Origin of the sequence: Streptomyces sp. BK79, from assembly GCF_044142145.1 — a bacterium.
In the GTDB taxonomy this organism is placed as follows: Bacteria; Actinomycetota; Actinomycetes; order Streptomycetales; family Streptomycetaceae; genus Streptomyces.
In genome coordinates this window covers 114420-227805 of the sequence record NZ_JBHVOC010000012.1, presented here as the reverse complement: position 1 = coordinate 227805, position 113386 = coordinate 114420, and the positions used below count along the sequence as shown (strand labels likewise).

The window sequence follows — 113386 nt, the reverse complement described above, 5'->3', positions numbered from 1 at the left end:
CGAGTACCTCAGCTCGTCGCGGCTGGTGTAGCGGGCGTCGTTGGCCGCCTGCTCGTGCAGGGAGCCGTCCGGGGCGCCGGTGAGCCGGCCGCGTGCGGCGTCCCGGCTCGCCCGCCAGGCCGGGTCGGAGTCGTCGACCCAGGTGTAGACGACGTCGATCGGGAAGAGGTGGTCGTCGGGCAGCGCGGCGGCGAACTCGGGGAGCGTCCGGGTGTGGCCGGTGCTGTAGACGGCGGGCACCGGGCTGAACCGATTCTGCTCGGCCCAGCAGCGTCCCGCGTCCACCGGGATCTCGGTCACCACCTTGTTGGGCCGGGGCGCGGTCAGCTGGCCGTCCCGCTCCGCCCAGAACTCGATGTCGCAGCCGTACTCGGGGCCGAAGACCAGGTTCCCGGTGGGGTCGCAGACGACCCAGGTCATCCGCAGCACCCGCTGCCCGCGCAGCGCGCGCCAGGCCGCGGGGGCGGTGCCGGGGCGCACCTGCCCCTGCGGGCCGGCGCCCAGGTAGCCGGGGTTGTGCGCGCAGGCCACCTGCAGCAGGTCCTCGACGTCGGCACGCCACCGCTCGGGGACGGCGACGCAGGGCACCGGGGATCCGGTACCGCGGACGCAGAAGTGGTCGATCCCGGCCTCTTCCAGCAGGGAGACGAGGATGTGCAGGTTGCGGGCGCGGGCGGCCCACGCGGTGGCTCCGGGCACCTCGACGGCGCGCAGGTGCCGGCCGGCCACCCGGACGACCCGTACCGGCAGGTCGGACGTGTGCCTGCCCGCCTTGCGGTTCCCGCCCAGGGCGCGCACGACCACCGCGGAGCGCACGGCGTCGGCGGACGCCAGCGAGCGCTTCACGGACGTACGCAGGGTGCCCGGCACGCGACGCACGATCCGGCGCCGCGCTCCCGCCGGCACCAAAGATCGATATGTCGACACGAGCGCGCTCGCCTCGGGATTGTTGAGGCTCACCAGACTTCGCACCATCCACATCGAGGCCGCAGCGCACGCTCCGGCGATTGATTCCCCACCCCTGACCGGCGGGCGCGCACCCCCATGTGCGACTGCCCTCCGGGACCGGACGCGATCGATCTCCCCTTCTTCACCGACTTCACAGCCGATATTCACCCGACGCTCACCGATCGAACAGAATGTTTACATCACAACCTCTATGTGTCCAGAAGCAAGCGGTTTTCGGGAAACGTCTGTCATGCATGACACATCCGGGCAACCATCCGGACGGCTCCGCGCTCCGCGGGCGCGAGCGCGCGATCATGCGGTCAGACGCGCACCCAGTCCGTGAGGACCAGTCCCGGCCCGGGCTCCTGCCGCGCCACCCGCAGCGCCCCGTCGGGCCCGTACGCGGCGAGCACCACGCGCCCCCGGGCGTCGAGCACCAGGGCGGGGTCGCCCGCGCACGGCTGCCCCGTGTCGGTCCACCACAGGCCCGCCGACTCGCCCTCCGTGCCGCAGACACCCACCAGCACGCTTCCCGCGGCGCCGCGATGGGCGATCACCGTGCAGTCGTAGCCGTCGAGGGACGCGCGCAGCACCGCGTTGGCGCCGTCCGCGGGCGTGCCGCCCAGGGGGACGGACCAGCCGCCGAGCCGGTGGCACACCAGACCCGTGCCGGCCGGGTCCGTCCAGAACCAGGTGAGCCGGCCGGGAGCGGTCTCCAGCGCCGCGACCGACCCGGGCAGCGGGCCCGGACGTACGTCGTGGGAGCGCTGCGGTACCGCGCCGGGCTCGGGCTGGACCCAGTGCAGCGCCGCGCCGTCGGCCGGGGCGAAGACCTCGATCCGGCCGGTGGAGGCGGCCGTCGCGGCGAGCCCGTCCCGCAGGCCGGCCCCGCGCAGATCGGCCCAGGGCTCCCACTTGCCGCCCCGCCCCTCCCTGCGCATCATCAGCCCGCCGCCCGCGTTGCGCGCGAAGACGTGGACCGTCCCGGCCGCGTCCACGGCCGCCGTCGGCACCCCGAACCGCACCGCCCGGTCCGGCTCGCGATGCGGGTTGCCCAGCGAGCGCCACTCGGTGACCGGCCGCCCGGTCTGGTACTGGATCGCGTGCACGACGTCCACCTCGGTGGAGCCGTCCGCACGCCGCCGCTCGCGCCGGCCCAGGAAGTGCACGTACGTGTCGGCGCCCTGGGTCACGCTCAGGTGGGTGAGGTCCGCGACGGCGAAGAAGTCCGGCCCCGACCAGCCGGGGCCGCCCGGGCGGGTCTCGGTCCAGCGCGCCAGCCCGCCCTCGCACGGGGCGTAGGCGGTGAGCCGGCCGTCCTTGCCGCGCACCAGCCACGAACCCGCGGCGGTACCGGTCGCACCGGTCACGGCCGGACGCGCGTCGGCCGGGTCGGCCCCGCCGGGACGGCGACGCTGCGGGGCACGTGCGGACCGATCCCGCATCACCATGACGGACTCCTTGGAGAATTCACCCGATCTGGACGCGGGACGTGGAATTCTCACATGATATGCACACGGCATACACTCCTCGTCCCGCGAGGGGTCACCATGCCGACACCTCGCGAACGGGGAGCATCCCTCACCGAACGTCACCTTGCCCTCACCCGGCCTGGTTTGTGAGGTGAGTCACTGCCGTACAACGCCTGGGGCGGGTCGCGGGTCTCTCCGATCGCCCGAGCACGTCCAGGCCGTGACAGCGGTGGTCCGGACAGCACCACGGCCGACGGCACCGCACAGCACGCACCACAGCCCACGGCGGCACGCACCACGGCCCACGGCCCACGGCCCACGGCCCACGGCACGACAGCACACGCAGACCTGGCACGCACAGACGAGGACACCGACCCGATGACGACCCCAGCCGAGGACAGCACCAGCACACCGCGCCGGTCCCGGCGGCGGGGAGCGCCCCGCCGAAGGCGCACCGGCCGGTGGATCCTGCTCTCGCTGGCCGTACTCGTCGTCGCCGGAGCCGGCACCGGCTACTGGCTGTACAGCGACCTCGACGGCAACCTCAAGGGCGTCGACATCGACGACGCGATCGGCAAGGACCGCCCGGAGAAGCTGCCGACGTCCGGTCAGAACATCCTGGTCCTCGGCTCCGACTCGCGCGCGGGCGACAACGCCGAACTGAAGACCGGGAAGGTCGCCGGGGCCCGTTCGGACACCGCGCTGGTGATGCACATCCCCGAGGGCCGCACCGAGGCCGTCGCCGTCAGCATCCCGCGCGACACCCTGGTGACACGCCCCGACTGCACCAAGGCGGACGGCTCGGACGTGGCCTCGGCCGAGCGCGTGATGTTCAACTCCATCTACTCGCAGGCCGGTCCGGCGTGCGTGGTCAAGACGGTGGAGAAGATGTCCGGGGTCCGCATGGACCACTACATGGAGATCGACTTCGCCGGCTTCAAGGGCCTGGTGGACGCGATAGGCGGCGTGACCGTCACCGTCGACCAGGACATCCGCGACCCCTCCAGCGGGCTCGACCTGACCGCCGGCACGCACAAGCTGGACGGCACCGAGTCACTGGCCTTCGTCCGCACCCGGCACGGGGTCGGCGACGGCAGCGACCTCGGGCGCATCGGCCTCCAGCAGGAGTTCATGATGGCCCTGCTGAGCGAGATCAAGAAGCAGGACCTGCTGGGCAGCCCGACCAAGACGTACAAGATCGCCGACACGCTGACCGCGGCGCTCACCACCGACTCCGAGCTGGCCTCGCTCACGGCGCTGGCGGACTTCGGCCGCAGCCTGAACGGTGTCGACCCGGCGTCCATGGAGACGATCATGCTGCCGGTGGCGTACGACAGGACCGACCCCAACCGGGTGGTCCCCGCCGAGCCGCAGGCGTCGACGCTGTGGAAGGCGATCCGCGGCGACCAGGCGATCCCGGAGTCGGCGAAGAAGTCCCCCGCGACCGGCGGCCGTTCCTGACGAGCGGGCCCGTGTCCCCTGACCCCGGGGAGCGCGCCGAGGGGGGTGGCTCAGACCGCCCGCCACGCCCCCAGCGCCAGCCCCGCCTCGTCCGTCCGCCGCGTCAGCAGCAACTGCCCGGTGGACGGGGACAGGCTCGCCGCGACCACGCGGGCGTCGGCGTCCAGGGCGAGGGACACCACCGCGTCCTTCGGCAGCACCGGCCCCGACTCCGTCCACGCCGCGCCCATCGCCTCCTGCTCGGCGGGGTACGCCGCGAAGGCGACCCGGTCGCTCGTCGCCGAGCGCTGGGCGACCAGCGTGCAGTCGTGCCCGTCGATCACGCAGCGGACGGCGGACACCGGGCCGGGGTCCGCGGCGGTCACCAGGGGCGTCGGCTTCCCACCGGGGCGCCAGGCGCACAGGTCACCGGTGTCGTCGTCGGTGAAGAAGAGCGTGGTGCGCTCCGGCGAGGTGGCCTGCGCGCGCAGGGTGCCCGGGCGGACCGCCGCGTCGACGCCCTCCCCCAGCACCGGCCGCGCGCCCGGCTCCTCCTGGCGCCAGTGCAGGATGCCGCCGGGGACGGCCGCGTACAGCTCGACCAGCCCGGAGCCCCCCGTCACCGCCGCGGGCTCCTCCCGCACGCCGCGCCCCTTCAGGTCCCGCCACGGCTCCCAGCCGCCCTTCTCCTTCTGGGCCAGCATGCTCATGCCGCCGCCCCCGTTGCGGACGAAGACATGGGCCCGGCCCTGCGCGTCCACCGCGACGGCCGGGGTGCCGGTGCGGTCGCCCTGCTTGTTGGGGTGCCCGGCCGGCTGCCAGTCCAGGGGCGCGAGCAGGGGCCGGAAGTGCGTGGTGTGCACGAGGTCGGCGCGGTCGGCCCCGGTGGACCGCCAGGCGGCCAGGTGGGCGTAGCCGTCGGGGCCCCGGCCGACCGCCGGACCGGGGAGGAGTTCCTGGTCGCCGCCGAGCCTGCGCGGGGGCTCCCAGGCACCGCCGGGCGCGCGTTCGGCACGCCACAGGGTGGCGCCGTCCGACGGGAGGTAGACACTGAGGCGGCCGTCGCGGCCGAGGAGAAGCCAGTCGCCGTTCACCGGTTCACTCTAAGCGGGGCCGCCGGCTCCGCGTCGAGCGGGTGCCGCCGGAGCGACGGCGCCGTGGGACCCTGACGGCATGGACGACAGCGCCTCCCTGCTCGTGATCGTCGACGCCGCCAACGTCGTCGGGTCGGTGCCCGACGGCTGGTGGCGGGACCGGCGCGGGGCCGCGGAGCGGCTGCGGGACCGGCTGGCGGCGGACGGGGTGCCGGGGCGGCCCGGGCCGGTGGAGATCGTCCTCGTCGTCGAGGGGGCCGCCCGCGGGGTGGACTCCGTGCCCGGCGTACGGGTGGAGTCGGCGCCCGGCAGCGGGGACGACCACATGGTCGCCCTGGTCGCCGGGGCCGCCGACGGCCGCCCGGTCCTGGTCGTGACGGCCGACCGCGAGCTGCGCCGCCGGGTGGCGGAGCTGGGCGCGGAGGTCGCGGGCCCGCGGACGGTCCGGCCCGCGTGACAGCACTCCGGCCGGGCGCACCCGGGCCGAGCGCGACAGCACACCTCCGGACGCACACGGTCGCGCGCGACAGCCCCCAGCGGGACGCGAGCGATCCCCCGCGACCGCACCCAGCCGGGGCGTACGCGATCCGGCCCGCGTACCGGCTCCCCGCACCCGCGACCCGGCGGCCCACGCGCCGACACCCCTCCCCCACGATCCGGCCCGCGTGAGCACGCCCCGCCCGCACACACGTCCGGCCCCGCACGGCCCCCGTGAAGGGGCCGTGCGGGGCCGGAGCGGCAGGTGACCTGGACGGTCGGGGTGGGTCACACCGCGGTGTCTCCCGAGGACGGCCTCGACGGGCCGCCGGCCGGTTCCTCCTCGCCGCGGGCCATACGGCTGTGGCCGCGACCGTAGAGGAAGTAGACGACGACACCGATCGCCATCCAGACGCCGAACCGGACCCAGGTCTCCGCGGGCAGGTTCAGCATCAGCCACAGCGAGGCGGCGACGGACACGATCGGCAGCAGCGGCACCAGCGGGGTGCGGAAGGCGCGCGGCAGGTCGGGGCGGGTCCGGCGCAGGATGATCACGCTGATCGCGACGATGACGAACGCGAAGAGCGTGCCGATGTTCACCAGCTCGGCCAGCTCGCTCAGGCTGGTGAAGCCGGCGACGATCGCGATGATCACGCCGAGCAGGATGGTCGGCCGGTACGGCGTCCGGAACTTCGGGTGAACGCGGGAGAAGAAGCGGGGCAGCAGTCCGTCGCGGCTCATCGCGAAGAACACCCGGGTCTGGCCGAGCAGCAGGATCATGCAGACGGTGGTCAGGCCGACGGCGGCGCCGAAGCTGATCACGCCCGCGAAGAAGGGGTGCCCGGTGGATTTGAAGGCGTCGGCGAGCGGGGCGTCGACGGACAGCTCGCTGTAGTGCTGCATGCCCGTGACGACGATCGAGACGGCGACGTACAGGGCGGTGCAGATGAACAGGGAGCCGAGGATGCCCCGGGGCATGTCGCGCTGCGGGTTCTTGGTCTCCTCGGCGGCCGTGGCGACGATGTCGAAGCCGATGAAGGCGAAGAAGACGACCGAGGCGGCGGTGAAGATGCCCATCACGCCGAAGTTGGCCGGCGCCCACCCGAACATCAGTTGGATCAGGGGCGAGTCCAGCCCGGCCCCCGCCTCCACCGGCTGCGCCTTCGGGACGAACGGGTCGTAGTTGGAGCCCTTGATGAAGAAGGCGCCCGCGATGATCACGATCAGGACGACGGCCACCTTGATGGCGACGACGATCGAGGTGATCCGCGCCGACAGCTTCATGCCGAGGACGAGGATGGCGGTGAGCACCAGGACGAGCGCGGCGGCGAGGATGTCGAAGCCGAAGCCGTCGGCCCCGTCCCGGCCGCCCAGGGCCTCGGGGAACTGCCAGCCCGCGTTGTCCATGAACGAGCGGATGTAGCCCGACCAGCCGACGGCCACCACCGCCGTCCCGAGGGCGAACTCCAGGACCAGGTCCCAGCCGATGATCCAGGCCGGCAGTTCACCGAGCGAGGCATAGGAGAAGGTGTACGCCGAGCCGGCCACCGGGACGGTGGAGGCGAACTCGGCGTAGCAGAGCGCGGCGAGCGCGCAGACGACGCCGGCGACCACGAAGGCCAGGGCCACGGAGGGCCCGGCGTTGTTCTTGGCGACCGTGCCGGTCAGTACGAAGATGCCGGTGCCGATGATGACACCGACGCCGAAGACGGTCAGGTCCAGCGCGGACAGGGATTTCTTGAGCGCGTGCTCCGGTTCCTCCGTGTCTCGGATGGACTGCTCGATCTTTTTGGTTCTGAAGAGACTGCTGCTGCTCACGCGTACCTCCGACGCTTGTCGTCCCCGACATGATCGAGAGGGGGGCGTACTGCGTATGCCCCGGCGTGAGCGGATTCACGCGGATGGGCCGGTCGCACCACTGCAACGAGTGGAGCGACCGGCCCATCCGGTCGTACGTCAGTCGCGCGCGGCCTCCACCGGGTCCGCGCCGGAGCGCTCGTAGCGGCCGTCGAGCTTGGCGACGAGGCCGGTGACCTGACGGGCGATGTCCGGCGCGGTGAGCCCGATCTCGGCCAGGACCTCGGCGCGGGAGGCGTGGTCGAGGAAGCGCGGCGGGATGCCGAAGTCGCGCAGCGGGACGTCGACGCCCGCGTCGCGCAGGGCCTGGGCGACGGCGGAGCCGACACCGCCGACCCGCGAGTTGTCCTCGACGGTGACGACGACGCGGTGGCGCTCGGCGAGCGGGGCCATGGCCTCGTCGACGGGCTTGACCCAGCGCGGGTCGACGACGGTGGTGGAGATGCCCTGCTTGTTCAGCAGGTCCGCCACCTCCAGGCACATCGGCGCGAGGGCGCCGACGGAGACCAGGAGGACGTCCGGGTCGTCGGTGCCGGGGGCGCGCAGCACGTCCATGCCGCCGACGCGGCCGACGGCCGGTACGGCGGGGCCGACGGCGCCCTTGGAGAAGCGGACCACGGTCGGCGCGTCGTCCACCGCGACGGCCTCGCGCAGCTGGGCGCGGACCTGGTCGGCGTCGCGCGGGGCGGCCAGGCGCAGGCCGGGGACGACCTGGAGGATCGACATGTCCCACATGCCGTTGTGGGAGGCGCCGTCGGTGCCGGTGACACCGGCGCGGTCCAGGACGAAGGTGACGCCGCACTTGTGCAGGGCCACGTCCATCAGGACCTGGTCGAAAGCGCGGTTGAGGAAGGTGGCGTACACCGCGAAGACCGGGTGGACTCCGCCGTGCGCGAGGCCGGCGGCGGAGACCGCGCCGTGCTGCTCGGCGATGCCGACGTCGTAGACGCGGTCCGGGAAGGCCTTGGCGAACTTGTCGAGACCGACCGGCTGGAGCATCGCGGCGGTGATGGCGACGACGTCCTCGCGCTCCTCGCCGATCTTCACCATCTCGTCGCCGAAGACGCTGGTCCAGTCGGCGCCGGCGGTGGAGATGGGCAGGCCCGTGTCGGGGTGGATCTTGCCGACGGCGTGGAAGCGGTCGGCCTCGTCCGCCAGGGCGGGCTGGTAGCCGCGGCCCTTCTCGGTGAGGCAGTGCACGATGACCGGGCCGCCGAAGCGCTTGGCGCGCGTCAGGGCGGACTCCAGGGCCTCCAGGTCGTGGCCGTCGATGGGGCCGACGTACTTCAGGCCGAGGTCCTCGAACATGCCCTGCGGGGCGATGAAGTCCTTCAGGCCCTTCTTGGCGCCGTGCAGGGTGTCGTAGAGCGGGCGGCCGACGACCGGGGTGCGCTCCAGGACCTCCTTGGTACGGGCCAGGAAGCGCTCGTAGCCGTCGGTGGTGCGCAGGGTCGCCAGGTGGTTGGCGAGGCCGCCGATGGTCGGGGCGTAGGAGCGCTCGTTGTCGTTGACGACGATGACCAGCGGGCGGTCCTTGGCGGCGGCGATGTTGTTCAGCGCCTCCCAGGCCATGCCGCCGGTGAGCGCGCCGTCACCGATGACGGCGACCACGTGGTCGTCGCGGTCGAGGACCTGGTTGGCCTTGGCGATGCCGTCGGCCCAGCCCAGCACGGTCGAGGCGTGGCTGTTCTCGATGACGTCGTGCTCGGACTCGGCCTGCGAGGGGTAGCCGGACAGGCCGCCCTTCATCTTCAGCTTCGAGAAGTCCTGACGGCCGGTGAGCAGCTTGTGCACGTAGGACTGGTGACCGGTGTCCCAGAGCACCTTGTCCTTGGGCGAGTCGAAGACGCGGTGCAGGGCGAGGGTCAGTTCCACCACGCCGAGGTTGGGGCCGAGGTGGCCGCCGGTCTTGGACACGGCGTCGACGAGGAAGGCGCGGATCTCCTCCGCCAGCCCGCCCAGCTCTTCCAGGCTGAGCCGGTCCAGATCGCGCGGTCCCCTGATGCGGGTCAGCAGCGGCACCCGTGCCTCCTTGCAGTAGAGCTGTTGCCGGGCCTGCCCGAGTCTAATGTTCCGCCGTGGCGGAACGTGTCCGGGCGGTGCGTCGTACGTCACGCGTTCGGCCTTACCCATCGGTGGCCCCTTCTACGACACCGCCCGCCCGAGGGCTCAGCTCGGGCGGGCGGTGGTGGTGCGACGGGCGCGGTGCGCGGTTACGCGCGGCCGGCCGTCTTCTGCGTCTTGCGGGTGACCGCGTCGATGACGACGGTCGCCAGCAGGACGCCACCGGTGATCATGTACTGGACCGGCGAGGCGATGCCCTCCAGGGCGAGGCCGTACTGGATCGAGATGATGACCATCACACCGAGCAGCGCGTCCCACGTGCGGCCGCGGCCGCCGAAGAGGGACGTGCCGCCGATGACGGCGGCGGCGATGACGTTCATCAGGAACTCACCGGTGCCCGCGCCCTGGTTGGCGGAGGCGATCTTCGAGGCCACGAAGAGGCCGCCGATCGCGGCGAAGGTCCCGGCGATCGCGAAGACCGAGATACGGACCAGCTCGACGTTGATACCGGCCCGGCGGGACGCCTCGACGCTGCCGCCGAGGGCGAAGACCTTGCGGCCGTACGCCGTGCGACGGAGCACGAAGTCCGTCAGCAGCAGGAACGCGAGGAAGATCACCACGGCCAGCGGCAGGCCCTTGTACTGGTTGAAGACGATCGCGACGGCGAAGGCCAGCACGGCGAGCAGCACCGTGCGCACGATGATCTCGTTCAGCGGCCGGGACGGCACTCCGGCGGCCTCGCGACGGCGGTTGTCGAGGAAGGCGGTGAGGAAGTACCCCGCGGTCACCACGACCGCCAGACCGTAGGCGGCGGCCACGTCGCTGAAGTAGTAGCTGGTCAGCTTGACGACCACGCCGTCGGCGTCCAGGTTGATGGTGCCGTTGCTGCCGAGGATCTGCAGCATGAAGCCCTGCCAGAACAGCAGTCCGGCCAGCGTCACGGCGAAGGCCGGGACGCCGATCTTCGCGAAGACGAAGCCGTGGATGGCGCCCGCCACCGTGCCGGTGAGGATCGCCAGCACCAGGGCGAGTATCTCGTTCATGCCGTGCGTGACGCTCAGCACCGCGAAGGTGGCGCCCGCGACACCGCTGACCGAACCGACCGACAGGTCGATCTCGCCGAGCAGCAGCACGAAGACGATACCGACGGCGATCATGCCGGTGCCGACCATGGCCACCGACATGTCGGAGAAGTTGCCGGCGGTGAGGAAGTTGGAGTTCAAGCTGGTGAAGATGGCCCAGATGACCAGCAGGCCGACGACGACCGGAAGGGAGCCGAGGTCACCGGCCTTCATCTTCCGCTTGAACTCGCCGAGGTAGCCCGCGAAGCCCTGCTCGCGCACCAGGAGCCGCGGGTCGACCGCGGCGACGGCGGCGGGAGCGGCTTCCGGGTTCGCCGCCGCGCTGTCCGCGGCGGGGGTGGAGGTCTTGTCGATGCTCACTTCTTGATCTCCCCATTGGTGCGCGCCGCACGACGGGTCACGGCGTTCTCCGTGGCGCCCGTGATGGCGGAGATGATCTCCTCCTGCGAGGTCGACTTGACCTCGAAGACGCCGTTGTTGCGCCCGAGGCGCAGGACGGCGACCTTGTCGGCGACCGCCTTGACATCGGCCATGTTGTGGCTGATGAGGATGACGGCGTGGCCGCGCTCGCGCAGCCGCTCCACGAGGTCGAGGACCTGGGCGGTCTGCTCGACGCCGAGCGCGGCGGTGGGCTCGTCGAGGATGACCAGCTTGGGCTCGCCGAGCATGGAGCGGGCGATCGCCACGACCTGGCGCTGACCGCCGGAGAGCGAGGCGATCGGGATGCGGACGCTGGGGATGCGGATGGACAGCGTGTCCAGCAGCTCGCGCGAGCGGCGCTCCATCTCCACCTCGTCCAGGACACCGCGCTTGCGGATCTCCCGGCCCAGGTAGAGGTTGCCGACGACGTCGATGTTGTCGCACAGCGCGAGGTCCTGGTAGACGGTCGCGATGCCCAGGTTCTGGGCGTCGTGCGGCTTGTTGATGCTGACGGCCTTGCCGTCCCACTCGATGGCGCCTTCATCGATGGGGTGCACGCCGGCGATCGTCTTGACCAGCGTGGACTTTCCGGCGCCGTTGTCGCCCACCAGGGCGACCACTTCACCGGCGTGGACCTCAAGCTCTACGTCGGTGAGCGCCTGGACGGCACCGAATCGCTTGGAGACCCCGCGCAACGCCAGCACGGGCGTAGCGGACACGTGAACCATCTCCTTCGCCGCCTGACCCGGCGGGAGGTTGTGCAGAAAGGTTGGGGGGTGGGCGGGGGTTGCCCGCGGGGGTTCCGTCCGGCGCCCCGCGTAGCTTGCGGGGCTGTTGGGTGCGGGGCGCCGGAGGAAGCTGCGTCGCAGCCGGTCCCGTACGCGCTCAGGCGGTACGGGGCGCGGGGCTGCTTACTTGAGACCGATCTTGTCGCAGGCGGCCTTGTACTTGCCGGCGCAGATCTCGTCGAGGGTGTAGAAGCCCTCCTTGATGACGGTGTCCTTGATGTTGTCCTTGGTCAGGGAGACGACCGGGACGAGGACCGTCGGGATGCCCTTGGTGGTGGCGCTGTCGGCCTTGTCCTTGGCGATGGAGTCGAGCGACTCGCCCTTGGCGAGGGCGACGGCCATCTCGCCGGCGACCTCGGCCTCCTGCGGGTAGGACTTGTAGACGCTCATGTACTGCTCGCCGGTGACGATGCGCTGCACGCCCGCGAGTTCGGCGTCCTGGCCGGTGACCGGGATGTCGGCGATGCCGGCGGCCTTCAGGGCGGTGATGATGCCGCCCGCCATGCCGTCGTTGGCGGAGTAGACGCCGACGATCTTGTCCTTGCCGAGGGCGGAGATGGCGCCCTCCATGTTGGCGTTGGCGTTCTCCGGCTTCCACTCCTTGGTGTCGTACTCGCGGCCGATCTTCACCTTGCCGTCGAGGACGGAGTGGGCGCCCTCCTTGAACTGGGCGGCGTTCGGGTCCGTGGAGGAACCGTTCATCATGACGATCTGGCCGTCCTTGGCCTTGTCGCCCAGCGCCTCCAGGAGGGCCTCGCCCTGGGTCTTGCCGACCGTGACGTTGTCGAACGAGGTGTAGGCGTCGATCGGGCCCTCGGCGAGGCGGTCGTAGGCGACGACCGGGATGCCCGCGTCCTTTGCCTTCTTGATCGAGCCGGCGATGGCCTTGGAGTCCACGGCGTCCACGACCAGCACGTCGACCTTGTTGGTCACCATCGTGTCGACCTGCTGCGACTGCAGCGTGGCGTCCTGCTTGGCGTTGGCGTAGACGACCTCGCCCTTGTTGTTCGTCAGCTCCTTGACCTTCTTCTCGATCAAGGGCTTGTCGAACTTCTCGTAGCGAGCGGTCTGGTTCTCCGGAAGCAGGAGACCGACCTTGATGTCGTCGCCCTTCTTGGCGGCCGAGTCGGACGAGTCGGCCTTGTCGCCGGACTCCTTGGCACTGCCACAGGCGGCGAGCGAGACCGCCATGGCGGTGGTGGCAACGGCGACGGCGGCACGACGCATACGCGTGTTCACTTCAGAAACCTCCCTGACGAGGCCGCGTCGTTGCGGCCGAGGTGGCTGGAAGTCAACTCGGCCACACGTGCGACGTCAAGAAGTAAATCCTTAACGAGATGACAACGGTGCCATCCGTGCTCTAAGTGAAGGCAGGGGAGGCCATGGACAGAGCACCGGTCGCACTTCCGTCCAAAAGGGTCGAATCGCCCATCTCGCTGAGCGCGAGGGCGAGCGCCCCGAGCACCTCCGCACGGCCGCCAAGTGCCCCCGGGAGTACGGAGAGTTGGCGCGCCGCGCTGGGGATCGCGTAGCGGCCCACGGACTCCCGGATCGGGCCCAGCACCAGCTCACCGGCCTCCGCGAGATCGCCGCCGAGCACGACCCGGCTCGGGTTGAGCAGGTTGCAGAGGTTGGCGACTCCGCTGCCGATGTGGCGGCCGACGTCGGCGATCACCCGACGGCAGCCCGGGTCGCCGTCGCGGGCCAGGCGCACGACGCCTTCCATGGTCAGGTCGGTGCCGTGGCTCGGCTGCAGGAGCGGGAGCACGTAGCGCGCGGAGGCGAAGGTCTCCAGGCAGCCCCGGTTGCCGCAGCGGCAGACCGGGCCGGACTCGTCCAGGGTGATGTGCCCGATCTCGCCCGCCGTGCCGCCGGGGCCGCGGTAGATCTTGCCGCTGATCACCAGGCCGGCGCCGACACCGCTGGCGACCTTGATGTACGCCAGGTCCCGCACCCCCCGGCCGCTGCCCCAGACCAGCTCGCCCAGGGCGCCGAGGTTGGCGTCGTTGTCCACGTGCACCGGCACGCCGAGCCGCCCCCGCAGCTCCTCGGCGGGCTTGGTGCCGCCCCAGCCGGGCAGGATGGCGGTCGAGCCGAGCGTCCCGGACTCCACGTCGATCGGGCCGGGCACGCCGAGGCCCACTCCGGCGATCTTGGAGCGGTCCACGCCGGTCGCCTCGATCAGCCTGCTGACCAGCTGTTCCGCCCGGTCGAAGCCCTGTGCGGCGGACGCGTCGACGTCCAGCGGCTCGGACTCCTCGGCGAGCACCTGGTGGGCGAGGTTCCCGACCGCGACGCGCAGGTGGGTGTGCCCGAAGTCCACGCCGATGACGATGCCCGCGTCCCCGCTCAGCGAGACGCTGCGGGCCCTGCGGCCGCCCGCCGAGGTGGGCGTGACCTCGACCGTCCCGCCGTCCTTCAGCTCCCGGACGATGTTCGAGACGGTCGCCGCGGACAGGCCCGTCGTCCTCGCGATCTCCGCCTGCGTGAGCGACCCGGCGAGCCGTACCGCTCGTACGACCCGTTCCAGGTTGGCTCGGTGCAGCGACGACTGCGACCCGGGAGTCTCCACGACGACCTCCTGCGCGCGGGGCCGCTTCGATGAGGCCCCGTCCATGTCCAACTAGTGAACTCTAAGCTGAGCCGTTCGGGTCGCCTCCCGTCAAGAGGTTGAACCGCATCCGGGTGCCCGGCACACATAACCGCACACACTCGACCGCATACGCGCCGAAGCCGCCCCCGGACCACGGGAGCGGCTCCGCGCGAGCACCGAGGGGTTACTTCAGGGCGCCCGCCGTGAGCCCCTGGACCACCTGGCGCTGGAAGATGATGTACGCGGCCAGCACCGGCAGCATCGCCATCACCAGGCCCGCGAACAGACCCGACCAGTCGCCCTTGTAGCCCTGGCTGACGGCGAGCTGCACCAGGCCCTGGGTGAGGACGTGCTTGTCCGGGTCCGTGTTCAGCACGGTCGGCAGCATGTACTGGTTCCACTGGCCCAGGAAGTTGAAGATTCCCACACTGATCAGGCCCGGCTTGGCCATCGGCAGCATGACCTGGAAGAACGTCCGGGTGTGCGAGGCCCCGTCCACGAACGCGGCCTCCGCCACCGAACTCGGCAGCGTCCGGAAGAAAGCGGTCAGGAAGAACACCGTGAAAGGCAGCGAATAGGCGATGTAGACCAGGATCAGCCCGTGGATGGTGTTCAGCAGTCCCATGTTGTCCACGACGTAGAACAACGGGACCAGCGCGAGCATGATCGGGAAACTCATGCCGCCGATGAACAAGTAATAGATGAACCGGTTGCCCGGGAAATCGAACCGGGCCAGCACATAGGCCGCCATCGAACCCAGCACCAGCGTGCCGACGAGCGAACCGCCCACCACCAGCACGGTGTTGAGGAAGTAGTCGCTCATGTGGGCCTGGGACCAGGCCCGCGACCAGTTGTCGAAGTTCAGCTTGTCGGGGAGCGACCAGGGCGAGCCGAAAATGGAGGCGTCGTCCTTGAAAGAGGTCATCACCGCCCACACCAGCGGCATGCCGACCATGATCGCCCAGATGACGAGGACGCCGTGGGAGAAGACGTTGAGGGCGGTGCCCTCCTTCTTCCCCTTCTGCAGCCCGCCGGGCGGGGCCGCGTCCTCGCGGACGGACACGCCGGGCTCGGCCGGTACGGGAGCGGGGGTCTCGGTCGTCTTCATGTGATCAGTACTCCAGCCGCTCGCGCCGGCCCAGCTTCATCACGACGGCCGCGAAGGCCAGCGTGACGACGAGCAGGGCGACGCCGATCGTGGTGGCGTAGGCGGCCTGACCGTCCCGGAACGCCTTCTGGTACACGTACAGGACCATCACCGTGGTCGAGTAGTCGGGTCCGCCGGGTCCGGTCGTCATGATCTGCACGACCGCGAACGACTCGGCGCCCAGCGCGAGGATGCCCATGTAGACCCAGCCGGACTGCACGGTGTCCCACAGCAGCGGCAGGGTGACCTTGAAGAAGGTGGTGAAGCGGGTCGCCCCGTCCAGCAGCGCCGCCTCGTACAGCTCCGCCGGGATGGAGGCCATGCCCGCGGAGAACAGGACGACGAAGAAGCCCACCGTCGACCAGACGAGCACCGCCATCACGCACCACAGCGCGAGGTCCGGGTCGCCGAGCCACAGCGGCTGGACGTCGCCCAGGCCGATCCCGCGCAGCAGGGAGTTGACCGCGCCGCTGTCCGGGTTGTACGCGAACTGGAACAGCAGGGCGACGATCGCGATGGAGAGCACCTGCGGGAAGAAGTAGACGATCTTGTAGAAGCCGGAGCCTCGGACGCCGGTGATCACCGGGCCGCCCTTCCGCTTGCGTCCGCCCACGTTGATCATGAAGGAGAAGAAGAGCGCCAGGCCGAGCGTCACCAGCGGCACCAGCAGGGCGAACAACACGCTGTGCCAGAGCGACTTCCAGAAGATGTCGTCGTCGAGCATCCGCGAGTAGTTGTCGAAGCCGACCATCTTGAACTCGGGACTCAGGCCCGTCCAGTCCGTGAACGAGTAGTAGATGGACTGGATGAACGGCCAGACGACGAAGAGCGCGTACAGTCCCAGGGGAACGGCCAGGAACCCCACGATGAACCGGTACTTGCCGTGCTGCATTACCACCGACCCCGATCTGCGCGCGGGTGGCGCCGCCAGGGCCCGTCCGGCGCCGGAGCGCGGGACAGGCCCTGGTGACGCGTCCTCACTGGTGCTTGTAGTGCTTGATCGACGAGTCCTTGGCGGCCTCGTCCGCGTAGCCCTGGATCTTCTTGATGGTCTCGGCCGGGGTCATCCGGCCGGCCATCATCTCGCCCAGGCAGGAGACGCCGATCTTCTCCTTCTGGAGCTGCACGTACCAGTCCTGCATGCGGGGGTTCACCACGTTGTCGCCGGCCAGTTCCAGCGCCGCGACGCCGGCCTTGAGGCCCGGGGTCAGCTCGATGCCGTCGGTGCCGCCGTTGTAGGCGGTCAGCGACTTCACCTTGCCGGTGAAGTTCTTCGAGGACGCCTCGCTGAGCATGATGCGCAGCTGCTCCATGCCGCCGGCGGCGTTGGCCGCCTTCGCCGGGACGATGAAGGGCTCACCGCCGGAGGCCCAGATGGTGCCGAAGGGCATCGCGTCGTTGTCGTCGATGCCCGGCGGGGCGGAGACCGTGAGGTCGAAGTCGGCGGGGATGACGTTGGCCGACTCGTTCTCCACCCAGGAGCCGTTGGGGAGGAACAGGGCGTCGCCCTTGGCCCAGGCGGTCTGCGACTGGATGTGGTCCAGACCCGGGGTGCCCTTGAGGATGTAGCCCTTCTTGTACAGCTCGTACCAGGCCTCGAAGACCGTCTTGACCGCCGGGTGCTTCCAGGCGTTCGGCTCCAGGTTGTCGATGGCGTTGAGCACCTCGACACCGCCGACCTTGGCGATCATCGGGGACATCGCGAAGGGGATGTAGTACGGGTACTTGCCGGCGTAGGTCCAGCCGGCCATGTCCTTCTTCTTGGCCTTGGCGCAGACCGCGAGCATCTCGTCCCAGGTCTTCGGGTACTCCGCGTCGAGGGAGTCCAGGGCCTTCTTCGAGTACCAGTTGCCATACACCGTGTAGGCGTAGTACAGGATCCAGACCGGGTCGCCGTCGAACTGGCCCATCTCGACGATGCCGGGCCGCAGGGTGTCGCGGACCTTCTTGTTCGGGTCGTCGTAGGACGGCGCGTCCAGCAGCGGGGTGAGGTCGGTGAGCTGCTTCTTGCCCACCAGGACGCCCATGTCCATCTGCTCGGCGCCGGAGTTGTCCACGAGGTCGGGCGGGTTGCCGCCGTTGAAGCGCGGCTGGAGGGTGGACTGGATCTTCTGGGTGGCGGAGAACTTCACCTTGGCCTTCGGGAAGGCCTTCTCGTACAGCTTCACGGCGTCCTCGGCGTACTCCTTGCCGAAGCCTCCGTCGAAGAGGACGAACTCCATCTGGGCGCTGTCGTTGACCGCCAGCGGGTTCTCGGCGGACTTCTTGCCCGCCTCGGCCTTCTCCTGGTCGTCCCCGCCGCCGCTCGCGCAGGCGGACAGGAAGCTCATGGTCGGTACGGAGATCAGGCCGAGCGCCGCGGACCGCTTGATCAGATCGCGGCGGCCGACGCCCTTGCCGTTGTTCTCGGCGGAAGTGGATCCCATGCTCAAGTCCTCGCCTTCTCCAGGACTCAGGCGGTGAACCGGATCCTCCCCGGCACCGCGATCGGGTCACGCTGGGTCGTGCAGGAAGTACGGGTGTTGCTGGTCGAAGCCTTGCGGACACAGATGTCCGGGTGTTCTGGCGGTCCCTTTTCGCGGTTCCCCCCGGATCCCCCGGTGGCCGACAGGTATAGTCCACTTCCCGCCAGCTGAGCAAGATCGAATGCAAGGTTGGCGGTACGTCTTTTCCGAGTTGAGACCTCCCGGAAATATGAGGGGCCTGTGTGCCGCTTGCCGGAAGAATCCCCGGCATAAGCCCCGAACGCCACATCCAACACCCTTGACATCACTTGCCACTTGACCACTACTGGTGCTTGCGCGAACGAATTGACAACGTTGTCCGCAGGAGCGCGGGGAGGGTGGCCAGGGCATGCAGTACAGAGTTCGGCACAGATGGGGTTCGGCGGTCGTGATGACGACCGCCCTCGCTTTGGCGGTGGGTTCGCAGGGTGCGGCGGTCGCGCTGCCCACCGCGCCCGCCGGAGCCGACCGGGAGTTCTCGTCCTCGTTCGAGTCGGACGACCCGGTTCCGGACTGGCTCAACACCGTGGACACGGACGCCGACGGCGGCAAGCGCGCCGCGGGCGTCGACGGCGGCTACAGCACCGGCATACCGGGCAACGTCACCGACCACGTCACCGACGTCCGCGCGAGCGCGGAGAACACCGGCGGCGGCGAGGTGAAGGAGAACCTCGCCGACGGTGAACCGAGCACCAAATGGCTGACGTTCGAGAGGACCGGCTGGGTCGAGTTCGACCTGGACGCCCCGGCGAAGATCGCCAAGTACGCCCTCACCTCGGCCAACGACCACGCCGAACGCGACCCCGCGGACTGGACGCTGAAGGGGTCGGCGGACGGCGAGACCTGGCGGACCCTGGACACCCGGTCCGGCGAGTCCTTCGGCGAGCGGTTCCAGACGAAGACGTACGACCTCGCCGAGGCGGCCGAGTTCCGGCACTTCCGGCTGGAGATCACCGGGAACAACGGGGCGGGCGACGCGCTCCAGCTCGCCGACGTGCAACTGGCCACCGCCGCCACCGAGACGCCGGTCCCCGAGGACATGCTCTCCCTCGTCGACCGCGGCCCGAGCGGTTCGCCGACGGCCAAGGCGGGCGCCGGCTTCACCGGCACGCACGCCCTCAGGTACGCGGGGCGGCACACCGCGGACGGCCGGGCGTACTCGTACAACAAGGTCTTCGACGTCGACGTGCGGGTCGACCGCCGCACCGAGCTGTCGTACAAGATCTTCCCGTCGATGGCGGACGGCGACCTCGACTACGACGCCACGAACGTCGCCGTCGACCTCGCCTTCACCGACGGCACCTACCTGAGCGACTTGAAGGCCACCGACCAGCACGGGTTCCCGCTGACGCCGCGCGGTCAGGGCGACGCCAAGGTGCTGTACGTCAACCAGTGGAACAGCGTGAAGTCGGGGATCGGGTCGGTCGCGGCCGGCAAGACCGTCGACCGGATCCTGGTGGCGTACGACTCCCCCAAGGGCCCGGCGAAGTTCCGGGGCTGGCTGGACGACGTGGAGATCGAGCGGGCCGCTCCCGCACGCCCCGAGGCCCACCTGTCCGACTACGCGCTCACCACCCGCGGCACCCATTCCAGCGGCGGCTTCTCGCGCGGCAACAACATCCCGGCGACCGCCGTGCCGCACGGCTTCAACTTCTGGACGCCGGTGACCAACGCCGGTTCCCTGAGCTGGCTGTACGACTACGCGCGCGGCAACAACGCGGACAACCTGCCGACCCTCCAGGCGTTCAGCGCGAGCCACGAGCCGAGCCCCTGGATGGGCGACCGGCAGACCTTCCAGGTGATGCCGTCGGCCGCCGCCGGCACCCCGGACACCGGCCGGGACGCCCGCGAGCTGGCCTTCCGGCACGAGAACGAGACCGCCCGGCCGTACTACTACGGGGTGCGGTTCGAGAACGGCCTGAAGGCCGAGATGGCGCCGACCGACCACGCGGCGATGATGCGCTTCACCTACCCCGGTGACGACGCGAGCGTGATCTTCGACAACGTCAACGACCAGGCCGGCCTGACCCTGGACAAGGAGAACGGCACCTTCCAGGGCTACTCGGACGTCAAGTCCGGCCTGTCCACGGGCGCCACCCGCCTCTTCGTCTACGGCGAGTTCGACAGCAAGGTCACCGGCGGCGACTCCAGCGGCGTCAAGGGCCACCTGCGCTTCGACGCCGGCCGGGACCGCACCGTGACGCTGCGCATCGCGACCTCGCTGATCGGCGTCGACCAGGCGAAGGACAACCTGCGCCAGGAGATCCCGCAGCGCACCTCCTTCGACAAGGTCAAGCGCGACGCCCAGAAGCAGTGGGACAGGATCCTCGGCAAGGTCGAGGTCGAGGGCGCCACACAGGACCAGCTGACCACGCTGTACTCCAGCCTCTACCGGCTGTACCTGTACCCGAACGCCGGCCACGAGAAGGTCGGCGGGACGTACAAGTACGCCTCCCCGTTCTCCGAGGCGGTCAAGGAGGACACTCCGACCGAGACCGGCGCCAAGGTCGTGGACGGCAAGGTCTACGTCAACAACGGCTTCTGGGACACCTACCGGACCACCTGGCCCGCGTACTCCTTCCTGACCCCCTCCAAGGCCGGTGAGCTGGTCGACGGCTTCGTACAGCACTACAAGGACGGCGGCTGGACCTCGCGCTGGTCCTCCCCCGGCTACGCGGACCTGATGACCGGCACCTCCTCGGACGTCGCGTTCGCGGACGCGTACGTCAAGGGCGTCGACTTCGACGCGAAGGCGGCGTACGACGCGGCCGTCAAGAACGCCACCACCGTGCCCCCGTCCTCGGGCGTGGGCCGCAAGGGCATGGCGACCTCGCCGTTCCTCGGGTACACGAGCACGGCGACGCACGAGGGCCTGTCGTGGGCGCTGGAGGGCTACCTCAACGACTACGGCATCGCCAAGATGGGCGAGAAGCTCTACAAGGAGACCGGCGAGAAGCGGTACAAGGAGGAGTCGGCGTACTTCCTGAACCGCGCCCAGGACTACGTCAACATGTTCGACGCGAAGGCCGGCTTCTTCCAGGGCAAGGACCTGGCGGGCAAGTGGCGCGTGGACTCCGAGAAGTACGACCCGCGCGTGTGGGGCCACGACTACACGGAGACCAACGGCTGGGGCTACGCCTTCACCGCCCCGCAGGACAGCCGGGGCCTGGCCAACCTGTACGGCGGCCGCGACGGCCTCGGCGACAAGCTGGACGAGTACCTGTCCACCCCCGAGACCGCCTCTCCGGAGTTCAAGGGCTCCTACGGCGGTGTCATCCACGAGATGACCGAGGCGCGGGACGTGCGCATGGGCATGTACGGGCACTCCAACCAGGTCGCCCACCACGCGCTGTACATGTACGACGCGGCCGGGCAGCCGTACAAGACCCAGAAGAACGTCCGCGAGGTGCTCTCCCGCCTCTACACCGGCAGCGACATCGGCCAGGGCTACCACGGTGACGAGGACAACGGCGAGCAGTCGGCCTGGTTCCTCTTCTCCTCCCTCGGCTTCTACCCGCTGGTGATGGGCAGCGGCGAGTACGCCATCGGCTCCCCGCTGTTCACCAAGGCGACCGTCCACCTGGAGAACGGCCGCGAACTGGTCGTCAAGGCGCCGAAGAACAGCACGAAGAACGTCTACGTGCAGGGCCTGAAGGTCAACGGCAAGCGCTGGAACTCCACTTCGCTGCCGCACGCGCTGATCGCCAAGGGCGGCGTCCTGGAGTTCGACATGGGCGCGAAGCCCTCCTCGTGGGGCACCGGCGAGAACGCGGCGCCGGTGTCGATCACCGAGGACGACGAGGTGCCGACGCCGCGCGCGGACGCGATCGAGGCCGAGGGCGCCCTGTTCGACGACACGTCGGCGACGGAGGCCGCCGTCACGTCGGTGGACCTGCCGGTGTCCGGGGAGGGCACCGAGGCGCTCCAGTACACGCTGACGTCGCCGGCGGACCGGGCGAAGGCCCCGGCGGGCTGGAAGCTCCAGGGGTCGGCCGACGGCACGGCCTGGCGGACGCTGGACGAGCGCTCCGGCGAGTCCTTCGCCTGGGACCGGCAGACCCGGGCGTTCTCGGTGAAGTCGCCGGGGGCGTATCAGAAGTACCGCCTGGTGCTCGACGGCGAGCACACGCTGGCGGAGGTGGAACTGCTGGCCTGAGGGTGAGGTGAGCACGGGATGACGCTGCGGGGTACGCCGGGTGACCGGCGTACCCCGCAAAAGGTTGTACGCCTCACGTTGCACTTGCGTACCTGTTCTGTACCGCTCTCGTCCCCTGCCGTAAATCTGATTGACGCGTGAACGTCATGTGTAAGGATCACGGAAGTACCTCGGGATCATGCGGACTTACCCGTTCGTGATCCCTTCCGCATGACCAAGATGGAGGACCCACGTGGCCAAAAGCTCCGGCCTGAACACGCGTCGCGCCCTGGCGCGTGCCACGGCTGCGGCGCTCACCGCCGCTCTGGTGGCGACCGGTGCGAGCACCGCCGTCGCCACCGACGACCCCGGGCGTTCCGCCCAGGAGGCGCCCGTCGACGTGAAGGCGTCGGACGCGTCGAAGTTCGGCGCGAGTGCCGCCGAGGACGAGTACGCCCCCGTCAACGCGCTGTACGGCGTGGACGGCAACGGCGACCTCTGGGCCTACCTGCCCAACGGGGAGGGCGGCCTCGACTCCCGCATCGAGAACGGCTATGGGTGGCAGACCTCGTCCTTCCTGACGCAGGTCGACCACGACGACGACGGCTCCTCGGACGGCCTGTGGGACGTCACGAGCGGCACGCTGTCCTACTACGCCTGGGGCGGGGACGGGCTGACCGTCGGCAAGGGCTGGGGCATCTACGACCGCGTCACCTCGGTCGGCGACCTCGGCGGTGCCGGCGCGGACGACCTGCTCGCGCGGGACAAGTCCGGTGTGCTGTACCTGTACCTGGGCTACGGCAACGGCAAGCTGACCCAGCGCTACAAGGTCGGCGGCGGCTGGAACGCCTACACGCACATCGCCGGCCAGGGCGACCTGACCGGTGACGGCAAGGACGACGTCGTCGCCAAGGACAGCTCCGGTGTGCTGTGGCTCTACAAGGGCACCGGCAACTACAAGGCGCCGTTCACGTCCCGTGCCCGCGTCGGCGCCGGCTGGAACACGTACAACAACATCGTCTCGGTCGGTGACATCGACCTCGACGGCATCACCGACCTGGTCGCCCGTGACAAGACGGGCGCGCTGTACCTGTACAAGGGCACCGGCAACGCCGCTTCCCCGTACACGTCCCGCGCGAGGATCGGCGCCGGTGGCTGGAACACGTACCGCCTGCTGTTCTGAGGCACCCCGTGCCTTCCCTGAAGGCATGAACGAGGGCCGCATCCCCGGCGACGGGGATGCGGCCCTCGGCCGTTGTGCGGTGGCGCCTACTTGCGGATCAGGCTGCGCAGCACGTACTGCAGGATGCCGCCGTTGCGGTAGTAGTCGGCCTCACCGGGGGTGTCGATGCGGACGACCGCGTCGAACTCGACGCCGGTGTCGGTGGTGACCTTCACCGTGCGCGGGGTGGTGCCCTCGTTCAGCTCGGTGACGCCGGAGACGGAGAAGGACTCCTCGCCGGTCAGGCCGAGGGAGGCCGCGGACTGGCCCTCGGGGAACTGGAGCGGCAGGACGCCCATGCCGATGAGGTTCGAGCGGTGGATGCGCTCGTAGGACTCGGCGATGACGGCCTTGACGCCGAGGAGCGCGGTGCCCTTGGCGGCCCAGTCGCGGGACGAGCCGGAGCCGTACTCCTTGCCGGCCAGGACGACGAGCGGGATGCCCTGCTCGATGTAGTTGCGGGAGGCGTCGTAGATGAACGACACCGGACCGCCGTCCTGGGTGAAGTCGCGGGTGTAGCCGCCCTCGGTGCCCGGCGCGATCTGGTTGCGCAGGCGGATGTTGGCGAACGTGCCGCGGATCATGATCTCGTGGTTGCCGCGGCGCGAGCCGTAGCTGTTGAAGTCGCGGCGCTCGACGCCGTGCTCCGTCAGGTACTTGCCGGCCGGGGTGTCGGCCTTGATCGCGCCGGCCGGGGAGATGTGGTCGGTGGTGACCGAGTCGCCCAGCTTGGCCAGCACGCGGGCGCCGGAGATGTCCTCGACCGGGGCCGGCTCCATGCCCATGCCCTCGAAGTACGGGGGCTTGCGGACGTAGGTGGACTCGCCGTCCCACTCGAAGGTGTCGCCGGTCGGGATCGACAGCGCCTGCCACTGGGCGTCGCCCGCGAAGACGTCGCTGTAGGACTTGGAGAACATGTCCTCGCCGATGGCGCTGGCGACGACCTCGTTGACCTCGGCCTCGGTGGGCCAGATGTCCTTCAGGTAGACCGGGTTGCCGTCCTGGTCGGCGCCCAGGGCCTCCTTGGTGATGTCCACCTTCATGGAGCCCGCGAGGGCGTAGGCGACCACCAGCGGCGGGGACGCCAGGTAGTTCATCTTGACGTCGGGGTTGATGCGGCCCTCGAAGTTCCGGTTGCCGGAGAGGACCGAGGTGACGGCGAGGTCGTGGTCGTTGACGGCCTTGGAGACCTCGTCCGGCAGCGGGCCGGAGTTGCCGATGCAGGTGGTGCAGCCGTAGCCGACGAGGTTGAAGCCGACCTTGTCGAGGTACGGGGTCAGGCCCGCCTTCTCGAAGTAGTCGGTGACGACCTTGGAGCCCGGGGCGAGGGTGGTCTTGACCCACGGCTTGCGGGTCAGGCCCTTCTCGACCGCCTTCTTGGCCACCAGGGCGGCGGCGACCATGACGTACGGGTTGGAGGTGTTGGTGCAGGAGGTGATGGCCGCGACCGTCACCGCACCGTGGTCCAGCTCGTAGGTCGTGCCGTCGGGGGCGGTCACCGGGACCGGGTTGGACGGCACGCCGTTGGTGACGGCGGGGGCGTCGGAGGCCGGGAAGGACTCCTGGCCCGCCTCGTCCACGCTGTCGACGTAGTTGCGCACGTCCTGCTTGAACTGCTCGGCGGCGTTCGCGAGGACGATGCGGTCCTGCGGGCGCTTCGGGCCGGCGATGGAGGGGACGACCGTGGAGAGGTCCAGCTCCAGCTTCTCGGAGAAGTCCGGCTCGGCCTTCGGGTCCAGCCACAGGCCCTGCTGCTTGGCGTACGCCTCGACGAGGGCGACCTGCTGGTCGCTGCGGCCGGTCAGGCGCATGTAGTTCAGCGTCTCGTCGTCGATCGGGAAGATCGCGGCGGTGGAGCCGAACTCCGGCGACATGTTGCCGATGGTGGCGCGGTTGGCGAGGCTCGTGGCGGCCACGCCCTCGCCGTAGAACTCGACGAACTTGCCGACGACGCCGTGCTTGCGCAGCATCTCGGTGATCGTGAGGACCAGGTCGGTGGCGGTGGTGCCGGGGGTCAGCTCACCGGTGAGCTTGAAGCCGACGACGCGCGGGATGAGCATGGAGACCGGCTGGCCGAGCATCGCGGCCTCGGCCTCGATGCCGCCGACGCCCCAGCCGAGGACGCCGAGGCCGTTGACCATGGTGGTGTGCGAGTCGGTGCCGACCAGCGTGTCGGGGTACGCCTTGCCGTCACGGGTCATGACGACGCGGGCCAGGTGCTCGATGTTCACCTGGTGGACGATGCCGGTGCCGGGCGGTACGACCTTGAAGTCGTCGAAGGCGGTCTGGCCCCAGCGCAGGAACTGGTAGCGCTCCTTGTTGCGGCCGTACTCCAGGTCGACGTTCTGCTGGAAGGCGTCGTTGGTGCCGAACTTGTCCGCGATGACGGAGTGGTCGATGACCATCTCGGCCGGGGAGAGCGGGTTGATCTTGTTCGGGTCGCCGCCCAGCTCCTTGACGGCCTCGCGCATGGTGGCGAGGTCGACGACGCAGGGCACGCCGGTGAAGTCCTGCATGATCACGCGGGCGGGCGTGAACTGGATCTCCTGCGACGGCTGGGCCTGCGAGTCCCAGCCCCCGAGGGCACGGATGTGGTCGGCGGTGATGTTCGCGCCGTCCTCGGTGCGGAGCAGGTTCTCCAGCAGCACCTTCAGGCTGTAGGGAAGGCGCGCGGAGCCCTCGACCTTGTCCAGCCGGAAGATCTCGTACGACTCGTCGCCCACCTGCAGCGTGCTGCGGGCGTCGAAGCTGTTCGCCGACACGACAGTCTCCTTCATTTATGTGCGCGTACCACCGCATCCTGCCGCCACGCCACCCTGGCCAATCCGCTAAGGTAAGGCTAAGTTAGGTAACCCTTACCAGGGTGGCGACCGCGGTACGCCTCGGCAGATATCTCGATGTCGAGATAACTCTAGTACATGGGGGCGGACTGGTCATGCCCGGGCGCGGTGTGGCGTGCGCCCCATCGCACCCCGTCCCGAGTGACCCGCACGGCCATCAGTACGCCGAACGGGGGTATCCGACTTGCGCCGGGCGGCCGTGCCCGGCACGACTCGGATGGAGGCACGATGCCCCTCACGTTCCGCAAGAGCTTCCGGATCCTGCCCGGAGTACGGCTGAACATCAACAAGCGCTCCTGGTCCATCACGACCGGCGGCGGCAAGAACGGCCCGCGCCACACCCGCAGCAGCACCGGACGTCGTACGACATCGATGGATCTGCCCGGACCTTTCGGCTGGCGCCGCACGACGACCAGCAAGCGGCGCTGAGGGCGGCGTTGAGGGTGACGCTGAGGGCGGCGTTGAGGGTGACACTGAGGGCGGCACTGACACCCTGTCACCCGAATGGACCCCCCGAGAGGCGCGATCTCATATCTGAGATAGCCTCAACCTCATGGCAGACGACTACCTCGTACGCATCGGCAGGCTCATCCGTGACGCCCGGCAGCACCGCGGCTGGACGCAGTCACAGCTCGCGGAGGCGCTCAACACCAGTCAGAGCGCCGTCAACCGCATCGAGCGCGGCAACCAGAACATCAGCCTTGAGATGATCGCCCGTATCGGCGAAGCGCTGGACAGCGAGATCGTCTCTCTCGGCTACTCGGGTCCGATGCACCTGCGAGTGGTCGGTGGCCGGCGCCTCTCGGGCGCCATCGACGTCAAGACCAGCAAGAACGCCTGCGTGGCCCTGCTGTGCGCCTCGCTGCTCAACAAGGGGCGCACGGTGCTGCGCCGGGTCGCCCGCATCGAGGAGGTGTACCGCCTCCTGGAGGTGCTGAACTCCATCGGCGTCCGCACCCGCTGGATCAACGACGGCACCGACCTGGAGATCGTGCCGCCGGCCGAGCTGGACATGGAGGCCATCGACGCCGAGGCCGCCGTCCGCACCCGCTCCATCATCATGTTCCTCGGCCCGCTGCTGCACCGCATGGACCGCTTCCGCCTGCCCTACGCCGGCGGCTGCGACCTCGGCACCCGCACCATCGAGCCGCACATGATCGCGCTGCGCCGCTTCGGCCTGGACGTCGCCGCGACCGAGGGCCACTACCACGCGGTGGTCGACCGCACCACGCGCCCGGACCGCCCGATCGTCCTGACCGAGCGGGGCGACACGGTCACCGAGAACGCGCTGCTCGCCGCCGCCCGCCACGACGGCGTCACCGTCATCCGCAACGCCTCCTCCAACTACATGGTCCAGGACCTCTGCTTCTTCCTGGAGGCCCTCGGCGTCCGCGTCGAAGGCATCGGCACCACCACCCTCACCGTGCACGGCATGCCGGTCATCGACGCCGACGTGGACTACTCCCCCTCCGAGGACCCGGTCGAGGCGATGAGCCTGCTGGCCGCCGCCGTGGTCACGGAGTCGGAGCTGACGGTGCGCCGGGTCCCCATCGAGTTCCTGGAGATCGAGCTGGCGGTCCTGGAGGAGATGGGCCTCGACCACGACCGCACCCCGGAGTACTTCGCCGACAACGGCCGCACCCGCCTGGTGGACCTCACCGTGCGCCCCTCCAAGCTCGAAGCGCCGATCGACAAGATCCACCCCATGCCCTTCCCGGGCCTGAATATCGACAACGTCCCCTTCTTCGCGGCCATCGCGGCCTCGGCGCAGGGCCAGACCCTCATCCACGACTGGGTCTACGACAACCGCGCGATCTACCTGACCGACCTCAACCGCCTGGGCGGCCGCCTCCAGCTCCTCGACCCCCACCGCGTCCTGGTCGAGGGCCCCACCCGCTGGCGCGCCGCCGAGATGATGTGCCCGCCCGCCCTGCGCCCCGCCGTGGTCGTCCTGCTGGCGATGATGGCCGCCGAGGGCACGTCGGTCCTGCGCAACGTGTACGTCATCAACCGGGGTTACGAGGACCTGGCGGAGCGGCTGAACTCGATCGGGGCGCAGATCGAGATCTTTCGGGACATCTGAAACCTCGACGTCCGAAGTTCTGACAAGGAGTCGTACGAAATCCCTCTTGTCCTGCCCACAAGCGGGGCAGGCAGGAGGGGTTGTCCGCGACCGCCGAGCCGGTTCCCCGCTCACGCGTGGCTGAGGAGACCCCTGTGCGAGACACGTCGGACGGCGTCGACCGCTGGCTGACCGAGAACGCGCTGCCTTGAGGGGGCTTTCCCCGGGCGGACCGTTCGACGACCTGGAACCCCTGCGCCTCAAGCACCGTATTCTCCAATTCCTGTCCATCGTCACCGCCCGGTGCGATCCCGCCCCTCGCTCCCACTACGACCAATGGTCATGCGCCAGTTCGCGAGCATTTCGCGGTCGCGGTCCAACGACTCAGCACGGCGGACGTACGCCTCAGTCCTGGCTTTGCGCATGATCTTGCGCACCCGGTCCACCGCCCCGCGATCGCACCCCTTCGCAGCACCGAACAGGCGCGCTCCGAACTCGTACACGCGCGATTCGGGGTCCCGTGGCAGCGCTGTTGCGAGAGGCCCCTCCCCGTCGGAGTGATACTCGCGAACGGGCCAACCCTGTGCTTCGAAGCGCCTCTCAGCCTCGTGCCAGTCGTCGGGCCCGCCACAGACCTCGACGAAGACACGCACACGTCGGTCGTAGCGCATCTGGGTCACGTCATGACTGTGCAATCGTTGTGACGAGGTGAGCCACGGTTCCGGTCAAGCTGGGGTTCCCGCTTGCCGGAGGCTCCGCACGACGAAGGTCAGGTGTTGGGCGTTGCCCACCCGGTTCCACGTCGAGTGGTTGCCGGTGGTGGTGGAGCCTTCGGACCGGTCGCGCAACCACCTCTCCCCCGCTCCCGCGTGAGCCCCTCGGAATTCCGTGAGACCGGTGAGACACTGTGCGGCCCGCCGGTTCGCGTGGTCGTACCGCTTCCCGAAGGGCACCTTGGCCAGGTGGTACGAACGGGCCGTCGTGTAGCGCAGGACGCCCCACGGCGGGCCCCCGCCTTGGGCTGCCGGCGGGGTCTGGGCGACGTACGTGGCGGGAACGATGCCGTAGTCACCGTAGCGAAGCCGGGGCAGGTACGAACGCTCGCTGTGGCGGATCTCGTGCCAGGTCTCCCAGTCCGTGCGCGGGGCCTCGTACGCGACGCCCGCCTGGAAATCGTCAGGCGGTTCGGGGAAGCCGCCGGCGACGACGGTCGCGGTACGCCATGCGGTGAGCGGCATGAGGGCGTCCAGGGCGCGCAGCGCCTCCTTGGCGGCCTCGGGGCGGTCGGGCAGGACGGTGGCGAGGTCGAGGAACAGGTCGGCGGGGTGCGTCGCGGGCAGCCGGTCGAGGAGTGCGGCCACGTCCGAGGCCGTACGGTCGTTCCAGTCTCCGGGGAGGCGTACGCGGACACCGAGCCCGTCCCCCCGGTGCCGGGCCGCGGCGAGGGCGAGTGACTGCTGGGCGCTCGGACGTCCGGGCCCGGTGACGGGCCGCAGGTTACGGTCGTCCCACCACTCGGGAGCCAGGACATCGGCCAGGATCGCCGCTTCGGCCTCGTCGGCGAAGGGCGCGTCCAGCCACCCGTGCCCGGGGCGCTGTGCGGTGGAGATGGTGCCGGTCTCCTTGACCAACCGTCCGGCCAGAGGTTCCGGCAGTGTGCCGGGGCGGGGCGGCAATGTCCACAGCGGAGCGACCTGACGCCTCACGTCCGGGGTCAGCGCACGGTAGGCGGCCCCGGCGTGGGGGCGGGTCGGCAGGACGGGGACGTACAGCGGTACGGACACGGCGTTCCCCCTCGGCGCTGTCCGTGCTCGGCGTCTTCCTTCGCTCTCCTGTTCGTTCGCTCTCCTGCGCTTGGTGCGTGTCCGTTCAGGGTGAAACCAGACGGGCGAGCCCGAAAGGGCGCCAACCAGCCATGGCGCAACGGGGTTGGCCCGTCGGAACGCGTTTCCGGCGTCAGTGCCGTCTCCCGCTCGCGCAGTGCCCGGTCACCGTCCGCGCGGCTCCGGGTTGGGCGGGTGAACAGTTCTGCGCCGGGGGCCGTGCGGATGCGCGCCGGCGCTTGATTGACTCCGCGCCCACCCACACCCGTATGCGCGCCCCTTCCGAGGGGGCCGGATGAACGTGAGCGGAGCCGCCCCATGTCCTTCGGACCGCAGCCCTGGCACGGGCCGCCGCAGTACGACGAGCGCGCGGTCGGCGCGCGGCCGCCGGTGGAGCGGGAACGGGAGGACGCCGAGGAGGCGGCGCGGCTGGGCGTCGGGCTGCGGCTCGGTGTCCGGATCGGCGTCGTCTGGCTGCTGTACGTGCTGGCCGCCGCCCTGCTGCCGGCCGTGTACGGCACCCGGGTGGCCGGGCCGGTGAGCCTCGGCGTGGTCCTGGCCGTGGTGCCCTTCGCCGTCGGTCTGCACGCGCTGGTGGTGTACGGGCGGCGGATCGACCGGCTCGAGCCGGAGCCGGACGCGCGGGGGCGGTCGTGACCACGCTGCTCGATGCCTCGTCCCGGTCCCTCGTCTTCGCCGTGGTCTCGGTGTTCGTCGTCATCTGCCTGATGCTGTGCGTCGTCACCGGCGCGGACGAGGACGACCGGGCTCTCGTACGGTCCGACAGCCGCCGGCTGCGCTCCTGGCAGCAGGGCATCGCGATGGGCGGCGACACCACCACGGTCGCGACGGTGACCGTGCTGGTCGGCATGGTCGCCACGTTCGGCTTCGACGGTCTCGGCGTCATGCTGGGCAGCCTGATCGGGGTCATGCTGCTGCTCGTGCTGATCATCGAGCCGCTGCGCAGGCACGCCTCGCTGACGGCCGCGGACATGCTGGACGCGCGCGGCACCGGCGGACCCGCGGTGCGCGTCTCGTGGGGCGTGGTGACCCTGCTGGTCTGCTTCCCGCTGCTGGTCGTGCAGTTGGTGGTGGTCGGCAACGTCGCCGCGGCGCTGATCGGGCAGCCCGGCGCGCGGACCGGCTGCATCGTGGTGATCGGCTGCGTGATGACGGCGCTGGCCGTCAGCGGCGGCATCCGGGGCACCGGTGTGGTGATGATCGCGAAATCGGCGGTCACCCTGCCCGTGCTGGTGGTCGCCGCCGTACTCGTGCTGCACCGCTTCGGCGGGGACCCCGGGCGGCTGCTCGACGCGGCCGCGCACGGCACGGGGATGGGCGAGGCGTATCTGCGTCCGGGCGGCTACACCGGTGAGGGGTGGGTGGGGGCCGTGAACAGGGTCGGGCAGACCTTCGGCATGTCGATGGCCACGCTGGCGATGCCCGCCGTGCTGATGCGGGCGATCTCGACGAAGAGCCCGCGCGGCGCCCGGACCGTCGGCCGCTGGATGCTCGGCGAACTGACCCTGCTGTACGGCGCGCTCGCCGTCGTCGGCGTCGGCGCGGCGGCCCTCGTCGGCGCGGCGCTGCGCGACGCCGGGCCGGCGGCGCAGGTGTTCACGCCGCTGCTGCTCGGGCGGGCGCTCGACAGCGGCGGCGTCCTGGTCACGGCGTTGGCCTGCGTCCTGTTCCTCACCGCGCTCGCGGCCGTGGTGGACGTGACCCTCGCCGCCGGCATCGCGCTGGGACGGGACGTGCTGGGCGCGTCGGGCAGGACGGCCGGCGGGGGTCCGCCGGGCGCGGGGGACGGGGCCGCGTCGCGGTGGTCGGCGGCGGCGACGGGGGCGGTCGCCGCGGTCGTGGCGGTCGCCGTGGCCGACTGGAACCTGGTGGTCGTCTCGACGCTCTGGCTCGCCGTCTGCGGCGCCGCCCTCGCTCCCGTTCTGCTGTACGCCCTGTACTGGCCCGGGTTCACCGCCCGCGGTGCGCTGTGGTGCCTGTGGGGGGCCACGGTGCTGAGCGTCGCGGCGCTCGCGCTGTCGCCGTACGCGTCCGGCACTCCCGACTCGATCTTCCCGGAGTACGACTTCAGGGTCTGGGACGTGACGATCCCGGGCCTGGTGACGGTTCCGGCCGGGTTCCTGTTGGGCTGGCTGGGCAGCGTCACGGATCCGCGCCGGGCAGGGGGGCGGAACGGGTCGGCTCACTTGGCGTCGACGTCGGCGTCGGCGCAGGCGTAGGCGTCGACATCGGCATCCGCATACGCATCCGCGGCGAGGAACTCGCGTGCGCCCCGCAGGCGGGTCCGCAGCCGGGACCGGGTGGTGGCGGTGGTGGTGAGGCGGATGTCGCGGCCGCCCGGCGGGTCCACGTCGCCGCGCAGGCCGGCCGGTAGCCGGGCGGGGTCGAGTCCGTCCCGCCGGGCTATGAGGACGCCCAGCTCGTGACGGTTCATCGCGTCCGGCCCGGCCACGTGGAAGACACCGGAGGCGTCCGACCGCGTGATCTCCAGGAGAGCGGAGGCCAGGTCGTCGACGTGGACGGGGCAGCGGGTGTCGTCGGTGAACAGCACACCGGTGCGGGTACCGGCCGCGAGGGCGTGTACGGCCTGCTCGTGGGCCGAGCGGCCGTGTCCCAGGATGAGCGAGGTGCGCACCACGGCCGCCTCGGGCACCGCCACCCTGACTGCGGTCTCCCCGGCGGCCTTCGCGGCTCCGTAGGGGGACACGGGGTCGGGGAGCGCGTCCTCGGCGTAGTGGACGTCGGCTCCGGAGAACACCGCGTCGGAGGAGACGTGGACCAGCCGGCACCCGGCCCGCGCCGCCGCCAGGGCCAGGCGGGCGGCTCCGTCGGCCGTGACCGACCAGTCGGCGTGTCCGCCCGCCGCGTTGATCACCACGGCCGGGCGGACCCGGGCCAGCACCTCTTCCGTCCGTCCCGCCTCGCGCAGGTCGGCCCGGTACCAGGCGACCGACGGCAGGTTTTGGGGGCGGGTCCGGTACGTCGCGGCCGCGTCCCATCCGGCGGCCACGGCCCGGCGGAGCAGCGCGGACCCGAGGAACCCGCTCCCGCCGACGACCAGCACTCTCACCGTCGCCCCCTTCGACGTCCGGACCGCACGGCCGCTCCCTGGAGTACGGACGACGGGGCCCGCGCGGGCGGGTCGAGCCGTGGTTCCGGGGACCGACGATGCTACTCAGGGCCGCGGGGGACGGGGAGGGCGTGTTCCGGACGGATCCGCGCGCGGGGAGCGGACGCGCGTTCTTCCGTACTTCACATTTCACATTTCGTAAATCACATTTCACACTTCCTATTTTCCCTCCTTTTTCGTACTTCCGTTTTCGTACTTCCTACAACCCTTCTGTCGAGCCGTGTGAATTCGGGATGGGGTACGTATCGCAGAAATCGTTCACTCGACTGCCGCGCATCCGACGGACTAGGCGGACGTTACTTCGGATATGACCGAGGAAAACGGGGAATTGGTGACGCTTGGCCCATACACCTACCAGCCTGGCAGAAATCACTGTCCGTCACCGAGCGACGGAACTCTGACCAGAGCCGGGCTCCCCGTCCCGCTCCGGGTGACCGAGCCCGTGCTGCAGCGCTTCCTGGACGTCATGGCCGAGCTGGAGACCGCCCTCGCCGAGCGGTGGGGCCGGTCGCAGAGGTCGCTGACGCACACCCGGGCGGAGTGACCCGGACGCCATGCGCGATGAACAGTTCTACCCTCACATGTCCTACGGCGAAGGGTCCTTCGGGTCCGGGGGCTCCGGCCAGCACCGCGCGCCCGAAGGTGCGTTCCAGGAGACGCTGGTGCCGCCGGAGCCCGGCTGGGACCCGGCCGAGGAACTCGCCTTCCTGCTCCAGGACGCGATGGAGCAGCAGCAGGCCGCCGCACCGCACGTGCCGGACACGTCGGCGCTCGCCCCCGTGCCGGGCACACCGTTGAGCAATCTGCAGGAGATCACGGCGGAGTTGCCGCCACTGCGGGAGGCCCCCGCGAGTCATCGCAGGGTGCGCAGGCCGAAGGTGAGCCGGCTGCGCGCCGCGAGCCTGTTCGTCGCCGCGCTCGCCGCCGTCATCGCGGCCTCGGTGAGCCTGTTCGGCGGCATGGTGGCCTACGAACCGCTGCGGCTGGCCGCGGTGACCCGCACCCGGGGCGACGTGGTGTCGTGGTGGCCGCTGCTGGTCTACGGGCCCTGGCTCGTGGCGTCGCTGGCGGTCCTGCGGTCCGCGCTGCACCAGCGCCGCGCGGTCCACTCGTGGGCCGTGGTCCTGCTGTTCTCGGCCATCGCGATGCTGCTGTGCGTCGCCGAGGCACCCAGAACCCTCAGCGACGGCGCGGCAGCGGCACTGCCGGGGCTGGCGTCACTGGTCTGCTTCCAGCAGATCGTCCGCCAGATCACCCTCACCCGCCCGCCCCGGCGGGCCGTGCCCCGCCACCGCCAGCGCCCCGCGCCGGAGCCGGGCGGCGACGAGGCGGGAGCCCCGGACGCGGTACCCCTGCCGCACCAGCGGCAGCGCCCCCAGCACCCGCCGCGCCCCGGAACCGGCACCGGACCCAGGACCGGGAACGGGAACAGGAACGGGAACGGGAACGGGACCAAGAGGCGGGCCTGACCAGGAAGCCCGCGGGGCCGCCCGGTCACCGGCCGGCGCCCCGCACCGGGGTGGTGCGGGGCGCCGTGGCGTCAGTTCGCGACCAGGGTGATGTCCTGGGCGTGCCGTGCGTGGAAGGCCGGCAGGGGCAGGATGCCCGTGGCCCGCAGTTCCATCACCGTGGCCTCGACGTGGGCCGGGCCGGGCTTCAGGGCGGTCGCGTCCGGCGTGCCGGTGTTGACCCAGCGGTGTTCCAGGCCGTCGCATACCGCGCGGGTGCCGCCGATGCCGTACCGGACGGACGGGTCGCTCTGGCTGACGGTGGAACTGACGAAGACGGGGCCGGTGCCACCGGTGCAGCGGTAGGTGCCGGAGAGGGTGACGGTGCCGTCGGCGGCGATGTGGCCGGTCGGGTCGACCGTCACCGACTCGGTGACGTGCCGGGCGTCGCGGGGCGCGTCGTGCGTGACCGCCGTCGCGAGGGGCGCGGCCGGCAGGAGCAGGGCGGCACCGGCGGCCGTGGCGAGGACCGCGGATCGTACGGGCATGAGGGGGACCTCCCGGGTCGGTCGGACTGGGGGGTTCCACTGGTACCGGGCGGACGGTCCGGCGGCGGTGACCGTCACCCCTTCGGTGGCGAGTCCGCGCCGGCGGTGGCCCCACGTGCCGCACCGGCGGTGACCCCACATGCCGCACCGGCGGTCGCGGGTCCGTGCCGGTCGTCGTGGGGCTGTCGCCGGGTTGTCCGGGTGTCGTCACGGCCGGCGCCCGGGTCTTGGCGATGACTTCCCAGCGGGCGCACGGTCTGAGTACGCGACGGTCCCGAGGACGGGACGGTCTCCCGATGTGGAGGTGCGCCATGTGTACCCACCGGCCTTCCTGCCCCGCCGCCGACGCCCCCGCCGCCTCGGCCGCGCACGTCGTCGCCGCCCACCCCGAGCAGGGGTGGAACCTGCTGTGCGACGGCACGGTCGTCTTCGACGACACCGGCGAGCTGCTCCCCGACGGCCGTGTGGTCGCCCCGCGCCGGGCGCCCGCCGGGCGGCTGGTGATGGCCGCCTGAAACCGTCCGGTACGGCTCAGTCCTTCTCGGCCTTCTCGGCCTTCTCGGCGATGAACTCCCGCAGCAGGGAGGTGAGCAGCTCCGGCTGGTCCTCGGCGATCAGCGTCCGGGTGTCCTCGACCTCCACCAGCCGTCCGCGCGGCAGGAGTTCGACCAGCTGCCGGCCGTGGGCGCGGGGCATCATCAGGTCCTCCAGCGCCCAGACGACGAGCGCGGGCCGGTCGAAGCGGCGCAGTCCCTGCGCGGCCTCCAGCAGTTCGGTGCGGCGCACGTGGGTGCCGTAATGGCGGAAGTCGCGCCGGATCGCGGGGTCGGTGCGCAGCGGGCGCAGCCAGCCGTCGACAATCGCGTCCGGCACGGGCCGCTTGGTGAGCGCGCCGATACCGACGGGCAGGCGGCGCAGCGGTCTCAGACCGAGGGTGCGGACCAGCAGGGACACGCCGCCGGGGACGCGGCAGGCGGCGGCGATCATCTTGCCGGGCAGTCCCGGCGGGTAGTTGTCGAACGCCTCGCACGCGATGAGCACCAGCCGCGCGAGGCGCTCCGGATGCCGGGCCGCCACCGTCTGGGCCCGCCCGCAGTCGTTCTCGACCAGGGTGACGTCCCTCAGGTCGAGGCGGTCGAGGAACTCCGCGACCAGTTCGTTGACCAGGTCCGGCGTGGGCGGCCGGGACATGGGCCGGCGGTGGGCGCCGTAGGGCAGGGTCGGCGCGATCACGCGGTGGTCGGCGCGCAGGCCGGCGACGACCCGGCGCCAGACGGTCGCGTCGTGGACGAGGCCGTGCAGGAGGACGACGACCGGGCCGTCGCCGCCGGTGTCCTCGTACTCGATGGTTCCCGCGGTCAGTTCGATGTCCGGCATGCCGGAACTCTAGGGCGGGCGCGGACTTCGCGGCAGGGGGCCGTACGGCCCACGCCATCACGGCGTCCCGGGCTACGGCAGGACGGCGAACCCGTCGAGTTCCACCAGCGCCCGTTCGTCCCACAGGCGTACGACCTCCACGACCGCCATCGCCGGGTAGTCGCGGCCGGCCAGCTCGCGCCAGGTGCGGCCGAGTTCGGCGGCGTGGACGCGGTAGCCGGCGACGTCGGTGGCGTAGACGGTGACGCGGGCGAGGTCGGCGGGTGTACCGCCGGCGGCGCGCAGGGCGGTGAGGAGGTTGGTGAGGGCCTTCTCGAACTGGTCGGGGAGGGTGTCACCGGTGATCTCGCCGTCGGTGTCGAGGGCGGTCTGGCCGGCCAGGAACACGACGCGGGTGCCGGTGGCGACGACTGCGTGGGAGAAGCCGGTGGGCGGGGAGAGTTCGGGCGGGTTCACGCGTTCGGCGGTCATGCGCCGGCCTCCTTCGTCGTCACGCCCGCCGTCCCGTTCGCCGTCGCGTTCGCCGTCCCGTTCGTCGTCACGCCCGCCGTCCCGTTCGCCGTCACGCCCGCCGTCCCGTTCGCCGTCGCGTCCAAGGTGCGGTACAGCTCCTTGGCGATGATGCCGCGCTGCACCTCGCTCGCGCCCTCGTAGACGCGGGGGGCGCGGACCTCGCGGTAGAGGTGCTCGAGGAGGTGGCCGCGGCACAGGGCGCGGGCGCCGTGCAGCTGGACGGCCCGGTCGACGACGTACTGGGCGGTCTCGGTGGCGAGGAGCTTCGCCATCGCGGCGCGGCGCGGGACGTCCGGGGCGCCGTCGTCGTACGCCGTCGCCGCCGCGTACACCATCAGGCGGGCCGACTCGGTGCGCAGGGCCATCTCGGCGACCTGGTGGGCGACGGTCTGGAGGTCCCGCAGCTTGCCGCCGAAGGCGTCGCGGGCCGCGGTGTGCGCGAGGGTGGCGTCCAGGGCGGCCTGCGCCATGCCCACCGCGAAGGCGCCGACGCTGGGGCGGAACAGGTTGAGGGTGCCCATCGCGACCCGGAAGCCGCGGTCCGGCTCGCCCAGCACGTCGTCCGGCGTGACGGGCACGGCGTCGAAGGCGAGGGCGCCGATGGGGTGCGGGGAGAGCATGTCGAGGGGGGTGCCGGTGAGGCCGGGGCGGTCGGCGGGGACCAGGAAGGCGGTGATGCCGCGGGCGCCGGCGCCGGGGGTGGTGCGGGCGAAGACGGTGTAGAAGTCGGCCTCGGGGGCGTTGGAGATCCAGCGCTTCTCACCGGTGAGCCGCCAGCCGGGGCTGCCGCCGGGGCGCGGGTCGGGGTCGGCGGCCAGGGTCAGCGCCGCCGCGTCCGAGCCCGCGTCGGGCTCGCTGAGGGCGAAGGCGGCGACCGCGCTGCCGTCGCTCACCCGGGGGAGCCAGCGGGCGCGCTGGGCTTCGGTGCCGTGGGCGTGGACCGGGTGGGCGCCCAGGCCCTGGAGGGCGAGGGCGGTCTCGGCCTCCGTGCAGGCGTGGGCGAGGGACTCGCGCATCAGGCAGAGGTCGAGCGCGCCCGAGGTGAACAGGCGGGGCAGCAGGCCGAGCGTGCCGAGTCCGGCCAGGAGGGCGCGGTTGACGCGGCCCGGTTCGCCCTTCTCTGCCAGGGGCCTCAGCCGTTCGGCGGCGAGGGCGCGCAGCTCGGCGCACCAGGCCAGTTGTGCCGGTTCGAGCGAGAATGCGGTCATCGCCGGTCCCTTCCCTGCCGCGTGCCCTGCTCCCCTGTCCCCCGATGCCCACCCGGGCCCGCTGGTGCCCGCCCCCGCCCGCTGGGCCACGCCCGAGGTTATCGCGCCCCGTTGACTGCCGTCACCAACACGATACGCTCGGTGCGCGAGCCCACCACGACTCAGGGGGCGAACCGCCATGGCAGATCCCCACCTCGCAGGTCCGCACCGCTCCGCCCACGTCGACACCTTCGCGCGCGAGCACCTGCCGCCCCGCGACCAGTGGCCGGAGCTGCTCTTCGACCTCCCGGAACTGCGCTACCCCGCGCGGCTGAACTGCGCCGCCGAGCTGCTCACCGGCCCGCCCGACGACCGCCCGGTCTTCCGCACGCCCTCCGGGGAGAGCTGGACGTACGGCGTGCTGCGGGCCCGCGTCGACCGGCTCGCCCATCTCCTCTCCGACGGCCTCGGTGTCGTCCCGGGCAACCGGGTGCTGCTGCGCGGCCCGACCACGCCCTGGCTGGCCGCCTGCTGGCTGGCGGTGCTGAAGGCGGGCGCGGTGGCCGTCACCGTGCTGGCCCAGCAGCGCCCGCACGAGCTGCGCGCGATCTGCGAGATCGCCCGGGTGCGGCACGCCCTGTGCGACGTGCGGGCCGTCGACGACCTCGCCAAGGCCGAGATCCCCGGGCTGCGGATCACGACGTACGGCGGGGACGGGCCCGGCGACCTGCTCGCCCGCGCCGCGTCCGGGGCGGTGCCCGGCACCCCGTACCCCGCCGTCCGGACCGCCGCGGACGACGTGGCGCTGATCGCCTTCACCTCGGGCACCACGGGCCGCCCCAAGGGCTGCATGCACTTCCACCGTGACGTGCTGGCGATCGCCGACACCTTCTCCCGGCACGTGCTGAGACCGGAGCCGGACGACCTCTTCGCCGGGAGCCCGCCGCTCGGCTTCACCTTCGGGCTCGGCGGGCTGGTGGTCTTCCCGATGCGGGCCGGGGCGAGCGCCCTGCTGCTCGAACAGGCGGGCCCCAGGCAGCTCCTGCCCGCCGTCGCCGAGCACCGGGTGTCCGTGCTGTTCACCGCGCCGACGGCGTACCGCGCGATGCTCGACGAGCTGGACGCGTACGACGTGACGTGTCTGCGCCGCTGCGTCTCGGCGGGCGAGAACCTGCCCGCGGCCACCTGGCGGGCCTGGCACGAGCGCACCGGTCTGCGCGTCATCAACGGCATCGGCGCCACCGAGCTGCTGCACATCTTCGTCTCCGCGGCGGACGGTGCCATCAGGCCCGGCACGACCGGTGTCCCGGTGCCCGGGTGGCAGGCGCGCGTGCAGGACGAGTCCGGGGTGCCGGTGCCCGACGGGGAGCCCGGGCTGCTGGCGGTGCGCGGACCGGTGGGCTGCCGGTACCTCGCCGATCCACGGCAGCGGGAGTACGTGCGCGACGGCTGGAACATCACCGGGGACACGTACGTGCGCGAGCCCGACGGGTACTTCCGGTACGTGGCGCGCGCCGACGACATGATCATCTCCGCCGGGTACAACATCGCCGGACCGGAGGTGGAGGACGCGCTGCTGCGGCATCCGGACGTCGTGGAGGCGGCGGTGGTGGGCCGGCCCGACGCGCACCGCGGGCAGGTCGTGGTGGCCCACGCGGTGCTGCGGGAGGGCGCCGCGCGGGACGCCGACGCGCTGCGCGCGTTCCTGAGGTCCGAGCTGGCGCCGTACAAGTGCCCCCGGGAGATCCACTTCCCCGACGCGCTGCCGCGCACCGCGACCGGCAAGCTCCAGCGCTACCGGCTCCTGCCGCCGCCCGAGCGTACCCGGGGTGACCAGGCGTAATACCGACGACATAAGATGATCAATGTGTCCGAGCAGCACCCACAGCACGCCCCGAGGTCCCTGATCGTCACCCTCTACGGCGCCTACGGCCGCCACGCGCCGGGACCGGTGCCCGTCGCCGAGCTGATCCGGCTACTGGCCGCCGTCGGAGTGGACGCCCCCTCCGTGCGCTCGTCGGTGTCCCGGCTGAAGCGGCGCGGGCTGCTGCTGCCCGCCCGCACCGCGGACGGCGCCGCCGGCTACGAACTCTCCGCCGAGGCCCGCCAGTTGCTGGACGACGGGGACCGGCGCGTCTACGCCACGGCGCCCTACGCGGACGAGGGCTGGGTGCTCGCCGTGTTCTCCGTGCCGGAGTCGGAGCGCCAGAAGCGGCACGTGCTGCGCTCCCGCCTGGCCGCTCTGGGCTTCGGCACCGCGGCCCCCGGCGTGTGGATCGCCCCGGCCCGGCTGTACGAGGAGACCCGGCACGCGCTGGGCCGGCTCGGCCTGGACGCCTACGTGGACTTCTTCCGCGGTGAGCACCTGGGTTTCACGGCGACCGCCGAGGCGGTGGCGCGATGGTGGGACCTGGCCGCGATCGCCAAGGAGCACGAGGCGTTCCTCGACCGCCACGCGCGCGTGCTGCGCGCCTGGGAGGGCCGGCCGGACACCCCGCCCGAGGAGGCCTACCGCGACTACCTCCTCGCCCTGGACTCCTGGCGCCACCTGCCCTACGCCGACCCGGGGCTGCCCGCCCGGCTGCTGCCCGACGACTGGCCCGGTACGCGCTCGGCGGCCGTCTTCCGGGCGCTGCACGAGCGGCTGCGCGACGCGGGCGCGGCCTACGCGACGCCGGCGCAGCCATAGACCGGACCCGGTGACTCGCGTCACATCTCCCGGCGATCAGAGAACCCTCAGCCTCCTCAGACCCTCTTCTCAGGTTCCGCCCCTACCGTCCGGACCCATGAGTCTCGCGCGCAACTTGAACCGGGCCCTCACCGCCACCACCGGCCTCCAGGTACGGAGAGCCGCCCGGCCGGCGAAGGGGAGGACGACCACGGCGCCGCGGTCCGCCGGGCGGCCCGAGGCCACGTACCGGCGTCCGTCGGCCGAGGACCTCGCGACCGACCGGCTGCTGCGGCGGCCCGTCTTCGTCATCTCGTCCATCCGCTCCGGCTCCACGCTGCTGCGCATGATGCTGGGCGCCCATCCGCGCCTGCACGCCCCGCACGAACTGCATCTGGGCCGGATGGAGGTCGACTGCGTCAACTGGTTCTCCCGGCGCGCGATGAGCGCCCTCGGCCTGGAGCGCGGCGACCTGGAGCACCTGCTGTGGGACCGCGTCCTGCACCGCGAACTGGTCAGGGCCGGCAAGGACTTCGTCGTCGAGAAAACCCCGGCCAACGTCTACATGTACCGGCGCCTGAAGGACTGCTGGCCCGACGCCCGGTTCGTCTTCCTGCTGCGCCACCCCGAGTCGATCGCCCGCTCCTGGCACGAGAGCGACCCCGTCAAGCGGCCGTACGACAAGGCCGTCGGCGAGGTGCTGCCGTATCTGGCGGCCGTCGAGGAGGCCCGCGCGGCCGACGCCGACGGCTTCACCGTGCGCTACGAGGACATCACCGCCGGCCCCGAGCGCGAGATGCGCCGCCTGTGCGCGTTCCTCGGCGTCGACTACGAGCCCGCCATGCTGCACTACGGCGAGCGGAGCGGCGGCGAGCTGGTGCGGGGCCTCGGCGACTGGCGGGACACCATCCGCACCGGCACCGTCCAGCCCGGTCGCGCGCTGCCCGGCGAGGGCGAGGTCCCCGAGGCGCTGCGGCCGGCGTGCGCGGCCTGGGGTTACCCGTCCTGACGCCCGGTGTGCAGCGTGAGCCGCGGTCTTGGGGCGTCGTTCCGTCCGGTGACCGGACGGCGGCTGCCCGCCCGGTACGGCGCCGGCCAGGCGACGCCCGGCCCCTCGTAGCCCTGCTCGGCCGCCGCGTGCAGCGTCCAGTGCGGGTCGTAGAGATGCGGGCGGGCCAGCGCGCACAGGTCGGTGCGGCCGGCCAGGATCAGCGAGTTGACGTCGTCCCAGGAGGAGATCGCGCCGACCGCGATCACCGGGACCCCCGCCTCGTGGCGGACGCGGTCCGCGTACGGCGTCTGGTACGACCGCCCGAACTCCGGCCGCTCGTCGGCCACCACCTGCCCCGTGGACACGTCGACGGCGTCGGCCCCGTGCGACGCGAAGGCGCGGGCGATCGCCACGGCGTCCTCGGCGTCGGTGCCGCCCTCGGCCCAGTCGGTCGCGGAGATCCGGACGGTCATCGGCCGCTCCCCCGGCCACACGGCGCGTACGGCGTCGAAGACCTCCAGCGGGAAGCGGAGCCGGTTCTCCAGTGAGCCGCCGTAGGCGTCGGTGCGGCGGTTGGTGAGCGGGGAGAGGAAGCCGGAGAGCAGGTAGCCGTGGGCGCAGTGCAGTTCGAGCAGGTCGAAGCCGGCCCGGGCGGCGCGCTCGGCGGCGGCCCTGAACTCCTCCCGGATGTCCGTCAGCCGGGCCCGGGACAGCTCGCGCGGCGTCTGGCCGCCCGGCTTGTACGGCAGCGGGGAGGCGGCCACCAGGGGCCAGTTGCCGTCGGGCAGCGGTTCGTCCATGCCCTCCCACATCAGCCGGGTCGAGCCCTTGCGGCCGCTGTGCCCGAGCTGCACCCCGATCGCGGTGCCGGGCGCCCGGGCGTGCACGAAGTCCGTGATCCGCTTCCACGCCTCGCCCTGCCGGCCGGTGTAGAGGCCCGCGCAGCCCGGCGTGATGCGGCCCTCGGCGCTGACGCACACCATCTCGGTCATCACCAGTCCGGCGCCGCCCAGGGCCCTCGCGCCCAGGTGGACCAGGTGGAAGTCGCCGGGGACGCCGTCGGTGGCCGAGTACATGTCCATCGGGGAGACCACGACGCGGTTGCGCAGGGTCAGGCCGCGCAGCCGGAACGGGGTGAACATGGGGGGCGTGCCGGGCGGGCAGCCGAACTCGCGCTCGACGGAGCCGGTGAAGCGGGCGTCCCGCAGCCGCAGGTTCTCGTGGGTGACGCGGCGGCTGCGGGTGAGCAGGTTGAAGGCGAACTGGCGCGGCGGCTGGTCCAGGTACCGGGACAGGTCCTCGAACCACTCCAGGCTGGCCCGGGCCGCCCGCTGGGTGGAGGCGACGACGGGGCGCCGCTCCTCCTCGTAGGCGGTGAGCGCCTCGGCCAGGGTGGGGTGCTCCTCCAGGCAGGCGGCGAGCGCGAGGGCGTCCTCGACGGCGAGCTTGGTGCCGGAGCCGATGGAGAAGTGGGCGGTGTGGGCGGCGTCGCCGAGGAGGACGACGTTGCCGTGCGACCAGCGGGCGTTGACGACCGTGCGGAAGACGGTCCACGCCGACTTGTTGGACTTGAGCGGACGGCCGCCGAGGGCCTCGGCGAAGATCTTGGCGCAGCGGGCGGTGGACTCGCTCTCGTCCAGCTCGTCGAAGCCGGCCGCCCGCCAGACCTCCTCGCGCATCTCGACGATGACGGTGGAGGCGTCGGGCGCGTACGGGTAGCCGTGCAGCTGCATCACACCGTGCTCGGTCTCGGCGATCTCGAAGCGGAAGGCGTCGAAGGCGAAGTCGGCGGCCAGCCAGATGTAGCGGCAGCGGTGAGGGGTGAGGCGGGGCCAGAAGGCGTCGCGGTAGGTCTCGCGGACGGTGCTGTGGACGCCGTCGGCGGCGACGACCAGGTCGTACTCCCGTGCCAGGCGGTCCGGGTCCGGGGCCTGGGAGCGGAAGCGCAGCTCGACACCGAGGGCGCGGCAGCGGGCGTGCAGGATCTCCAGGAGGCGGCGGCGGCCGAGGGCGGCGAAACCGTGTCCCGACGAGGTGTGGCGCGTGCCCCGGTGGACGATGTCGATGTCGTCCCAGCGGACGAAGTGCGCGGTCAGCGCCTCGTGGATGACGGGGTCGGCGTGTTCGATGCCGCCGAGGGTCTCGTCGGACAGGACGACGCCGAAGCCGAAGGTGTCGTCGGGGGCGTTGCGCTCCCAGACGGTGACCTGGCGGTCGGGGCCGAGACGTTTGAGGAGGGCGGCGGCGTAGAGGCCGCCTGGGCCGCCGCCCACGATCGCCACGCGCCGGGGACGGGGGGTGGCCGAGGTGCCCTCGGGAGGGAGCATCCGGCTACCTCCCCCGCCACTTCGGGGGGCGCTTCTCGGTGAAGGCCGCGTGGAACTCGGCGTAGTCCTCGCCGTTCATCAGCAGGGCCTGGGTGGAGGCGTCCAGCTCGACGGCTGCCGCCAGGGGCATGTCCAGTTCGGCGGTGAGCAGGGCCTTGGTCTGGGCGTACGCCAGGGCCGGACCGTCCGCCAGGCGGCGGGCCAGCGTCTGGGCGGCCTCGGCGGCGCGGCCCTCGTCGGTCAGCTCGCTGATCAGGCCGATCCGCTCCGCCTCGGGCGCCCGCACCGGCTCGCCCAGCATGAGCAGCCGCGTCGCGTGGCCGAGGCCGACGACGCGGGGCAGCAGGTAGGCGGCGCCCATGTCGCCGCCGGAGAGGCCGACGCGGGTGAAGAGGAAGGCGAAGCGGGCGGAGGGGTCGGCGACGCGGAAGTCGGCGGCCAGGGCGAGGACCGCGCCCGCGCCGGCCGCGACGCCGTGCAGGGCGGCGATCACCGGGAAGGGGCACTCCCGGACCGCCCGCACCACCTGGCCGGTCATGCGGTTGAAGTCCAGCAGCCGGCCGGTGTCCATGGACAGGGTCGCGCCGATGATCTCGTCCACGTCGCCGCCGGAGCAGAAGCCGCGCCCCTCGCCGGCCAGCACCAGGGCCCTGACGGACCGCGAGCGGGACAGCTCGGCGAGCAGGTCGCGCAGGTCGGCGTAGGCCTCGAAGGTGAGGGCGTTGAGCTTGTCGGGGCGGGCGAGGGTGACGGTGGCGACACCGTCGGTGAGGTCGACGCGCAGGTGCCGCCAGTCGGAGGTGGGAGCGGCGGAGCCGGTGAAGGGACTCATGACACTCGAAGTTATCACCGGTCTGTGACTGTCGTCACGAGGGCGCGATACCCCGATCGGGAGACGTCCCCGGGGCGTCGGCGCCGAGGCATCGGCACCGGGACACCGGCACCGGGGCGTCGGCGCCGGGGCCGAAGGTCCCGGGCGGCGCCCGTCGAACGCCTCTGCCCGGCGGCGCCGTACCATTCATAAAGTTGAAAGCAGGACAGGACCGCAGCCTGCTCCAGAAACGGACACACCGTGCGCGATCATCCCGAAGCCCCCGCCTGCTGGCGCATCGCACTGCCGCATTCCGCCGCGGCCGTGCCGGTGGCCCGTGCCCTGGTGCGCACGGCACTGGCCGAGCTGGAGCACACGGCCGACGGCGACACGGCCGAGCTGCTCACGGCGGAGCTGGTCGCCAACGCGGTCGAGCACACCGTGGGCGGGTCGCCGATCGAGCTGGTGGTGGAGCTGATGCCGACCGGCTGCCAGGTCGAGGTGCACGACCCGGACCCGAGACCGCCCGGCGACCTCACCCGTCCCGGGGTGGAGCCGCCCGACCCGTGGCAGGAGCACGGACGCGGTCTGCTGCTGATCCGCGCCCTCAGCTCGTCCTGCGGTCACCGGCCCACCGGGTCGGGCAAGGCGGTCTGGTTCAGGCTTCCTGCGGTACCCGCCCCGCGTCGCTCTCCGGAGTGACGTCCCCGGTCCGGGCGAGGCGGGAGTGCCGGCGCCCGTAGGCGGCGTACACCAGCAGGCCCACCGCGAGGAACACCGCGAACTGGAGCCAGGTCGCGCCGCCCGTCTCGTACATCAGGTAGAGGCAGAAGCCGACGCCGAGCAGCGGGGTCACCGGGTACAGCGGGACGCGGAAGGGGCGGGTGAGGCCCGGCTCGCGGCGGCGCAGCGCGATCACCGAGACGTTGACGGCGGCCATGGCGGCCAGGGTGCCGATGGTGCACAGGTTGACCACCGCGTCCAGCGGCGCGAAGGCCGCCGGGAGGGCGAAGACCACGCCCACGATGAGCGTGCCGGCGACGGGGGTCGCGGTGCGCGGCGAGACCTTCTCGAAGACGCGCGGGATCAGCCCGTCCCGGGACATCGACATCAGGATGCGGGTCTGGCCGTACATCACGGCGAGCACCACCGAGGCGATGGCGACGACCGCGCCGAAGGCGACCACGCCGCCGCCGATCGTGGAGCCGGTGACCTCGTTGACGACGTAGGAGAGGGCGGCGGGCCGGTCGCCGACCGTGTCACCGCCGACCGCGCCGATCGCGGCGACGGCGACCGCGCAGTACAGCAGGGTGACCAGGCCGATGCAGACCAGGATCGCGATCGGGATGTCCCGGCGCGGGTTCTTGGCCTCCTCGCCGGCCGTGGTGATCGCGTCGAAGCCGATGTACGAGAAGAAGGCGGCGGTGGTGCCGGCGCCGATGCCGCCGAGGCCGGCCGGGGAGAACGGGCTCAGGTTGCCGTCCTCGAAGGCGTAGAAGCCGACGGCGCAGAAGGCGACGAGGACGGCCAGCTTGAGGACGGCCATCGCGGCCGTGGCCCGGGCGCTCTCCCGCACGCCGCGCACCAGCAGGACCGAGGCCAGGGCGATGACGATCACCGCGGGCAGGTTGACCGCGCCGCCGTCGCCGGGGCCCGCGGACAGGGCGTGCGGGAGCTGGACGCCGAGGACGCTGTCGAGCAGCTCGTTGACGTACTGGCTCCAGCCGACCGCGACCGCGGAGACGGAGACGCCGTACTCCAGGAGCAGGCACCAGCCGACCAGGAAGGCGGTCCGCTCGCCGAGGCCGGCGTAGGCGAAGGAGTACGAGGAGCCGGAGACCGGGATCGCGCCGCCCAGCTCGGCGAAGGCGAACGCGGTGAACACGCAGGTGATCGCGGCGAGCACGAAGGAGACGACGACGGCGGGGCCGGCCTCGGCGACCGAGTCGGACAGGCCGACGAAGATGCCGGTGCCGACGATGGCGCCGACGCCGAAGCAGACGAGCTGGAACAGCCCCATGGTGCGCTTGAGGCCGTGGCCCTCGCGGTCGGCGCCGGATTCGGCGACGAGGAGGTGGGGGGACTTGATGCGGGAAGCGGGCATTGCGGGTGGTGCTCGTTTCTGGTGGTGCGGGGGGCGCGACGGTGGTCGCGGCCGACGGCACCGGAAGGGGTGGCTCCGGGGCCGCCGGTCAGAATAACCGGGCTGGTCAGGGCAGCGTGATGACCGGGCTGGTCAGGCCAGCGTGGCGACCAGGACCGCCTTGATGGTGTGCAGCCGGTTCTCCGCCTCATCGAAGACGACGGAGTGCGCGGACTCGAAGACCTCGTCCGTGACCTCCAGGGAGTCGAGGCCGTGCGCCTCGAAGATCTCCTGGCCGACCTTGGTGCCCAGGTCGTGGAAGGCGGGCAGGCAGTGCAGGAACTTCACGTCCGGGTTGCCGGTGGCGCGCAGCACGTCCATGGTCACCGCGTAGGGCGCGAGGGCCTTGATCCGCTCGGCCCAGACCTCCTTGGGCTCGCCCATCGAGACCCAGACGTCGGTGACGACGAAGTCGGCGCCGCGCACGCCCTCCTCCAGGCCCTCGGTGAGCGTGATGCGGGCGCCGCTCGACGCGGCCAGCTCCTTCGCCCGGTCGACGACCTCCTGGGCGGGCCAGTAGGACTTCGGGGCGACGACGCGTACGTCCATGCCGAGCAGGGCGCCGGTGACCAGGTAGGAGTTGCCCATGTTGAAGCGGGCGTCGCCGAGGTAGGCGAAGGTGATCTCGTGCAGGGACTTGTCGCTGTGCTCGGTCATCGTGAGGACGTCGGCGAGCATCTGGGTGGGGTGCCAGTCGTCGGTCAGGCCGTTGTAGACGGGGACGCCGGCGAAGGCGGCCAGCTCCTCGATCTTCTGCTGGCTGTCCCCCCGGTACTCGATTCCGTCGAACATGCGTCCGAGTACGCGCGCGGTGTCCTTCACGGACTCCTTGTGGCCGATCTGCGAGCCGGCCGGGTCGAGGTACGTCGTCGAGGCACCCTGGTCGGCGGCGGCGACCTCGAACGCGCACCGGGTGCGCGTCGAGGTCTTCTCGAAGATCAGCGCGATGTTCTTCCCCGCCAGGTGGCGCGTCTCGGCCCCGGCCCGCTTGGCGGCCTTCAGCTCCGCGGCCAGCTCGACCAGACCGCGGAACTCCTGAGCGGTGAAGTCGAGTTCCTTGAGGAAGTGGCGGCCGGCGAGGGCGGTCGGGACTGTCGCCATGAGGGCGCTCCAGGGGTACGGGGACGATTCTCTGGAACAGTATACGGAAGATTGAATTCTTATACGGCCTGGCGCTCCACCGGACAGCTCATGCAGCGCGGCCCTCCCCTGCCCCGGCCCAGCTCGCTGCCCGGGATCTCGATCACCTCCACGCCCTGTTTGCGCAGGTGCGTGTTGGTGGTCGAGTTCCGCTCGTAGGCGACGACGACGCCCGGCTCGACGGCCAGCACGTTGCAGCCGTCGTCCCACTGCTCGCGTTCGGCGGCGTGGACGTCCTGGGTGGCGGTCAGCACCCGGATCTCGTGGAGGCCGAGCGCGGCGGCGATCGCGCGGTGCATGTGCTCCGGCGGATGGTCGGTGACCTTCAGCTCCTTGTCGCCCACGCCCGGCTCGATGGTGTACGAGCGGAGCATGCCGAGGCCGGCGTACTGGGTGAAGGTGTCGCCGTCGACCATCGTCATCACGGTGTCCAGGTGCATGAAGGCCCGCCGCTTGGGCATGTCGAGCGCCACGATGGTGCTGGCGGAGCCCGCCGCGAACAGCTTGTGCGCGAGCATCTCGACGGCCTGGGGCGTGGTCCGCTCGCTCATGCCGATGAGCACGGCGCCGTTGCCGATGACCAGGACGTCACCGCCCTCGATGGTGGACGGGTAGTCGGCCTGTCCCTCGGACCAGAGGTGGAAGGGCTCGTCGCGGAAGAGCGGATGGTGCCGGTAGATCGCCTCGAAGTGGACGGTCTCACGCTGCCGGGCGGGCCAGCGCATGGCGTTGATGGAGACACCGTCGTAGATCCACGCCGAGGTGTCCCGGGTGAAGAGGTGGTTGGGCAGCGGTCCGAGCAGGAAGTCGTCGAGTTCCATCGCGTGGAAGCGCACGGAGACCGGCTCCGGGTGCGCCTCCAGGAACTCCCGCTTGGTCATGCCGCCGACCAGGGCCTCGGCCAGGGCGGCGGCGGGCAGGGTCTCGAAGGCGGCCCGGAGATGGTCCGTGGCCAGCACTCCGTACTCCTTCTCGTCGAAGACCCGGTCCAGGACGAGCCGCCGGGCGGCGGGGACGTCCAGGGTCTCGGTGAGCAGGTCGCCGAAGAGGTGCACCGCCACCCCGCGGTCGCGGAGCACGTCGGCGAACCCGTCGTGCTCGGCGCGCGCCCGGCGCACCCACAGCACGTCGTCGAAGAGGAGAGCGTCCTTGTTGCTGGGGGTGAGCCTTTTGAGCTCGAGATCCGGCCGGTGCAGGATGACGCGGCTGAGCCGCCCGGCTTCGGAGTCGACGTGGAATCCCATGCCTCCATCCTGACCATTCGGGCGCCCGTTCACCCCCCGCTCACGCGGACCCGTGCGCCCCGGTCCGTTCCGCGTGGTCGCCGCTCCCCCGGGGAGCGCCCCTCGGGCGCAGTGAAGCCCGGTGCGCGCACGCCCGTGCCGCGGCCGGGGACGACCGCCGGGCCGTGCTCCCCGTGCCCTTGCCCGGGACCGGTGTACGACCTGCGATGCGACGCCGCGGCCCGCACATCCTGGCAGGGCCGGCACCGACCGCCCCGACCGTGCGGAGACACCGTTGAGCCCTGACACGATGATCGCCCACTTCACGGGCGCCTCGGCGCTGATCCTGGTGGCCGCCCACGCGGGTGGCTGGCTGGCCCGGCGGCTGGGCCAGCCGTACATCGTCGGCCAGCTGTCGGCGGGCATCGCGCTCGGCCCGTCCCTGCTCGGCAGCGCCGCCCCGGACGCGTACGCGGTGCTCTTCCCGGCGGAGATCGGCCCGGCGCTGACCGGGTTCTCGCAGTTCGCCCTGGTGGTGTTCCTGTTCGCGGTCGGCTACGAGCTGGATCTGAAGGTCCTGGGCGACCGGGCGCGCACGTCGCTGATCGTGGCGCTGGCCGCGTTCGTGGTGCCGATGGCCGTGGGGAGCGGCTGCGCGCTGCTGTTCCGGGACGTGCTGCGGGACCTGGGCATGCCGCGCGACCTGTCCCCCGCCATGGTGGTCTTCGCGGGAGTGGCGCTGTCGATAACGGCGGTGCCCGTACTGACGGCCATCGTGCGGGAGAACGGGCTGTCCCGTTCGGTACCGGGGGTGGTGGCGGTCTCCGCCGCGGGCGTGCTGGACCTCGTGTGCTGGACGGTGCTGGCGGGCGCGCTGCTGGACGGGCACGCGGGCGGGGGCGGGGGCGGCCTCGGCTGGCCCTGGCGGGCGGCGCTCGCCGTCGGCTTCGTCACCGTCATGGCGTGCGCGGCCCGGCCCGTGCTGCGCCGGCTGCTGTGGCGGACGCGCCTGGAGCCCTCGCTGCGGCTGGCGCTGCTCGTCGGCTTCGCCCTCGCCTCGGCGTGGGTCACCCACTCCCTCGGGCTGCACGTGATCTTCGGCGCGCTGCTCGCCGGGGTGGTCGTGCCGCGCGAGGAGGGGGGCACGCTCGACCCGGACCTGCTGCGGCCGCTGCACGAGGTCGGTTCCCTGCTGCTGCCGTTCTTCTTCGTGCTCTCGGGCCAGTCGGTGGCCCTGAACAGCATGACCGGCACCGGCTGGGCCGCCCTGCTGGTGGTGACGGTGCTGGCGGTGGTGACGAAGGTCGGCAGCGGGACGGCGGCGGCCCGGCTGGGCGGACTGGACCGGCACGACGCGCGCACCGTCGGCGTGCTGCTCAGCGCCCGGGGCCTGACCGAGCTGATCGCGCTCAACGCCGGCCTGGAGGCGGGCCTGCTGAGCGCCCCGCTCTACACGGTCCTGGTGTTCATGGCGCTGGCCACGACGCTGCTCACCCAGCCGCTCCTGGTGCTGACCCGCCGGCTGGCCGCCCGCGACCGGCCCGCGGCCCCGGCCCCCGGCACGGCGGTGAAGCCGTACGCCGGCTGACGCGGGGCCACCGCCGTGCCCGCGAAGGCACGGCGGTGGCGGTCACTGCGGTGGCGAGCACGGCGGTGGCGGGCGGTGGCCGCCGGGTTCACAGCCTCGGGTCCACCGGCTCCGACTCCAGCGCCAGTACGCCGAACACCGCCTCGTGCACCCGCCACAGCGGCTCGCCGTCCGCGAGGCGGTCCAGGGCCTCCAGGCCGAGGGCGTACTCGCGGATCGCCAGGGACCGCTTGTGGCCCAGGAACCGCTGCCGCAGCCGGGCGAGGTTCTCGGGGCGGGTGTACTCGGGTCCGTAGATGATCCGCAGATACTCGCGGCCACGGCACTTGACGCCGGGCTGCACCAGGCGCCCCTTGGCGTCGCGTACCAGCGCGCCGACCGGCTTGACCACCATGCCCTCGCCGCCCCGGCCGGTCATCTCCAGCCACCAGTCGACGCCCGCGGACACCGACGCGGCGTCGCCGGTGTCGACGTACAGCCGCCGGGTGGTGTGGAGCAGGCCGCTGCCGTCGTGCTCCACCATGCGGTCGATCAGGGCGAGCTGCTCGTCGTGCGGCAGGGCGGCCAGGCTGCGGCCCTGGACGGCCAGGATCTGGAACGGTGCCAGCCGGCCGCCGTCCAGGCCGTCGGTGGTCCAGCAGTAGCGGCGGTAGGCGTCCGTGAACGCGGCGGCGTCGGCGGACCGTCCGCGCTGGCGCGCCAGCAGGTCCGCGACGTCCACGCCCCGCGCCGCGGCGCCCTCCAGCGCGGCCAGCGCGCCCGGGAACACCGCCCCGGAGGCGGCGCCCACGGCGGCGTACTGGGACCGCAACAGCCCGGACGCCTTCAGCGACCAGGGCATCAGTTCGCTGTCCAGCAGCAGCCAGTCGGTGGCCAGTTCGTCCCACAGGCCGGCCTCGCCGATCGCGGTGCGCAGCCGGCCGAGGATCTCCTCGGTCAGGGCAGCGTCGTCGAGGAACGGGCGGCCGGTACGGGTGTAGAGGGCGCCGGTGGGCCCCTCCACGCCGAAGCGGGCGCGCGCCGCCTGCGCGTCGCGGCACACCAGGACCACCGCCCGCGAGCCCATGTGCTTCTCCTCGCACACGACCCGCGCCACGCCGTCGGCCGCGTACTGGGCGAACGCCTCCGTCGGGTGCTCCAGGTAGCCGTCCACCGCCGAGGTCGCGGTCGGCGCCATGGTCGGCGGGAGGTACGGCAGCAGGCGCGGATCGGTGGCGAAGCGGCTCATGACCTCCAGGGCCGCCGCCCCGTTCTCCTCGCGTACGGTGATCCGCCCGGCGTGCCGGGTCTCCACCACCCGGCGGCCGTGCACGTCGGCGAGGTCCAGCGGACGGCCGTCGTGCCCGCCCGGCGCCTCGGTGCGCAGCGGCTTGGCCGGCTCGTACCAGACCCGCTCGGCCGGTACGTCGACCAGCTCGCGCTCCGGCCAGCGCAGCGCGGTGAGCTTGCCGCCGAAGACGGCACCGGTGTCCAGGCAGATGGTGTTGTTGAGCCAGGTCGCCTCGGGAACCGGGGTGTGGCCGTAGACGACGGCGGCGCGGCCCCGGTAGTCCTCGGCCCACGGGTAGCGCACCGGCAGCCCGAACTCGTCGGTCTCGCCGGTGGTGTCGCCGTACAGGGCGTGGCTGCGGACCCGGCCGGAGGTGCGGCCGTGGTACTTCTCGGGCAGGCCGGCGTGGCAGACCACGAGCCTGCCGCCGTCGAGGACGTAGTGGCTGACCAGGCCGTCGATGAACTCCCGTACCTCGGCGCGGAACTCCTCGCTCTCGCCGTCCATCTGCTCGACGGTCTCGGCGAGTCCGTGGGTGTGCTGGACCTTGCGGCCCTTGAGGTGGCGGCCGTACTTGTTCTCGTGGTTGCCGGGGACGCACAGGGCGTTGCCCGACTTCACCATGGACATCACGCGGCGCAGCACGCCGGGACTGTCCGGGCCGCGGTCCACGAGGTCGCCGACGAAGACGGCGGTGCGGCCCTCGGGGTGGACTCCGTCGGTGTAGCCGAGCTTGCCGAGCAGGGTCTCCAGCTCGGCGGCGCAGCCGTGGATGTCGCCGACGATGTCGAAGGGGCCGGTGAGGTGGGTGAGGTCGTTGTACCGCTTCTCGGTGACGACGGTGGCCTGCTCGACCTGTTCCGTGCCGCGCAGGACGTGCACCTTGCGGAAGCCCTCGCGCTCCAGGTGGCGCAGGGAGCGGCGGAGTTCGCGGATGTGACGCTGGATCACCCGGCGGGGCATGTCGGCCCGGTCGGTGCGGGCGGCGTTGCGTTCGGCGCACACCTCCTCGGGCACGTCGAGGACGACGGCGATGGGCAGGACGTCGTGCCGCTTGGCCAGGTCGATCAGCTGACGCCGGGCGTCCTGCTGCACGTTGGTCGCGTCGACGACGGTGCGGCGGCCGGCGGCGAGCCGCTTGCCGGCGATGTAGTGCAGGACGTCGAAGGCGTCCCGGCTCGCGCTCTGGTCGTTCTCGTCGTCGGCGACCAGACCTCGGCAGAAGTCGGAGGAGATGACCTCGGTCGGCTTGAAGTGGCGCCGTGCGAAGGTGGACTTGCCGGACCCCGAGGCGCCGATCAGGACGACGAGGGAGAGGTCGGTGACGGGGAGGGCGCGGGCGCCGGGGCGGGGGTCGGTGGTGCTCATGCTGCCTTCGCCTCCTTCTCGGCCGGGGTCGAGGTCGTGGTCGAGGTCGTGGTCGTGGTCGTGGTCGTCTTCGTCATCAGGGTGAACACGGCCATCTGGGTGGGCGGGCCCACCTCGGGGTCGTCGGGGCCGACGGGGCGGAACCCGACGTCGTAGCCGTGCCGTCCGGCGACCGTCTCCGCCCAGGCGCGGAACTCCTCGCGGGTCCACTCGAAACGGTGGTCGCGGTGGCGGACGTGGCCCGCCGGGAGGGACTCCCAGCGCACGTTGTACTCGACGTTCGGGGTGGTGACGACGACGGTGCGGGGGCGGGCGGAGCCGAACACGGCGTACTCCAGGGCGGGCAGCCGAGGCAGGTCGAGGTGCTCGATCACCTCGCTGAGCACGGCGGCGTCGTACCCCTTCAGGCGCTTGTCGGTGTAGGCGAGGGAGCCCTGGAAGAGGCGCACGCGCGCGGCCTGCCGCTCGCCCATGCGGTCCAGCTTGAGCCGCCGGGAGGCGATGGTGAGCGCCCGCACCGACACGTCCACGCCGACGATCTCGGTGAACCGCGGCTCCTTGAGCAGCTCGCGCACCAGGTGCCCCTCGCCGCAGCCGAGGTCGAGGACCCGGGCGGCGGCGTGGTCGCGCAGGGCGGTGAGGATCGCCTCGCGGCGGTGCACGGCGAGCGGGGTCGGCTTCTCCTCCTGCTCGGCCTCGGCCTCGACGGCGTTGTCGATCTCCTCGACCGCGCTGTCGTCGGTCTCGGCCAGCCGGATCAGCTCCAGGCGCTCCATCGCCTCGCGGGTCAGGGACCAGCGGCGGGACAGGTAGCGGCTGGTGATCAGCTTCTGCTCCGGGTGGCCGGGCAGCCAGCCCTCGCCGGCCCGCATGAGCTTGTCGACCTCGTCCGGGGAGACCCAGTAGTGCTTCGCGTCGTCGAGCACCGGGAGGAGGACGTACAGGTGACGCAGGGCGTCGGAGAGGGTGAGGGAGGCGGACTCGAGGACGAGACGGACGTAGCGGGAGTCGCCCCACTCCGGGAACGCGGTGTCCAGCGGCACGGCCTCGGCGGTGACCGTCCAGCCGAGCGGCGCGAAGAGACGCCGTACGAGGTCGGGGCCGCCGCGGGCGGGCACCGCCGGGACCTCGACGCGCAGCGGCAGGGGTGCGGCCGCGCGCTCGGGCCGGCCCTTGCACACGCCGCGCATCGCGCTGGAGAAGACATTGCCCAGCGCGACGGCGAGGAGCGAGGAGGCCGCGTAGGGGCGGTCGTTGACGTACTGCGCGAGCGCCGCGTCGGGGGCGCCGCCCCGGCCCTTGCCCCTGCCGCGCCGGACCAGCGCCGCCGCGTCGACCTCCAGCAGCAACGCGGCCGTGCAGCGCTGCTCCTCCGCCTCCGGGTAGAGCACGTGGGCCGTGCCGAAGGAGGTGGAGAACGCCTGCGCCTTGTCGGGATGCTTGTGCAGCAGGAAGCCGAGGTCGGTGGCGGGGCGCTCGGGGGTACCGGTGGTGGTGATGGTCAGGAACATGCGGAGGGCCTCTCCGGCCGGTGGACGCCAACGGGACGCCGTACGCGCGGGAGCCCCCGAGGTGTTGATCCCGGGGGCTCCGGCAGGACGACGGTCATACCTTCGCACGGGGCGGGTGACCGGCGCCTTCGGTTATTCGCAGGCCGGTCTCACGTCAACTGCGACTGCACCTGGGAGGAGATCAGCTCCAGGTGGTCCAGGTCGTCGAGGTCGAGGATCTGGAGGTAGATCCGCTGCGCGCCGACCGCGGCGTACCGGCCGATCTTGTCGACCACCTCGGCCGGGGAGCCGGCGAGGCCGTTGGCCTTCAGCTCGTCGACCTCGCGGCCGATCACGGCGGCCCGCCGGGCGACCTCGGCGTCGTCCTTGCCGACGCAGGCGACGAGGGCGTTGGAGTAGGTCAGCGCGCCGGCCCCGCGGCCGGCCTCCTCGGCGGCGGCCCGCACCCGGCCGAACTGCCGCTCGGTGTCCTCGACGGAGGCGAAGGGGATGTTGAACTCGTCGGCGTACCGCGCGGCCAGCCTCGGCGTCCGCGTGGCGCCGTGACCGCCGATCAGCACCGGGACCTTGGCCTGCGCGGGCTTGGGCAGCGCCGGCGACTCGGTGAGGTCGTAGAACTTGCCGTGGAAGTCGAAGGTCTTGCCCGTCTCCGTGGCCCACAGGCCGGTGACGATCTCCAGCTGTTCCTCGAGGCGGCCGAACTTCTCCTTCGGGAAGGGGATGCCGTACGCCTTGTGCTCCTCCTCGAACCAGCCGGCGCCCAGGCCCAGTTCGACCCGGCCGCCCGACATCTGGTCGACCTGGGCGACCTGGATGGCGAGGACGCCGGGCAGGCGGAAGGTGCCGGCGGTCATGAGGGTGCCGAGCCGGATCCGCTTGGTCTCGCGGGCGAGGCCGGCCAGGGTGATCCAGGCGTCGGTGGGGCCGGGCAGGCCGTCGACGGAGCCCATGCGGAGGTAGTGGTCGCTGCGGAAGAAGGCGTCGAAGCCGAGGTCCTCGGTGGCCTTCGCCACGGTGAGCAAGGTGTCGTAGGTGGCCCCCTGCTGGGGCTCGGTGAAGATACGGAGATCCATGTCTCCATCCTGCCTGTTCGGGGTGGGTGCGCCGCACAGGCGCCCGGCGCTCCGGCGCGCCCCCCGGCCCACCGGCGGGTGAATCCGCGTCAACCCCGCGCCCGGTGGGCGGCCGGGCCGGTGACCGGGCCGGACGGTGATCGTTTGCCGGGGCGGAGCCGGATCGCCCGGCGCCCGTGCCGGCCGGTGTGCGCCGGCGCGTCATCGTGCCGGTCTCCCCGCGGGGGCCCGGGGCCGAGGGGGCCGTCATGTCCGAGGAGAGTGTGCCGCAACGGGGTGGGGCGGAGGTACGGCCGCAGGGGCTGCTCCAGCAGATGGAGGAACTCATGGCGGCGCTGAACGCGGACCTGTCGGCCCTGGACGCCGACCTCCGGTCGGCCGGGGAGCCCGACGGCGCGACGGACGGGGGTCCCAGCCGTACGACGGACGGGGGTCCCAGCCGCGCGACGGACGGGGGTCCCAGCCGTGCGACGGACGAGGGTCCCAGCCGCGCGACGGACGAGGGTCCCAGCCGCGCGACGGACGAGGGTCCCGGCCGTGCGACGGGCGGGGGTGCCGGCCGTGCGGCGGGCGGGGAGGGGCGCGCCGAGTGAGGTGCCGGGGGCGCGGTCGGCGGTGCGCGTGTCGTCGCTAGCCCGCCTCCCGCACCGGTAACTCCGCGTCCCGGTCCGCCAGTTTGCGCAGCATCTCCAGGACCCGGTCCCGCGACTCGTCCGCCGCGTCGATGGCCTCCATGCACTGCCAGTAGGTGGCCTCGTCGTCGGCGGCGCAGGCCACGCCCACGAGGGCGATGCCGGTCTCGCCGAGCAGGGTGCCCAGGCGCATCAGGGCCTGGCGGGCGTCGCCCAGTTCGGTCAGCTGGGCGGCGCGCAGTTCCTCCGGGGCCAGCTCGGGGGTGTCCAGCACCCCGCAGCCGCGGCCCGCCAGCTCGGTCAGCCCCAGTGCCTCGCCGCGCAGTTCCGGTGGCCCGCAGACCGCGAGCCGGCTGCCGATCGCCTGCGCCAGGGCCTGCACCTGCCACACCTCCGTCAGGATGTCCGGCACCTCGCCGCCGGCCGCCAGGGCACGCCCACTGGTCACGATGAGCCGCACAGCGTCCATGCGCTGCCCCCGTCTGTTTCCGACGCGCGCGCGGCGCGTCCGCCCGAACTCCGCTGTCCACTACCCAGAGTGAAGGCGTGTGGGACGAAAAGCCAGAGGAAGGCGGAAATCTTCGGACAACAAATTGGTCTCCAGCCCGTTTTCTGATGCGGAGAGTGATAACGGAGCGCGTGACTCCGATCCGTTCGGCGGTTCAGCCGTCCGGCGCGCCGGGCGCCGGGAACCGCGACTCGTTCCGCTCGATCTTCGCCGCCAGCGCGGCCAGCGGATCCACGCCCAGCACCTCGCAGAACTGGAGCAGGTACGCCAGGACGTCGGCGACCTCGTCGCGGACCCGGTGCGCGGTGTGCGGGTCGGTCATGACCCGGGACGACTCCTCGGGCGTCAGCCACTGGAAGATCTCCAGGAGTTCGGAGGCCTCCACGCTGAGCGCCGCGGCGAGGTTCTTGGGGGTGTGGTACGGCTCCCAGTGCCGCGCGGCGGCGAACTCGGCGAGCCTGCGCCGCAACGCCGCGAGGTCCGCGGGAGGTGAGGGACGGGGGTGATCGGTCACGGGTCCAGGTGTACCACCGTGACACCGTCGGTCCCGGCCGCCCATGAGGCGTCGGCGACCGCCGCGACGAGGCGGATGTGTCCGCGGTCGCACATCCGGGCGGCGATCCGCAGCAGTTCCGCGCGCTGCCGCGGGTCCAGGCCCCGGTCGAAGCCGTCGGCGAGGACGGTGAGCGTCTGCAGGGCGGCGGGGACCTCTCCGGCCGGGTCGACCTCCAGCACACCGGGGCCGGTGAACAGCACCAGGGCGAGGGCGAGGTAGCGCAGCTCGCCGTGACCGAGCCGCGCGAGGCCGGTGCGCACGCCGTCGCCCCGGTCGAGCAGCGCCCGGACCACGCCGCCGGCGGCCGGTTCGGCCAGCACGTCCGCCACCGGCCCGGCGCAGCCGGAGCGCACCGCCGCGACGAACTGCGCGTGCCGCCGCGTGCACTCGACGCGGGTGCGCCACAGTACGTCGGCGAGGTTGTCGCAGCCGCCCAGCAGCCGCCCGGTGCCGGCCGGCACGGGCTCCCGCATGCGGTCGGGGCTGGGATCGCAGGCGAACACGGAGCGCAGGGCGACCACCATCTGCTCGGCGGCGGCGAGCACCCTGCGCTGCCCGTCCGTCTTGCCGGCCACCCGCAGCGGCAGCAGCGGGGTGCCGAGCCGGTCGTCGGGCAGCGGGGCGCGGGTCACCGGCGCCGACCCGGCCGTGTACCACTCCGCCTGCACGGCCCGGCGGCCGGGATCGCGCAGGGCCGTCTGCAGCAGCACGACGCCGTCGGCCGTCAACCGCTCGCCCACGACGCGCAGTTCGGGCTCCGCCTGCACGGCGAGGTCCAGGTGCACCGGGCCCGCCGGTCCGTCGGCCGTGCAGCCGATGCGGAATCCGCGGCGGCGCTGGGCGTCGGGCCGGGCCCGCTCGGGCACCCAGGCGACCGGGTCGGGGAACACCGCGCCCAGCTCGGCGCCGCCGCCGAGCCGGGCCAGGGCGTCGTACGCCCTGAGGGCACTGGTCTTGCCGCTGCCGCTCGGCCCGGCCAGCACGGTGAGCGGCCCGAACCGCAGCACGGCACGCCGGTGCCCCGCGAAGGCGGACAGCCGCAGCTCCGTGACGCGGGGCCGGTCGGGGTGGGGTGCGGCGGACGCCGTCGGCGCGGGTGTCACTGCCATATGCGGACCGTAGGACTCCGCCGTTCGGCGAACCGTTTTGCCCGTACGGCGTTCCTACGATCGGGGGACGGGCCCGTCAGGACCGCGCACCCCCGTCACACCCCGGGGACCCCCGCGGCGCCCTCCATCAGCCCGTTCACCTCGGTCCCGGCCGGGGTCAGCAGGAAGACGTTGCGGTCGACGCGGTGCATGCCGCTGGCCAGACCGAAGACGACCCCCGTGCTGAAGTCGAGGACCCGCTTGGCGACCTCGGTCTCGGCACTGGTCAGGTCCAAAAGGACCGGAATGCCCGCCATCAGGGTCTCGGCGACCTCGCGGGCGTCCGCGAACACGTTGATCCTGAGGACGACGAAACGGCGGCGCGCCTCCGTCTCCGCCTCCGGGAGCGCCCGGTGACCGACCGCGGACGGCCAGGCGTCGCGCCCGCGCAGCGGAACGACCTGGGCGAGCCCTTCCCACTGCTCATCGGTGACGTCGTGGCTGTTCACCGGCTCCCCCGATTTCACTCGCCTTCATTGCCTGCACCAGCCAATTCTTACGCCAAGTCACCCGTTCGGCCCAACAGCGACACGGATCGCGACGCTCCGTATCGTGTGATCGCGGCCGTGAACCGCCCCCCGACCGGCGGCCGCGGGTGCCGGCCGCCGGTCACCGCTCACGCTCAGGCGTGCCGGTCCGCCTGGTCCTGGCGGCTGGCCAGTGCCCAGATCACGAAGACGTCGATCGCCATCATGACCACGGACCAGACGGGCGCGTACGGCAGGAACAGGAACTGGGCGATGAGGCTGAGCGAGGCGAGGACGATGCCCGCGAACCGCGCCCAGGCCATGTCCTTGAGCAGGCCGTAGCCGGTGGCGAGCAGCAGGGCGCCCAGGATGACGTGGATGACGCCCCAGCCGGTGAGGTTGAGTTCGTAGACGTAGCTGCCGACGCGGGCGTACACGTCGTCCTCGGCGATGGCGGCGATGCCCTGCAGCACGGCGAGGGCGCCGTTGAGCAGCAGCAGTACGCCCGCGAAGACGACACCGCCGGTCACCCAGCCGCTGGACCGGTCCGCCGATCGCGGGGTGCCTGCGCCGTGTGTCGGCCTGCCGGGAGAAGGTGCGGCGTGCTGGCTCATGAGCGGAGTCCTTTCTGCTGTTCCCCGTACGGGCCTGCGCCCGCCGGCACGGGAGGCGCCGACAGGTCACTCCGAGCCTGCGGCGGACCGGCCCGCCCGGCCAGGCCGGTCCGCCGAACGGGTGACCGGGCCCCCGGCCTCGTGCGCGCCCGCCCGCTCACCGGGACGCCCGGTGCGCGTGCGCCCCCGACCCGCCTCGCGTTTACTGAAGCGCACGTGCGAACGCGTGCGTGCCGCGGCCGACGCGTGCGCACCCGAGACCGACGCGTGCGTGCCGCGGCCGACGCGTGCCCGCCGAGGCCGAGCTGGACGGAGGAGGGCCCGTGACGACGCAGCCCGCCCCCGCGAACGCGTCCCCGGGCCGGGCCGAGCAGTCCCTGCGGCGCACCGTGCTCAGCCCCGGCTACCTGCGGCTGTTGCTGCTGTGCGTGCTGCTGGGCGTCCCCATCGCGCTGGCGTGCTTCTTCTTCGTCGGCCTCCAGCACGAACTCCAGCACTGGGTGTGGACGTCGCTGCCCGAGGCGGCCGGCTACGACGCCCCGCCCTGGTGGTGGCCGCTGCCCGCGCTGGTGCTGGCCGGGCTGATCCTGGCGCCGATCGTGACCCGGATGCCCGGGGGCGGCGGGCACCTGCCGGTCGACGGGCTGGGCGGCGCGCCCGTGGGCCCGCGCGCGCTGCCCGGCGCCGTGCTGGCGGCGCTCGCGACGCTGCCGCTCGGCGTGGTGCTGGGTCCCGAGGCGCCGCTGATGGCGGTCGGCAGCGGGCTCGCCCTGCTGGCCGTACGGCGGGCACGCGCGACCGGGGACCCGAGGGCGCGCGCCGTCCTGGCCACGGCCGGCTCCACCGCCGCGATCTCCACGATCCTCGGCGGACCGGTGGCCGCGGCCGTCCTGCTGATCGAGGGCGCGGGGCTCGCCGGCGCGCAGCTGGTGGCCCTGCTGCTGCCCTGTCTGCTGGCCAGCGCGGCGGGGGCGCTGGTCTTCACCGGCTTCGGTGAATGGACCGGCCTGAAGATCGGCGCCCTCGCCCTGCACGACGTACCGCCGGGCACCGATCCGGACGCCGGCGACTTCCTGTGGGGCGTGCCGACGGCGGCGCTGATCGCGGTGCTGATCACGGCGGCCCGCGAACTGGGCCGGCGCACCGTCTCCTGGACGGGGCGGCACACGGCCTCGCGCACCGTCCTGTGCGCCACCGCGGTCGGTGTCTGCCTCGCCGCGTACGCCCTGATCACCGGCCGCTCCCCGGCGGAGGCGGCCCTGTCCGGTCAGGCCACCCTCGGCGAGCTGGCGGCCCACCCGCACGCCTGGTCCGTCGGCGCGCTGGTGGCGCTGGTCGCGTGCAAGGGGCTGGCCTGGGGCATCGCGCTGGGGAGTCTGCGCGGCGGCCCGATCTTCCCGGCCGTCCTGCTGGGCACGGCGACGGCCGTGGCCTGCTCCGGGCTGCCCGGCTTCGGCACCACCCCGGCCCTCGCCCTCGGCATCTCCGCCGCTGCCGCCGCGGTGACCGGGCTGCCGCTGACCAGCGCGGTGCTGGCGGTGCTGCTGATGGGCGGGGAGGCGTACGACCAGATGCCGTTGATCGTCACCGCGTCGGTCGTCGCCTTCGTCGTCACGCAGTTGGTGAGGCGGACGGGGCCGAAGGCCGCCGAGGGCCCGGCGGAGCCCCGGGAGACGCCGCGATGAGGCGCCGGGCGGACCGGCCGGCCGCCGGCCGGCGTGCGGGCCTGCCCTGGCTCGTCCGGGCCGGTGTCGCGGCGGCCGTGGTCGCGGCCTACTTCCTCCTCCCCCTCGACCACCTGGGCCCGCGGCGGCCCGTGCTGAGCTGGCTGCTGTTCGCCCTGCTGCTGACCGTCGTGGCCGCGCTGCTGCTCCGGCAGATCCGCCACGTGCTCGTCAACCGCCCGAACACCCGGCCCGGAGTGGTCATCACCCTGCTCATCGTCCTGTCCGTGCACGTCTTCTCGGCCGCCTACTACGCCCTCGCCAAGACACCGGGCGAGTTGACCGGTCTGGGCACCCGCGTCGACGCCCTGTACTTCACGGTGGTCACCCTCGCCACCGTCGGCTACGGCGACATCACCCCGCACGGCCAGTCGGCACGGGTCGTGACGGTGCTTCAGATCGTGTACAGCTTCGTGTTCCTCACCGCCGCCGCGACCGCGCTGGCGCAGCGGATGCGCGACATGGTGGTCCGGCGGCCGGAACGGGACCGGCGGGACGGGCAGGACCGGCGGGACGGGCAGGCCGGACAGGACCGCCAGGGCGGGCAGGACGGGCAGGATCGGCAGGCAGGACAAGACCGGCACGGGTGACGGCGGGGTGCCGCCGGACCCGAGGCCCGCTTGTCACCGCACCGGTGGGAGCACTACTGTCGCCACGCCTTGGTGAACGGGAAATCCGGTGTGATGCCGGTGCGGCCCTCGCCACTGTGAATCGGGAAGTCCGGCTCCGGCCCTCAGGGGCAGCCACTGGGTCCTAGGACCCGGGAAGGCGGAGCACGGGCGGTGGTACCCGTAAGCCAGGAGACCGGCCAAGGCGCGTCGTCCATCCACGAGGTGCTGGAGAGGGTCTGCTGAGCCATGCACATCGCCGAGGGCTTTCTGCCACCGGCGCACGCGATCGCCTGGGGTGTCGCGTCCGCGCCGTTCGTCGTCCACGGAGTCCGGTCACTCACCCGTGAGGTCAGGGAGCACCCGGAGAGCACCTTGCTCCTCGGCGCCGCCGGAGCCTTCACGTTCGTCCTGTCGGCCCTGAAACTGCCGTCGGTCACCGGGAGTTGCTCCCACCCGACCGGCACCGGCCTGGGCGCGATCCTGTTCCGGCCGCCGGTCATGGCGGTCCTGGGCACCATCACCCTGCTCTTCCAGGCGCTGCTGCTCGCCCACGGCGGGCTGACCACGTTGGGCGCCAACGTCTTCTCGATGGCGATCGCCGGCCCCTGGGCCGGCTACGCCGTCTACCGGCTGCTGCGCCGCTACGACGTCCCGCTGATGGTCACCGTGTTCTGCGGGGCGTTCGTCGCCGACCTGTCCACGTACTGCGTCACCAGCGTGCAGCTGGCGCTGGCCTTCCCGGACGCGGGCAGCGGATTCCTGGGCGCGCTCGGCAAGTTCGGGTCCATCTTCGCCGTCACGCAGATCCCGCTGGCGGTCAGCGAGGGCCTGCTCACGGTGCTCGTGATGCGGCTGCTGGTGCAGTCCAGCAAGGGTGAACTGGCCCGGCTGGGCGTGCTGTCGGCGAAGACCCGGACGGAGAAGCAGGCGGTGGCCCGATGAGCCGCAACGCGAAGATCAACGCCCTGCTGCTGCTCGCCGTGGCCGCGCTGGCGGTGCTGCCGCTGGTGCTGGGGCTCGGCGACCACAAGGAGGAGCCGTTCGCCGGGGCCGACGCCGAGGCCGAGACGGCGATCACGGAGATCGAGCCGGACTACGAGCCGTGGTTCTCGCCGCTGTACGAGCCGCCGTCCGGGGAGATCGAGTCGGCCCTGTTCGCCGTGCAGGCCGCGCTCGGCGCGGGTGTGCTGGCGTACTACTTCGGGCTGCGCCGGGGCCGGCGGCAGGGCGAGGAGCGGGCGGCCGCGGCCGCCCGGCGGGACGCGCCCGAAGGGGACTGAGTGCTGCCGATCGACGCGGCCGCGCACAGCAGCCGCTGGCGCCGTCGCCACCCCGTGGACAAGGCCGTGCTGGGGCTGGGTCTGACCGTCCTCGCGGTCTCCCTGCCGCCCTGGCCGGGCGCGGCGCTGGTCCTGGTGACGGCGCTCGCCGTGCTGCTCGGCCCGGCGGGCGTACCCCGGCGCCGGCTGTGGCGGGCCTACCGGGTGCCGCTGGGCTTCTGCGTGACGGGCGCGCTGCCGCTGCTGGTGCGGGTGGGGGGCGCGGACGGGTTCCTGACGGTGGCGGAGGGCGGGGCGGTGCGCGCCGGTGAGCTGCTGCTGCGCACCTCGGCGGCCTCCCTCGGGGTGCTGCTGTTCGCGTTCACCACGCCGATGTCCGACCTGCTGCCCCGCCTGGTGCGGGCGGGGGTGCCGGCGCCGGTGGTGGACGTGGCGCTGGTGACGTACCGCATGAGTTTCCTGCTGCTGGACTCCGTGCGCCGGATCCGCGAGGCGCAGGCGGCGCGCCTGGGGCACACCACCCGGGCCGCCGCCTGGCGTTCGCTGGGCGGGCTCGGGGCCACGGCGTTCGTGCGGGCCTTCGACCGGGCGGCGCGGTTGCAGCACGGGCTCGCCGGACGCGGGTACGACGGCACCCTGCGCGTCCTGGTGCCCGAGGCCCGCGTCTCGGTGCCGTTCACGGCGGCGAGCGTCGCGCTGCTGGCGGCGCTGGCCGCCCTGACCCTCGTACTGGAAGGACCGCTGTCGTGAGCGAGACCGTCGGGACGGCTCAGCCGGCGCCGGTAGCCCTGCGGGGCGTGTCCTTCGCGTACGAGGAGGGCCCGGACGTCCTCACCGGGCTGGACTTCGCCGTGGTCGCGGGGCGCGCCCTCGCGTTGCTGGGCCGCAACGGCAGCGGCAAGACCACGCTGATGCGGCTGCTCAGCGGCGGACTCAGGCCCGGCGCGGGGACGTTGACGGTCGACGGGGAGCCGGTGACGTACGACCGGCGGGGGCTGACGCGGCTGCGGACCACCGTGCAACTGGTGGTGCAGGACCCGGACGACCAGCTCTTCGCGGCCTCGGTGGCGCAGGACGTGTCCTTCGGGCCGCTCAACCTCGGCCTGCCGGACGCCGAGGTCAGGTCCCGGGTCGGGGAGGCGCTGGACGCCCTGGACATCGCCGCGCTCGCCGACCGGCCCACCCACCTGCTGTCGTACGGGCAGCGCAAACGGACCGCGATCGCCGGGGCCGTCGCGATGCGGCCCCGGGTGCTGATCCTGGACGAGCCGACCGCCGGGCTCGACCCGGACGGCCAGGAACGGCTGCTCGCCACCCTGGGCCGCCTGCGCGCGGGCGGCACCACCGTGGTGATGGCCACCCACGACGTCGACCTCGCCCTGCGCTGGTCCGACGACGCCGCCCTGCTCACCCCGGCCGGGGTGCACACCGGCCCGACGGACACGACGCTGGCCCGGGCGGACCTGCTGCGGCAGGCGGGCCTGGGCCTGCCGTGGGGGGTCGCGGCGGCCCGGCTGCTGCGCGCGCGGGGCCTGTTGACCGGGTCGGCGGCGGGCCCGCGCACGCCCGAGGAGCTGGCCGCGCTGGCGGACTGACGGGGACGGCACCCCGCCGGCGCCGACCCGGGCTCACCGCGCGGCGTCGCGGTACCCGCGGTCCGGGCGACGGCCGGCTCCTCCCGGGGATCACCGCGCGGCGTCGCTGAACTCCGGGTCCCGGGTGCCGGCCGGCTCCTCCTCGGGCCGCTGCCGGGCGGCGGCGCGGCGGCCGGGCAGGACGGCGAGGACGATCAGGGTTCCCGCGGCCATGATGATCCCGCCGACCAGGCTGGTCGTGGCGACACCGTGGGCGAAGGACTGGTTCACGGCGTCGGCGAGGGCCTCGGCCTGCCGCGGACCGGCGTCGGGGTTCGCCGCGAGGCGCTCGGCGACGGCCAGTCCGCCGCCCACGGAGTCCTGGGCGGTGTCCAGCGCGGCGGCCGGGAGGCGGTCGCCCACCAGGCCGGCGAGTTCGTCCCGGTAGGCGGTGCCGAGCAGGGAGCCCAGGACGGCGATGCCCAGCGAGCCGCCGAGTTCCAGCGCGGTGTCGTTGGCGCCGCCCGCGACGCCCAGCTCGCTCTCCGGGAAGGAGCCCATGATGGTGTCGGTGGCCGGGGACACGCTCAGCCCGATGGCGAGGCCGAGCAGCAGCATCGGGGCCAGGAAGTCGGCGTAGCCGGAGTCCTTCTCGATGAGGACCAGCAGGAACACCCCGACGGTGCCGATCACCATGCCGGAGCCCACCATCGCCTTCACGCCCAGCTTCGGCGTCAGCCTCCCGGTCACCGCGGCGCCGACGAACACGGCCCCGGCCAGCGGCAGCAGGCGGACGCCGGTCTCCAGGGCGCCGTAGCCGAGCACGAACTGCAGGAACTGCGTGGCGTAGTAGATGGCGCCGTAGGTGCCGAAGAAGAAGAACAGCACGGCGACCATGGAGCCGCTGAAGGGGCGCGACAGGAACCTGCGCACGTCCAGCATGGGGTGCGGGTGGCGCAGCTCCCACCACACGAAGACCACCAGGCCGACGCCCGCGACGACGGCCGCGGCGACCGGGCCGGCGCCCCAGCCGAAGTGCGGGCCCTCGATGCTCGCGTAGACCAGGCTGCCGACGGAGACGATGGAGAGCAGGCCGCCCACGTAGTCGATCCGGCCCATGCCGGCCGCCCTGGACGGCGGGACCAGGACCAGCGCGCCGACGACGGCGGCGACCGCGATGGGGACGTTGACCAGGAAGGTCGAGCCCCAGGCGTGGTCCTCCAGGAGCCGGCCGGCGACCAGCGGGCCGACCGCGATGGCGAGGCCGGAGGTGGCGGTCCAGGCGGTGATGGCGCGAGCCCGTTCCCCCTTGGGGAAGACCGCGACCAGCAGGGACAGCGTGGCCGGCATGACGACGGCGGCGCCGACGCCCATGATCGCGCGGGCCGCGATGACCAGCCCGGTCTCGTCGACGAGGCTGCCCATCACCGAACCGCCCGCGAAGACCACGAGGCCGGCGATCAGGGCGCCGCGGCGGCTGTACTTGTCGCCGATCGAGCCGAGGACCAGCATCAGCGCGGCGTACGGGACGGTGTAGCCGTCGATCACCCACTGCAGGTCGCTGCTGCTCAGGCCCAGGTCGGCCGTCATGTCCGGCGCCGCCACGATCAGGGACGTGTTGGCCATGACGACGATCAGCAGGCTCAGACACAGCACGAGGAGCGCCCACCAGCGCCGCGCGTACGGCCCGGTCATCTTCTCGACGGGTGTGGTGGCCAGGAGGGGCATGAGGGCTCCCGGGGAGGGTTCGGGCACGTTAATTGCCCATTGGTGTGCAGACTCGTGCAGCGTAGTTTGTTGCACAGGGACGTGCAAATATGGTGGAGGGTGACGGGAGGACGGGCCGGGCGGGGCCCGGTCCGCCGTATGCACACACGCACGCATGCACGCACGCATGCACGCACGCATGCACGCACAGGCGCTACGGGTCGGCCTCCTCGGACGCACACGCGCTACGGGTCGGCCCCTTGGACGGACACTCGGTACGACCCGGACCCCAGGGCGCCGACACGCGCCGCCGGCGGCTCACTCGGCCGGGACGGCCTCCGCGGGCACCGTCGGGGCCACGTCCGCGACCACGGACCGCGCCCGCCGCTCCGGCACCCCGGCCGTGATGAGCTGGGCGATCGCGACCCGGGTCCCGTCGTCCTCCAGCGCACCGGCGTTGACCTGCTCCAGCAGCGCGACCGTCATGGCCTCAAGGCCCACGCTCAGCACGGCGGGCGGCAGATGGGCGGGGAAGACGCCGTCCCGCTGACCGCGCTCCAGGATGGCGGTGGCCTCGGCGCGGGCCGGGGCCAGGATCTCGGCCACGCGCTCCTCGCCCAGGTCACGCCGGGCCAGCGCCAGGAGCAACCGGTAGCGGTCGCCGACGGGCCACATCAGCATCATGAAGTACGCGAGCGCGCGCTCGGCCGGCTCGGCCGGACCGATCCGTTCCGCCCCGGCGGCCACAGCGCCGCGCAGCACCTCGGACGCCTCCTCGGCCAGCGCCTCCAGCAGCGCCGCCCGGCCCGGGAAGTGCCCGAAGAGGGTGCGCCGTACGACACCGGCGGCCTGGGCCAGCTCCTCCAGCGTGGTGTCGGGATTCCGCCCCAACTCCCGGCGTGCCGTGGCCAGGATGCGCGCCCGGTTGGACCGCGCGTTGCGCCGCTGCGGCTCACGGGCGACGGGCTTGGTCACGGGAACCTCTGGGCGGGACGGTGCGGGCGGACGCACGACGGCGGTGCGGACGGTGCGGTGGATGCCAGGACGCGGCGGCGTCCATTCTGGCACGGAGATCCCAGGTGGGCCCGTCCGGTGGCCCGCCCGTCCGCGCCCGGGGCCGGGGGCCGGTCACAGGCGGATCGCGGGGCGACGGCTACCCACGCCCACCCCGACCCACCCGGCCCTCCCAGCCCTACCGGTCCTCCCGGCCCCCAGCCCTACCGGTCCTCCCGGCCCTCCCTTCCCTACCGGCCCTCCCAGCCCTACCGGTCCTCCCGGCCCCTGCCGCCCCCGGACCGCCGTACCGCGGCGAGCGCGGCGAGGACCACGCCGACGGCCACCACCAGCAGCCCCCGCAGCCACACCTCGGCCTCGATCTGCGTGGCGAGCGCGACGCAGGAGGCGGCGCCCAGCACGGGCAGCACGGTCGGGGCCCGGAAGTGGTCCGCCTCGCCGGGGTCGCGGCGCAGCACGAGTACGGCGGTGTTGACCATGAGGAAGACCACGAGCAGCAGCAGGACCAGGGTGGACGCGAGGGTGGCGACACTGCCGGTGAGCGCGAGGAGCATCGACAGCAGGGTCGTGACGGCGATCGCGGCCCACGGCGTACGGCGGCCGGGCAGCACCTTGGTCAGCGCGGGCGGCAGCAGCCCGTCCCGGGCCATGCCGTAGGCCAGGCGGGAGGACATGATGCCGGTCAGCAGCGCGCCGTTCGCCACAGCGACGAGGGCGATGGCGCTGAACAGGCGGGTCGGCACGCCGCCGGCCGCCTCGACGACCTCCAGCAGCGGCCCGCTGGACTCCGCGAGCCGCGCCGTCGGTACCGCGACGGAGGCGGCGACCCCCACGAGGACGTACACGGCACCCGCGGTGGCGAGGGCGCCGAACAGCGCTCGCGGGTAGGAGCGCCGGGGGTCGCGGGTCTCCTCGGCGACGTTCACGGAGGTCTCGAACCCGACGAAGGAGTAGTACGCCAGCACCGAGCCGCTCAGTACGGCCGCCGCGGCGCCCTTCTCCGGCGTACCGAGCTCTCCCAGCCGCGCCACGTCGCCGTCGCCGCGCCACAGCAGCCACACGCCGAGGGCGACGACGACGAGCAGCCCGCTCACCTCGACGACGGTCGCGGCGACGTTGGCCCGGGTCGACTCCTTGATGCCGCGGGCGTTGACCAGCGCGAGCAGGGCGAGGAACAGCACGGCGACGAGGCCGACGGGGAGCGTCACGAAGGCCGACAGGTAGTCGCCCCCGAAGCCGCGGGCGAGCGCGGCCACCGAGACGATGCCGGCGGCGAGCATGCAGAACCCGGCGACGAAGCCGGCGAAGGGCCCGAAGGCGCGGGTGGCGTAGTGGGAGGCCCCGCCCGCGCGGGGGTACTTGGTGACCAGCTCCGCGTAGGAGGCGGCGGTCAGCATCGCCAGCAGCAGCGCGACGACCAGCGGTACCCACACCGCTCCCCCGGAGTCGGCGGCCACCTGTCCCACCAGGACGTAGACGCCCGCGCCCAGCACGTCGCCCAGGATGAAGAAGTACAGCAGCGGGGTGGTCAGAGCCCGCTTCAGTGCCGGGCCGCCCTGCGACTCGGCCGGTCGTTGTGTTCCCTGCGTCGCCATGACGCCTCACGTTTCCCGTGTGCCGGGAAACACGCCACGCGCTCGGCGAACTCCGCCGGTTACGCGCTCGGGTGGGTGGCAACCGCCACCCACCCGATGCGTCGACGCGCCCTCAGCTCTGCGGACGGCTGCCGTGGTTCGCGCCGTTCTTCCGGCGGGCCTTCTTCTTGCGACGTCGCTTCGAGGACATCGAAACCTCCTCTTCCTGTGCATTCCCGTACTATCCACCGGATTGTGGACCCGGAGATCACAGAGCCCCTTTCCCGTCGGCGCGGCGCCAAACACCCGGCTCGAAATGCACACGGGTGGCTTACGTCACGGACGGCCGGCCCGGTGCCTCCGGTACCCGGAACCCGCGGAAGGTCACGTGGGCACGCGTCTTGAACCCCAGCCGCTCGTACAGCGCGACCGCCCCGGTGTTCGCGTCGGCCACGTGCAGGAACGGACGTTCACCGCGGGCCGTGATCCGCTCGACGAGGGCCCCGACCAGACGGACGGCATGCCCTCGCCCCCGTGCCTCGGGGTCGGTGCAGACGGCGCTGATCTCGGCCCAGCCCGCGGGCCGCAGCCGTTCCCCGGCCATCGCCACCAGCCTGCCGCCGTCCCGGATACCGAGGTAGGTGCCGAGTTCGTGGGTGCGCGGCCAGAACGGCCCCGGCCGCGTCCGCTCGACCAGGTCGAGCATCTCGGGCACGTCGCCGGCACCAAGCCGCACCACACCGTCGTCGTCCGTCCCGGCACCGGAGAGGCCGTCGGCCCGATGGCTGCCGGGCCAGATCATCTGCCGCCCTTCAAGGCTGAACACGGGCTCCCAGCCGGGCGGCGGAACGGCCGGGCAACTGAACATGTCGGCGAACCCGCCGGGCCCCAGCAGTTCGGCCAGGTCACCCCATTCCGCGGCACCCGCGTCGGCAGGCAGCGCGCAGAAGGTCGCGACATCCGCCTCATAGGTGGCGGCCCCGCCCAGCCGACGGGCGAAGCGCGCGTGCACCCCGCGAAGCGACTGCCCCACCGGGTCGTCCAGTGCGCGCTCGTCGTGATGATCCATCGTGCCGCACCTCTCTCGCCCGCCCGGGCGTACAGCCGCACCCCTGCGCCCGCCGTCGTCCATCGCACGCCCCCTGGCGCCCCGATTCTACGAACGCGCGGTCGAGCATCGATCGATCCCCGCAGAGCGTCACATACGCGGGAACGCGGCCGCACCGGGAATCAGTCGAGCAGCGCGGTCGCTTCGACCTCGACGAGCACATCCGGCTCGAAGAGGTGGTCGACCCCGATCAGGGAGGCCGGCGGCATGGGAAGCCGGAGCCCGATCTCATCGGCGACGGATTCCACTCCGGCCATGAAGTCACCGATCTTCTCCGGGCTCCACCGCGTCACATAGAACGTCAGGCGCAGCACGTCCGCGAAGGACGCCCCCGCGCCCGCCAGCCCGACGGAAGTGTTGCGCAACGCCTGGGCGACCTGCCCGGCCAGATCACCGGGAGCGACCGGAGTCCCGTCGGCCCGCCGCGCGATCTGCCCGCTGACATGAACGTGCCTCGTCCCCGTCCCCACGGCCACGTGGTGGTACGGCACGGGCTGGAGCATGCCTTCCGGCGAGAAATGCTGAACAGTCATGGCTGCTCTCCCCTTCCTCCTAGGTATCCGTAAGCTACCTAGGAGGAAAAGGACACTTCAACGAGACCAGGTTTCGCCATGGATACCGCCGACGAACTCCGCATCGACGCCCCGCACCGTGAACTGCTCGACCAGGTCCTCGACAAGTGGTCGCTCAGCGTCCTCAACGAGCTCTGCGAGCGCCCGTGCCGCTTCAACGAACTACGCCGAGCCATCCCCCAGGTCACCCAGAAGTCACTGACCGCGACCCTGCGGCGACTCGAACGAAACGGCGTCATCGAGCGCGAGGTCGTCTCCACCCGCCCCGTGGCGGTCAGCTACCACATCACGCCACTCGGCAAGACTCTCCGCCCTCCCATCGACGCGCTGCTGACATGGGCCGCGGAACACCTCCCCGCCATCAACCGCGCACGCGCGGCCTTCGACGGGATGGAAGAGGAACCAGGACGCTGACCCCGGGACACCCGCGGACCGCGCCGCATGACGGTCACCGCACGGCGGAAGGGTCAGCGCCGCAGCGTGTAAGGGGCGCGCCGCAGGCCACCTCAAGATCTCCTTCGGGTCAACATGCGGATCCATGGTGCCGGACGGACCGCTGTTCGGCTCAGGCACCCAAGCGTCCACTCGCACTCATGGAAACGAGGGCGGCCCACCCGTTCGCCGGAAACGCCGGCACCGGCTATTGGGGCCCCAACTGCTCCGCACGAGCTTGCCGCGCCCCGCCTTCGGAGAAGGAAACGGGAAACAGCTTCGATCGCCTTGTCCGTCCGGGAGTTGGTGCCGCACTCTTCCGTGCAGCACCGCCTCAGCCCGGACGACCGGGTTTGGGAGGTTCCCGTGCCACATCCGTCCACCCCGTTCGGTGAGGAACTGAGGAAGCGGCGCCTGGAGGCCGGACTGAGCCTGACGGATCTGTCCGGTCTCGTGCACTACAGCAAGGCGCAGCTCAGCAAGGTCGAGCGGGGCATCAAGGCGCCCAGCCGTGACCTCGCGCGGCTGTGCGACGCCGCACTCGGTGCCGACGGGGCGCTGATCGCCCTGAGCACCCCTACCGCTGTCGACTCACCTGCCGTGTCGGCGCCAGGCCGGGTCGAGGAGGAGAACTGGATGATGCAGTTGTCACCGGACGGCCCGAACTCGTTCGGGCCCGTGGGCCGGCGTGAGGTGATCAATGCTGGTGTCGCCTCGCTGATGACCTGGAGGTCGGACGGCCCGGGTCCGACCTCCCCGGCCGCCGGCGCCGGCATGCTGGAAGCCTCACGTTCCCTGTTCACGCACTACCGCAGACTCGGTCAGACCGTGGAACCCGGCCTGCTTCTGCCCGTTCTGATCGCGCAGACACACACGCTGCGGGAGCTGTCGGCGCAGAGCGACAGCGCTACCAGGCGTCGCCTGCTGGCACTCGGTTCCCGGTACGCCGAGTACGTGGGCTGGCTGGTGCAGGAGACCGGGGACGAGCGTGCGGCGCTGTGGTGGACGAAGCGTGCGGTCGACCTGGCCGCCGCCGGCGGTGATCAGGCACTGGCCGGTTATGCGCTGGTCCGCAGGGCGTTGGTCACGCTGTACCGGGAGGACGCCGAGCAGACGATCGCGCTGGCCCGTCGGGCGCAGAGCGGCGTGCTGCCGTCACGAATCCGCGGTCTCGCCGCACAGCGCGAAGCGCAGGGTCATGCCCTCGCCGGTGATGTCAACGCCTGTCTACGTGCCCTGGACCGGGCTCGTACTCTGCTCGCCGGCCGGAACGACATCGCCGAAGGTACTGACGGCCCGGTGATCGGCTCCATGCATCTTCCCGATTCGGTCGGCATGGTCACCGGCTGGTGCCTCGTCGATCTCGGGCGACCGCGCGAGGCGAGCGAGGAACTGGATCGGCAGCTCACTCTGGTCGTCCCCGACGCGGTGCGTACTCAGGTCCGGTACGGCATACGCCGGGCGCTCGCCTATGCCTCCGCCGGCGAGATAGACCACGCCTGCGCGCTGACGGAGCCATTGCTCGACGGCGTGACGGCGGTGCGCTCGGCGACCGTCACAACCGATCTTCGACGGCTCGTCCGGGTGTTGGGCCGCTATCCGGACCATCCACAGGTACGCCGGCTGGCACCGCGGCTCGGCACCTTGTCCCGCCCGACCACCCCTCTCGAGGAGTTACCGTCATGAGCGAGATCTTCATCAACTACCGCACCGGAGACGGGGAGAAGACCGCGGCCCTGCTGCGTCAAGGGCTGTCGCACCGCTTCGGTCCGGGGCACGCGTTCCACGCGTCACAGTCCATCGTTCCCGGTGAAAGCTGGCCCGAACGGCTACTGGCCGCGGTACGGCGCAGTTCCGTACTTCTGGCCGTCATCGGCCCGGACTGGACGAACTTCCGTGCCCGGCTGGAGGACCCCGAGGACTGGGTGCGCAAGGAGATCGAGGAGGCTTTCACCTGTGAGGTCCCGGTGGTCCCCGTGCTGGACGGACGCAAGACCAGCCGACTGAGCAAGGCGGATCTCCCGCCCGCGTTGCGACGGCTCGCCGATCTCCAGTCCATCGCATTCGACTCCGGTGACACCGAGGTGTGCGTCGCGCGCATCGGTGATCTGATGGCCGACCTGATTCCCGGCCTTGACGACCGGTCCAGGACCCAGGCGGCGACGCTCGCGTCGAGCACCGTGAACAATTCCATCGGAACCGTGAACGGTGCAGCCGTGCAGAGCCGTGACTTCACCGGTGACGTCGGCACGGTCGTCAAGGGCACCCACGGTCCTGTCCACACCGGGACCGGCAACGTCTACTCGCATTCGCGTCATGTCTCGGGCGACCGTCACTTCTCGGGTGCCGGGATGACGTACTTCGAGGGTGACCACAACGGCGCCATCCAGCACCGATTCGGTGAAGGGGACGGTCACGAGGACAAGGACCGGTGAACCAGCACACCGGCACCTGGGTCCAGGACTCGGGCGTCACGGTCACGGGCCCTGGCGACATCTACATCGGCACCCAGCTGCAGGACTCGGACAAACCGGCTTTCCGCCGAGTCGCGGAGGACCAACTCCGCCGGCTGCGCTACGTACTGGTCGCTCCGCCGTGCATGGGCGAGGCTCGTGCCGTGCTCGCCGACTGCGGCACCGTCATCCTGGACGGTGCCCCGGGCAGCGGCCGGTCGGCTGCGGCCCGTGTACTGCTGCACGAGCACCACCGGGACAGTGGTGTCTTCCACGAGCTCCTGCCCGGTGAGGAGGGGGAGCTGTCCCTCCAGGACCCTGCTCTGGTCGGGACCGGTGATCAGTTGCTGCTGGACCTGTCCGCCGCGGACGACCGCCGCTGGGCCGCGGCCCAGGCCGACCTCCCCGCGCTGCGCAAGGCCGTGCACGAGCAGCGGGCTCATCTGGTCGTGATCATGCCGTCCCACGGCATTATCGACCCGGACCTGCAGTACTGCCGCGTGGTGCTCGGACGGCCACTCGGTATCGGCGTTCTCCGGCGGCATCTGCGCCTGCATGGTGTGCCGCCTGAGCAATATCTCCAGCCGGACGGCACCGTCACCGGGTTCCTGACGGCGAACAGGCCGATGCGGGAAATCGCGGAATTCGCCGACCTGGTGCGCCGAGCACGCGAGGCCGGTCAGCCCGGGGACGGATTCGGTCAGTGGTGCGAGGCGGCCTGGCGGGCGCGAAACGACGGCCGCCGGGAAGCCGCCGCGCTCGTCACCAGGCTGCGGGAGGCACCGCAGCGAGCCCTGCTGATTGCGGTGTCCATGCTGCACGGGGCTCATGCCGATGTCGTTCACCGCGCGGCCGAACAACTGCTGAGCGCCCTCGGGCCTCCGTCGGACGGCGATTCGCCGCTGCAGCACCGGGACCTCGCCGAGCGACTCCTCGAGATCTCGGCCACTGCCACCCCCAACGGACAGGTCCGGTTCGAGAGGCTGGACTTCGACTCCGCCGTCCGTGCCCATTTCTGGGACCACATGCCCGATCTCCGTCCCCATCTCGGCACTTGGGCGGCGACGGTGGTGGAGCTGGACGACCCACACGTCGTCCCCGTCGTACGCGACGGCCTGGTCGAACGAGTGGCCGGTGAATATCTACGGACCGGACGTGCGGACGGACTGGGGGCCCTCATCGAAGGCTGGAGCACCGGTGGGACGAGCCGCCCTCGCCTGGAAGCGGCCGTTCATGCGCTCACCCACGGGCTGGCGGACCCGGTGCACGCAAGGGACTTCCGCGAGCAGATCTACCAATGGTGCGCCAAACGGCGCCTCAAGGGGGAGCTCGCACAGGTGCTGGTCCGCGTCTGTGCCGACGTCCTCGCGACCAGTCATCCGGATCAAGCCCTGGTCAGGCTCTACCACCTGGCCCGACGTGAGCGCGGCACGACGCGCGCCCGGCAGGCGCTGTGCGAGCTGGTGGCGCGCAGCCGCAGGCTGCACCGCGTGCTGCTCTATCGTCTCGCTCAATCCGACTTCTCACCCGCCAATCTCGGAATCTTTCTCCAGGCCAGCGATCCCGAGCTGTTGACGCAGCGCACCGGCAGCTCGCACACGCTGGTCGATGAACAGGGCACGCAACGCTCCCTGACAACCTGCTGGCACGCGGTACTGACCGAGCTGCCGCCTGCGAAGTGGCAGGTCGAAGCCCAACGCTGGCTCCACTGGGCGGCCGCCGACACCGGCCCGCACGGCGGACTCCTGCTCGACCTCCTCGTCAGCTCGGCACAGCGGTGCGCGGAGAAGCGAGGCGAGGTTTTCGCACTGCTGTACGCGTGCGCCCGCGACGCCGAGCGCACCAGTCCGGGGGATGCGGCGCGGGCCGCGGAGACCACCGGTCTGCTGCTCCACAAGATCAGCGCGGCTCAAGGCATCGCTCCGGCCACACCGCCGACGACCTCACCCAGGGGGACTCGACCATGAACACAGCGCGGAAAACCACCACCGTCTTCCTCACCGTTCTGAGCGGTCTCCTGCTCAGCATCGTCGGCCTGACGCAGCGGTGGCCCGCATGGGCTTGGCCGCTGCTGGCAGTGCTGCTGCTCGTCGTCCCCGCAGCCGTCTTCCGGATCGCCGCGATGCGCCGCGGCACAGTACCGGTGGCTTTCGAAGAGCAGCTCACCGCCGCCCCCACGGAACGCACGGATCACCGCGTAAGCCAGGTTGTGCTGCCCAGCAAATGGGCCGACTACGACTTCGTCTTCTCCGCGACGGTGCGCTGGTACCTCGTCGACGCTCCCGCGGGTGCCCCCCTCCTCAACCCGGCGGGCCTCGCCGTCGACGCGGTCCTCAAGCGGGCCCGCGCCATCACCGAGCAACGGGAACCGGTCCGGGCCTCACTCGTCGAGCAGGAACTGTCCGGCGCCCTCAGCCGGATGGCGCCTGAGCCGACCGGGCACCTCCAGGCGATGGCGGAGAACATCCAACTCGTGCTGGCGCAGCAGGACCAGGAGCGCCTCGACAAGCTCGCCGACGTACGCAAGGACGAGCTGGTCTGGGTGCACCAGCGCAAGTACGAGCAGAGCAGGCGCCGGTACTTGGGCGAGGACGTCCTCAAGGACACCGGCAGCGCCGTGGTCTGGTGGCTCACCAAGAACGACGAGCATGTGGAACGTACGGTGAACGACCTGGCCCTGCTAGCTCAGCTCACCTCGGCTGCCAACGATACCGACGTTCCCGAACGGCTTCGGGATCTGATCTCTCAGCAGGCCGGCGAGCCGATGACGGCGGACTTCCCCGGCGCAGAGCCCTCGTCGACGCCACAGGGACGGGAGACGGCCACGATGCGACTCTCCGACTTCCTCGACAGCATCGGTTTCACCGACGGAGATGTACGCCGCCCGATGCTCGCGGCACAGATCGCCGGCCTCATCAAGGAGCAGAACCGCCACGAGACCGCCGAGGAGATCCAGCACCACTTCGATCCGCCGGCGTCCCTCGCTCCGGATGACGACGAGGCGCCCGCCTCCGGCTCCCCCCTCGCATAGGAGAAGACACATGGACGGCGAACTGGCCGTACTCGCGGCGTCGGGCGCCACCACACTGGTCTCCCTCATGGTCACCGACTCCTGGGCACACGCCCGGGAACTCGTCCGGCAGTTCCTGAGCCGCACAGACGCGGACCCCGACACGTTCGACGACCTGCACGACACTAGGGCCCGGCTCCTCGCCGCCGACGCCACGGAACGTGAACGGACCGCCCGCGAGATCAGCCGACTGTACGGTGCCCGCCTGCGCCGACTCTCGGAAGCCGACGACGTCAGCGACGAGGCCCTGCGCGCGCTGCTGACCTCGTTACTGCAGCTCTCGGCGTCCGCGGCAGACAGCCGGCGCACGGTGGAGAACCGCATCAGCGGGGGTGTCCAGCACGGTCCCGTCGTCCAGTCAGGCAGCGTTGCCGGACTGACCTTCCACGTGGATCACGTCGATCGCCAGTAGCGCCAACCGCGCTCGAGGGCAGGGCACGCAGCGTGCCCTGCCCTCACGTCGTCGAACCTCAGGAAACAAGGAACCAGGCCGCCAGGCGCTTGGCGATGACCGGTACATCGACGTTGTCCTGCGCAACTTCCTCGACGAACGGGCCGGCAATCGAGACCGGCGGCGGGGCAGTACTGGCGCTGACGCCGTTGAACCGCAGGAAGACACGCATGGCAAGCCAGGCGGTGCGCTCGTTGCCGTCGATCAGCGCGTGATTGCGAGCGACGGAGTGCAGCAGTGCCGCCGCCTTCTCGTGCAGCGTGGGATATAGCTCGGCTCCGAACACGTTGGTGCGGGGCCGTTCGATCGCTGACACCAAAAGCCCCATGTCACGCACGCTGTGCTCGGTACCGTTGACCGTCCGGGCGATAGCCAGAATCTCGTCGATCTGGATGTAGCGCACTTCGGTCACTTCAGGTAGTCCAGGATCTCCGCATCACTGTCCATCAGCTCAGCCAGGACATCATCGACCTTCAGCTCGGCCCGGTCCTGGGCGTCACGGATGGCCTCAATGGCAAGTTCCTGCTTGCTGCGCCCCTCCCGACGAGCCCGCTCGGTGAGCTTCGCGTCAAGGTCGTCGGGGAGCCGGAGTGTCATCGCCATACAGAGATGATACCTGACCGGTATCAAAAACGGCGCTGTAGCCACCTCGCCCACGAACCCGCAGGTCAGGCGCCCTTGCCAGCCGGCTCCAGAATCGCCACGCACTCCACATGATGCGTCATCGGAAACAGATCGAACACCCGCAGCGTCCGCACCCGGTACCCCCCGTCCCGGAAGTACCCCAGGTCCCGGGCGAGTGCGGCCGGGTCGCAGGCGACGTAGGCGATCCTGCGCGCGCCCAGCGACGACAGGTGCTGGACCGTCTTGCGGCCCGCTCCCGCGCGTGGCGGGTCCAGGACGATCAGGTCGACCTCGTCGATGCCCGTGCGGGGCAGGACGGACTCGACCTTGCCCTGTTCGATGCGGACGCGGTCGAAGGCGGCGAGGTTGTGCCGGGCGTCCTCGACCGCGCGCTTGCCGGACTCGATGCCGAGGACGGCGCCCTGGTCGCCGACCCGGTCGGCGAGGGCGCCGGCGAAGAGGCCGACGCCGCAGTACAGGTCGAGGGCCATGTCGCCCTTGCGCGGGAGCAGGCCCTGCATGACCGCCTTGACCAGGGTGTCGGCCGCCTTGGGGTGGACCTGCCAGAAGCCGCCGCTGCCCACCCGGTAGGTGCGGTCGTCGGCGCGCTCGCGGACGAAGGGGCGGCCGTGGACGCGGTGGACGCCGCCGTCCTTCTCGTCGACGCGCATCACCGAGACCGGCCGGTCGAGTTCGACGAGGGGCAGGCGGGCGCCCGGGCTCGGGGTGAGGATGACCTGGCGGTCCTGGGAGCCGGTCGCGGCGATGGCCTCGACGGACTCCATGCCCGTCCAGTCCCGCGCCTCGATGCCCAGCTCGCTGACGCCCTCGGCGGCGATCATGCAGTGGTCGATCGGCTCGACCTCGTGCGAGCGGTGTCGGCGCAGGCCCGCGTTGCCCTCCTCGTCCACCGCGTACTGCACGCGGGTGCGCCACGACGGGACCTGACCGGCGGGCACCTTGTCGCCCTCGGCCGGCATCACCGTGCCGTCCCAGCCGGCCTCCTCGGGCGTGAGGCCCGCCAGGCGCTTGAGCTGCTCGGTGACGACCTCGCCCTTCAGGCGCCGCTGGGCGCCGGGCTTGGCGTGCTGCCAGTCGCAGCCACCGCAGCGGCCGGGCCCGGCGAAGGGGCAGGGAGCCTCGATGCGGTCCTTGGAGGCGTCCAGGATCTCGACGGCGTCCGCGCGCAGGAAGCGGGCGCCCTCCTCGCCCTCGGTGACCCGGGCCACGACCCGCTCGCCGGGCAGCGCGTGCCGGACGAACAGCACCTGCCCCTCGGCCGTACGGGCGATGCAGTGGCCGCCGTGGGCGACGGGGCCGATCTCGACCTCGTACTCCTCCCCCACCAGCGAGACCACCTGGGATTCCCGCGATTCCTGGGACTCCCGGGGCTCCTGGGACTCCGCCTGCGATTTCTTCGGTTCTGCCTGCATGGCGGGGTGACTCCAGAGAACGGGACGACATGGAAAGGTCAAAGGACAGCAGCCGTCCAGTCTACGTCGGCGACGAGCCCTCCTTCGCCCGGTCGGGCTGGGCCGGGCCGCGGCGGACCGCGCCGGGGGCGTTCCAGTCCTGCCGCTTGCGGGCGCGCCGCTTGGCGGCCTCGGAGGACTGGAGCTGGTACGGGACGGAGGTGACCATGACCCCGGGGGTGAACAGCAACCGGCCCTTCAGGCGCAGGGCGCTCTGGTTGTGGAGCAGGTGCTCGTACCAGTGGCCGACGACGTACTCGGGGATGATGACCGAGACCGCGTCGCGCGGGGACTCCTTGCGCAGGCTCTTGACGTACTCGATGACCGGCCGCGTGATCTCGCGGTAGGGCGAGTCCAGCACCTTCAGGGGTACGCCGATGCCGCGCCGCTCCCACTCCTCGCGCAGGGCCTTGGTCTCCGCCGGGTCGACGTTGACGCTGAGCGCCTCCAGGGTGTCGGAGCGCATGAGCTTGGCGTAGGCGAGGGCCCGCAGGGTCGGGCGGTGGATCTTGGAGATGAGGACGACCGAGTGGACGCGGGACGGCCGCACCATGTCGTCGCTCTGCGCCTCGGGGTCCTCGGGTGCCGCGATCTCCTCGGCGACGCGGTCGTAGTGCTTGCGGATGGCCGTCATCGTCGCGAAGAAGATGCACATGCCGAGCAGCGCGACCCAGGCGCCGTGGGTGAACTTGGTGGCCAGGACGACGACCAGCACCAGACCGGTGAAGAAGGCGCCGAAGGCGTTGATCGCCCGCGAGCGGATCATGCGGCGGCGCGCGGCCTGGTCCCGCTCGGTGGCCAGGTGGCGGTTCCAGTGGCGGACCATGCCGATCTGGCTGAGCGTGAAGGAGACGAAGACGCCGACGATGTAGAGCTGGATCAGGCGGGTGGAGTCGGCGCCGTAGATGAAGACCAGCAGCATCGCCGCGCCGGCCAGGAGCACGATGCCGTTGGAGAACGCCAGGCGGTCGCCGCGGGTGTGCAGCTGGCGCGGCAGGTAGCGGTCCTGGGCGAGGATCGAGCCGAGCAGCGGGAAGCCGTTGTACGCGGTGTTCGCGGCCAGGAAGAGGACGAGCGCGGTGGCCGCGGCCAGGACGATGAACAGGAAGCTGCCCTCACCGAAGACCGCCTCGGCGACCTGCGAGATCACCGGGTGCTGGACGTAGTCCTCGCCGAGCGCGACGCCGTTGTGGAGCAGGTCGGTGGCCGGGTTCTCCGACATGCGGACGTCGGTGGCGGCGGCCAGCGCGATGATGCCGCAGAACATGGTGACGGCGAGCAGGCCCATCATCGCGAGGGTGTTGCCCGCGTTCTTCGACTTGGGCTTGCGGAAGGCCGGGACGCCGTTGGAGATCGCCTCGACGCCGGTGAGCGCGGCGCAGCCGGAGGAGAAGGCCCGCAGGAGGAGGAAGACCAGCGCGAAGCCGGCCAGGCCCTGGTGCTCGGGCTTGATCTCGTAGTCGGCCGTGGGGGCGCGCATCGTGTCGTCGAGGACCAGGCCCCGGAAGGCGCCCCACGCGATCATGATGAAGACGCCCGCGACGAAGACGTAGGTCGGGATCGCGAAGAGGCTGCCCGACTCCTTGACCCCGCGCAGGTTCATCAGCGTCAGCAGCAGGATCACGGCGACCGCGCACAGGACCTTGTGCTCGACGACGAAGGGGACCGCGGAGCCGAGGTTCTCGATGCCGGAGGAGATGGAGACGGCGACGGTCAGGACGTAGTCGACCAGCAGCGCGCTCGCCACCGTCAGGCCCGCCTTGGGGCCGAGGTTGGTGTTGGCGACCTCGTAGTCGCCGCCGCCGCTCGGGTAGGCGTGCACGTTCTGCCGGTAGGAAGCGACCACGGTGAACATCAGCACGACGACCGCGACCGCGATCCAGGGGCTGAAGTGGTACGCCGACACGCCCGCGATGGACAGGACCAGCAGCACCTCGCCGGGCGCGTACGCCACGGAGGAGAGCGGGTCGGAGGCGAAGACGGGCAGGGCGATGCGCTTCGGCAGGAGCGTTTCCCCCAGCCGGTCACTGCGCAGTGCGCGCCCGATGAGGATCCGCTTGGGCACGTCGGTCAGTTTGGACACAACAGAGGATCGTAAGCGTTCGAACGGGCGCCCGCCCACCCGCCACCCCCGACGGGCCCGTCGTCTGCTCTCCGAGTGAATCCGGGCAGTGGTGCGGCTGCGGTTTCCGCAGGTTACGGGGTGCGCGTGTCTGAATGACTGCCTATATGACGAACATCGCCCGCATCCGGGTCTTTGCCGCCCCTGGAGGTCCCATGCATCTGAGCGCGGAGCTGATCGGCGGCGCCGCCACGCTCGTCGGTCTCGGACTCCTGACTCTCGCCAGCATCCGCAGCATCGGCCGCCGGGACTCGTCGGCCGGAGGATGAGACGGCCCCTGCGGGCCCCGCGGGCTTGCCGATACGTTGGGACACGGGCCGGGGGCCCCGGCCTCCCGCACGAGGAGCCAGGGCCGCCGACCGGGGCCCCGGTCTCCCGGCCGGGGAGCCAGGGCTGCCGACCCGGGGATTCCGGCTTCCCCGCCCCCGAGAGGCGTCATCGCCGGCGGTCACCGGCATGATGTTCCCCTGCGGCCCGCACACTGGCCGCGACGTGTCGCCAGGCGAGCCGAAAGAGAGACATGAGCACGACGACAGCCACGAAGCCCGGCGGGGCCGCAGGAAGCGGGGTGTGAGGCGATGCATATCGTCATCATGGGCTGCGGGCGCGTGGGCTCCGCCCTCGCCCAGAACCTGGAGCAGCAGGGCCACACGGTCGCCGTGATCGACCAGGACCCGACCTCCTTCCGCCGCCTGGGTTCCTCGTTCGGCGGCCGCCGGGTCACCGGTATCGGTTTCGACCAGGACACCCTGCGCGAGGCGGGCATCGAGGAGGCCGGTGCCTTCGCGGCCGTCTCCAGCGGTGACAACTCCAACATCATCGCCGCCCGGGTGGCGCGCGAGATGTTCGGCGTGGAGAACGTCGCGGCCCGCATCTACGACCCCCGCCGCGCGGAGGTCTACCAGCGCCTGGGCATCCCCACCGTCGCCACCGTCCGCTGGACGGCCGACCAGATGCTGCGCCGGCTGCTCCCCTCGGGCGCCGAGCCGCTGTGGCGCGACCCCACCGGCGGCGTCCAGCTCGCCGAGGTGCACACGTCGGCGTCCTGGGTCGGTCACAAGATCAGCCGGCTCCAGGAGGAGACCGGCGTGCGGGTGGCGTTCCTCACCCGGCTCGGGGAGGCCATACTGCCCACCTCGCAGACGGTGTTGCAGGAGGGTGACCTCGTGCACGTGATGATGCGTGCCGACGAGGTCGACAAGGTCGAGGCGGCGTTCGCCAAGGGTCCCGAAGAGGAGGGCGGTCACTGATGAGGGTCGCCATTGCCGGAGCCGGCGCGGTCGGCCGTTCGATCGCGGGCGAGCTGCTGGAGAACGGCCACGAGATCCTGCTCATCGACAAGGCGCCGACCGCCATCTCGGTCGAGCGCGTCCCGATGGCGGAGTGGCTGCTCGCCGACGCGTGCGAGATCACGTCCCTGGACGAGGCGGCGCTGCAGCGCTGCAACGTCGTCATCGCCGCGACGGGCGACGACAAGGTCAACCTGGTCGTCTCCCTGCTGGCCAAGACGGAGTACGGCGTTCCGCGCGTCGTCGCCCGGGTGAACAACCCGAAGAACGAGTGGCTGTTCAACGAGTCCTGGGGCGTGGACGTCGCCGTCTCCACACCGCGGCTGATGTCGGCCCTGGTCGAGGAGGCGGTGAGCGTCGGCGATCTGGTCCGGCTGCTGCGCTTCAGCCACGGCGACGCCAACCTGGTGGAGCTGACGCTGCCGGAGGAGTCGGCCCTGGCCGGCATCCAGGTCGGTGACGTGGAGTGGCCCGAGGACACCTCGCTGGTCACGATCATCCGCGGCACCCGGGTGCTGACGCCGTCCCGGGAGGACTCGCTGGAGGCCGGCGACGAGCTGCTGTTCGTGGCGGCGCAGGCCCGCGAGGAGCAGTTGGAGGACCTGCTGTCGGCGCGGCGGAGCGACGCCGCGCGCTGAGCCGCGACAGGAGCCGTGTACGACGGTGGGGGCGCCCGGGATTCCCGGGCGCCCCCACCGTCGTACGGTGTCAGCCCTTGCGGTGCCTGCCGCTCTGCGCGGAGTCGACGGCCTCGCCGCCGAGGGCCGCCTGACGGTCGGCCTTGTCCCGCTCGCGCTGCTCCTTCTCGGCCTTCTCGGCCTGCTCCGCCGCCTCCATCTCCGCGAACACGTCGATGGGGGCCGGTGCCTTTGCCAGGAACACCCAGGTCAGCCAGACGGCGAGCAGGAACGGCGGGATCTTCAGGGTGACCAGGACCCAGCCGAGCTGCTCGGTGTCGGCCCACCAGTACAGCGGGAAGAGGATCGCGCTCTTGCCGAGCAGGATCAGGCCCCAGGCGTAGCTGGCCTTGGTGTACGCCTTCTTGCGGCCCGGGTTGCGGGTGCGCCAGGAGAGGTTCTCCTTGAACACCGGGCCGAGGATCAGACCGATCAGCGGGACGCCCGCGAGCGCCGTGACGATGTACGCCAGCGCCAGGCCCAGGGTGTAGAGCATGCCCGGCAGATAGAAGTTCTTGGCGTTGTCGGTCATCATCGCGAAGACCACGCCGAAGGCCACGCCGAAGACGCCGCTGAAGGCGTGCTTGACGGTGTCCTTCATCACCAGGCGGACCACGACCAGCACCAGCGACACGGCGAGCGCCGCGATCGCCGACATGTGCAGGTCGTTGTTGAGGGTGAAGATGGTGACGAAGAGCAGGCCCGGCAGCACCGTCTCGACCATGCCGCGCACGCCGCCGAACGCTTCGAACAGCGCGGCCTCCGTCACCGCCCGGGCGTCGTCCGCTTCCGTCTCTTCGGTCGGCTTGTCGAGCGACGTCACCGGCTACTCCCGTCCGAGGGGTCTCAGTTCGTATTTCGGGTTGAAGAGCACCCGGCGGCCCCGGCTCATGGAGATCCGGCCCGATGCGATGAGCTTGCGCCCCGGCTCTATGCCCACGATGGAGCGTCTGCCCAGCCACACCACGTCCAGGGCGGCGGAACCGTCGAACAGCTCGGCCTCCAGGGCCGGGACGCCCGCACGCGGACGCAGGGTGACCGTGCGCAAGGTACCAGTAACCGACACGATCTGCCGGTCCTGGCAGTCGCAGATGCGGGTGCAGCCGGCGGTTTCGGCGTCCTCGCGCAGTTCCTCCGACTCCAGGTCCTCCTGCGAGGAGGAGAGCCGGTCGAACATGCGCCGGAACCGGCCCACCGGCTTGTCGGAACGCGGAGCAGCACTCATATCTGAAGCGTACCGGGGCGGGCCGACAGCCAGGCACCCTCTCGGGGCCGGTATCGCGAGGCTCACGTTCCGCTCGCCCCACCGCCCCGCCGCCCCCTCGCGGTCACTTCTCGAAGCGGTACCCCATGCCCGGCTCGGTGATGAAGTGCCGCGGGTGCGCCGGGTCGGCCTCCAGCTTGCGGCGCAGCTGCGCCATGTAGACCCGCAGGTAGTTCGTCTCCGTCCCGTACGAGGGCCCCCACACCTCCTGCAACAGCTGCTTCTGGCTGACCAGGCGTCCGGTGTTGCGCACCAGCACCTCCAGCAGGTGCCATTCGGTGGGGGTGAGCCGGACGTCCTTGCCGTTCCGGTTCACCTTCTTTGCGGCCAGGTCGACGGTGAACTCGGCGGTGTCGACGATCACGTCGTCATCGCCTCCCGGGACGGGCTCGGCGCGGCGGACGGCGGCGCGCAGCCGGGCCAGGAGTTCGTCCATGCCGAACGGCTTGGTGACGTAGTCGTCGGCGCCGGCGTCGAGTGCCTCGACCTTCTCGTCGGAGGAGTGCCGGGCGGACAGCACCAGGATCGGTACCCGGGTCCAACCGCGCAGCCCTCCGATCACCTCGACGCCGTCCATGTCGGGCAGGCCCAGGTCCAGCACGATCACGTCGGGGTGGCGGGCGGCGGCGAGCTGGAGGGCGGTGGCGCCGTCGTGGGCGGCGTCGACCTCGTAGTGCCGGGCCTTGAGGTTGATCACGAGGGCACGCACGATCTGCGGTTCGTCGTCGATCACGAGCACCCGGGTCATCGGGCGGCCTGCCTTTCTGCCGGCGCGCTGTCCGCTGTCGCGCCGTCCGCTGTCGCGTTCACTGCCGTGTCGGAGGGGAGAGCACCCGCGGGCGGGCCCGCCGCGCGGAGGGTGAGCACCATGGTCAGGCCCCCGCCGGGAGTGTCCTCGGCGTTCAGGGTGCCATCCATCGCCTCGGTGAAGCCCCGGGCCACGGCCAGGCCGAGTCCCACGCCGGCGCCGCGCGGGGCGTCGCCGTACCGCTGGAAGGGCTCGAAGATGCGTTCCTTGGCCTCGTCCGGCACGCCCGGCCCCCGGTCGACGACCCGCACCTCGACGCGGTCCGCGAGGGCGCTGGCGGCGACCAGGACGGTCCGGCCGTCGGGGCTGTACTTGACGGCGTTCTCCACCAGGTTGGCCATCGACCGCTCCAGGAGCCCGGCGTCGACGGCGACCATGGGCAGCGTCTCGGGGATGTCCAGCTCGACGCTGCCCTCGGGCACCCCGCCGAGCGCCATCGGCACCACCTCGTCGACGTCGATCTCCCGGATCAGCGGCGTGACCGTGCCGGTCTGCAGGCGGGACATGTCGAGCAGGTTGCCCACGAGGTGATCGAGGCGGTCGGCGCCCTCCTCGATGCCCTCCAGCAGTTCCGCCTGGTCCTCCTCGGACCACGCCACGTCGTCGGACCTCAGGCTGGTGACCGCCGCCTTGATCCCGGCCAGCGGGGTGCGCAGGTCGTGGCTGACGGCGGCCAGCAGCGCCGTGCGGATGCGGTTGCCCTCGGCCAGCGAGCGGGCCCGGTCCGCCTCCTCGCGCAGGCGCCGCCGGTCCAGCACGACGGCGGCCTGGGCGGCGAAGGCGGCCAGCACCCGGCGGTCCTCGGCGGGCAGGACGCGGCCGGTCAGCGCGAGGGCCATGTGGTCGCCGACCGGCATGTCCACGTCCGCGTCCTCGGGGCGGTCCACGGGCGGGCCCGACCCGGCCCGGCCGGCGCAGGTCCAGGGCGCCACGTCGCTCTCCCGTTCCAGCAGGGCGGCCGACTCCATGCCGAAGGTCTCGCGGACCCGTTCCAGGAGGGCCTCCAGGCTGTTCTCGCCGCGCAGGACGTGGCCCGCGAGGAAGGAGAGGATCTCCGACTCGGCCCGCAGCCGGGCGGCCTGGTGGGTGCGCCGGGCCGCGACGTCGACGACCGAGGCCACGGAGAGCGCGACGCCCACGAATATGGCGAGCGCGAGGATGTTCTTCGGGTCGGCGATGGTGATCCGGTTGACGGGGGGCGTGAAGAACCAGTTCAGGAGCACGGACCCGACCGCGGCCGAGGCGAGCGCCGGGTACAGCCCGCCGAGCAGGGCCGCGGCGACGGTCAGCGCCAGGTAGAGCAGGACGTCGTTGGCGAGCCCGAGGTGGACGGTGTTCAGCAGCAGCGTCAGCAGCACCGGACCGCCGAGGCCCGCGATCCAGCCCCAGGCGATCCGGGAGCGGCCGAGCCGGGCGCCCCTGGCCACCGGCAGCCCGCGGCCCTTGGCGACCTCTTCGTGGGTGACGATGTGGACGTCCAGGTCGGGTCCGGACTCGCGGGCGACGGTGGCGCCGACGCCGGGGCCGAAGACGTACTGCCACGTCTTGCGGCGCGAGGAGCCGAGGACGATCTGGGTGGCGTTGACGCCGCGCGCGAAGTCGAGCAGGGCGGCCGGTATGTCGTCGCCGAGCACGTGGTGGAAGGTGCCGCCGAGGTCCTCCACCAGGGTGCGCTGCACCGCCAGCTCCTTCGGGGAGGCGGAGGTCAGCCCGTCGCTGCGGGCTGTGTACACGGCCAGCACCTCGCCGCCGGCGCCCTTCTCGGCGAGGCGCGCGGCCCGCCGTATCAGCGTGCGGCCCTCGGGGCCGCCGGTCAGGCCGACCACGATGCGCTCGCGCGAGCCCCAGATCTTCGACACCCGGTGCTCGCTGCGGTACTGCTGGAGGTACTCGTCGACCCGGTCCGCCACCCACAGCAGCGCGAGTTCGCGCAGGGCGGTGAGGTTGCCGGGGCGGAAGTAGTTGGACAGGGCCGCGTCGACCTTGTCCGACTGGTAGATGTTGCCGTGGGCCATGCGCCGGCGCAGCGCCTGCGGCGACATGTCCACGAGTTCGATCTGGTCCGCGCGCCGCACCACCTCGTCCGGCACGGTCTCCTGCTGCCGTACGCCCGTGATCGACTCGACGACGTCGCCGAGCGACTCCAGGTGCTGGATGTTGACGGTGGAGATCACGTCGATCCCGGCGGCGAGCAGCTCCTCCACGTCCTGCCACCGCTTGGCGTTGCGGGCGCCGGGCACGTTGGTGTGGGCCAGTTCGTCCACCAGGGCCACCCGGGGGGCCCGGGCCAGTACGGCGTCCAGGTCGAGTTCGGTGAAGACCGCGCCGCGGTGCCTCAGCTCCCGGCGCGGCACCTGCTCAAGGCCGTGCAGCAGGGTCTCGGTGCGCGACCTGCCGTGGTGCTCCACGAAGGCGACGACGCAGTCGGTGCCGCGCTCCAGGCGGCGGTGCGCCTCGGACAGCATCGCGTACGTCTTGCCGACGCCCGGTGCCGCGCCGAGGTAGATCCGTAGCTTGCCGCGTCCCATGGCCTCATTGTCTTCCGGTCGGCGCCGAGTGCGCAGCGTCGACCTTACGGCGAGCAATCCCGACAATTCAGGGCGGGATCCGGGACGGGGGCCGTCTTTGACACAACTCTGACGCCCACGGTGTCAGTCCTCGACGATCTCCCCGTCCCGCAGTTCCAGCACCCGGTCGGCGAGGTCCAGCAGCGTGGCGTCGTGGGTGGCGACGAGGGCGGTGACCCGCTCGCTGCGCACGACGGCGCGCAGCAGTTCCATCACGGCGTGCCCGGTCTCCGCGTCCAGCTGGCCGGTGGGCTCGTCGGCGACGAGCAGGGCCGGGCCGTTGGCGAGGGCGCGGGCGATGGCGACCCGCTGCTGCTGCCCGCCGGACAGCTCGCCGGGCCGCTGGGCGGCGTGGTCGGCGAGGCCGACCAGGGAGAGCAGCAGCTCGACGCGCTCCTCGCGGGCGCGCGGCGCGACCCGGCGCAGCCGCAGCGGCACGCCCACGTTCTCGGCGGCCGTGAGGATCGGGATGAGTCCGAAGGACTGGAAGACGAAGCCGACGCGGTCCCGGCGCAGGGCGAGCAGCCCGTCCTCGTCCAGCCGCGCCAGGTCACGGCCGTCGACCTCGACCCGCCCGGCGTCGGGCACGTCGAGGCCGCCGACGATGTTGAGCAGCGTGGTCTTCCCGGACCCGGACCGCCCCTTGAGGGCGACCAGCTCCCCGCGCGGCACCTCGAGACGGACGCCCCGCAGGGCGTGCACGGCGGCCGTGCCCCGCCCGTACGTCTTGCGTACGCCCTCGACGCGCACCATGGTCTCGGTGCCCACCTGGCCCATGCGCCCTCCCCCACCGGAAACCGGGCGCCAGTATGGCGAGGGACACGGGGAGGTTCAATGCTCCGGGCGTCCCGCGCGGGAACGGGCGGGCGGTACGGCGAAGGGCCGCGCCCCTCGGGGCACGGCCCTTCCGCAGACGTACGGAGACGACGCCCCGTACGGAAACTCGGTACGGAAACTCGCTTACCGGACCTCGGTGATCTCCGGTCCGCGCTGGAGCTGGCCCATGCCGCCGGAGAAGCGGGAGCCCTCCTCCTGCTGGACGCCCTCGGGGACCATCTGCGCGTCGTTCGGCAGCTTGAGGACGATGGGGTCGCGGGGGGCCATGGGGCCGTCGCCGCGGACCACGACCGTGTCCCGGAAGATCTGCTCCAGCAGACCGGCGGCCTGCGGCTGCACCGCGCCCTGGCCGGAGATCACGCCGCGCAGGAACCAGCGGGGGCCGTCCACGCCGACGAACCGCACGACCTGGAAGCCGCTCGTGCCGTCCGGCAGCTGCACCGGGACCTGCGCCCGCAGCTCCCAGCCCAGCGGGCCCTCGACCTCTTCGATGATGCCACCCTGCTGGGTGATGCCGGAGCCGATCTCCTCGCGCACCTCGCCCCAGATGCCCTCGCGCTTGGGAGCGGCGAAGCCCTGGAGCTGGATGGCGCTGTCGCGCAGCACGACGGTCGCGGCGACGATCGCGTCGCCCGCGACCTCCACCCGCAGTTCCATGCCGTCGACTCCGGGGATGAACAGCCCGCCCAGGTCCACCCGGCCCTCGCCCGGGTCGCGGACCTCGCTGCTGTCCCAGGGCCCGTCGGGCCGCGGTTCGGGCTCGAGCCGTACGCGCTCGCGCTCTTCGTCCGCCTCGGTGTCGACGCTGTCGACGACCTGCTCGGCCTCGCCGGCCGCGTCCTCGGCGGCATCCCTCTTCTTGCGACGTCCGAACACGTCACTGTCCTTCCCGGTCGGATACGACCGAAGCGTATCGATTCCCACCCGTCGGGCCGCCTTCGGCGACCTGACCGCTTGTGCCGCTTGCACGGTCCGTCTCGGCGTGGCCGCCGGTGGACCCGAAGCCCCCTCCGGCCCGCGCCGAGTCGGGAAGCTCCGCGACCTGGCGGAAGCGGACCTTCTCGACTTGCTGGACGACCAGTTGGGCAATCCGGTCGAAGCGCTCGAACCGCACCGTCTCGCGCGGGTCGAGGTTCACCACGATCACCTTGATCTCCCCACGGTACCCGGCATCAATCGTCCCCGGGGCATTCACGAGGGCGACACCGCAGCGGGCCGCGAGACCGGAACGGGGGTGCACGAAGGCCGCGTACCCCTCGGGGAGGGCCACAGACACACCCGTGGGCAGTACGGCGCGTTCACCGGGCGCGAGCGCGCAGTCGACGGTGGTGCGCAGATCGGCTCCCGCGTCGCCGGGCTGCGCGTACGTCGGAAGCGGTACGTCCGGGTCGACGCGGCGGATCAGGACGTCGAGTTCGGGCCTGGGGTCGGGGCTCACGGGTTCACCTCGAAGGCGCGGGCCCGGCGGAGCTGGTCGGGGTCGTCCATGGCGGCGCGGATCTCCTCCTCGCGGCCGTGGTCGACGAAGTGGTCGATCTTGACCTCGATGAACAGCGCGTCGGCGCGGACGGCCACGGGTCCGTCGGGGCCGCCGATCCGTCCGGTGGCGGTGGAGTAGATCTTCCGGCCGGCGACCGCGGTCACCTCGGCCTCCAGGTGGAGCGTGGTGTCGACGGGCACCGGCCGCAGGAAGTCGGTCTCCAGGCGTCCGGTGACCGCGATCGTGCGCAGCAGCCAGTTCAGCGAGCCGAGGGTCTCGTCCAGGGCGGTGGCCAGTACGCCGCCGTGCGCCAGGCCGGGGGCGCCCTGGTGGGCGGGTCGAACGGTGAACTCGGCGGTGATCGACACGCCTTCACCGGCCCGCGCCTGGAGGTGCAGCCCGTGGCGCTGGTCGTCGCCGCAGCCGAAACACTGGCCGTAGTGCGCGCCCAACAGCTCGCCGGGGGCGGGCGCGTCGGGGTGCCGTACGGGCTTCGCGGCGTCGGCGGGGGGCTGGAGACCTGGGGAAGTACCACTCACAGGCGCAGACCTTACCCGCGCGTCGGCCGAACGCCGATACCGTGCCAAGCTTGGTCCATGCAGCTCTCCACGGCCCCGTACGAAGAACGCCTCACCGCGCCCCGCTCCTGGTGGCTGATCTCCTTGCTGGTGGGGCTCTCGTTCGCCCTGATCCTGCTGCCCTTCGGCACGCTGCCGATGCTGGGCGGCCTGGCCGGCGGGACGGCGGTCGCGGCGGTGGCGGCCAGTTCGTACGGCGCGGTCCGCATCCGCGTCGTGGGGGACTCGCTGATCGCGGGCGAGGCGAAGGTGCCGGTGTCGGCCCTGGGCGAGGCGGAGATCCTCGATCCGGAGGAGGCCCGCGCCTGGCGCACGTACAAGGCCGACACCCGCGCCTTCCTGCTGCTGCGCGCCTACATCCCGAGGGCCGTGCGCGTGGAGGTCACCGACCCGCGGGACCCGACCCCGTACCTGTACCTGTCGACCCGGGAGCCGGAGCGGCTGGTCGAGGCGCTGGAGGCGGCGAAGGCGAAGGCGTAGGGCCCGCGCGGGCGGGTGTCAGTGGCCGCCGTCCCCGTCGGGGCGGTGGCCGAATCCCTTGGGGCCCAGCTCCTTGGTGAGGACGCCCATGTCCAGCGCGTCCCGCGGCCCCTCCAGCGCCGGAAGCTCGTCGAGGGCACTCCAGGGCACCTGTCTCCTGCGCAGGTCCGTCCGGATCCTCTCGGCGAGCTTTCTGGTGTCGCGGCGGTTCATGACCGCGCCCACGGCCGCGCCCACCATGAACGGCATCAGGTTCGGCAGGTTGCGCACCATGCGCTTCATGATCTGCTGGCGCAGCTGGCGCTTCATGTGGCTGTTCATCGCCGAGCCGAGGCTGGCCGGCTTGGACACCTCGACGCCGCGCTCCTCCGACCAGGAGTTCAGGTACGCGGTGCTGCGCTGCGCGAGGCCGCCGGGCGGGCGTACGCCGTACACCTCGTGGAGTTCGGCGATCAGCTTGAGTTCGATCGCGGCGACGCCCGTGACCTCGGCGGCCAGTTCGGCGGGCATCGCGGGCGGTGCGGGCATCATCGCGGCCGCGCCGATTCCGGCGCCGACGGTCGCGGTGCCCTTGGCGGCGCCTGCCACCAGCCGGTCGGCGAGCTCCTCGGGGCCCAGGCCCGGGAACTGCCTGCGGAGCGTCGCCAGGTCGCGTACGGGCACCCGCGGCGCCAGTTCGATGATCCGGTCGGCGAGGTGCGCGAGGGCGGCCCTGGCGCGCTGTCCGCCGTTGCGGACGCCCTGCTCGGCCTTGTGCCGGAACGCCGCTGCCCTGCGCCGGGCAGCGGGCGCCGGCGTCTCCGCGGTCGCCGGGAGGTCACCCCGGTCGGCCACTGGTTCGAGCGAGGCCGTCCCCGGATCGGTCGGGCCCCGCTCGTCGTCACGCGCGCTGTACGGACCGCCGGACGGTCCTTGGTCCGCTCCCCGCCTGGGGAAGCGGCGCTTCCAGGGAGGGGTCGAGCCAGTCACGGCCGACCCCGCCTCAGTCGCAGTCGCGGCAGATGGGCTGGCCGTTCTTCTCCCGGGCCAGCTGGCTGCGGTGGTGCACCAGGAAGCAGCTCATGCAGGTGAACTCGTCCTGCTGCTTCGGAAGTACACGGACGGCCAGCTCCTCGTTGGAGAGGTCGGCGCCGGGAAGTTCGAGGCCTTCCGCGGCCTCGAACTCGTCGACGTCGACGGCCGAGGCGGACTTGTCGTTCCGCCTGGCCTTCAGCTCTTCGAGACTGTCCGAGTCGACGTCGTCGTCGGTCTTGCGTGGAGTGTCGTAATCGGTTGCCATGGTCGCTCTCCCCCTCTGGGTGTCTGCGGTGTCTCCAGCGCACGTAACGCGTGAGAGGCCGGACTTGTGCCCGACCTGAGGCGGAGATTTTGCCTCACATCAAGGTCTGTTACTCAATCGACACCCAACCGGACTCCTCATGAGTGATCGGCTTGGATGGCGATGGGGACCGTACACGGTCCTAATACCGCACTTCAAAGGCGCCTCATCGTGTACTTCCCGTGATCAAGACCCCTGAAAACCGGGATTTTCCCGGCTTTCCGACAGGGTGCATGATCACGGAGAGTGGATGGCGAGAAAGCCTCCGCTGTGATCGATCACACAGGCGACTCCAGGGCCGGTGGCCTGGAAATTCCGCTCAAAGCGAACATCCTCGGCTCCCGGTGAGATGTCGGGGTCATGATCTCAGACGGGCAGCGTGACACGCATCACGAGCCCCCCGCCCTCGCGCGGCTGCGCGTAGATGTGGCCGCCGTGCGCCCGCGCCACCGAGCGCGCGATGGACAGGCCGAGGCCGACGCCCTTGTCGCTGCCCGTGCGCTCGGTACGCAACCGTCTGAACGGCTCGAAGAGGTTGTCGATCTCATACGCCGGGACGACCGGGCCCGTGTTGGTGACCACCAGGACCGCCTGGCCGCCCTCCACGGCGGTGGTGACCTCGACCCAGCCCTGCTCGGCCACGTTGTAGCGCACGGCGTTCTGCACCAGGTTCAGGGCGATCCGCTCCAGCAGGACGCCGTTGCCCTGGACCACCGCGGCCTCGCGGGCGCCGCGGATCTCCACGCCCTTGCTCTCCGCCTCGCCGTGCACCTGGTCGATGGCCTGGCCGGCCACCTCGGCGAGGTCCACCGGCTTGCGCTCGACGATCTGGTTGTCGCTGCGGGCGAGCAGCAGCAGGCCCTCGACGAGCTGTTCGCTGCGTTCGTTGGTGGCCAGCAGGGTCTTGCCGAGCTGCTGCAGCTCCACCGGGGCGTTCGGATCGGACAGGTGCACCTCCAGGAGCGTGCGGTTGATCGCCAGGGGCGTGCGCAGCTCGTGGGAGGCGTTGCCGACGAAGCGCTGCTGGGCGGTGAAGGCCCGTTGCAACCGCTCCAGCATGTCGTCGAAGGTGTCCGCCAGCTCCTTCAGCTCGTCGTCCGGGCCGTCCAGCTCGATCCGGCGCGAGAGGTCGGAGCCCGCCACCGCGCGGGCGGTGCGGGTGATCCGGCCCAGCGGCGACAGGACGCGTCCGGCCATGGCGTAGCCGAAGGCGAAGGCGATCACGGCGAGGCCGAGCAGGGCCAGCAGCGAGCGGCTGAGCAGGTTGTCCAGGGCGACCTTGCGCTGGTGGTCCATGCAGTCGCTGATGGCGGCGTTGAAGTCGGCCAGCGACAGGTTGCCGTTGTCGACCACCGGGCAGTCGCTGCTGGAGACCTTGAGGTCGGCGAAGTCGACGATCTTGTACAGCGGTTCGTTGCCGGTGCGCACCGCCTGGGCGGCGAGCAGGTAGATGATCGACAGCAGCAGGATGCCGGCGATCAGGAACATGCCGCCGTACAGCAGCGTGAGCCTTATCCGGATGGTGGGACGCAGCCACGGCATCGGGGTGACCGACCGGGGGTCCCAGGTGGGTTTCGGGGGCGCCCCGGGGGGCGCGGGTGTCGTCGCCACGGTCGATCAGATCCGGTAGCCGGAGCCGGGGACGGTGACGATGACGGGGGGCTCGCCCAGCTTGCGGCGCAGGGTCATGACGGTGACGCGCACGACGTTGGTGAACGGGTCGGTGTTCTCGTCCCAGGCCTTCTCCAGCAGCTGCTCGGCGGAGACCACGGCGCCCTCGCTGCGCATCAGCACTTCCAGCACGGCGAACTCCTTGGGCGCGAGCTGCACCTCCTTGCCGTCGCGGAAGACCTCGCGGCGGTTGGGGTCGAGCTTGATCCCGGCGCGCTCCAGGACGGGCGGCAGCGGCACGCTGGTACGCCGGCCCAGGGCGCGTACGCGCGCGATCAGCTCGCTGAACGCGAAGGGCTTGGGCAGGTAGTCGTCGGCGCCGATCTCCAGGCCCTCGACGCGGTCGCTGACGTCGCCGGACGCCGTGAGCATCAGCACGCGCGTGGGCATGCCCAGCTCGACGATCCTGCGGCACACGTCGTCGCCGTGCACGAGCGGGAGGTCGCGGTCGAGGACGACCACGTCGTAGTCGTTGACGCCGATGCGCTCCAGGGCGGCCGCACCGTCGTACACGACGTCGACGGCCATGGCCTCCCGGCGCAGTCCGGTGGCCACCGCATCGGCGAGCAGCTGCTCGTCCTCGACGACGAGTACGCGCACGTCGCTTGTCCTTCCTGTGTCCACCCGCGTAGCGCTTTCAAGGCGCACGAGGGCGGGGGGCTGCCGGGTGTGTTGCCTCCATCCTGCCCTTTTCGGCCATAAGTCGGCTGTAAGACGGGTGCGGGGCCCGGAGGAAGACCGGCGCGGAAACGGGAATGCGGGATTTTCTCGCGTGGTTGAGGTTTCCGCGTGAGGGAGCGAGGGGAGGACGGCCTTACACCCCGCGATCACGCTCTGCCTGTACCGCGCTACCACGCGGTACGCCGCGGTCCGCTTCCGCAGAGCGGGCGTGGGTGTCCGGCACCGCCGCCGCCCGGCAGGGCAGCGCCGGGCACTCCACCGGAGCCGTGATCGTCCCTTCACCACCGGCACACCCCCGTGCCACCGACCCACGACCCAGGACGAGGGGGCGCAGCATGGACGCTTTCACCGCAGGACTTCTGCAGCGCATAAAGACGACCGAGTCCGACCTGTCCCGCGCCCGTGACGAGGGGGACGAGTTCCTCGTCGAGGTGGAACTGGGAGAGCTCGACGATCTGCGCCGTCTGGCCGCCGAACACGGTGTGGAGGTCGGCGCGACCAGCGTCTGAACCAACCCGTGCACGACCGGGCCCCGGCGGGATCCAGCGCCGGGGCCTCGCCGTGCGCGCCGCCGTCCGGCGAGCGGTCGGGCCCCGGGGTGTGAGTCCCCGGGGGCTGACCGGCATCGGCCGGCGAACGCCGGGGTTACGCGCCGAAGTCCGTCAGGAGCCGCTGGAGGGGCTCGAAGACTCCTGGGGTGGCGGCGATCGTCAGGTCGCCGGAGGGGCGCTCCCCGGGGCGGCCACCGGTCACCGCGCCCGCCTCCCGGGCGATCAGGTCCCCCGCCGCGAGGTCCCAGGGGTGCAGACCCCGCTCGAAGTAGCCGTCGAGGCGTCCCGCGGCCACGTCGCACAGGTCGATCGCGGCCGACCCCCCGCGCCGGATGTCGCGCACCAGCGGGATCAGCCGCCGCGCGATCTCGGCCTGCTCGGCGCGGACGTCCGCGACGTAGTTGAAGCCGGTCGACACCAGGGCCTGGTCCAGCGGGGCCGGGGCGCGGCAGGCGAGCCGGCGTTCGCCGTCCCAGGCGCCCGTCGCCCAGGCTCCGCCGCCGAGCACCGCGTGGTACGACTCGCCCCGCATCGGAGCGACGACCACGCCGGCCACCCGCTCGCCGTCCTGCTCGGCGGCGACGGAGACCGCCCAGGTGGGCAGCCCGTACAGGTAGTTGACCGTGCCGTCGAGCGGGTCGATGACCCAGCGGATCCCGCTGGAGCCCTCGGTGGCGGCACCCTCCTCGCCGAGGAAGCCGTCGTCCGGCCGGCGGTCGGCGATCAGGCCGGTGATCAGCTTCTCCGCCGCGATGTCCATCTCGGTGACCACGTCGATCGGGCTGGACTTGGTGGCGGCGACCGCCAGGTCGGCCGGGCGGCCGTCCCGCAGCAGCTCGCCCGCGCGGTGGGCGGCCTCCTGGGCGATCTTCAGCAGCTCGGCGTGGAGCGGGTCGGGCGTCACGTCGGTCACGGGGCTCCTCACGCGTAGGGGCTGTCGGCGCCCGCGGCGGCGGGCCGGGGGGCACGGGCGGGGCAGCAGCCGACCGGGCACAGGTTGTGGCTCGCGCCGAGCGCGCCGAGGGCGCAGGGAGCCACCTCCTGGCCGCGCTCGTCGGCGGCCCGCTCCAGGACGAGGTCGCGGACCGCGGCGGCGAACCGCGGGTCGGCGCCGACGGTGGCCGAACGGCGCACCGGCAGACCCAGCTCCTCCGCCTTGGCGGTGGCCTCCGTGTCGAGGTCGTACAGGACCTCCATGTGGTCGGAGACGAAGCCGATGGGGGCCATCACGACGGCGGGGGCACCGGCCGCGCGACGCTCCTCCAGGTGGTCGCAGATGTCGGGCTCAAGCCACGGGATGTGCGGGGCGCCGGACCGCGACTGGTAGACGAGCTGCCAGGGGTGGTCGACGCCGGTGCGCTCGCGGACGGCGTCGGCGATCAGCTTCGCCACGTCCAGGTGCTGGCGGACGTACGCCCCGCCGTCCCCGTGGTCCTCGACCGGGCCGGAGGTGTCGGCGGCGGAGGTGGGGATCGAGTGGGTCGAGAAGGCGATGTGCGCGCCGTCCCGGACCTCCTCGGGCAGCTCGGCGAGGGACCGGACGACCCCGTCGACCATGGGCTCGACGAAGCCCGGGTGGTTGAAGTAGTGCCGGAGCTTGTCGATCCTCGGCGGCTCGAGCCCCTCGGCCTGAAGGGCGGCGAGCGCGTCGGCGAGATTCTCGCGGTACTGGCGGCAGCCCGAGTACGAGGCGTAGGCGCTGGTGGCGAGGACGAGGACGCGGCGGCGTCCGTCGCGGACCATCTCCCGCAGGGTGTCCGTCAGGTACGGCGCCCAGTTGCGGTTGCCCCAGTAGACCGGCAGGTCCAGGCCGTGCTCGCCGAAGTCCTCGCGCAGGGCGTCGAGCAGGGCGCGGTTCTGGTCGTTGATGGGGCTGACCCCGCCGAAGAGGAAGTAGTGCTGTCCGACTTCCTTGAGGCGTTCCTTGGGGATGCCGCGCCCGCGTGTCACGTTCTCCAGGAACGGGACCACGTCGTCCGGGCCCTCCGGGCCGCCGAACGAGAGCAGGAGCAGGGCGTCGTAGGGGCTGGCATCGAGCACGTCTGGCATGTGTCGATCCTGCCACCCGCCACTGACAGCCGACCAACGGTGGGGCCCACGGTGCGTTTCACCGGCTCCGACGGGGTGTTTTCGCACGCATACACGAGTAATCTGTATCGACTGCGTTCGGACCTTACCGAGCACTCCACTGAGCCGTTCCCGGAGACCTCGTTGCCCAGCCCCTACCGCGCCCTGTTCGCCGCCCCCGGCACCAAGAGCTTCTCCGCCGCCGGCTTCCTCGGCCGGATGCCGCTGTCGATGATGGGCATCGGCGTCGTGACGATGATCTCGCAGCTCACCGGCCGGTACGGGCTGGCCGGCGCCCTGTCGGCCACCATCGCGCTCGCCGCCGCCCTGGCCGGTCCGCAGGTCTCCCGCCTGGTCGACCGGTACGGCCAGCGGCGGGTGCTGCGCCCGGCGACCCTGGTGTCGCTGACCGCGGCGGCCGTGCTGCTGCCGGCCGCGCACTACGGGTGGCCGGACTGGGTGCTGTTCGTGGCCTGCGTCGGCATCGGCTGCGTGCCGAGCCTCGGCGCGATGGTCCGCGCCCGCTGGGCGGCCCTGTACCGGGGCACCCCGCAGCTGCACACCGCGTACTCCTTCGAGTCCGTGGTGGACGAGATCTGCTTCATCTTCGGGCCGATCATCTCCATCGGCCTGTCCACGGCGTGGTTCCCGGAGGCCGGGCCGCTGCTGGCCGCCTGCTTCCTGGCGGCGGGCGTCTTCTGGCTGACCTCGCAGCGCGCCACCGAGCCCGAGCCGCACCCGCGCGAGCAGAAGGGCGGCGGCTCGGCGCTGCGCTCCCGGGGCCTGCAGGTCCTGGTCGTCACGTTCGCGGCGACGGGCACGATCTTCGGGGCCGTGGACGTGGTCACCGTGGCCTTCGCCGAGGAGGAGGGGCACAAGGCCGCCGCCAGCCTCGTCCTCGCCCTGTACGCGGCGGGGTCCTGCACCGCGGCCATGGTCTTCGGGCTGCTGCGCTTCGCCGGTCCGCCCGAGCGGCGCTGGCTGCTGGGCGTCTGTGCGATGGCCGTGAGTATGATCCCCCTCCTACTGGTCGGAAACCTGCTCTCTCTGGCCGTGGCGCTGTTCGTTGCGGGTCTGTCCATCGCTCCCACGATGATCACGACGATGTCCCTCATCGACCAGCACGTACCACGCACGCAGCTCACCGAGGGCATGACCTGGGTGAGCACCGGCCTCGCGGTCGGGGTCGCGCTCGGCTCCTCCGCGGGCGGCTGGGTGATCGACGCCTCCGGGGCGCGTGCCGGGTACGGGGTTCCGGCGGTCGCCGGGGCCGTCGCGGTCGTGGTCGGTTTCCTCGGGTACCGCCGGCTCAAGCGGCCGGATCCGCGTCGGGGAGGGACCGTTGAGCAGCACACGCACGACGAGCGGGAAGACGAGCGGGAAGAACGGCACATGGCGTAACTGGGGCGGCAACGTCTCCGCGCGCCCCGCGCGGGAGGTCGCTCCCGCCTCCGTCGACGAACTGGCCGAGGCCGTCCGCGGGGCGGCCGAGGACGGACTGCGCGTCAAGGCGGTGGGGGCGGGGCACTCCTTCACGTCCATAGCCGCGACGGACGGGGTGCTGATCCGCCCTCACCTGCTGACCGGCATCCGCCACATCGACCGCGACGCCATGACGGTCACGGTGGAGGCCGGCACCCCGCTCAAGAGGCTCAACCTGGCCCTCGCGCGGGAGGGCCTGTCGCTGACGAACATGGGCGACATCATGGAGCAGACCGTCTCCGGGGCCACCAGCACCGGCACCCACGGCACCGGCCGCGACTCGGGCTCCATCGCCGCGCAGATCCGGGGCATGGAACTGGTCACGGCGGACGGTTCGGTGCTGACCTGTTCCGAGCGGGAGAACCCGGACGTGTTCGCCGCGGCCCGGATCGGCCTGGGGGCGCTGGGCGTCGTCACCGCCCTCACCTTCGCCGTGGAGCCCCTCTTCCTGCTCACGGCGCGCGAGGAGCCGATGCCGTTCGACCGGGTCCTGGCCGACTTCGACGAGCTGTGGGCGGAGAACGAGCACTTCGAGTTCTACTGGTTCCCGCACACCGGCAGCACCAACACCAAGCGCAACAACCGCAGCGCCGGACCGGAGCAGCCGGTGGGACGGCTCCAGGGCTGGTTCGAGGACGAGTTCCTGTCCAACGGCGTCTTCCAGGCGGCCAACCTGGTCGGCCGCGCGGTGCCCGCCGCCGTCCCCGCCATCGCGCGGGTCTCCAGCAGGGCGCTCTCCGCGCGGACGTACACGGACACGCCGTACAAGGTCTTCACCTCCCCGCGCCGCGTGCGCTTCGTGGAGATGGAGTACGCCGTCCCGCGCGAGGCCGTGGTCGAGACCCTGCGCGAACTGCGGGCGCTGATCGACCGGTCACGGCTGCGGATCAGCTTCCCGGTCGAGGTGCGCACCGCCCCGGCCGACGACATCACCCTGTCCACGGCGTCCGGCCGCGACAGCGCCTACATCGCCGTCCACATGTTCCGGGGCACGCCCTACCAGGGGTACTTCACCGCCGCCGAGCGCATCTTCACTGCGCACGAGGGGCGGCCGCACTGGGGCAAGATCCACACCCGGGACGCCGAGTACTTCTCCCGGGTGTATCCGCGCTTCGGCGAGTTCACGGCGCTGCGGGACCGTCTTGACCCTGACCGTCTGTTCCGGAACGACTACTTGCGCCGGGTTCTGGGGCCGTAGCCGAGGCGTCGGGGGCCGGGCTCGTGGCGTCGTCGCCGCCGCCCGCGTCACCGGTGGCGTCCGGGGCGGGCGTCGGGCTGGACGCCGTACCGCCGTCCTCGTCCGTGGAGGTACCGCCGTCCGAGGGCGTTCCGTCACCGGCGCCGCTCGGGGTCCCCGACGGGGTGGCGGCCGGGGCGTCCTCGCCGGCGCCGGACTCCCCCGGGTCCACGGGCCCGCCGGACTCCCGGGTGTCCTGGGAGTCCTTTCCGTCCTGGGTGCCGTCGGAGTCGCCCCGGTCCCCGGAGTCCGACGCGGACTTGTCGTGACCGGAGACGGCGCTGCCGACGGTGGTGCTCCGGCCGCCGCTCAGACTCTCGCCCGAGGCCAGCTCGTACGCGGTGATCCCGGCCATGGTGACGCCGAACACGAGGGCCGCCGCGACCACCGGGCGCTTCCAGCCCGTGGTCCGCGCGCGGTAGACGGTGCCCTCGGTGAACTCCCCCGAAGCCGAAGCCGAAGCCGAAGTCCGGGCCGAAGCCGAAGCCGAAGTCTGGGCCCGAGCCGGAGCCGGACCGTGCGGGCCGCCGGCCGGGAGCGGAGCCGTCTCCGTCCGCCCGCCGGTCCGCGCGGACTCGACGGTGCGCTTCACCCGGAGCTGCTCGCCGGTCCGGCTGAAGAAGTGCTGGAGGACCGAACCCCCGCAGGTGGCGACGACACTGATGAGGCCGGCGCCGAGGATGGTGCCGTACACGCCGAAAGAAGAGGCGAGTTTGGCGGCCACCACCGCCGCCAGGGCGCTGCCCGCCACCTGGGGCACGCTCAGGTCGATCCGCCTGGCTCCCGCCTCCGTCCGCACCTCGGCGCCATCCGCGTCATCGGGCTTTTCACGCATCCCCGGACCTAACCTGCCTTTCCCGTACGCGATCGATCAACTGCACGAGAAAGGGACGTGCGGACGAAACCATTAGTTCCGTTTCTGGTGATTGCGTGAAGTACGCCACGTCAAGATCGCGGAAATCGCACCCAGGGTGGCCAAGCGTCACCTCTTGCCAGAAGTTGGACGGCGCGCCCATCCACGCACGTGGCCCGAATGGAGTACTGTTGCGAGCCCTGGGTCCGGTCTCCCGACAGGGGGTTCAGGACCTTGAAGGACCGCCGGGAGGGGGCTAGTTGCACAGGGTGACGGAGTTGGTCACTTAGCGTGGCGAACAGGTAACCGTGCCATAACGGCGATCCAGGGCCCGTGCCCGACACGCCGGGCAACTCGGCAAGGTTGTGGCAGGCTGCACCCGGGCAGGCCACACTCGACAGAGCGGAAGCAGCGACGCACGTGACGTCGGCAGGCACCACCCGGGAGGTCCCCATGCCCGAACTGCGTGTCGTGGCCGTCTCGAATGACGGCACACGGCTGGTGCTGAAGGCTGCGGACAGCACGGAGTACACGCTTCCGATCGATGAGCGGCTCCGGGCCGCCGTACGCGGCGACCGTCCCCGCCTCGGCCAGATCGAGATCGAGGTGGAGAGTCATCTCCGCCCCCGCGACATCCAGGCGCGTATACGTGCCGGCGCGACCGCGGAAGAGGTCGCCCAGATGGCCGGCATCCCCGTCGACCGCGTACGGCGCTTCGAGGGGCCCGTGCTGGCCGAGCGCGCCTTCATGGCGGAGCGGGCCCGCAAGACGCCCGTCCGCCGGCCCGGCGAGAACTCCGGTCCGCCCCTCGGCGAGGCCGTCCAGGAGCGGCTGCTGCTGCGCGGCGCCGACAAGGACACCGTCCAGTGGGACTCCTGGCGCCGCGACGACGGCACGTGGGAAGTACTGCTGGTCTACCTGGTCGCGGGCGAACCGCACTCGGCGAGCTGGACGTACGACCCGCCCCGGCGGCTCGTCCAGGCCGTGGACGCGGAGGCGCGCGCGCTGATCGGCGAGTCCGAGGACCTCGCCGCGGCCGAGCCCAGCTTCCCGTTCGTCCCGCGCATCGCCCGGCTGCCGCGCGACCGGCCGCTGGACCGCACCCTCGACCGGGAGCAGCGCGAGCGGCCGAGCCTGCCTCCGCCGCCCGCCGAACCGGCCGAGGAGACCGCCGCCACCGCCTCCGCCGAGCGCGAGCGGGACTCGCTCACCAGCCTGCTGGAGGCCGTGCCGAGCTTCCGGGGCGACCTGGTGGTGCCCGAGCGCGCCCCGGAAACGGTGGAGGAGCCCGCCGAGGAACCCGAGGTGGAGGAGCCGCCCGCGCCGGCGGCGTCGGCCGGTTCCGCCTACGCCGACGTGCTCATGCCGCGCTCCGTGGGCAGTCACCGCGACCGCCTCACCGGCTCCACCGACCGCCAGGCCGAGGCCGACGGCGTCCGCCCGGGACGCCGGGCGGCGGTGCCGAGCTGGGACGAGATCGTCTTCGGCACGCGCCGGAAGAAGCAGGAGTAGGCAACCGTCCGTCACGGATAGTTCCGGGAGTGAGCCCACCCAGTCGGGTGGGCGCACCCCCGGACTCGTTCATGGGGCCGGCGGAGACCGGTCCGGCAGTGGACGGGACGCGGCCCCGATACGGGACAGACACGTATCCGGGCCGGGCGCCGATCACGGACGACCCTCCGCGCCGGGTTGGGCGCCGTACCAGGACAACCACCCCGCCGGTCATGGCCGCGATCCAGGACAACCACCCCGCCGGGTCGGCCGCCGGGCCCGGGACGGCCACCCCACCGAGCCGGCCGCCGGCCCGGGACGGCCACCCCGGCGGGCCGGCCGCCGTTCCAGGACGGCCACCCCGCCGAGCCGACCGCCGATCCAGGTCGACCGCCTTGCCGCCTACCGCGGGTCCGGGCCCACCGCGACCGGGCGGGACGGGTCCGAGGACCAGTCCGACCACGAACCCACGTACAGCGCGGCCGGGATGCCCGCCACCGCCAGGGCCAGCACCTCGTGGGCGGCCGACACGCCCGAGCCGCAGTACACGCCGACCTCGCCGGCGTCCTCCGTGGCGCCGAGGGCCTGGAAGCGCGCCCTGAGTTCCCCGGCGGGCCGGAAGCGGCCGTCCGCCGCCACGTTGTCCGTCGTCGGGGCGGACACGGCGCCCGGGATGTGGCCGCCGACCGGATCGATCGGCTCGACCTCGCCCCGGTACCGCTCCCCCGCGCGGGCGTCGAGCAACAGCCCGGAGCGGGCCAGCGCCGCCGCGCCGTCGGCGTCCAGCAGACCGGTCCGGGCCGGCTCCGGTACGAAGTCGCCCTCGGCGGGGCGCGGGACGTCCGTCGACAGCGGCCCCTCCCAGGCCGGCAACCCGCCGTCGAGGACCCGCACGTTCGGGTGACCCGTCCAGCGCAGCAGCCACCAGGCGCGGGCCGCCGCCCAGCCCTGTCCGCCGTCGTACACGACGACCGGCCGGTCCGGCGACACACCCGCCCGGCGCATCGCCGCGCCGAACTCCCCCAAGTCGGGTAGCGGATGGCGGCCGCCCTCGCCGGGCGCGGAGGCGAGTTCCCTGTCCAGGTCGACGAAGACGGCACCGGGCAGGTGCCCGGCCGCGTACTCCGCCCGGCCGTCGAAGGGCGCGGCGCCCCCCGCCCTGGCAGCGCTCAGCTGCCAGCGGACGTCGAGCAGGACCGGCGGACGCGCACCCGCCAGATCGTCGGCGAGTTCGGATGCGGAGATGATGGCGTTCATGGCCCCATCCTGGCCTACCGAGTGGCCGCCGGGTCGATGTCGGGCTACTCTGCCCGCCGGACAGTACCGATCACGAGGCGTACCGGATCGGGCACATGCTGTACCGCCCGGGCTGCCCCACGGTGCGCCCGGAGAACGCGGCACCGGCTCCGGTGCCGGCATCGGCGCGGAGGTCCGTCAGAGCGGAACGCGTCAGAGCGGAATCCGTCAGAGCGGAAGCGGACGCACGGCCCGCGCAGGGCCGAGAAGAGAGTGACGATGACCGACGCACGGGGGTCGGCCGGCCGGAACGGCGAGACGAACGCCCGGCACACGCCCGGCACACCCTGCTGGGTGAGTCTGATGGTGCACGGGCCGGCCGCGACCCAGGACTTCTACGGCTCCCTGTTCGGCTGGGAGTTCGAGCCCGGCCCACAGCAACTCGGCCCCTATGCGCGGGCCCTGCTCGACGGGCACGAGGTGGCGGGGATCGGCCGGCTGCCCGCGGACCGCCACCTGCCCCTCGCCTGGACCCCCTACTTCGCCTCGGACGACGTCAACCGGACGGCCGAAACGGTACGCCTGTGCGGTGGCACGGTCGGCGTGGGCCCGCTGGACGCGGGCGACGCCGGCCGCCTGGCCATCGGCTCCGATCCGACCGGCGCCGTCTTCGGCGTCTGGCAGGCGGCGGCCCACCTCGGCACGGCCGTCACGGGCGTGCCCGGCACCCCCGTCTGGAACGAGCTGATGACCTACGAGACGGCGAGCGTCGCCAAGTTCTACGAGACCGTGTTCGGCTTCGAGCTGGTGCCGGAGGTCTCCGCCGACCTCGACCACGTGACCCTGCGCCTCGACGGCCGCCCGGTCGCCGGCGTCCACGGCGTCGGCAGCGCCCTGCCTCGCGACCGGGGGCCGCACTGGGTCACGTACTTCGACGTGGCCGACGCGGACGAGGCCCTGGAGCGCGTCACCGAACTGGGCGGCCATGTCCTCGAACAGCCCCACGGCACGCCCCGCGGCCGGGTGGCGACGGTGGCGGACCCGGAGGGGGCGCGCTTCTCGCTGCTGCAGAGCGGGACGAGTTGAGGCGGCCGGGCGCCATCGGGCAGGGCCGCGATTGTCGTTCGGCGAGCCTGCGGACATCGTCCGCCGGGCCTGCGGACATCGTTCGCCGGGCCTGCGGTCAGGTGACCGGCAGGACGTCCGGGGAGAGTACGGAGGCCTGCGCGGAGACGCTGGTCATCCGGCGCCGGTGGTGGCGCCGGCACAGCACCTCATAACCGACCTCGCCCGCCGACCGGTTGACGTCGCCGACGACCACCTGGGCGCCCTCGACGACCATGACCCCGCCTATCGTCCGGGCATTGTGCGTGGCGCGGGCGCCGCACCAGCACAGGGCCTCGACCTGGAGCACCTCCACGCGGTCGGCGAGTTCGACCAGCCGCTGCGAACCGGGGAAGAGCTTGGAGCGGAAATCGGTGGTGATGCCGAAGGCGTACACGTCGAGGTCGAGGTCGTCGACGACGCGCGCGAGCTGGTCGATCTGCTCCGGCGACAGGAACTGCGCCTCGTCCGCGATCACGTAGTCCACGCGCCCACCCTGCGAGAGGTGGGCGACGACGTAGGCGTACAAATCCTGCCCGTCCTCGACCTCCACGGCGTCGGTGACGAGGCCGAGGCGTGAGGAGAGCTTGCCCTCGCCCGCGCGGTCGTCGCGGGTGAAGATCATGCCGGCCAGGCCGCGCGCCGAGCGGTTGTGCTCGATCTGGAGAGCCAGGGTCGACTTCCCGCAGTCCATCGTTCCGGAGAAGAAGACCAGCTCGGGCATGGCGGGTGGGTACCTTTCGGCGGCGAGGCTGAGTTTCGCGGAGGGGTTCGGGGGTGTCAGGAGCGTACTTCGAGGAGGGGGACGAGCTGCTCGGCAGGGGTCATCGACCCGTGGTTGCCGACCATCGCCGACTCCTTCGGCTCCCGCTCCGAGGCGATGAGCAGGACGTCGTCCCGCGCGGCGGCGACCACGTCGCCGATGCGGTCGTACACCCGGTCGTCGATGCGGGGGCCGAACCAGCCCGCCGCGATCGCCTCGTCCCGGGACGCCACCCAGAACTGCTCGCCGAGCACCTCGCGCCAGCAGGTGAGTACGTCGCTGCGGGCGCCGGGGACGGCGTAGACGTGCCGGGCGCGGCCCTCGCCGCCGAGGAGCGCGACGCCCGCCTTCAGCTCCCAGTCCTCGTCGAAGTCGATGCGGTGGTCCTCGTCGAAGGGCACGTCGACCATGCCGTGGTCGGCGGTGACGTACAGGGCGCTGCGCGGCGGGAGCTGCTCGGCGAGGCGCTGGACCAGCCGGTCCACGTGCATCAGCTGGCCGCGCCAGGTGTCCGAGTCCACGCCGTAGCGGTGGCCGGCGCCGTCGACCTCGGCGTAGTAGGTGTAGACGAGGGCGCGGTCGGCGCCGGCCAGCTGCTCGGCGGCGAGGTCCATCCGGTCCTCGCCGGACAGCCGGCCGTGGAACGTGCCACCGCTCAGCGCGACCTTGGTCAGCGGGGTGTTCGCGAAGGTCGGCGAGGAGACCTGGGCGGCGTGCACCCCCGCCCGGTGGGCGAGTTCGAAGACGGTGGGGTACGGCTGCCAGGCGCCCGGCGCCGTCCACGGCTGCCAGCGGAGCTGGTTCATCAGCGCGCCGGTGCCCGGATCGCGCACCGTGTACCCGGGCAGCCCGTGGGAGCCCGGCGGCAGGCCGGTGCCGACGGATGCGAGGGAGGTCGCGGTGGTCGCCGGGTAGCCGGCGGTGATCGGGCGGCCGGTGCCGCCGCGTGAGCTGCCCAGGAGCGAGGTCATGAAGGGGGCGTCCTCGGGGTGGGCGCGCAACTGCTCCCAGCCGAGGCCGTCGATCAGGAAGACGCAGTTCCGGTCGGCCGGGGTCAGCTCCGTGATGCCCGCGGTCATGCCGGGGACGCCGAGGCCCGCGGCCAGGGTGGGCAGCAGGTCGGCGAGGGAGCCGCTGCCGTACTCGGGTACGGGGGCGGAGTCGACGGGGAGCGGCTCGGGATCGGTGTCCCAGGGGGCGGGCTGCACCATCAGCGGGCGGAGTCCGCGGTCGCCTCGGAGAGGGCCTGGGCGAAGGTGAGCGCCTGGCGCACCGTCTCCGGGCCGTCCCCGGCCTCGCTGACGCGGAGGCTGAGGTCGTCGGCGGTCGAGCTGCCGGTGTAGCCGTGGTCGGCCTCGCAGTTCGGATCGCCGCAGGCGGCGGGCTCCAGGTCGAGGCGGGAGACGGCGCCCCAGCCGATGGTGAGCACGATCTCGCGGGGCAGCGTGCCCGGCTTGTACTGCTCCGGGTTGGCGACCACGCGGCTGACGACGATGGACGAGATCCGGCCGAGCTTGACGGACTCGGTGGACGTCGTGGCGTACGGCGTCGGGGAGGTGTCGTCGGCGGCCTGCTCGTCGGTGTGGCTGACGATGAAGCGGTTGCCGGTGAGCACGAGCACGGTCACGTGCCGGCGCACCTCGTTCTGGTCGAACGTCGTCTCCTGATGGACCAGGTACGACCGGACGGGCTCGCCGCCCACGGCGGCCTCCACCGCCTCGGCCACGAGGGCCGGGTAGTAGCCGCTGCGCTCGATCGCCGCTCGCAGCCCCTGGGTCGTCGTACTGGTCTTGGCCATGCCGTCCATCCTACGGGGGCCCGGTGACTGCGCGGGACGCTCGTGCGAGACCCGTCCCGGGCGGTGCGCGGTCAGTAGGCGGGCAGGGTGCGGGGGCCGAGATCGTCCCGCGCGGGAGGGGGTGCGAGGCGGACGGAGGCGCCGAGGACGCTCAGTCCGCGCGGAGCGACGACCACCGGTTCCAGGGTGACCGCGACGACCTCCGGGTGGTCGTCGACCAACCGGGAGACCCGCAGCAGCAGCTCCTGGAGGGCGGGGGTGTCGACCGGGGCCGAGCCGCGCCAGCCGAAGAGGAGGGGCGCCGTGCGGATCGAGCGGACGAGCGTGGTGGCCTCGCGGTCGGTGACCGGAATCAGCCGGTGGGCCATGTCGCCGAGCAGCTGGGTGGCCGCCCCGGCCAGCCCGAACGAGAGCACGGCGCCGGCCGCCGGGTCGATGACCGCGCGTACGACCGTGTCGACGCCGCGCGGTGCCATGCCCTGCACCACCGGCCGCAGCTCGGCGGGCGTCCCGAACAGCTCGGTCAATTCGGCGTAGGCCCGTCGCAGTTGCTCCTCGTCCGCCAGGTCCAGGCGTACGCCGCCCAGGTCGGCGCGGTGGCGCAGGTGCGGGGCGGTGGCCTTGAGGGCGACGGGGTAGCCGAGGGTCCGCGCGGCGGCCGCGGCGTCGTCGGGGGTGGGGGCGGGCAGCGCGCGGTGCACCTGGATGCCGTACCTGCCGAGCAGCTCGCAGGTCGCCTCGCCGCCGAGGGTGAGGCCCTGTCCGCGCGCGAGGTGCGCGGCGATCAGCTCGGCGGCGCCCTTCTCGTCGATGTCCTCGTACTCCGGGACCTTGCCGGGGTCGGTGGCGTCGCGCCGCCACTGGGCGTAGGCGACGGCCTGGGCGAGGGCCCGGACGGCGCGCTCGGCGGCGGGGTAGGCGGGGATGAGGTGGGCCCCCTCGGGGGCCTGGACGGAGGACGACCGCCGGTCCGGGGCGGCGGACCGGGGCTCCCCCGGGTCGCTCGCGGCGGACCGAGTCTCCCCGGGGCCACTCGTGGCGGCCCGGACTCCGTCGGGGCCGCCCGTCGCGGACCGGGGCCCCTCGGGGCCGGTCGCGGCAGACCGGGGCTGTTCGGAGCTGCTCGCGGCAGACCGATGCTCCTCGGAGCTGTTGGCGGCAGACCCGGCCTCCCCTGCGCCGCCCGCACCGGACGGGGGCTCGTCGGGGGCGCTCGCAGCGGACCGGGGCTCGTCGGGGGCGCCCGTCGCGGCCTGCGGGGCCGTGCTCGCCGCCGCGGACAGGGCTTCGGCCAGGCCGCCCAGCTCCACGTGGACCACCAGGACGGGCTTGGCGGGCACCGCGGCGGCCGCCGAGCGCAGCGCCTCCGCCAGCGCGGCGTCCCCGGCCGGGCCCTCCCCCACCGTCGGGATGGCGGTCACGACGACCGCGTCGCAGGTGTCGTCGGCCAGGGCACGGGAGAGGGCCGCGTGGAAGTCGTCCGCCGAGGCCGCCGTCGTCAGGTCGAGGGGAGGGTGCGGCCGCAGCCCCTCGGAGAGGCAGGCGTCGTACGTCAACAGGCCCAGGGACTCGGAGTTCCCCAGGATCGCCACCCGCGGTCCGGCGGGCAGCGGCTGCCGCGCGAGCAGCAGCCCCGCGTCGACCAGGTCGGTGATCGTGTCGACCCGGATGACGCCGGCCTGCCGCAGCAGCGCGGAGACCGTCGCGTGCGGCAGCCGCGTCGCCCGTACGGCGTGCCCCTGCGGTGCCACCCCGCCGTGCCGGGCTCCCTGGACCACGACCAGCGGCTTGACGGCCGCCGTCCGCCGCGCCAGGCGGGTGAACTTGCGCGGGTTGCCGATGGACTCCAGGTACATCAGCGCGACGTCGGTCTCCGGGTCGTCGTACCAGTACTGCAGGACGTCGTTGCCGGAGACGTCGGCCCGGTTGCCGGAGGAGACGAAGCTCGACACGCCGGTGACGCCGGTGACGCCGCCGCCGCGCCGGTGCAGCCGGGACAGCAGGGCGATGCCGATGGCGCCGGACTGGGCGAACAGGCCGATCCGGCCGGAGCGCGGCATCTCGGGGGCGAGGGAGGCGTTGAGCCGCACCCGGGGAGAGGTGTTGATGATCCCGAAGGCGTTGGGTCCGATGATCCGCATGCCGTACGTGCGCGCCTGCCGTACCAGGGCGCGCTGGCGTTCGCGCCCGTCGGGGCCGCTGTCGGCGTATCCGGCGGAGATCACCACGAGGCCCTGCACCCCGTGCTCACCGCACTCGGTGACCACGTCGGGGACGTGCTCGGCGGGCACGGTGACGACGGCGAGGTCGACGGGCCCGTCGATGTCGCGCACCGACCGGCGCGCGGGGATCCCGTCGAGTTCCTTCTGGTCCTCGGTGAACGCCCTGTTCACGGCGTACAGCCGGCCCGGGTAGCCGGCGTCCCGGATGTTGCCGAGGATGCTGCGGCCGACGCCGCCGGGCGCGCGGCCGGTGCCGACGACCGCCACCGAGCCGGGCTGCAGCAGCCGCTGGACGGAGCGCGCCTCCGCGCGGTGCTCGCGCGCGTACTGCACGGCGAGCGAGCGGTCGGTGGGTTCGAGTCCGAACTCCAGGCGGACCACGCCGTCCTCGAAGCTGCGCTTCTGCGTGTACCCGGCGTCCATGAACACCTTGATCATCTTGGTGTTGGCGGGCAGCACCTCGGCGGCGAAGCGGCGGATGCCGCGCTCCCGGGCGACGGCGGCGATGTGCTCCAGCAGCGCGGAGGCGACGCCGCGCCCCTGGTGGGCGTCCTGGACGAGGAAGGCGACCTCTGCCTCGTCGGCGGGGGCGGAGGCGGGCGTTCCACCGGCGCCGATCCGGTCGTAGCGTACGGTGGCGATGAACTCGCCGCCGATGGTGGCCGCGAGTCCCACCCGGTCCACAAAGTCGTGGTGCGTGAAGCGGTGGACGTCCTTGGCGGACAGGCGAGGGTACGGCGCGAAGAAGCGGTAGTACTTCGACTCGTCGGAGACCTGCTCGTAGAAGCTGACCAGGCGCTCGGCGTCATCAACGGTGATGGGGCGGACGCGCGCGGTGCCGCCGTCGCGCAGCACCACGTCGGCCTCCCAGTGGGCGGGGTACTCGTGCCGGTCCGACGAGGTCTGCATGGGCCCCAGAGTACGGCTCGCGTACGACAACGGCGCGAGGCAGTCTGTGGAGGGCGGGAGCCCGGACCGAGGCCGCGGTCCGGCGACCCGCGCGGGAGGCGCACGGCGTCGTCCCGGCACGCTTCACGATGTGGGAAACTGGTCTAGACAAGACTGGTCTAGACAACCTGAAACCCGGAACACCTGAAGGGCAGCATCACATGGCTGAGCGCCGCGTCAACGTCGGCTGGGCCGAGGGCCTCCACGCCCGCCCCGCCTCCATCTTCGTCCGAGCCGCCACGGCCACAGGCGTCCCGGTGACGATCGCCAAGGCCGACGGCTCCCCCGTCAACGCGGCCTCCATGCTGGCCGTCCTCGGCCTCGGCGCCCAGGGCGGCGAGGAGATCGTCCTCGCCTCCGACGCCGAGGGCGCGGACGTCGCCCTGGACCGGCTGGCGAAGCTGGTCGCCGAGGGCCTCGAGGAACTCCCCGAGACCGTCTGACCGACGGCGGCATCGAAAAGGCCCGCCCCGACGCTTTCCGCGCCCGGGCGGGCCTTTCCCTTTCCGCTTTCCCGGCAGCTCTCGGGCTCCAAGGGGAAAAGGGCAGCACAAAACAGCCCCCGGAATTCCCTTCCCTTTGTATACGGTGCCCGTGTTAATGCCGCAGGCTCGGTGTGTTTACGGGACGTTGCGAGTTCCTCACACGCTCCGTCCGTTCACCGCCGGAGGCGAAGCGCAGCCGGTGCGCCGGCGTCGACCGCTCGGTGTGCTGCGCCATGAGCGCCCGCGCGCGCTCGCCGTCACCCCGGGCCACCGCGTCGACGACCGCGCCGTGCTCCGCCCAGCACTCCACCGGGTCGGCCGACGCCTCCACGACGTACATCCAGGCGATCTTGTGGCGCAGCTGGGTCAGCAGGGCCGTCAGGGAAGGGCTGCCGGTGGCCTGGGCGAGGGTCTCGTGGAACCACCCGCCGAGTGAGCGCAGGTCCTCGCTGTTGCCCTGCCTGGCACGCTCCTGTCCCAGCCGCACCAGCCCGCGCAGCACCTTGAGGTGCGCCTCGGTGCGGCGCCGGGCGGCCCGGGAGGCGCCGAGGGGTTCCAGGAGCGCCCGGGTCTCCAGCAGGTCGGCGGCCTCCTGCCCGGTCGGTTCCGCGACGCACGCGCCCGCGTGCCGCCGGGTCACCACGAAGCCCTCGGCCTCCAGGGTGCGCAGGGCCTCACGGACGGGGACGCGGGAGACGCCGTAGCGGCGGGCGAGGAGTTCCTCGGTGAGGCGGCTGCCGCGCGCGTGGACGCCGGAGACGATGTCGTCCCGGATCGCCGTGCACACCGAGTGCGCCGGAATACGCATGCCCGACCTCCGCCTTAATCCCCGTGAAACGTCGACGATTGACGCGTGTTCAGTGACTCTAGGCCAATGCGGCGGACATTCCGACGGCGGGACGGATTTCATGGATATTTTTTGGACAAGGGACGGGCCCGGACCGTGCGCCGGAAAGGGAAAACCCCGGCTCGGTGAGCCGGGGTCCTCGGGTGCTGCCGTACCGTCCGCCGTCAGAGGTTCACGCCGTGGGAGCGGAGGTAGGCGACGGGGTCCATGTCCGAGCCGTACTCCTGGCTCGTCCGGGCCTCGAAGTGCAGGTGCGGCCCGGTGACGTTGCCGGTGGCGCCGGAGAGGCCGATCTGCCGGCCCGGCTCGACCGACTGGCCCACCGAGACGCCGATGGACGACAGGTGGCCGTACTGCGTGTACGTGCCGTCGTGCATCTTGATCACGACCTGGTTGCCGTACGCCCCGCCCCAGCCGGCCTCGACGACGGTGCCGGCGCCGACCGCGTGCACGGTGGTGCCGCTGGCGGCGTGGAAGTCGATGCCGGTGTGGCTGCCGGAGGACCACAGGGAGCTGCCAGCCTGGTAGGCGGTGGAGACGTAGGAAGCGGTGATCGGCGGCACGAAGGTGTTGAGGCGCTTGCGCTCCGCCTCGCGCGCGGCGCGCTCCTTGGCCTCGCGCGCCTGTTCGGCGG

At 72.1% G+C, this 113386-nt stretch carries 102 protein-coding genes and 1 riboswitch (2 of these 103 only partly in view); of the genes, 37 read left to right on the top strand and 65 right to left on the bottom strand.

What is annotated here, in order from left to right; genetic code table 11:
• A protein-coding gene (locus ACFIF2_RS17430) for a stealth family protein (protein WP_395573571.1) crosses the window boundary here: on the bottom strand, positions 1 to 963 show its 5' portion. 864 nt of this gene lie to the left of the window's left edge; the window shows 963 of its 1827 coding nt (coding positions 1–963); its start codon is at positions 961 to 963; its stop codon lies beyond the left edge, outside the window.
• Positions 964 to 1268: 305 nt separating this feature from the next.
• Positions 1269 to 2393 (bottom strand): hypothetical protein, encoded by a 1125-nt coding sequence (locus ACFIF2_RS17425; RefSeq protein ID WP_395573570.1) that lies wholly within the window; start codon positions 2391 to 2393, stop codon positions 1269 to 1271.
• A gap of 405 nt (positions 2394 to 2798) precedes the next feature.
• On the opposite strand from ACFIF2_RS17425, the gene ACFIF2_RS17420 reads away from it, so the two are divergent.
• Positions 2799 to 3881 carry an LCP family protein gene (locus ACFIF2_RS17420; protein WP_395573555.1) on the top strand — a complete coding sequence of 361 codons (1083 nt, stop codon included), beginning with the start codon at positions 2799 to 2801 and terminating at the stop codon, positions 3879 to 3881.
• 50 nt (positions 3882 to 3931) lie between these two features.
• Here ACFIF2_RS17420 and ACFIF2_RS17415 read toward each other — a convergent pair whose 3' ends face one another.
• On the bottom strand, positions 3932 to 4954 hold the full coding sequence (locus ACFIF2_RS17415) for a hypothetical protein (RefSeq protein ID WP_395573554.1): 1023 nt from the start codon (positions 4952 to 4954) through the stop codon (positions 3932 to 3934).
• 79 nt (positions 4955 to 5033) lie between these two features.
• Between ACFIF2_RS17415 and ACFIF2_RS17410 the strand changes: the two genes are divergently transcribed.
• Positions 5034 to 5411: an NTP pyrophosphohydrolase gene (locus ACFIF2_RS17410; protein ID WP_395573553.1), complete on the top strand. Its 378-nt coding sequence runs from the start codon at positions 5034 to 5036 to the stop codon at positions 5409 to 5411.
• Between the two features lie 308 nt (positions 5412 to 5719).
• Here ACFIF2_RS17410 and ACFIF2_RS17405 read toward each other — a convergent pair whose 3' ends face one another.
• From ACFIF2_RS17405 to ngcE, 9 genes are all read right to left on the bottom strand, one after another.
• Positions 5720 to 7249: an amino acid permease gene (locus ACFIF2_RS17405; protein WP_395573552.1), complete on the bottom strand. Its 1530-nt coding sequence runs from the start codon at positions 7247 to 7249 to the stop codon at positions 5720 to 5722.
• A 138-nt stretch (positions 7250 to 7387) separates the two neighbouring features.
• Positions 7388 to 9310 carry a 1-deoxy-D-xylulose-5-phosphate synthase gene (dxs, locus tag ACFIF2_RS17400; RefSeq protein WP_395573569.1) on the bottom strand — a complete coding sequence of 641 codons (1923 nt, stop codon included), beginning with the start codon at positions 9308 to 9310 and terminating at the stop codon, positions 7388 to 7390.
• Between the two features lie 191 nt (positions 9311 to 9501).
• Positions 9502 to 10794, bottom strand: coding sequence for a sugar ABC transporter permease (locus tag ACFIF2_RS17395; RefSeq protein ID WP_395573551.1), 1293 nt, complete (start codon positions 10792 to 10794; stop codon positions 9502 to 9504).
• Positions 10791 to 11582 (bottom strand): ATP-binding cassette domain-containing protein, encoded by a 792-nt coding sequence (locus ACFIF2_RS17390; RefSeq protein ID WP_356611986.1) that lies wholly within the window; start codon positions 11580 to 11582, stop codon positions 10791 to 10793. The genes ACFIF2_RS17395 and ACFIF2_RS17390 overlap by 4 nt, the downstream gene beginning before the upstream one ends.
• Before the next feature lie 183 nt (positions 11583 to 11765).
• Positions 11766 to 12869, bottom strand: coding sequence for a substrate-binding domain-containing protein (locus tag ACFIF2_RS17385; protein WP_395573568.1), 1104 nt, complete (start codon positions 12867 to 12869; stop codon positions 11766 to 11768).
• Positions 12870 to 13002: 133 nt separating this feature from the next.
• Positions 13003 to 14214, bottom strand: a complete 1212-nt coding sequence (locus tag ACFIF2_RS17380; RefSeq protein WP_395573567.1) for an ROK family transcriptional regulator — start codon at positions 14212 to 14214, stop codon at positions 13003 to 13005.
• A 205-nt stretch (positions 14215 to 14419) separates the two neighbouring features.
• Positions 14420 to 15343, bottom strand: coding sequence for a carbohydrate ABC transporter permease (locus ACFIF2_RS17375; RefSeq protein ID WP_395573550.1), 924 nt, complete (start codon positions 15341 to 15343; stop codon positions 14420 to 14422).
• A 4-nt stretch (positions 15344 to 15347) separates the two neighbouring features.
• Complete coding sequence (locus ACFIF2_RS17370; RefSeq protein ID WP_395573549.1) at positions 15348 to 16274, bottom strand: carbohydrate ABC transporter permease; 927 nt, start codon at positions 16272 to 16274, stop codon at positions 15348 to 15350.
• Between the two features lie 85 nt (positions 16275 to 16359).
• Entirely contained in the window at positions 16360 to 17808 is a 1449-nt protein-coding gene (gene ngcE / locus ACFIF2_RS17365) for an N-acetylglucosamine/diacetylchitobiose ABC transporter substrate-binding protein (RefSeq protein ID WP_395573548.1), read from the bottom strand.
• Positions 17809 to 18235: 427 nt separating this feature from the next.
• Between ngcE and ACFIF2_RS17360 the strand changes: the two genes are divergently transcribed.
• Complete coding sequence (locus tag ACFIF2_RS17360; protein WP_395573547.1) at positions 18236 to 22042, top strand: GH92 family glycosyl hydrolase; 3807 nt, start codon at positions 18236 to 18238, stop codon at positions 22040 to 22042.
• Between the two features lie 232 nt (positions 22043 to 22274).
• The gene (locus ACFIF2_RS17355) at positions 22275 to 23204 is read left to right on the top strand and encodes an FG-GAP repeat domain-containing protein (RefSeq protein ID WP_395573546.1); all 930 of its coding nucleotides are present in this window, start codon (positions 22275 to 22277) and stop codon (positions 23202 to 23204) included.
• A gap of 86 nt (positions 23205 to 23290) precedes the next feature.
• On the opposite strand, the gene acnA is transcribed toward ACFIF2_RS17355, so the two are convergent.
• Entirely contained in the window at positions 23291 to 26005 is a 2715-nt protein-coding gene (acnA, locus tag ACFIF2_RS17350; RefSeq protein WP_395573545.1) for an aconitate hydratase AcnA, read from the bottom strand.
• Between the two features lie 306 nt (positions 26006 to 26311).
• Here acnA and ACFIF2_RS17345 point away from each other — a divergent pair, with 306 nt between their 5' ends.
• A complete protein-coding gene (locus ACFIF2_RS17345; RefSeq protein WP_395573544.1) occupies positions 26312 to 26512 on the top strand; it encodes a DUF4236 domain-containing protein in 201 nt (66 codons plus the stop codon).
• A 124-nt stretch (positions 26513 to 26636) separates the two neighbouring features.
• Positions 26637 to 28166, top strand: a complete 1530-nt coding sequence (locus tag ACFIF2_RS17340; protein WP_395573543.1) for a helix-turn-helix domain-containing protein — start codon at positions 26637 to 26639, stop codon at positions 28164 to 28166.
• A 272-nt stretch (positions 28167 to 28438) separates the two neighbouring features.
• Here ACFIF2_RS17340 and ACFIF2_RS17335 read toward each other — a convergent pair whose 3' ends face one another.
• Together ACFIF2_RS17335 and ACFIF2_RS17330 are read right to left on the bottom strand one after the other, a co-directional pair.
• Positions 28439 to 28825: a hypothetical protein gene (locus ACFIF2_RS17335; RefSeq protein ID WP_395573542.1), complete on the bottom strand. Its 387-nt coding sequence runs from the start codon at positions 28823 to 28825 to the stop codon at positions 28439 to 28441.
• Positions 28826 to 28870: 45 nt separating this feature from the next.
• Positions 28871 to 29929, bottom strand: a complete 1059-nt coding sequence (locus tag ACFIF2_RS17330; RefSeq protein WP_395573541.1) for a beta family protein — start codon at positions 29927 to 29929, stop codon at positions 28871 to 28873.
• A 357-nt stretch (positions 29930 to 30286) separates the two neighbouring features.
• On the opposite strand from ACFIF2_RS17330, the gene ACFIF2_RS17325 reads away from it, so the two are divergent.
• Together ACFIF2_RS17325 and ACFIF2_RS17320 are read left to right on the top strand one after the other, a co-directional pair.
• Positions 30287 to 30625, top strand: coding sequence for a hypothetical protein (locus tag ACFIF2_RS17325; RefSeq protein WP_395573540.1), 339 nt, complete (start codon positions 30287 to 30289; stop codon positions 30623 to 30625).
• Positions 30622 to 32208, top strand: coding sequence for a transporter (locus ACFIF2_RS17320; protein ID WP_395573539.1), 1587 nt, complete (start codon positions 30622 to 30624; stop codon positions 32206 to 32208). The genes ACFIF2_RS17325 and ACFIF2_RS17320 overlap by 4 nt, the downstream gene beginning before the upstream one ends.
• On the opposite strand, the gene ACFIF2_RS17315 is transcribed toward ACFIF2_RS17320, so the two are convergent.
• A complete protein-coding gene (locus ACFIF2_RS17315) occupies positions 32172 to 33059 on the bottom strand; it encodes an SDR family oxidoreductase (RefSeq protein WP_395573538.1) in 888 nt (295 codons plus the stop codon). The genes ACFIF2_RS17320 and ACFIF2_RS17315 overlap by 37 nt on opposite strands.
• 641 nt (positions 33060 to 33700) lie before the next feature.
• Between ACFIF2_RS17315 and ACFIF2_RS17310 the strand changes: the two genes are divergently transcribed.
• Positions 33701 to 34588 (top strand): DUF2637 domain-containing protein, encoded by an 888-nt coding sequence (locus ACFIF2_RS17310; RefSeq protein ID WP_395573537.1) that lies wholly within the window; start codon positions 33701 to 33703, stop codon positions 34586 to 34588.
• 71 nt (positions 34589 to 34659) lie between these two features.
• On the opposite strand, the gene ACFIF2_RS17305 is transcribed toward ACFIF2_RS17310, so the two are convergent.
• The gene (locus tag ACFIF2_RS17305; RefSeq protein WP_395573536.1) at positions 34660 to 35115 is read right to left on the bottom strand and encodes a DUF6299 family protein; all 456 of its coding nucleotides are present in this window, start codon (positions 35113 to 35115) and stop codon (positions 34660 to 34662) included.
• A gap of 311 nt (positions 35116 to 35426) precedes the next feature.
• On the opposite strand from ACFIF2_RS17305, the gene ACFIF2_RS17300 reads away from it, so the two are divergent.
• Complete coding sequence (locus ACFIF2_RS17300; RefSeq protein WP_395573535.1) at positions 35427 to 35630, top strand: DUF5999 family protein; 204 nt, start codon at positions 35427 to 35429, stop codon at positions 35628 to 35630.
• Between the two features lie 16 nt (positions 35631 to 35646).
• On the opposite strand, the gene ACFIF2_RS17295 is transcribed toward ACFIF2_RS17300, so the two are convergent.
• The 3 genes from ACFIF2_RS17295 to ACFIF2_RS17285 form a co-directional block, all read right to left on the bottom strand.
• On the bottom strand, positions 35647 to 36492 hold the full coding sequence (locus tag ACFIF2_RS17295) for an alpha/beta fold hydrolase (protein ID WP_395573534.1): 846 nt from the start codon (positions 36490 to 36492) through the stop codon (positions 35647 to 35649).
• 72 nt (positions 36493 to 36564) lie between these two features.
• Positions 36565 to 36963 (bottom strand): RidA family protein, encoded by a 399-nt coding sequence (locus ACFIF2_RS17290; protein WP_395573533.1) that lies wholly within the window; start codon positions 36961 to 36963, stop codon positions 36565 to 36567.
• On the bottom strand, positions 36960 to 38213 hold the full coding sequence (locus tag ACFIF2_RS17285; protein ID WP_395573532.1) for an acyl-CoA dehydrogenase family protein: 1254 nt from the start codon (positions 38211 to 38213) through the stop codon (positions 36960 to 36962). Before ACFIF2_RS17285 ends, ACFIF2_RS17290 begins: the two co-directional genes overlap by 4 nt.
• A 115-nt stretch (positions 38214 to 38328) precedes the next feature.
• Here ACFIF2_RS17285 and ACFIF2_RS17280 point away from each other — a divergent pair, with 115 nt between their 5' ends.
• The 3 genes from ACFIF2_RS17280 to ACFIF2_RS17270 all read left to right on the top strand — a co-directional run bounded on the left by ACFIF2_RS17280 (position 38329) and on the right by ACFIF2_RS17270 (position 41869).
• Positions 38329 to 40035, top strand: a complete 1707-nt coding sequence (locus ACFIF2_RS17280; RefSeq protein ID WP_395573566.1) for an AMP-binding protein — start codon at positions 38329 to 38331, stop codon at positions 40033 to 40035.
• A gap of 15 nt (positions 40036 to 40050) precedes the next feature.
• Positions 40051 to 40881, top strand: coding sequence for a PaaX family transcriptional regulator C-terminal domain-containing protein (locus ACFIF2_RS17275; protein WP_395573531.1), 831 nt, complete (start codon positions 40051 to 40053; stop codon positions 40879 to 40881).
• A 97-nt stretch (positions 40882 to 40978) separates the two neighbouring features.
• Positions 40979 to 41869: a sulfotransferase family protein gene (locus ACFIF2_RS17270; RefSeq protein WP_395573530.1), complete on the top strand. Its 891-nt coding sequence runs from the start codon at positions 40979 to 40981 to the stop codon at positions 41867 to 41869.
• Here ACFIF2_RS17270 and ACFIF2_RS17265 read toward each other — a convergent pair.
• A complete protein-coding gene (locus ACFIF2_RS17265; protein WP_395573529.1) occupies positions 41857 to 44178 on the bottom strand; it encodes a bifunctional salicylyl-CoA 5-hydroxylase/oxidoreductase in 2322 nt (773 codons plus the stop codon). The two genes, ACFIF2_RS17270 and ACFIF2_RS17265, sit on opposite strands and share 13 nt — an antisense overlap.
• Before the next feature lie 4 nt (positions 44179 to 44182).
• Complete coding sequence (locus ACFIF2_RS17260; RefSeq protein ID WP_395573528.1) at positions 44183 to 45010, bottom strand: enoyl-CoA hydratase family protein; 828 nt, start codon at positions 45008 to 45010, stop codon at positions 44183 to 44185.
• Between the two features lie 240 nt (positions 45011 to 45250).
• Between ACFIF2_RS17260 and ACFIF2_RS17255 the strand changes: the two genes are divergently transcribed.
• Positions 45251 to 45691 carry an ATP-binding protein gene (locus tag ACFIF2_RS17255; protein ID WP_395573527.1) on the top strand — a complete coding sequence of 147 codons (441 nt, stop codon included), beginning with the start codon at positions 45251 to 45253 and terminating at the stop codon, positions 45689 to 45691.
• Here ACFIF2_RS17255 and ACFIF2_RS17250 read toward each other — a convergent pair.
• The 3 genes from ACFIF2_RS17250 to ACFIF2_RS17240 all read right to left on the bottom strand — a co-directional run bounded on the left by ACFIF2_RS17250 (position 45648) and on the right by ACFIF2_RS17240 (position 49516).
• Positions 45648 to 47093 (bottom strand): amino acid permease, encoded by a 1446-nt coding sequence (locus ACFIF2_RS17250; protein WP_395573526.1) that lies wholly within the window; start codon positions 47091 to 47093, stop codon positions 45648 to 45650. The genes ACFIF2_RS17255 and ACFIF2_RS17250 overlap by 44 nt on opposite strands.
• A 132-nt stretch (positions 47094 to 47225) precedes the next feature.
• Positions 47226 to 48233, bottom strand: a complete 1008-nt coding sequence (gene argF, locus ACFIF2_RS17245; RefSeq protein ID WP_395573525.1) for an ornithine carbamoyltransferase — start codon at positions 48231 to 48233, stop codon at positions 47226 to 47228.
• A gap of 59 nt (positions 48234 to 48292) precedes the next feature.
• On the bottom strand, positions 48293 to 49516 hold the full coding sequence (locus ACFIF2_RS17240) for an arginine deiminase (protein WP_395573524.1): 1224 nt from the start codon (positions 49514 to 49516) through the stop codon (positions 48293 to 48295).
• 274 nt (positions 49517 to 49790) lie between these two features.
• On the opposite strand from ACFIF2_RS17240, the gene ACFIF2_RS17235 reads away from it, so the two are divergent.
• Positions 49791 to 51083 (top strand): cation:proton antiporter, encoded by a 1293-nt coding sequence (locus ACFIF2_RS17235; RefSeq protein ID WP_395573523.1) that lies wholly within the window; start codon positions 49791 to 49793, stop codon positions 51081 to 51083.
• Positions 51084 to 51171: 88 nt separating this feature from the next.
• Here ACFIF2_RS17235 and ACFIF2_RS17230 read toward each other — a convergent pair whose 3' ends face one another.
• The 3 genes from ACFIF2_RS17230 to ACFIF2_RS17220 form a co-directional block, all read right to left on the bottom strand.
• Positions 51172 to 53721 (bottom strand): polynucleotide kinase-phosphatase, encoded by a 2550-nt coding sequence (locus ACFIF2_RS17230; protein WP_395573522.1) that lies wholly within the window; start codon positions 53719 to 53721, stop codon positions 51172 to 51174.
• Positions 53718 to 55232 (bottom strand): 3' terminal RNA ribose 2'-O-methyltransferase Hen1, encoded by a 1515-nt coding sequence (locus ACFIF2_RS17225; protein WP_395573521.1) that lies wholly within the window; start codon positions 55230 to 55232, stop codon positions 53718 to 53720. Before ACFIF2_RS17225 ends, ACFIF2_RS17230 begins: the two co-directional genes overlap by 4 nt.
• Positions 55233 to 55381: 149 nt before the next feature.
• Positions 55382 to 56305, bottom strand: coding sequence for an LLM class F420-dependent oxidoreductase (locus ACFIF2_RS17220; RefSeq protein WP_395573520.1), 924 nt, complete (start codon positions 56303 to 56305; stop codon positions 55382 to 55384).
• Between the two features lie 248 nt (positions 56306 to 56553).
• Between ACFIF2_RS17220 and ACFIF2_RS17215 the strand changes: the two genes are divergently transcribed.
• A complete protein-coding gene (locus ACFIF2_RS17215; protein WP_395573572.1) occupies positions 56554 to 56898 on the top strand; it encodes a hypothetical protein in 345 nt (114 codons plus the stop codon).
• 37 nt (positions 56899 to 56935) lie between these two features.
• Here ACFIF2_RS17215 and ACFIF2_RS17210 read toward each other — a convergent pair whose 3' ends face one another.
• From ACFIF2_RS17210 to ACFIF2_RS17190, 5 genes are all read right to left on the bottom strand, one after another.
• The gene (locus ACFIF2_RS17210; RefSeq protein ID WP_395573519.1) at positions 56936 to 57406 is read right to left on the bottom strand and encodes a DUF6099 family protein; all 471 of its coding nucleotides are present in this window, start codon (positions 57404 to 57406) and stop codon (positions 56936 to 56938) included.
• 193 nt (positions 57407 to 57599) lie between these two features.
• The gene (locus ACFIF2_RS17205; protein WP_395573518.1) at positions 57600 to 57959 is read right to left on the bottom strand and encodes a nucleotide pyrophosphohydrolase; all 360 of its coding nucleotides are present in this window, start codon (positions 57957 to 57959) and stop codon (positions 57600 to 57602) included.
• Positions 57956 to 59110, bottom strand: coding sequence for an ATP-binding protein (locus tag ACFIF2_RS17200; RefSeq protein WP_395573517.1), 1155 nt, complete (start codon positions 59108 to 59110; stop codon positions 57956 to 57958). Before ACFIF2_RS17200 ends, ACFIF2_RS17205 begins: the two co-directional genes overlap by 4 nt.
• 95 nt (positions 59111 to 59205) lie before the next feature.
• Positions 59206 to 59598: a cell division protein SepF gene (locus tag ACFIF2_RS17195; RefSeq protein WP_395573516.1), complete on the bottom strand. Its 393-nt coding sequence runs from the start codon at positions 59596 to 59598 to the stop codon at positions 59206 to 59208.
• A 173-nt stretch (positions 59599 to 59771) separates the two neighbouring features.
• Positions 59772 to 60230: a hypothetical protein gene (locus ACFIF2_RS17190; RefSeq protein WP_395573515.1), complete on the bottom strand. Its 459-nt coding sequence runs from the start codon at positions 60228 to 60230 to the stop codon at positions 59772 to 59774.
• A gap of 323 nt (positions 60231 to 60553) precedes the next feature.
• Here ACFIF2_RS17190 and ACFIF2_RS17185 point away from each other — a divergent pair, with 323 nt between their 5' ends.
• The 6 genes from ACFIF2_RS17185 to ACFIF2_RS17160 all read left to right on the top strand — a co-directional run bounded on the left by ACFIF2_RS17185 (position 60554) and on the right by ACFIF2_RS17160 (position 65440).
• Positions 60554 to 61915 carry a chloride channel protein gene (locus ACFIF2_RS17185; protein ID WP_395573514.1) on the top strand — a complete coding sequence of 454 codons (1362 nt, stop codon included), beginning with the start codon at positions 60554 to 60556 and terminating at the stop codon, positions 61913 to 61915.
• A complete protein-coding gene (locus ACFIF2_RS17180; protein WP_395573513.1) occupies positions 61912 to 62544 on the top strand; it encodes a potassium channel family protein in 633 nt (210 codons plus the stop codon). Before ACFIF2_RS17185 ends, ACFIF2_RS17180 begins: the two co-directional genes overlap by 4 nt.
• Before the next feature lie 53 nt (positions 62545 to 62597).
• Positions 62598 to 62782, top strand: a riboswitch (cobalamin riboswitch).
• 29 nt (positions 62783 to 62811) lie between these two features.
• Positions 62812 to 63507, top strand: coding sequence for an energy-coupling factor ABC transporter permease (locus tag ACFIF2_RS17175; RefSeq protein WP_395573512.1), 696 nt, complete (start codon positions 62812 to 62814; stop codon positions 63505 to 63507).
• Positions 63504 to 63845, top strand: a complete 342-nt coding sequence (locus tag ACFIF2_RS17170) for an energy-coupling factor ABC transporter substrate-binding protein (protein WP_395573511.1) — start codon at positions 63504 to 63506, stop codon at positions 63843 to 63845. The genes ACFIF2_RS17175 and ACFIF2_RS17170 overlap by 4 nt, the downstream gene beginning before the upstream one ends.
• Entirely contained in the window at positions 63846 to 64595 is a 750-nt protein-coding gene (gene cbiQ / locus ACFIF2_RS17165; RefSeq protein ID WP_395573510.1) for a cobalt ECF transporter T component CbiQ, read from the top strand.
• A complete protein-coding gene (locus tag ACFIF2_RS17160; protein ID WP_395573509.1) occupies positions 64592 to 65440 on the top strand; it encodes an energy-coupling factor ABC transporter ATP-binding protein in 849 nt (282 codons plus the stop codon). The genes cbiQ and ACFIF2_RS17160 overlap by 4 nt, the downstream gene beginning before the upstream one ends.
• Positions 65441 to 65530: 90 nt before the next feature.
• On the opposite strand, the gene ACFIF2_RS17155 is transcribed toward ACFIF2_RS17160, so the two are convergent.
• The 6 genes from ACFIF2_RS17155 to ACFIF2_RS17130 all read right to left on the bottom strand — a co-directional run bounded on the left by ACFIF2_RS17155 (position 65531) and on the right by ACFIF2_RS17130 (position 71355).
• Positions 65531 to 67147 (bottom strand): MFS transporter, encoded by a 1617-nt coding sequence (locus ACFIF2_RS17155; protein ID WP_395573508.1) that lies wholly within the window; start codon positions 67145 to 67147, stop codon positions 65531 to 65533.
• Positions 67148 to 67444: 297 nt separating this feature from the next.
• Positions 67445 to 68101, bottom strand: coding sequence for a TetR/AcrR family transcriptional regulator (locus ACFIF2_RS17150; protein WP_395573507.1), 657 nt, complete (start codon positions 68099 to 68101; stop codon positions 67445 to 67447).
• A gap of 287 nt (positions 68102 to 68388) precedes the next feature.
• Positions 68389 to 69735 (bottom strand): APC family permease, encoded by a 1347-nt coding sequence (locus ACFIF2_RS17145; protein ID WP_395573506.1) that lies wholly within the window; start codon positions 69733 to 69735, stop codon positions 68389 to 68391.
• Between the two features lie 112 nt (positions 69736 to 69847).
• Positions 69848 to 69925: a 50S ribosomal protein bL37 gene (locus ACFIF2_RS17140; protein WP_370443954.1), complete on the bottom strand. Its 78-nt coding sequence runs from the start codon at positions 69923 to 69925 to the stop codon at positions 69848 to 69850.
• A 120-nt stretch (positions 69926 to 70045) separates the two neighbouring features.
• The gene (locus tag ACFIF2_RS17135; protein ID WP_395573505.1) at positions 70046 to 70783 is read right to left on the bottom strand and encodes a GNAT family N-acetyltransferase; all 738 of its coding nucleotides are present in this window, start codon (positions 70781 to 70783) and stop codon (positions 70046 to 70048) included.
• Positions 70784 to 70944: 161 nt separating this feature from the next.
• A complete protein-coding gene (locus ACFIF2_RS17130) occupies positions 70945 to 71355 on the bottom strand; it encodes a RidA family protein (protein WP_395573504.1) in 411 nt (136 codons plus the stop codon).
• Between the two features lie 78 nt (positions 71356 to 71433).
• Between ACFIF2_RS17130 and ACFIF2_RS17125 the strand changes: the two genes are divergently transcribed.
• The 6 genes from ACFIF2_RS17125 to ACFIF2_RS17100 all read left to right on the top strand — a co-directional run bounded on the left by ACFIF2_RS17125 (position 71434) and on the right by ACFIF2_RS17100 (position 77761).
• Entirely contained in the window at positions 71434 to 71808 is a 375-nt protein-coding gene (locus tag ACFIF2_RS17125) for a winged helix-turn-helix transcriptional regulator (protein WP_395573503.1), read from the top strand.
• A 384-nt stretch (positions 71809 to 72192) separates the two neighbouring features.
• A complete protein-coding gene (locus tag ACFIF2_RS17120) occupies positions 72193 to 73512 on the top strand; it encodes a helix-turn-helix domain-containing protein (RefSeq protein WP_395573502.1) in 1320 nt (439 codons plus the stop codon).
• Positions 73509 to 74261, top strand: coding sequence for a toll/interleukin-1 receptor domain-containing protein (locus tag ACFIF2_RS17115; RefSeq protein WP_395573501.1), 753 nt, complete (start codon positions 73509 to 73511; stop codon positions 74259 to 74261). Before ACFIF2_RS17120 ends, ACFIF2_RS17115 begins: the two co-directional genes overlap by 4 nt.
• Positions 74258 to 76246, top strand: coding sequence for a hypothetical protein (locus ACFIF2_RS17110; RefSeq protein ID WP_395573500.1), 1989 nt, complete (start codon positions 74258 to 74260; stop codon positions 76244 to 76246). The genes ACFIF2_RS17115 and ACFIF2_RS17110 overlap by 4 nt, the downstream gene beginning before the upstream one ends.
• Positions 76243 to 77310: a hypothetical protein gene (locus ACFIF2_RS17105; protein WP_395573499.1), complete on the top strand. Its 1068-nt coding sequence runs from the start codon at positions 76243 to 76245 to the stop codon at positions 77308 to 77310. Before ACFIF2_RS17110 ends, ACFIF2_RS17105 begins: the two co-directional genes overlap by 4 nt.
• Before the next feature lie 10 nt (positions 77311 to 77320).
• Entirely contained in the window at positions 77321 to 77761 is a 441-nt protein-coding gene (locus ACFIF2_RS17100; protein WP_395573498.1) for a hypothetical protein, read from the top strand.
• A gap of 58 nt (positions 77762 to 77819) precedes the next feature.
• Here ACFIF2_RS17100 and ACFIF2_RS17095 read toward each other — a convergent pair whose 3' ends face one another.
• The 4 genes from ACFIF2_RS17095 to ACFIF2_RS17080 form a co-directional block, all read right to left on the bottom strand.
• On the bottom strand, positions 77820 to 78212 hold the full coding sequence (locus ACFIF2_RS17095) for a type II toxin-antitoxin system death-on-curing family toxin (protein WP_395573497.1): 393 nt from the start codon (positions 78210 to 78212) through the stop codon (positions 77820 to 77822).
• Positions 78209 to 78403, bottom strand: coding sequence for a ribbon-helix-helix protein, CopG family (locus ACFIF2_RS17090; protein ID WP_007445201.1), 195 nt, complete (start codon positions 78401 to 78403; stop codon positions 78209 to 78211). The genes ACFIF2_RS17095 and ACFIF2_RS17090 overlap by 4 nt, the downstream gene beginning before the upstream one ends.
• A 65-nt stretch (positions 78404 to 78468) precedes the next feature.
• Positions 78469 to 79857, bottom strand: a complete 1389-nt coding sequence (locus ACFIF2_RS17085) for a class I SAM-dependent RNA methyltransferase (protein ID WP_395573496.1) — start codon at positions 79855 to 79857, stop codon at positions 78469 to 78471.
• A 61-nt stretch (positions 79858 to 79918) separates the two neighbouring features.
• Positions 79919 to 81979: an APC family permease gene (locus ACFIF2_RS17080; RefSeq protein WP_395573495.1), complete on the bottom strand. Its 2061-nt coding sequence runs from the start codon at positions 81977 to 81979 to the stop codon at positions 79919 to 79921.
• A gap of 617 nt (positions 81980 to 82596) precedes the next feature.
• Here ACFIF2_RS17080 and ACFIF2_RS17075 point away from each other — a divergent pair.
• Both ACFIF2_RS17075 and ACFIF2_RS17070 read left to right on the top strand, forming a co-directional pair.
• Positions 82597 to 83268 (top strand): potassium channel family protein, encoded by a 672-nt coding sequence (locus ACFIF2_RS17075; RefSeq protein WP_395573494.1) that lies wholly within the window; start codon positions 82597 to 82599, stop codon positions 83266 to 83268.
• Positions 83268 to 83945 (top strand): potassium channel family protein, encoded by a 678-nt coding sequence (locus ACFIF2_RS17070; RefSeq protein WP_395573493.1) that lies wholly within the window; start codon positions 83268 to 83270, stop codon positions 83943 to 83945. Before ACFIF2_RS17075 ends, ACFIF2_RS17070 begins: the two co-directional genes overlap by 1 nt.
• A gap of 70 nt (positions 83946 to 84015) precedes the next feature.
• On the opposite strand, the gene ACFIF2_RS17065 is transcribed toward ACFIF2_RS17070, so the two are convergent.
• The 8 genes from ACFIF2_RS17065 to ACFIF2_RS17030 form a co-directional block, all read right to left on the bottom strand.
• On the bottom strand, positions 84016 to 84807 hold the full coding sequence (locus tag ACFIF2_RS17065) for a DUF3159 domain-containing protein (RefSeq protein ID WP_395573492.1): 792 nt from the start codon (positions 84805 to 84807) through the stop codon (positions 84016 to 84018).
• 3 nt (positions 84808 to 84810) lie between these two features.
• The gene (locus tag ACFIF2_RS17060) at positions 84811 to 85209 is read right to left on the bottom strand and encodes an OB-fold nucleic acid binding domain-containing protein (protein ID WP_395573491.1); all 399 of its coding nucleotides are present in this window, start codon (positions 85207 to 85209) and stop codon (positions 84811 to 84813) included.
• A gap of 103 nt (positions 85210 to 85312) precedes the next feature.
• Positions 85313 to 85996: a response regulator gene (locus ACFIF2_RS17055; RefSeq protein ID WP_395573490.1), complete on the bottom strand. Its 684-nt coding sequence runs from the start codon at positions 85994 to 85996 to the stop codon at positions 85313 to 85315.
• The gene (locus tag ACFIF2_RS17050) at positions 85993 to 88584 is read right to left on the bottom strand and encodes an ATP-binding protein (RefSeq protein WP_395573489.1); all 2592 of its coding nucleotides are present in this window, start codon (positions 88582 to 88584) and stop codon (positions 85993 to 85995) included. Before ACFIF2_RS17050 ends, ACFIF2_RS17055 begins: the two co-directional genes overlap by 4 nt.
• Positions 88585 to 88707: 123 nt before the next feature.
• Positions 88708 to 89400, bottom strand: coding sequence for an ABC transporter ATP-binding protein (locus ACFIF2_RS17045; RefSeq protein WP_395573488.1), 693 nt, complete (start codon positions 89398 to 89400; stop codon positions 88708 to 88710).
• A gap of 183 nt (positions 89401 to 89583) precedes the next feature.
• On the bottom strand, positions 89584 to 90336 hold the full coding sequence (locus ACFIF2_RS17040; RefSeq protein WP_395573487.1) for a DUF3710 domain-containing protein: 753 nt from the start codon (positions 90334 to 90336) through the stop codon (positions 89584 to 89586).
• A gap of 1 nt (position 90337) precedes the next feature.
• Entirely contained in the window at positions 90338 to 90898 is a 561-nt protein-coding gene (gene dut / locus ACFIF2_RS17035) for a dUTP diphosphatase (protein ID WP_395573486.1), read from the bottom strand.
• A complete protein-coding gene (locus ACFIF2_RS17030; protein ID WP_395573485.1) occupies positions 90895 to 91479 on the bottom strand; it encodes a PaaI family thioesterase in 585 nt (194 codons plus the stop codon). Before ACFIF2_RS17030 ends, dut begins: the two co-directional genes overlap by 4 nt.
• 57 nt (positions 91480 to 91536) lie before the next feature.
• Here ACFIF2_RS17030 and ACFIF2_RS17025 point away from each other — a divergent pair, with 57 nt between their 5' ends.
• Entirely contained in the window at positions 91537 to 91998 is a 462-nt protein-coding gene (locus ACFIF2_RS17025; protein ID WP_395573484.1) for a DUF3093 domain-containing protein, read from the top strand.
• An 18-nt stretch (positions 91999 to 92016) separates the two neighbouring features.
• Here the strand turns inward: ACFIF2_RS17025 and ACFIF2_RS17020 are convergent, their stop codons facing one another.
• The 4 genes from ACFIF2_RS17020 to ACFIF2_RS17005 form a co-directional block, all read right to left on the bottom strand.
• The gene (locus ACFIF2_RS17020) at positions 92017 to 92967 is read right to left on the bottom strand and encodes a hypothetical protein (protein WP_395573483.1); all 951 of its coding nucleotides are present in this window, start codon (positions 92965 to 92967) and stop codon (positions 92017 to 92019) included.
• A 13-nt stretch (positions 92968 to 92980) separates the two neighbouring features.
• A complete protein-coding gene (locus ACFIF2_RS17015; RefSeq protein ID WP_003993510.1) occupies positions 92981 to 93277 on the bottom strand; it encodes a DUF4193 domain-containing protein in 297 nt (98 codons plus the stop codon).
• 405 nt (positions 93278 to 93682) lie between these two features.
• On the bottom strand, positions 93683 to 94927 hold the full coding sequence (locus tag ACFIF2_RS17010; protein WP_395573482.1) for a sensor histidine kinase: 1245 nt from the start codon (positions 94925 to 94927) through the stop codon (positions 93683 to 93685).
• Between the two features lie 6 nt (positions 94928 to 94933).
• Positions 94934 to 95587, bottom strand: a complete 654-nt coding sequence (locus tag ACFIF2_RS17005) for a response regulator transcription factor (RefSeq protein WP_007387794.1) — start codon at positions 95585 to 95587, stop codon at positions 94934 to 94936.
• A 416-nt stretch (positions 95588 to 96003) separates the two neighbouring features.
• Between ACFIF2_RS17005 and ACFIF2_RS17000 the strand changes: the two genes are divergently transcribed.
• Positions 96004 to 96177 (top strand): hypothetical protein, encoded by a 174-nt coding sequence (locus ACFIF2_RS17000; RefSeq protein ID WP_279564697.1) that lies wholly within the window; start codon positions 96004 to 96006, stop codon positions 96175 to 96177.
• 136 nt (positions 96178 to 96313) lie between these two features.
• Here the strand turns inward: ACFIF2_RS17000 and ACFIF2_RS16995 are convergent, their stop codons facing one another.
• Positions 96314 to 97132 carry an inositol monophosphatase family protein gene (locus tag ACFIF2_RS16995; RefSeq protein ID WP_395573481.1) on the bottom strand — a complete coding sequence of 273 codons (819 nt, stop codon included), beginning with the start codon at positions 97130 to 97132 and terminating at the stop codon, positions 96314 to 96316.
• A gap of 8 nt (positions 97133 to 97140) precedes the next feature.
• Entirely contained in the window at positions 97141 to 98268 is a 1128-nt protein-coding gene (locus ACFIF2_RS16990; protein WP_395573480.1) for a ferrochelatase, read from the bottom strand.
• A gap of 162 nt (positions 98269 to 98430) precedes the next feature.
• On the opposite strand from ACFIF2_RS16990, the gene ACFIF2_RS16985 reads away from it, so the two are divergent.
• Both ACFIF2_RS16985 and ACFIF2_RS16980 read left to right on the top strand, forming a co-directional pair.
• Entirely contained in the window at positions 98431 to 99687 is a 1257-nt protein-coding gene (locus ACFIF2_RS16985; protein ID WP_395573479.1) for an MFS transporter, read from the top strand.
• On the top strand, positions 99629 to 100966 hold the full coding sequence (locus ACFIF2_RS16980; RefSeq protein WP_395573478.1) for a D-arabinono-1,4-lactone oxidase: 1338 nt from the start codon (positions 99629 to 99631) through the stop codon (positions 100964 to 100966). Before ACFIF2_RS16985 ends, ACFIF2_RS16980 begins: the two co-directional genes overlap by 59 nt.
• Here ACFIF2_RS16980 and ACFIF2_RS16975 read toward each other — a convergent pair.
• Positions 100890 to 101840: a hypothetical protein gene (locus tag ACFIF2_RS16975; RefSeq protein WP_395573477.1), complete on the bottom strand. Its 951-nt coding sequence runs from the start codon at positions 101838 to 101840 to the stop codon at positions 100890 to 100892. The two genes, ACFIF2_RS16980 and ACFIF2_RS16975, sit on opposite strands and share 77 nt — an antisense overlap.
• Positions 101841 to 102311: 471 nt before the next feature.
• Here ACFIF2_RS16975 and sepH point away from each other — a divergent pair, with 471 nt between their 5' ends.
• Positions 102312 to 103370, top strand: a complete 1059-nt coding sequence (sepH, locus tag ACFIF2_RS16970) for a septation protein SepH (protein ID WP_395573476.1) — start codon at positions 102312 to 102314, stop codon at positions 103368 to 103370.
• Positions 103371 to 103751: 381 nt separating this feature from the next.
• On the opposite strand, the gene ACFIF2_RS16965 is transcribed toward sepH, so the two are convergent.
• A complete protein-coding gene (locus tag ACFIF2_RS16965; protein ID WP_395573475.1) occupies positions 103752 to 104606 on the bottom strand; it encodes a sulfurtransferase in 855 nt (284 codons plus the stop codon).
• Positions 104607 to 104864: 258 nt separating this feature from the next.
• On the opposite strand from ACFIF2_RS16965, the gene ACFIF2_RS16960 reads away from it, so the two are divergent.
• Positions 104865 to 105671, top strand: a complete 807-nt coding sequence (locus ACFIF2_RS16960) for a VOC family protein (RefSeq protein WP_395573474.1) — start codon at positions 104865 to 104867, stop codon at positions 105669 to 105671.
• Positions 105672 to 105768: 97 nt separating this feature from the next.
• Here the strand turns inward: ACFIF2_RS16960 and ACFIF2_RS16955 are convergent, their stop codons facing one another.
• From ACFIF2_RS16955 to ACFIF2_RS16940, 4 genes are all read right to left on the bottom strand, one after another.
• Entirely contained in the window at positions 105769 to 106413 is a 645-nt protein-coding gene (locus ACFIF2_RS16955) for a thymidine kinase (RefSeq protein WP_395573473.1), read from the bottom strand.
• Between the two features lie 56 nt (positions 106414 to 106469).
• Positions 106470 to 107663 (bottom strand): alkaline phosphatase family protein, encoded by a 1194-nt coding sequence (locus ACFIF2_RS16950; protein ID WP_395573472.1) that lies wholly within the window; start codon positions 107661 to 107663, stop codon positions 106470 to 106472.
• Positions 107663 to 108259: a DUF5998 family protein gene (locus ACFIF2_RS16945; protein ID WP_003973177.1), complete on the bottom strand. Its 597-nt coding sequence runs from the start codon at positions 108257 to 108259 to the stop codon at positions 107663 to 107665. Before ACFIF2_RS16945 ends, ACFIF2_RS16950 begins: the two co-directional genes overlap by 1 nt.
• A gap of 62 nt (positions 108260 to 108321) precedes the next feature.
• Positions 108322 to 111381, bottom strand: a complete 3060-nt coding sequence (locus ACFIF2_RS16940) for a GNAT family N-acetyltransferase (protein WP_395573471.1) — start codon at positions 111379 to 111381, stop codon at positions 108322 to 108324.
• Between the two features lie 200 nt (positions 111382 to 111581).
• Between ACFIF2_RS16940 and ACFIF2_RS16935 the strand changes: the two genes are divergently transcribed.
• Positions 111582 to 111863 (top strand): HPr family phosphocarrier protein, encoded by a 282-nt coding sequence (locus ACFIF2_RS16935; RefSeq protein WP_064730219.1) that lies wholly within the window; start codon positions 111582 to 111584, stop codon positions 111861 to 111863.
• A 154-nt stretch (positions 111864 to 112017) separates the two neighbouring features.
• On the opposite strand, the gene ACFIF2_RS16930 is transcribed toward ACFIF2_RS16935, so the two are convergent.
• On the bottom strand, positions 112018 to 112713 hold the full coding sequence (locus ACFIF2_RS16930) for a GntR family transcriptional regulator (protein ID WP_395573470.1): 696 nt from the start codon (positions 112711 to 112713) through the stop codon (positions 112018 to 112020).
• A 203-nt stretch (positions 112714 to 112916) separates the two neighbouring features.
• Positions 112917 to 113386, bottom strand: the 3' portion of a protein-coding gene (locus ACFIF2_RS16925) for a M23 family metallopeptidase (protein WP_395573469.1). It continues 295 nt past the right edge of the window; only the last 470 of its 765 coding nucleotides appear in the window; its start codon lies beyond the right edge, outside the window; it ends in the stop codon at positions 112917 to 112919.

Bases quoted from the DNA above. Each gene is read 5' to 3' on its own strand.
- ACFIF2_RS16965 (WP_395573475.1), bottom strand. From the start codon at position 104,606: ATGAACGCCATCATCTCCGCATCCGAACTCGCCGACGATCTGGCGGGT.
- ACFIF2_RS16940 (WP_395573471.1), bottom strand. From the start codon at position 111,381: ATGCAGACCTCGTCGGACCGGCACGAGTACCCCGCCCACTGGGAGGCC.
- ACFIF2_RS16975 (WP_395573477.1), bottom strand. From the start codon at position 101,840: ATGCGTGAAAAGCCCGATGACGCGGATGGCGCCGAGGTGCGGACGGAG.
- ACFIF2_RS17270 (WP_395573530.1), top strand. From the start codon at position 40,979: ATGAGTCTCGCGCGCAACTTGAACCGGGCCCTCACCGCCACCACCGGC.
- ACFIF2_RS17100 (WP_395573498.1), top strand. From the start codon at position 77,321: ATGGACGGCGAACTGGCCGTACTCGCGGCGTCGGGCGCCACCACACTG.
- argF (WP_395573525.1), bottom strand. From the start codon at position 48,233: ATGGCGACAGTCCCGACCGCCCTCGCCGGCCGCCACTTCCTCAAGGAA.
- ACFIF2_RS17265 (WP_395573529.1), bottom strand. From the start codon at position 44,178: ATGCTCCCTCCCGAGGGCACCTCGGCCACCCCCCGTCCCCGGCGCGTG.
- ACFIF2_RS16930 (WP_395573470.1), bottom strand. From the start codon at position 112,713: ATGCGTATTCCGGCGCACTCGGTGTGCACGGCGATCCGGGACGACATC.
- ACFIF2_RS17295 (WP_395573534.1), bottom strand. From the start codon at position 36,492: ATGCCGGACATCGAACTGACCGCGGGAACCATCGAGTACGAGGACACC.
- ACFIF2_RS17190 (WP_395573515.1), bottom strand. From the start codon at position 60,230: ATGAGCCAGCACGCCGCACCTTCTCCCGGCAGGCCGACACACGGCGCA.
- ACFIF2_RS17215 (WP_395573572.1), top strand. From the start codon at position 56,554: ATGTCCGAGGAGAGTGTGCCGCAACGGGGTGGGGCGGAGGTACGGCCG.
- ACFIF2_RS17050 (WP_395573489.1), bottom strand. From the start codon at position 88,584: ATGGGACGCGGCAAGCTACGGATCTACCTCGGCGCGGCACCGGGCGTC.
- ACFIF2_RS17055 (WP_395573490.1), bottom strand. From the start codon at position 85,996: ATGACCCGGGTGCTCGTGATCGACGACGAACCGCAGATCGTGCGTGCC.
- ACFIF2_RS17105 (WP_395573499.1), top strand. From the start codon at position 76,243: ATGAACACAGCGCGGAAAACCACCACCGTCTTCCTCACCGTTCTGAGC.
- ACFIF2_RS17170 (WP_395573511.1), top strand. From the start codon at position 63,504: ATGAGCCGCAACGCGAAGATCAACGCCCTGCTGCTGCTCGCCGTGGCC.
- ACFIF2_RS17340 (WP_395573543.1), top strand. From the start codon at position 26,637: ATGGCAGACGACTACCTCGTACGCATCGGCAGGCTCATCCGTGACGCC.
- ngcE (WP_395573548.1), bottom strand. From the start codon at position 17,808: ATGGGATCCACTTCCGCCGAGAACAACGGCAAGGGCGTCGGCCGCCGC.
- ACFIF2_RS16990 (WP_395573480.1), bottom strand. From the start codon at position 98,268: ATGCCAGACGTGCTCGATGCCAGCCCCTACGACGCCCTGCTCCTGCTC.
- ACFIF2_RS17000 (WP_279564697.1), top strand. From the start codon at position 96,004: ATGGACGCTTTCACCGCAGGACTTCTGCAGCGCATAAAGACGACCGAG.
- ACFIF2_RS16960 (WP_395573474.1), top strand. From the start codon at position 104,865: ATGACCGACGCACGGGGGTCGGCCGGCCGGAACGGCGAGACGAACGCC.
- ACFIF2_RS17070 (WP_395573493.1), top strand. From the start codon at position 83,268: ATGAGGGTCGCCATTGCCGGAGCCGGCGCGGTCGGCCGTTCGATCGCG.
- ACFIF2_RS17260 (WP_395573528.1), bottom strand. From the start codon at position 45,010: ATGAGTCCCTTCACCGGCTCCGCCGCTCCCACCTCCGACTGGCGGCAC.
- ACFIF2_RS17300 (WP_395573535.1), top strand. From the start codon at position 35,427: ATGTGTACCCACCGGCCTTCCTGCCCCGCCGCCGACGCCCCCGCCGCC.
- ACFIF2_RS17310 (WP_395573537.1), top strand. From the start codon at position 33,701: ATGTCCTACGGCGAAGGGTCCTTCGGGTCCGGGGGCTCCGGCCAGCAC.
- ACFIF2_RS17200 (WP_395573517.1), bottom strand. From the start codon at position 59,110: ATGGCAGTGACACCCGCGCCGACGGCGTCCGCCGCACCCCACCCCGAC.
- ACFIF2_RS17175 (WP_395573512.1), top strand. From the start codon at position 62,812: ATGCACATCGCCGAGGGCTTTCTGCCACCGGCGCACGCGATCGCCTGG.
- ACFIF2_RS17075 (WP_395573494.1), top strand. From the start codon at position 82,597: ATGCATATCGTCATCATGGGCTGCGGGCGCGTGGGCTCCGCCCTCGCC.
- ACFIF2_RS16950 (WP_395573472.1), bottom strand. From the start codon at position 107,663: ATGGTGCAGCCCGCCCCCTGGGACACCGATCCCGAGCCGCTCCCCGTC.
- ACFIF2_RS17045 (WP_395573488.1), bottom strand. From the start codon at position 89,400: ATGGGCCAGGTGGGCACCGAGACCATGGTGCGCGTCGAGGGCGTACGC.
- ACFIF2_RS17360 (WP_395573547.1), top strand. From the start codon at position 18,236: ATGCAGTACAGAGTTCGGCACAGATGGGGTTCGGCGGTCGTGATGACG.
- ACFIF2_RS17220 (WP_395573520.1), bottom strand. From the start codon at position 56,305: ATGGATCTCCGTATCTTCACCGAGCCCCAGCAGGGGGCCACCTACGAC.
- ACFIF2_RS17090 (WP_007445201.1), bottom strand. From the start codon at position 78,403: ATGGCGATGACACTCCGGCTCCCCGACGACCTTGACGCGAAGCTCACC.
- ACFIF2_RS17115 (WP_395573501.1), top strand. From the start codon at position 73,509: ATGAGCGAGATCTTCATCAACTACCGCACCGGAGACGGGGAGAAGACC.
- ACFIF2_RS16935 (WP_064730219.1), top strand. From the start codon at position 111,582: ATGGCTGAGCGCCGCGTCAACGTCGGCTGGGCCGAGGGCCTCCACGCC.
- ACFIF2_RS17225 (WP_395573521.1), bottom strand. From the start codon at position 55,232: ATGTTCCTGACCATCACCACCACCGGTACCCCCGAGCGCCCCGCCACC.
- ACFIF2_RS17385 (WP_395573568.1), bottom strand. From the start codon at position 12,869: ATGCGTCGTGCCGCCGTCGCCGTTGCCACCACCGCCATGGCGGTCTCG.
- ACFIF2_RS17345 (WP_395573544.1), top strand. From the start codon at position 26,312: ATGCCCCTCACGTTCCGCAAGAGCTTCCGGATCCTGCCCGGAGTACGG.
- ACFIF2_RS17155 (WP_395573508.1), bottom strand. From the start codon at position 67,147: ATGCCCCTCCTGGCCACCACACCCGTCGAGAAGATGACCGGGCCGTAC.
- ACFIF2_RS17325 (WP_395573540.1), top strand. From the start codon at position 30,287: ATGTCCTTCGGACCGCAGCCCTGGCACGGGCCGCCGCAGTACGACGAG.
- ACFIF2_RS17085 (WP_395573496.1), bottom strand. From the start codon at position 79,857: ATGCAGGCAGAACCGAAGAAATCGCAGGCGGAGTCCCAGGAGCCCCGG.
- ACFIF2_RS17250 (WP_395573526.1), bottom strand. From the start codon at position 47,093: ATGCCCGCTTCCCGCATCAAGTCCCCCCACCTCCTCGTCGCCGAATCC.
- ACFIF2_RS17135 (WP_395573505.1), bottom strand. From the start codon at position 70,783: ATGGATCATCACGACGAGCGCGCACTGGACGACCCGGTGGGGCAGTCG.
- ACFIF2_RS17145 (WP_395573506.1), bottom strand. From the start codon at position 69,735: ATGGCGACGCAGGGAACACAACGACCGGCCGAGTCGCAGGGCGGCCCG.
- ACFIF2_RS17015 (WP_003993510.1), bottom strand. From the start codon at position 93,277: ATGGCAACCGATTACGACACTCCACGCAAGACCGACGACGACGTCGAC.
- ACFIF2_RS17275 (WP_395573531.1), top strand. From the start codon at position 40,051: ATGATCAATGTGTCCGAGCAGCACCCACAGCACGCCCCGAGGTCCCTG.
- ACFIF2_RS17125 (WP_395573503.1), top strand. From the start codon at position 71,434: ATGGATACCGCCGACGAACTCCGCATCGACGCCCCGCACCGTGAACTG.
- ACFIF2_RS17425 (WP_395573570.1), bottom strand. From the start codon at position 2,393: ATGCGGGATCGGTCCGCACGTGCCCCGCAGCGTCGCCGTCCCGGCGGG.
- ACFIF2_RS17130 (WP_395573504.1), bottom strand. From the start codon at position 71,355: ATGACTGTTCAGCATTTCTCGCCGGAAGGCATGCTCCAGCCCGTGCCG.
- ACFIF2_RS17285 (WP_395573532.1), bottom strand. From the start codon at position 38,213: ATGACCGCATTCTCGCTCGAACCGGCACAACTGGCCTGGTGCGCCGAG.
- ACFIF2_RS17025 (WP_395573484.1), top strand. From the start codon at position 91,537: ATGCAGCTCTCCACGGCCCCGTACGAAGAACGCCTCACCGCGCCCCGC.
- ACFIF2_RS17410 (WP_395573553.1), top strand. From the start codon at position 5,034: ATGGACGACAGCGCCTCCCTGCTCGTGATCGTCGACGCCGCCAACGTC.
- ACFIF2_RS17370 (WP_395573549.1), bottom strand. From the start codon at position 16,274: ATGCAGCACGGCAAGTACCGGTTCATCGTGGGGTTCCTGGCCGTTCCC.
- ACFIF2_RS17060 (WP_395573491.1), bottom strand. From the start codon at position 85,209: ATGAGTGCTGCTCCGCGTTCCGACAAGCCGGTGGGCCGGTTCCGGCGC.
- ACFIF2_RS17375 (WP_395573550.1), bottom strand. From the start codon at position 15,343: ATGAAGACGACCGAGACCCCCGCTCCCGTACCGGCCGAGCCCGGCGTG.
- ACFIF2_RS16945 (WP_003973177.1), bottom strand. From the start codon at position 108,259: ATGGACGGCATGGCCAAGACCAGTACGACGACCCAGGGGCTGCGAGCG.
- ACFIF2_RS17230 (WP_395573522.1), bottom strand. From the start codon at position 53,721: ATGAGCACCACCGACCCCCGCCCCGGCGCCCGCGCCCTCCCCGTCACC.
- ACFIF2_RS17240 (WP_395573524.1), bottom strand. From the start codon at position 49,516: ATGGGATTCCACGTCGACTCCGAAGCCGGGCGGCTCAGCCGCGTCATC.
- ACFIF2_RS17305 (WP_395573536.1), bottom strand. From the start codon at position 35,115: ATGCCCGTACGATCCGCGGTCCTCGCCACGGCCGCCGGTGCCGCCCTG.
- sepH (WP_395573476.1), top strand. From the start codon at position 102,312: ATGCCCGAACTGCGTGTCGTGGCCGTCTCGAATGACGGCACACGGCTG.
- ACFIF2_RS17390 (WP_356611986.1), bottom strand. From the start codon at position 11,582: ATGGTTCACGTGTCCGCTACGCCCGTGCTGGCGTTGCGCGGGGTCTCC.
- ACFIF2_RS17420 (WP_395573555.1), top strand. From the start codon at position 2,799: ATGACGACCCCAGCCGAGGACAGCACCAGCACACCGCGCCGGTCCCGG.
- ACFIF2_RS16955 (WP_395573473.1), bottom strand. From the start codon at position 106,413: ATGCCCGAGCTGGTCTTCTTCTCCGGAACGATGGACTGCGGGAAGTCG.
- ACFIF2_RS17290 (WP_395573533.1), bottom strand. From the start codon at position 36,963: ATGACCGCCGAACGCGTGAACCCGCCCGAACTCTCCCCGCCCACCGGC.
- ACFIF2_RS17180 (WP_395573513.1), top strand. From the start codon at position 61,912: ATGAGGCGCCGGGCGGACCGGCCGGCCGCCGGCCGGCGTGCGGGCCTG.
- ACFIF2_RS17140 (WP_370443954.1), bottom strand. From the start codon at position 69,925: ATGTCCTCGAAGCGACGTCGCAAGAAGAAGGCCCGCCGGAAGAACGGC.
- ACFIF2_RS17210 (WP_395573519.1), bottom strand. From the start codon at position 57,406: ATGGACGCTGTGCGGCTCATCGTGACCAGTGGGCGTGCCCTGGCGGCC.